At 61.4% G+C, this 113,490-nt stretch carries 110 protein-coding genes, 1 tRNA gene and 1 pseudogene (1 of these 112 only partly in view); 42 read left to right on the top strand and 70 right to left on the bottom strand.

Annotation, left to right across the window (positions count from 1 at the left end):
• Together HB676_RS28890 and HB676_RS28885 are read right to left on the bottom strand one after the other, a co-directional pair.
• On the bottom strand, positions 1–299 hold the 5' portion of the coding sequence (locus tag HB676_RS28890; protein ID WP_213741892.1) for a cupin domain-containing protein. 106 nt of this gene lie to the left of the window's left edge; the window shows 299 of its 405 coding nt (coding positions 1–299); the start codon lies at positions 297–299; its stop codon lies off the left edge, out of view.
• Positions 300–335: 36 nt separating this feature from the next.
• A complete protein-coding gene (locus HB676_RS28885) occupies positions 336–1,034 on the bottom strand; it encodes a ribonuclease activity regulator RraA (RefSeq protein WP_213741891.1) in 699 nt (232 codons plus the stop codon).
• Between the two features lie 251 nt (positions 1,035–1,285).
• On the opposite strand from HB676_RS28885, the gene pxpB reads away from it, so the two are divergent.
• From pxpB to HB676_RS28870, 3 genes are read left to right on the top strand one after another with little or no spacing between them, the layout of a single operon-like run.
• Complete coding sequence (gene pxpB / locus HB676_RS28880; protein ID WP_213741890.1) at positions 1,286–2,017, top strand: 5-oxoprolinase subunit PxpB; 732 nt, start codon at positions 1,286–1,288, stop codon at positions 2,015–2,017.
• Positions 2,014–3,069 carry a biotin-dependent carboxyltransferase family protein gene (locus tag HB676_RS28875; protein WP_213741889.1) on the top strand — a complete coding sequence of 352 codons (1,056 nt, stop codon included), beginning with the start codon at positions 2,014–2,016 and terminating at the stop codon, positions 3,067–3,069. The genes pxpB and HB676_RS28875 overlap by 4 nt, the downstream gene beginning before the upstream one ends.
• A gap of 32 nt (positions 3,070–3,101) precedes the next feature.
• Positions 3,102–3,872, top strand: a complete 771-nt coding sequence (locus HB676_RS28870; RefSeq protein ID WP_213741888.1) for a 5-oxoprolinase subunit PxpA — start codon at positions 3,102–3,104, stop codon at positions 3,870–3,872.
• Between the two features lie 3 nt (positions 3,873–3,875).
• Here the strand turns inward: HB676_RS28870 and HB676_RS28865 are convergent, their stop codons facing one another.
• From HB676_RS28865 to HB676_RS28845, 5 genes are all read right to left on the bottom strand, one after another.
• Positions 3,876–4,028: a hypothetical protein gene (locus HB676_RS28865; RefSeq protein ID WP_213741887.1), complete on the bottom strand. Its 153-nt coding sequence runs from the start codon at positions 4,026–4,028 to the stop codon at positions 3,876–3,878.
• Positions 4,029–4,213: 185 nt separating this feature from the next.
• Positions 4,214–5,815 (bottom strand): sulfite reductase subunit alpha, encoded by a 1,602-nt coding sequence (locus HB676_RS28860; RefSeq protein ID WP_213741886.1) that lies wholly within the window; start codon positions 5,813–5,815, stop codon positions 4,214–4,216.
• Complete coding sequence (locus HB676_RS28855) at positions 5,812–7,599, bottom strand: NirA family protein (protein WP_213741885.1); 1,788 nt, start codon at positions 7,597–7,599, stop codon at positions 5,812–5,814. Before HB676_RS28855 ends, HB676_RS28860 begins: the two co-directional genes overlap by 4 nt.
• 350 nt (positions 7,600–7,949) lie before the next feature.
• A complete protein-coding gene (locus HB676_RS28850; RefSeq protein ID WP_213741884.1) occupies positions 7,950–9,116 on the bottom strand; it encodes a CmpA/NrtA family ABC transporter substrate-binding protein in 1,167 nt (388 codons plus the stop codon).
• On the bottom strand, positions 9,113–9,703 hold the full coding sequence (locus HB676_RS28845; RefSeq protein WP_213741883.1) for an ANTAR domain-containing protein: 591 nt from the start codon (positions 9,701–9,703) through the stop codon (positions 9,113–9,115). The genes HB676_RS28850 and HB676_RS28845 overlap by 4 nt, the downstream gene beginning before the upstream one ends.
• A 110-nt stretch (positions 9,704–9,813) precedes the next feature.
• On the opposite strand from HB676_RS28845, the gene rimO reads away from it, so the two are divergent.
• The gene (gene rimO, locus HB676_RS28840; protein WP_213741882.1) at positions 9,814–11,139 is read left to right on the top strand and encodes a 30S ribosomal protein S12 methylthiotransferase RimO; all 1,326 of its coding nucleotides are present in this window, start codon (positions 9,814–9,816) and stop codon (positions 11,137–11,139) included.
• A 127-nt stretch (positions 11,140–11,266) separates the two neighbouring features.
• Here the strand turns inward: rimO and HB676_RS28835 are convergent, their stop codons facing one another.
• The 3 genes from HB676_RS28835 to pcsA all read right to left on the bottom strand — a co-directional run bounded on the left by HB676_RS28835 (position 11,267) and on the right by pcsA (position 13,796).
• Positions 11,267–12,241, bottom strand: coding sequence for a quinone oxidoreductase (locus HB676_RS28835; RefSeq protein WP_213741881.1), 975 nt, complete (start codon positions 12,239–12,241; stop codon positions 11,267–11,269).
• 92 nt (positions 12,242–12,333) lie between these two features.
• The gene (locus HB676_RS28830; RefSeq protein WP_213741880.1) at positions 12,334–13,059 is read right to left on the bottom strand and encodes a TerC family protein; all 726 of its coding nucleotides are present in this window, start codon (positions 13,057–13,059) and stop codon (positions 12,334–12,336) included.
• Positions 13,056–13,796, bottom strand: a complete 741-nt coding sequence (gene pcsA, locus HB676_RS28825) for a phosphatidylcholine synthase (protein WP_213741879.1) — start codon at positions 13,794–13,796, stop codon at positions 13,056–13,058. The genes HB676_RS28830 and pcsA overlap by 4 nt, the downstream gene beginning before the upstream one ends.
• 198 nt (positions 13,797–13,994) lie before the next feature.
• Between pcsA and HB676_RS28820 the strand changes: the two genes are divergently transcribed.
• Positions 13,995–15,227 (top strand): UbiH/UbiF family hydroxylase, encoded by a 1,233-nt coding sequence (locus HB676_RS28820; protein WP_213741878.1) that lies wholly within the window; start codon positions 13,995–13,997, stop codon positions 15,225–15,227.
• Here the strand turns inward: HB676_RS28820 and HB676_RS28815 are convergent.
• A complete protein-coding gene (locus HB676_RS28815) occupies positions 15,196–16,149 on the bottom strand; it encodes an AEC family transporter (protein ID WP_213741877.1) in 954 nt (317 codons plus the stop codon). The genes HB676_RS28820 and HB676_RS28815 overlap by 32 nt on opposite strands.
• A gap of 123 nt (positions 16,150–16,272) precedes the next feature.
• On the opposite strand from HB676_RS28815, the gene hspQ reads away from it, so the two are divergent.
• Positions 16,273–16,605: a heat shock protein HspQ gene (hspQ, locus tag HB676_RS28810; RefSeq protein ID WP_213741876.1), complete on the top strand. Its 333-nt coding sequence runs from the start codon at positions 16,273–16,275 to the stop codon at positions 16,603–16,605.
• 95 nt (positions 16,606–16,700) lie between these two features.
• Here the strand turns inward: hspQ and HB676_RS28805 are convergent, their stop codons facing one another.
• Positions 16,701–17,513 carry an invasion associated locus B family protein gene (locus HB676_RS28805; RefSeq protein ID WP_213741875.1) on the bottom strand — a complete coding sequence of 271 codons (813 nt, stop codon included), beginning with the start codon at positions 17,511–17,513 and terminating at the stop codon, positions 16,701–16,703.
• 281 nt (positions 17,514–17,794) lie between these two features.
• On the opposite strand from HB676_RS28805, the gene HB676_RS28800 reads away from it, so the two are divergent.
• From HB676_RS28800 to HB676_RS28785, 4 genes are all read left to right on the top strand, one after another.
• Complete coding sequence (locus HB676_RS28800) at positions 17,795–19,636, top strand: extracellular solute-binding protein (RefSeq protein ID WP_213741874.1); 1,842 nt, start codon at positions 17,795–17,797, stop codon at positions 19,634–19,636.
• A 4-nt stretch (positions 19,637–19,640) separates the two neighbouring features.
• On the top strand, positions 19,641–21,143 hold the full coding sequence (locus tag HB676_RS28795) for an AMP-binding protein (protein WP_213741913.1): 1,503 nt from the start codon (positions 19,641–19,643) through the stop codon (positions 21,141–21,143).
• A gap of 79 nt (positions 21,144–21,222) precedes the next feature.
• A complete protein-coding gene (locus HB676_RS28790) occupies positions 21,223–22,455 on the top strand; it encodes a GGDEF domain-containing protein (RefSeq protein ID WP_213741873.1) in 1,233 nt (410 codons plus the stop codon).
• Positions 22,456–22,532: 77 nt separating this feature from the next.
• A complete protein-coding gene (locus HB676_RS28785) occupies positions 22,533–22,928 on the top strand; it encodes a PRC-barrel domain-containing protein (RefSeq protein ID WP_213741872.1) in 396 nt (131 codons plus the stop codon).
• 152 nt (positions 22,929–23,080) lie between these two features.
• Here HB676_RS28785 and mfd read toward each other — a convergent pair whose 3' ends face one another.
• A complete protein-coding gene (gene mfd, locus HB676_RS28780; protein ID WP_213741871.1) occupies positions 23,081–26,599 on the bottom strand; it encodes a transcription-repair coupling factor in 3,519 nt (1,172 codons plus the stop codon).
• On the bottom strand, positions 26,596–26,886 hold the full coding sequence (locus HB676_RS28775; protein WP_213741870.1) for a succinate dehydrogenase assembly factor 2: 291 nt from the start codon (positions 26,884–26,886) through the stop codon (positions 26,596–26,598). The genes mfd and HB676_RS28775 overlap by 4 nt, the downstream gene beginning before the upstream one ends.
• Positions 26,887–27,094: 208 nt before the next feature.
• On the opposite strand from HB676_RS28775, the gene recG reads away from it, so the two are divergent.
• The gene (gene recG / locus HB676_RS28770) at positions 27,095–29,203 is read left to right on the top strand and encodes an ATP-dependent DNA helicase RecG (protein ID WP_213741869.1); all 2,109 of its coding nucleotides are present in this window, start codon (positions 27,095–27,097) and stop codon (positions 29,201–29,203) included.
• 130 nt (positions 29,204–29,333) lie between these two features.
• Here the strand turns inward: recG and HB676_RS28765 are convergent, their stop codons facing one another.
• From HB676_RS28765 to glmU, 4 genes are all read right to left on the bottom strand, one after another.
• The gene (locus HB676_RS28765; protein ID WP_249780522.1) at positions 29,334–30,038 is read right to left on the bottom strand and encodes a DUF502 domain-containing protein; all 705 of its coding nucleotides are present in this window, start codon (positions 30,036–30,038) and stop codon (positions 29,334–29,336) included.
• A gap of 177 nt (positions 30,039–30,215) precedes the next feature.
• Positions 30,216–32,042, bottom strand: a complete 1,827-nt coding sequence (gene glmS, locus HB676_RS28760; protein ID WP_213741867.1) for a glutamine--fructose-6-phosphate transaminase (isomerizing) — start codon at positions 32,040–32,042, stop codon at positions 30,216–30,218.
• 150 nt (positions 32,043–32,192) lie between these two features.
• Complete coding sequence (locus HB676_RS34145; RefSeq protein ID WP_346347442.1) at positions 32,193–35,375, bottom strand: autotransporter domain-containing protein; 3,183 nt, start codon at positions 35,373–35,375, stop codon at positions 32,193–32,195.
• A gap of 241 nt (positions 35,376–35,616) precedes the next feature.
• Positions 35,617–36,981, bottom strand: a complete 1,365-nt coding sequence (glmU, locus tag HB676_RS28750; RefSeq protein WP_213741866.1) for a bifunctional UDP-N-acetylglucosamine diphosphorylase/glucosamine-1-phosphate N-acetyltransferase GlmU — start codon at positions 36,979–36,981, stop codon at positions 35,617–35,619.
• A gap of 173 nt (positions 36,982–37,154) precedes the next feature.
• Between glmU and HB676_RS28745 the strand changes: the two genes are divergently transcribed.
• A complete protein-coding gene (locus HB676_RS28745; RefSeq protein WP_213741865.1) occupies positions 37,155–38,576 on the top strand; it encodes a hypothetical protein in 1,422 nt (473 codons plus the stop codon).
• Between the two features lie 203 nt (positions 38,577–38,779).
• Positions 38,780–39,160, top strand: a complete 381-nt coding sequence (locus tag HB676_RS28740) for a hypothetical protein (protein WP_213741864.1) — start codon at positions 38,780–38,782, stop codon at positions 39,158–39,160.
• Here HB676_RS28740 and HB676_RS28735 read toward each other — a convergent pair.
• Complete coding sequence (locus HB676_RS28735; protein ID WP_213741863.1) at positions 39,120–40,748, bottom strand: beta-(1-6) glucans synthase; 1,629 nt, start codon at positions 40,746–40,748, stop codon at positions 39,120–39,122. The two genes, HB676_RS28740 and HB676_RS28735, sit on opposite strands and share 41 nt — an antisense overlap.
• Before the next feature lie 229 nt (positions 40,749–40,977).
• Between HB676_RS28735 and HB676_RS28730 the strand changes: the two genes are divergently transcribed.
• The 3 genes from HB676_RS28730 (at position 40,978) to HB676_RS28720 (ending at position 44,656) form a co-directional block, all read left to right on the top strand.
• Entirely contained in the window at positions 40,978–41,559 is a 582-nt protein-coding gene (locus HB676_RS28730; protein WP_213741911.1) for a beta-1-3, beta-1-6-glucan biosynthesis protein, read from the top strand.
• Positions 41,560–41,755: 196 nt separating this feature from the next.
• Positions 41,756–44,431: a glycosyltransferase gene (locus HB676_RS28725; protein WP_213741862.1), complete on the top strand. Its 2,676-nt coding sequence runs from the start codon at positions 41,756–41,758 to the stop codon at positions 44,429–44,431.
• A gap of 149 nt (positions 44,432–44,580) precedes the next feature.
• A tRNA-Lys gene (locus tag HB676_RS28720) sits at positions 44,581–44,656 on the top strand.
• Positions 44,657–44,981: 325 nt separating this feature from the next.
• Here HB676_RS28720 and HB676_RS28715 read toward each other — a convergent pair.
• Complete coding sequence (locus HB676_RS28715; RefSeq protein ID WP_213741861.1) at positions 44,982–45,932, bottom strand: ImmA/IrrE family metallo-endopeptidase; 951 nt, start codon at positions 45,930–45,932, stop codon at positions 44,982–44,984.
• 709 nt (positions 45,933–46,641) lie between these two features.
• On the opposite strand from HB676_RS28715, the gene HB676_RS28710 reads away from it, so the two are divergent.
• Positions 46,642–47,013, top strand: coding sequence for a cupin domain-containing protein (locus HB676_RS28710; RefSeq protein ID WP_213741860.1), 372 nt, complete (start codon positions 46,642–46,644; stop codon positions 47,011–47,013).
• A gap of 6 nt (positions 47,014–47,019) precedes the next feature.
• Here the strand turns inward: HB676_RS28710 and HB676_RS28705 are convergent, their stop codons facing one another.
• The 5 genes from HB676_RS28705 to HB676_RS34140 all read right to left on the bottom strand — a co-directional run bounded on the left by HB676_RS28705 (position 47,020) and on the right by HB676_RS34140 (position 49,639).
• Positions 47,020–47,271 (bottom strand): hypothetical protein, encoded by a 252-nt coding sequence (locus HB676_RS28705; protein ID WP_213741859.1) that lies wholly within the window; start codon positions 47,269–47,271, stop codon positions 47,020–47,022.
• Positions 47,272–47,582: 311 nt separating this feature from the next.
• Positions 47,583–47,840, bottom strand: a complete 258-nt coding sequence (locus HB676_RS28700; RefSeq protein ID WP_213741858.1) for a hypothetical protein — start codon at positions 47,838–47,840, stop codon at positions 47,583–47,585.
• A gap of 283 nt (positions 47,841–48,123) precedes the next feature.
• Positions 48,124–48,498, bottom strand: coding sequence for a winged helix-turn-helix domain-containing protein (locus tag HB676_RS28695; RefSeq protein ID WP_213741910.1), 375 nt, complete (start codon positions 48,496–48,498; stop codon positions 48,124–48,126).
• A 180-nt stretch (positions 48,499–48,678) separates the two neighbouring features.
• Entirely contained in the window at positions 48,679–49,503 is an 825-nt protein-coding gene (locus tag HB676_RS28690; protein WP_213741857.1) for a hypothetical protein, read from the bottom strand.
• 1 nt (position 49,504) lies between these two features.
• Positions 49,505–49,639, bottom strand: coding sequence for a hypothetical protein (locus HB676_RS34140; protein ID WP_275944977.1), 135 nt, complete (start codon positions 49,637–49,639; stop codon positions 49,505–49,507).
• A 213-nt stretch (positions 49,640–49,852) separates the two neighbouring features.
• On the opposite strand from HB676_RS34140, the gene HB676_RS28685 reads away from it, so the two are divergent.
• The 5 genes from HB676_RS28685 (at position 49,853) to HB676_RS28670 (ending at position 52,569) form a co-directional block, all read left to right on the top strand.
• Entirely contained in the window at positions 49,853–50,248 is a 396-nt protein-coding gene (locus tag HB676_RS28685) for a hypothetical protein (protein ID WP_213741856.1), read from the top strand.
• A 92-nt stretch (positions 50,249–50,340) separates the two neighbouring features.
• Positions 50,341–50,628, top strand: a complete 288-nt coding sequence (locus HB676_RS28680; protein ID WP_213741855.1) for a hypothetical protein — start codon at positions 50,341–50,343, stop codon at positions 50,626–50,628.
• Positions 50,629–50,855: 227 nt separating this feature from the next.
• Entirely contained in the window at positions 50,856–51,443 is a 588-nt protein-coding gene (locus HB676_RS28675) for a formyltransferase family protein (protein WP_213741854.1), read from the top strand.
• A gap of 267 nt (positions 51,444–51,710) precedes the next feature.
• Positions 51,711–52,070 carry a hypothetical protein gene (locus HB676_RS33965; protein ID WP_249780519.1) on the top strand — a complete coding sequence of 120 codons (360 nt, stop codon included), beginning with the start codon at positions 51,711–51,713 and terminating at the stop codon, positions 52,068–52,070.
• The gene (locus HB676_RS28670; protein ID WP_213741853.1) at positions 52,015–52,569 is read left to right on the top strand and encodes a hypothetical protein; all 555 of its coding nucleotides are present in this window, start codon (positions 52,015–52,017) and stop codon (positions 52,567–52,569) included. The genes HB676_RS33965 and HB676_RS28670 overlap by 56 nt, the downstream gene beginning before the upstream one ends.
• Before the next feature lie 232 nt (positions 52,570–52,801).
• Here HB676_RS28670 and HB676_RS28665 read toward each other — a convergent pair whose 3' ends face one another.
• Positions 52,802–55,018, bottom strand: coding sequence for a glycosyltransferase family 41 protein (locus HB676_RS28665; protein WP_213741852.1), 2,217 nt, complete (start codon positions 55,016–55,018; stop codon positions 52,802–52,804).
• A 359-nt stretch (positions 55,019–55,377) separates the two neighbouring features.
• Here HB676_RS28665 and HB676_RS28660 point away from each other — a divergent pair, with 359 nt between their 5' ends.
• Positions 55,378–56,256, top strand: coding sequence for a DMT family transporter (locus HB676_RS28660; RefSeq protein ID WP_213741851.1), 879 nt, complete (start codon positions 55,378–55,380; stop codon positions 56,254–56,256).
• A gap of 34 nt (positions 56,257–56,290) precedes the next feature.
• Here HB676_RS28660 and HB676_RS28655 read toward each other — a convergent pair whose 3' ends face one another.
• On the bottom strand, positions 56,291–56,530 hold the full coding sequence (locus tag HB676_RS28655; protein WP_213741850.1) for a BrnA antitoxin family protein: 240 nt from the start codon (positions 56,528–56,530) through the stop codon (positions 56,291–56,293).
• A 3-nt stretch (positions 56,531–56,533) separates the two neighbouring features.
• The gene (gene cysK / locus HB676_RS28650) at positions 56,534–57,511 is read right to left on the bottom strand and encodes a cysteine synthase A (protein WP_213741849.1); all 978 of its coding nucleotides are present in this window, start codon (positions 57,509–57,511) and stop codon (positions 56,534–56,536) included.
• 235 nt (positions 57,512–57,746) lie between these two features.
• Here cysK and HB676_RS28645 point away from each other — a divergent pair, with 235 nt between their 5' ends.
• Positions 57,747–57,962 carry a hypothetical protein gene (locus HB676_RS28645; protein ID WP_213741848.1) on the top strand — a complete coding sequence of 72 codons (216 nt, stop codon included), beginning with the start codon at positions 57,747–57,749 and terminating at the stop codon, positions 57,960–57,962.
• A 45-nt stretch (positions 57,963–58,007) separates the two neighbouring features.
• On the opposite strand, the gene tgt is transcribed toward HB676_RS28645, so the two are convergent.
• The 6 genes from tgt to coaD all read right to left on the bottom strand — a co-directional run bounded on the left by tgt (position 58,008) and on the right by coaD (position 62,345).
• Positions 58,008–59,141 (bottom strand): tRNA guanosine(34) transglycosylase Tgt, encoded by a 1,134-nt coding sequence (gene tgt / locus HB676_RS28640; RefSeq protein ID WP_213741847.1) that lies wholly within the window; start codon positions 59,139–59,141, stop codon positions 58,008–58,010.
• Positions 59,138–60,220, bottom strand: a complete 1,083-nt coding sequence (gene queA / locus HB676_RS28635; RefSeq protein ID WP_213741846.1) for a tRNA preQ1(34) S-adenosylmethionine ribosyltransferase-isomerase QueA — start codon at positions 60,218–60,220, stop codon at positions 59,138–59,140. Before queA ends, tgt begins: the two co-directional genes overlap by 4 nt.
• 136 nt (positions 60,221–60,356) lie before the next feature.
• Complete coding sequence (locus tag HB676_RS28630; protein WP_213741845.1) at positions 60,357–60,824, bottom strand: peptidylprolyl isomerase; 468 nt, start codon at positions 60,822–60,824, stop codon at positions 60,357–60,359.
• Complete coding sequence (locus HB676_RS28625; protein WP_213741909.1) at positions 60,800–61,186, bottom strand: hypothetical protein; 387 nt, start codon at positions 61,184–61,186, stop codon at positions 60,800–60,802. Before HB676_RS28625 ends, HB676_RS28630 begins: the two co-directional genes overlap by 25 nt.
• A gap of 57 nt (positions 61,187–61,243) precedes the next feature.
• Positions 61,244–61,825, bottom strand: a complete 582-nt coding sequence (locus HB676_RS28620) for a peptidylprolyl isomerase (RefSeq protein WP_213741844.1) — start codon at positions 61,823–61,825, stop codon at positions 61,244–61,246.
• A gap of 22 nt (positions 61,826–61,847) precedes the next feature.
• A complete protein-coding gene (gene coaD, locus HB676_RS28615) occupies positions 61,848–62,345 on the bottom strand; it encodes a pantetheine-phosphate adenylyltransferase (protein WP_213741843.1) in 498 nt (165 codons plus the stop codon).
• Positions 62,346–62,646: 301 nt separating this feature from the next.
• Here coaD and HB676_RS28610 point away from each other — a divergent pair, with 301 nt between their 5' ends.
• Complete coding sequence (locus HB676_RS28610; RefSeq protein WP_213741842.1) at positions 62,647–62,907, top strand: hypothetical protein; 261 nt, start codon at positions 62,647–62,649, stop codon at positions 62,905–62,907.
• A gap of 118 nt (positions 62,908–63,025) precedes the next feature.
• A pseudogene (locus HB676_RS28605) lies at positions 63,026–63,211 on the top strand (KUP/HAK/KT family potassium transporter); the annotation flags it as partial.
• Positions 63,212–63,293: 82 nt separating this feature from the next.
• Here the strand turns inward: HB676_RS28605 and HB676_RS28600 are convergent.
• From HB676_RS28600 to HB676_RS28580, 5 genes are all read right to left on the bottom strand, one after another.
• Positions 63,294–63,917 carry a hypothetical protein gene (locus tag HB676_RS28600; RefSeq protein ID WP_213741841.1) on the bottom strand — a complete coding sequence of 208 codons (624 nt, stop codon included), beginning with the start codon at positions 63,915–63,917 and terminating at the stop codon, positions 63,294–63,296.
• 63 nt (positions 63,918–63,980) lie between these two features.
• Positions 63,981–65,450 carry an FAD-binding protein gene (locus HB676_RS28595; RefSeq protein ID WP_213741840.1) on the bottom strand — a complete coding sequence of 490 codons (1,470 nt, stop codon included), beginning with the start codon at positions 65,448–65,450 and terminating at the stop codon, positions 63,981–63,983.
• A 17-nt stretch (positions 65,451–65,467) separates the two neighbouring features.
• A complete protein-coding gene (locus HB676_RS28590) occupies positions 65,468–66,040 on the bottom strand; it encodes a carbohydrate-binding family 9-like protein (protein WP_213741839.1) in 573 nt (190 codons plus the stop codon).
• A 248-nt stretch (positions 66,041–66,288) separates the two neighbouring features.
• Positions 66,289–69,048 carry a DNA gyrase subunit A gene (gene gyrA / locus HB676_RS28585; protein WP_213741838.1) on the bottom strand — a complete coding sequence of 920 codons (2,760 nt, stop codon included), beginning with the start codon at positions 69,046–69,048 and terminating at the stop codon, positions 66,289–66,291.
• A gap of 244 nt (positions 69,049–69,292) precedes the next feature.
• Positions 69,293–69,793 (bottom strand): single-stranded DNA-binding protein, encoded by a 501-nt coding sequence (locus HB676_RS28580; RefSeq protein WP_213741837.1) that lies wholly within the window; start codon positions 69,791–69,793, stop codon positions 69,293–69,295.
• A gap of 665 nt (positions 69,794–70,458) precedes the next feature.
• Here HB676_RS28580 and HB676_RS28575 point away from each other — a divergent pair.
• From HB676_RS28575 to HB676_RS28560, 4 genes are all read left to right on the top strand, one after another.
• Positions 70,459–71,217, top strand: a complete 759-nt coding sequence (locus HB676_RS28575; protein ID WP_213741836.1) for an outer membrane beta-barrel protein — start codon at positions 70,459–70,461, stop codon at positions 71,215–71,217.
• Positions 71,218–71,494: 277 nt separating this feature from the next.
• Positions 71,495–74,473, top strand: coding sequence for an excinuclease ABC subunit UvrA (gene uvrA / locus HB676_RS28570; RefSeq protein WP_213741908.1), 2,979 nt, complete (start codon positions 71,495–71,497; stop codon positions 74,471–74,473).
• Positions 74,474–74,515: 42 nt separating this feature from the next.
• Positions 74,516–75,817, top strand: a complete 1,302-nt coding sequence (locus HB676_RS28565) for a hypothetical protein (protein ID WP_213741835.1) — start codon at positions 74,516–74,518, stop codon at positions 75,815–75,817.
• Positions 75,818–75,929: 112 nt separating this feature from the next.
• On the top strand, positions 75,930–76,355 hold the full coding sequence (locus tag HB676_RS28560; protein ID WP_213741834.1) for a GFA family protein: 426 nt from the start codon (positions 75,930–75,932) through the stop codon (positions 76,353–76,355).
• 33 nt (positions 76,356–76,388) lie between these two features.
• Here the strand turns inward: HB676_RS28560 and HB676_RS28555 are convergent, their stop codons facing one another.
• From HB676_RS28555 to HB676_RS34135, 5 genes are all read right to left on the bottom strand, one after another.
• Complete coding sequence (locus tag HB676_RS28555) at positions 76,389–76,676, bottom strand: HigA family addiction module antitoxin (RefSeq protein WP_213741833.1); 288 nt, start codon at positions 76,674–76,676, stop codon at positions 76,389–76,391.
• Between the two features lie 5 nt (positions 76,677–76,681).
• Positions 76,682–76,873 (bottom strand): type II toxin-antitoxin system RelE/ParE family toxin, encoded by a 192-nt coding sequence (locus HB676_RS28550; RefSeq protein WP_249780518.1) that lies wholly within the window; start codon positions 76,871–76,873, stop codon positions 76,682–76,684.
• A 159-nt stretch (positions 76,874–77,032) separates the two neighbouring features.
• Positions 77,033–77,800: an AAA family ATPase gene (locus HB676_RS28545; RefSeq protein ID WP_213741831.1), complete on the bottom strand. Its 768-nt coding sequence runs from the start codon at positions 77,798–77,800 to the stop codon at positions 77,033–77,035.
• An 849-nt stretch (positions 77,801–78,649) separates the two neighbouring features.
• Positions 78,650–78,850, bottom strand: coding sequence for a hypothetical protein (locus tag HB676_RS28540; RefSeq protein WP_213741830.1), 201 nt, complete (start codon positions 78,848–78,850; stop codon positions 78,650–78,652).
• Positions 78,851–79,060: 210 nt separating this feature from the next.
• Positions 79,061–79,189, bottom strand: a complete 129-nt coding sequence (locus HB676_RS34135) for a hypothetical protein (protein ID WP_275944976.1) — start codon at positions 79,187–79,189, stop codon at positions 79,061–79,063.
• An 88-nt stretch (positions 79,190–79,277) separates the two neighbouring features.
• Between HB676_RS34135 and HB676_RS28535 the strand changes: the two genes are divergently transcribed.
• The 3 genes from HB676_RS28535 to HB676_RS28525 are packed head-to-tail and all read left to right on the top strand — an operon-like array spanning position 79,278 to position 80,384.
• A complete protein-coding gene (locus HB676_RS28535) occupies positions 79,278–79,811 on the top strand; it encodes a DUF3828 domain-containing protein (protein WP_213741829.1) in 534 nt (177 codons plus the stop codon).
• Between the two features lie 2 nt (positions 79,812–79,813).
• Positions 79,814–80,104 (top strand): GNAT family N-acetyltransferase, encoded by a 291-nt coding sequence (locus HB676_RS28530; protein ID WP_213741828.1) that lies wholly within the window; start codon positions 79,814–79,816, stop codon positions 80,102–80,104.
• Positions 80,105–80,111: 7 nt separating this feature from the next.
• The gene (locus tag HB676_RS28525) at positions 80,112–80,384 is read left to right on the top strand and encodes a GNAT family N-acetyltransferase (RefSeq protein ID WP_213741827.1); all 273 of its coding nucleotides are present in this window, start codon (positions 80,112–80,114) and stop codon (positions 80,382–80,384) included.
• Between the two features lie 139 nt (positions 80,385–80,523).
• Here the strand turns inward: HB676_RS28525 and HB676_RS28520 are convergent, their stop codons facing one another.
• Both HB676_RS28520 and HB676_RS28515 read right to left on the bottom strand, forming a co-directional pair.
• Positions 80,524–81,327, bottom strand: coding sequence for a fumarylacetoacetate hydrolase family protein (locus tag HB676_RS28520; RefSeq protein ID WP_213741826.1), 804 nt, complete (start codon positions 81,325–81,327; stop codon positions 80,524–80,526).
• A gap of 148 nt (positions 81,328–81,475) precedes the next feature.
• Positions 81,476–81,883, bottom strand: coding sequence for a DUF3597 domain-containing protein (locus HB676_RS28515; RefSeq protein WP_213741825.1), 408 nt, complete (start codon positions 81,881–81,883; stop codon positions 81,476–81,478).
• 478 nt (positions 81,884–82,361) lie between these two features.
• On the opposite strand from HB676_RS28515, the gene HB676_RS28510 reads away from it, so the two are divergent.
• From HB676_RS28510 to HB676_RS28490, 5 genes are all read left to right on the top strand, one after another.
• A complete protein-coding gene (locus tag HB676_RS28510; protein WP_213741824.1) occupies positions 82,362–83,276 on the top strand; it encodes a DUF2189 domain-containing protein in 915 nt (304 codons plus the stop codon).
• A 243-nt stretch (positions 83,277–83,519) separates the two neighbouring features.
• Positions 83,520–84,317: a lytic murein transglycosylase gene (locus HB676_RS28505; protein WP_249780520.1), complete on the top strand. Its 798-nt coding sequence runs from the start codon at positions 83,520–83,522 to the stop codon at positions 84,315–84,317.
• A 409-nt stretch (positions 84,318–84,726) separates the two neighbouring features.
• Positions 84,727–84,879, top strand: a complete 153-nt coding sequence (locus HB676_RS28500; RefSeq protein WP_213741822.1) for a DUF1127 domain-containing protein — start codon at positions 84,727–84,729, stop codon at positions 84,877–84,879.
• Positions 84,880–84,991: 112 nt separating this feature from the next.
• Entirely contained in the window at positions 84,992–86,425 is a 1,434-nt protein-coding gene (gene trmFO, locus HB676_RS28495) for a methylenetetrahydrofolate--tRNA-(uracil(54)-C(5))-methyltransferase (FADH(2)-oxidizing) TrmFO (RefSeq protein WP_213741821.1), read from the top strand.
• A 7-nt stretch (positions 86,426–86,432) separates the two neighbouring features.
• Positions 86,433–87,536: a serine/threonine protein kinase gene (locus HB676_RS28490; protein ID WP_213741820.1), complete on the top strand. Its 1,104-nt coding sequence runs from the start codon at positions 86,433–86,435 to the stop codon at positions 87,534–87,536.
• A 12-nt stretch (positions 87,537–87,548) separates the two neighbouring features.
• Here the strand turns inward: HB676_RS28490 and HB676_RS28485 are convergent, their stop codons facing one another.
• From HB676_RS28485 to yajC, 5 genes are read right to left on the bottom strand one after another with little or no spacing between them, the layout of a single operon-like run.
• Complete coding sequence (locus tag HB676_RS28485; protein ID WP_213741819.1) at positions 87,549–88,415, bottom strand: phytoene/squalene synthase family protein; 867 nt, start codon at positions 88,413–88,415, stop codon at positions 87,549–87,551.
• A complete protein-coding gene (locus tag HB676_RS28480; protein WP_213741818.1) occupies positions 88,412–88,795 on the bottom strand; it encodes an Mth938-like domain-containing protein in 384 nt (127 codons plus the stop codon). Before HB676_RS28480 ends, HB676_RS28485 begins: the two co-directional genes overlap by 4 nt.
• A gap of 13 nt (positions 88,796–88,808) precedes the next feature.
• Positions 88,809–89,810: a protein translocase subunit SecF gene (secF, locus tag HB676_RS28475; RefSeq protein ID WP_213741817.1), complete on the bottom strand. Its 1,002-nt coding sequence runs from the start codon at positions 89,808–89,810 to the stop codon at positions 88,809–88,811.
• 15 nt (positions 89,811–89,825) lie between these two features.
• On the bottom strand, positions 89,826–91,427 hold the full coding sequence (secD, locus tag HB676_RS28470; RefSeq protein WP_213741816.1) for a protein translocase subunit SecD: 1,602 nt from the start codon (positions 91,425–91,427) through the stop codon (positions 89,826–89,828).
• 46 nt (positions 91,428–91,473) lie between these two features.
• Positions 91,474–91,839, bottom strand: a complete 366-nt coding sequence (gene yajC, locus HB676_RS28465) for a preprotein translocase subunit YajC (RefSeq protein ID WP_213741815.1) — start codon at positions 91,837–91,839, stop codon at positions 91,474–91,476.
• 191 nt (positions 91,840–92,030) lie between these two features.
• Between yajC and HB676_RS28460 the strand changes: the two genes are divergently transcribed.
• Entirely contained in the window at positions 92,031–93,023 is a 993-nt protein-coding gene (locus tag HB676_RS28460; protein ID WP_213741814.1) for an ATP-binding protein, read from the top strand.
• Positions 93,024–93,204: 181 nt separating this feature from the next.
• On the opposite strand, the gene HB676_RS28455 is transcribed toward HB676_RS28460, so the two are convergent.
• Positions 93,205–94,554, bottom strand: a complete 1,350-nt coding sequence (locus tag HB676_RS28455; protein WP_213741813.1) for a peptidoglycan DD-metalloendopeptidase family protein — start codon at positions 94,552–94,554, stop codon at positions 93,205–93,207.
• Positions 94,555–94,662: 108 nt separating this feature from the next.
• Positions 94,663–95,313: a protein-L-isoaspartate(D-aspartate) O-methyltransferase gene (locus HB676_RS28450; protein WP_213741812.1), complete on the bottom strand. Its 651-nt coding sequence runs from the start codon at positions 95,311–95,313 to the stop codon at positions 94,663–94,665.
• A 288-nt stretch (positions 95,314–95,601) separates the two neighbouring features.
• Here HB676_RS28450 and HB676_RS28445 point away from each other — a divergent pair, with 288 nt between their 5' ends.
• On the top strand, positions 95,602–95,979 hold the full coding sequence (locus HB676_RS28445) for a response regulator (protein ID WP_213741811.1): 378 nt from the start codon (positions 95,602–95,604) through the stop codon (positions 95,977–95,979).
• Positions 95,980–96,024: 45 nt separating this feature from the next.
• Here the strand turns inward: HB676_RS28445 and surE are convergent, their stop codons facing one another.
• The 13 genes from surE to HB676_RS28380 form a co-directional block, all read right to left on the bottom strand.
• Entirely contained in the window at positions 96,025–96,792 is a 768-nt protein-coding gene (gene surE / locus HB676_RS28440) for a 5'/3'-nucleotidase SurE (protein ID WP_213741810.1), read from the bottom strand.
• A 163-nt stretch (positions 96,793–96,955) separates the two neighbouring features.
• On the bottom strand, positions 96,956–97,195 hold the full coding sequence (locus HB676_RS28435; RefSeq protein ID WP_213741809.1) for a response regulator: 240 nt from the start codon (positions 97,193–97,195) through the stop codon (positions 96,956–96,958).
• A 208-nt stretch (positions 97,196–97,403) separates the two neighbouring features.
• The gene (locus tag HB676_RS28430) at positions 97,404–97,871 is read right to left on the bottom strand and encodes a hypothetical protein (RefSeq protein ID WP_213741808.1); all 468 of its coding nucleotides are present in this window, start codon (positions 97,869–97,871) and stop codon (positions 97,404–97,406) included.
• 99 nt (positions 97,872–97,970) lie between these two features.
• A complete protein-coding gene (serS, locus tag HB676_RS28425) occupies positions 97,971–99,341 on the bottom strand; it encodes a serine--tRNA ligase (protein WP_213741807.1) in 1,371 nt (456 codons plus the stop codon).
• Positions 99,342–99,516: 175 nt separating this feature from the next.
• Positions 99,517–100,341, bottom strand: coding sequence for a twin-arginine translocase subunit TatC (tatC, locus tag HB676_RS28420; protein ID WP_213741806.1), 825 nt, complete (start codon positions 100,339–100,341; stop codon positions 99,517–99,519).
• Positions 100,338–100,847: a Sec-independent protein translocase protein TatB gene (gene tatB, locus HB676_RS28415; protein WP_213741805.1), complete on the bottom strand. Its 510-nt coding sequence runs from the start codon at positions 100,845–100,847 to the stop codon at positions 100,338–100,340. Before tatB ends, tatC begins: the two co-directional genes overlap by 4 nt.
• Positions 100,848–101,023: 176 nt before the next feature.
• Positions 101,024–101,260, bottom strand: a complete 237-nt coding sequence (locus HB676_RS28410) for a twin-arginine translocase TatA/TatE family subunit (protein WP_213741804.1) — start codon at positions 101,258–101,260, stop codon at positions 101,024–101,026.
• Positions 101,261–101,429: 169 nt separating this feature from the next.
• Positions 101,430–102,146 (bottom strand): SMC-Scp complex subunit ScpB, encoded by a 717-nt coding sequence (gene scpB, locus HB676_RS28405; RefSeq protein WP_213741803.1) that lies wholly within the window; start codon positions 102,144–102,146, stop codon positions 101,430–101,432.
• Positions 102,147–102,167: 21 nt separating this feature from the next.
• Positions 102,168–102,998, bottom strand: a complete 831-nt coding sequence (locus HB676_RS28400) for a ScpA family protein (protein WP_213741802.1) — start codon at positions 102,996–102,998, stop codon at positions 102,168–102,170.
• The gene (gene nagZ, locus HB676_RS28395) at positions 102,995–104,023 is read right to left on the bottom strand and encodes a beta-N-acetylhexosaminidase (protein ID WP_213741801.1); all 1,029 of its coding nucleotides are present in this window, start codon (positions 104,021–104,023) and stop codon (positions 102,995–102,997) included. Before nagZ ends, HB676_RS28400 begins: the two co-directional genes overlap by 4 nt.
• A gap of 47 nt (positions 104,024–104,070) precedes the next feature.
• On the bottom strand, positions 104,071–105,558 hold the full coding sequence (locus HB676_RS28390) for an SPOR domain-containing protein (RefSeq protein WP_213741800.1): 1,488 nt from the start codon (positions 105,556–105,558) through the stop codon (positions 104,071–104,073).
• 116 nt (positions 105,559–105,674) lie between these two features.
• Positions 105,675–107,468: an arginine--tRNA ligase gene (gene argS, locus HB676_RS28385; protein WP_213741799.1), complete on the bottom strand. Its 1,794-nt coding sequence runs from the start codon at positions 107,466–107,468 to the stop codon at positions 105,675–105,677.
• A 58-nt stretch (positions 107,469–107,526) separates the two neighbouring features.
• On the bottom strand, positions 107,527–108,741 hold the full coding sequence (locus HB676_RS28380; RefSeq protein WP_213741798.1) for a deoxyguanosinetriphosphate triphosphohydrolase: 1,215 nt from the start codon (positions 108,739–108,741) through the stop codon (positions 107,527–107,529).
• Positions 108,742–108,850: 109 nt separating this feature from the next.
• On the opposite strand from HB676_RS28380, the gene erpA reads away from it, so the two are divergent.
• Together erpA and xth are read left to right on the top strand one after the other, a co-directional pair.
• Positions 108,851–109,180, top strand: coding sequence for an iron-sulfur cluster insertion protein ErpA (gene erpA / locus HB676_RS28375; RefSeq protein WP_213741797.1), 330 nt, complete (start codon positions 108,851–108,853; stop codon positions 109,178–109,180).
• Complete coding sequence (gene xth / locus HB676_RS28370; protein ID WP_213741796.1) at positions 109,180–109,971, top strand: exodeoxyribonuclease III; 792 nt, start codon at positions 109,180–109,182, stop codon at positions 109,969–109,971. The genes erpA and xth overlap by 1 nt, the downstream gene beginning before the upstream one ends.
• Positions 109,972–109,994: 23 nt before the next feature.
• Here xth and HB676_RS28365 read toward each other — a convergent pair whose 3' ends face one another.
• From HB676_RS28365 to HB676_RS28350, 4 genes are all read right to left on the bottom strand, one after another.
• The gene (locus tag HB676_RS28365) at positions 109,995–110,813 is read right to left on the bottom strand and encodes a tetratricopeptide repeat protein (RefSeq protein ID WP_213741795.1); all 819 of its coding nucleotides are present in this window, start codon (positions 110,811–110,813) and stop codon (positions 109,995–109,997) included.
• A complete protein-coding gene (gene ilvD / locus HB676_RS28360) occupies positions 110,800–112,524 on the bottom strand; it encodes a dihydroxy-acid dehydratase (RefSeq protein WP_213741794.1) in 1,725 nt (574 codons plus the stop codon). Before ilvD ends, HB676_RS28365 begins: the two co-directional genes overlap by 14 nt.
• Before the next feature lie 350 nt (positions 112,525–112,874).
• Positions 112,875–113,087, bottom strand: a complete 213-nt coding sequence (locus tag HB676_RS28355; protein ID WP_213741793.1) for a hypothetical protein — start codon at positions 113,085–113,087, stop codon at positions 112,875–112,877.
• Positions 113,088–113,277: 190 nt separating this feature from the next.
• The coding region (locus HB676_RS28350) for a hypothetical protein (RefSeq protein ID WP_213741792.1) at positions 113,278–113,490 on the bottom strand (213 nt) is incomplete at its 5' end.

Genomic DNA, 113,490 nt, shown 5'->3' with positions numbered 1-113,490 from the left:
GGCGTGCCGCCATGCCAATGCTTTTCGTTCGGCGGAATCCAGATGGTGTCGCCGGGCCGGATTTCGATGATCGGACCGCCCTTGGTCTGAAACCGGCCGACGCCCGAGAGCACATACAGCGTCTGGCCGAGCGGGTGCGTATGCCAGTTGGTGCGGGCGCCCGGCTCGAACGTGACCTTGGCCGCAACGATCCGCGCCGGCGCGTCGGCCTGGATGATCGGGTCGTTCCAGACCGTGCCGGTGAAATTTTCTGCCGGTGCGCGGCGAGTCGGCCGTGAGCCGGCGAGTTCGATTTTCATGATGTTCCTCCTTTTTGCGGACGCTCTTCGTCCGGATTATTTTTTTGACGCAGCGTAGCGCGCCTTGGTTTCGGCGTTCATCGGATAGAGGCCCGGCAGCACCGCGCCATTGTTCACTTCATTGACGATCCAGGCTTCCATGCGCTCCTGCTCGGCGCCTTCGGTCAGAATGAGATCGAGAAACGCCTTCGGGATAACCACTGCGCCGTCCTGATCGGCCACGATGATATCGTCCGGGAAGATCGCAACGCCGCCGCAGCCGACCGGTTCGCCCCAGCCGACGAATGTCAGGCCGGCCACCGAGGGCGGCGCGGCATAGCCGTCACACCACACCGGCAATCCCGTACCGAGCACGCCTTCGAGGTCGCGCACCACGCCATCGGTCACCAGGGCAGCCACCCCGCGCTTGACCATGCGGGCGCACAGAATGTCGCCAAAAATGCCGGCGTCGGTGACACCCATCGCATCGACCACCGCGATGCAGCCGTCCGGCATGGCTTCGATCGCCGTGCGGGTCGAAATCGGCGAGGACCATGATTCAGGGGTCGCGAGGTCTTCCCGGGCGGGTACGAAACGCAGCGTAAAGGCCGGCCCGACCAGTCGCTTCTGTCCCGGGCGCAGCGGACGCGAACCGCGGATCCAGACGTTTCGCAGGCCCTTTTTGAGGAGAACCGTGGTGATGGTGGCGGTGGTTACTTTGGAAAGTGTCGCGATCGCTTCGGGGGTCAGGGACATCGAACGAGCAACTCCGGTGGGGATGGATCGGGCGGGTGCATCTTGCGGGGCGCGAGCGGCGCGTCAAGGGGCGTCGCTAGCGCCGATATGGGAGGCTGCATTGCTTGTCGTCATCATCCTATCTTATCATCAGGATGCGGATTAATTTATTGAACTTGCAAGACGATTTGCCAAGTCGATTTGCATGAAGCGAATTCCACTTCGCCGCAAAACGCGCTAGAGCATGGCCTTGATCGAAGAGCTCTGAGGCCATGGCCGCGACATCAGCCCTACCCCGCCTTCTGCCGAGCGGCGACAGCGCCATTACGGTAGAATTCAGCCGCACCATCGATGACACCGCCAACCAGCGCGTGCTGGCGCTGGATCGTACCCTGGCGCGGGAACCCATCGCCGGCGTGACCGAGACGGTGCCGACCTATCGGTCGCTATTGGTGCACTACGATCCCATGCAGATCGATTTTGAGGCGCTGAGCGAGAAGCTGGCGGCGCTGGCGCAACTCCCGGTCCCGGCGGCAACCAAAACCCGGCGTTGGCGCCTCCCCGTGGTCTATGGCGGCGAGCACGGCATCGACCTTGAGGACGTCGCCAAGACACTCAAGACCACGCCCGACGATATCGTGGCGCGGCACACCGCCGGCGATTACCGCGTCGCCATGATCGGATTTACGCCGGGATGGTCCTATCTCAGCGGCCTCCAGGAATCGCTGCATATGTCGCGGCGGCAGAATCCGCGTCTCTTGACCCCGGCCGGCACGATCTCGATCGGCGGCATACAGACCGGGGTGCAATGTCTGGCCGGACCAAGCGGCTGGCATCTGTTGGGACAGACCGCGGTACGAACTTATCAATTGCATCGCGATCCAACCTTCCTGCTGGAGCCCGGCGACTACGTCACGTTCTCTTCGGTGGATGCCAAGACCTTCGCGGAACAGGATCGCGCGGCCGAACGCGGCGAGATCGTCGCCGAATTGATATCCTCATGAGCAAACTCGTTATTTCAGCGATCGGCCCCTCAAGCTCGGTGCAGGACGGCGGCCGCTTCGGCGCCCAGCGTTACGGTCTCACGCCAAGCGGCGCAATGGACCGGTTGGGCCTCGCTACCGCCAATTGTCTGGTCGGTAACGCGCTGTTTGCAGCCGGAATCGAAATCGGCCCGTTCGGCGCCGCGTTCACGGCGCGCGAAGGTGCGGTTCGTGTCGCGCTCGCGGGCGCGTCGCGCAACGCCGATATCGCCGGGCGCGCCGTCGCGCCGGATACGTCTTTGACCCTCGCCGAGGGCGAGACCTTGAAGCTCGGTTTTGCCCGCAGCGGATTGTTCAGCTATCTGGCAATCGAAGGCGGCATCGCGGGCGAGCCGGTGTTTGGCAGCATGGCCGTGAATGCCCGCGCCGGGCTCGGCAGCCCCTACCCGCGCCCTCTGCAGGCCGGCGATGAATTGCAGGTCACGGCCGCCAGCGGAACTGCCGAGCGCCGGATCGAGCTTCCGCCTGCGATCAAGGCGCCGATCCGCGTCGTACTTGGTCCGCAGGACGACGAATTCGCCGACGACCAAAAAGCTCTGTTCCTGGACAGCGAGTGGAAGATTTCGGCGACCAGCGACCGCATGGGCTATCGGCTCGAAGGCCCCGCGATCAAACATTTGCACGGCCACAACATCGTCTCCGACGGTACCGTAGGCGGCAGTATCCAGGTGCCCGGCAATGGCGCGCCGATTGTGCTGATGCCCGACCGCGGCACCAGCGGCGGCTATCCCAAGATCGCGACCGTCATCTCGGCCGATCACGGCCGCTTTGCCCAGATTTCGGCTGGAACCGGCTTTCATTTCAAGGCCGTCAGCATGGCCGAAGCACAAGCCGAGGCGCGCAAATTCGCCGAGCTGCTGCGCACCCTGCCCGACCGCTTGCGCGCCATCGAAAATTTTGATCTCAACATCGAGGCGCTAAGGGATGCCAACGTCGCGGGAGCTGCCGTCAGCGCCATCGACGCCAGGACGTGGCAGGTTCTTTCACCTGCGGAAACGTTGACGCAGGACTAGTTTTAAACACAACCAACAAGCGGACAAGAAACATGAAAACAGTCGATCTGAACAGCGACCTCGGAGAAAGCTTTGGCGCCTGGGAGATGGGTAACGACGCCGCCATGATTGACGTCGCCACTTCGGTCAACGTGGCCTGTGGTTTCCACGGCGGCGACTACGACACCATGCGCAAGACCGTCGAACTCGCGAAGGCGCGTGGCGTCAGCGTCGGGGCGCATCCGGGCTACCGCGACATTCATGGATTTGGCCGCCGGCCGTTTTACGGCATGAAATCATCCGAGATCGAAAATCTCGTCGCCTACCAGATCGGCGCGCTCCAGGCGATCGCGACCGCTGCGGGCTACAAGGTCACGCACGTCAAGGCGCATGGCGCGCTGTCGAACGTGGCCTGCGAGGAAGACACCACGGCGCGCGCGATTGCTGCCGCCATCAAGGCGGTCGATCCCAGCCTTATCTTTGTCGTGCTGGCTAATACGAAATTAGTGCAGGCCGGCGAAGCCGCCGGTTTGACATTGGCCCACGAAGTATTCGCCGACCGCGCTTACGAGGACGATGGCACGCTGGTGTCGCGCAAGAAGCCCGGTTCGGTGCTGCATGATCCGAAACAGATCGCCGACCGCGTGGTACGGATGATTCAGGACGGCGCCGTGATATCGGTGACGGGCAAGGTCATAAAAATGCGCACCGACACCGTGTGCATCCACGGCGATACGCCGGGCTCGGTCAATATCGCGCGTGCCGTCAAGCAGGCGTTGAAAGATGCCGGTATCGACGTCGCGCCGTTCAAGACGGCGAAGTAAGCGTTAGAACGGGTGAACCGAAAGCGTGCCGAACAATACGGCCGCAATGAGCGCAAACGCGCTATAGAACGCCGCGGCGTGAAATCCTGTTCCGGTTCGCCGGGACAGGGAACGCGCGTACAGGTGCAGACGGGCTTCCGCCGATAACTCGCGCATGGTGGATCTCCAACGCAACATGAACGATAACTGAATATCGTTCGCGGCTGGATGCAAGACACCAACGGAAATAGCGATACGAATACTCCGGCAGACTCCTTTCGCAGGGAAAAATTCTCTGCGAAGGATTCAGGCGAGAATTTTATTCGTTCGAATTTGCGTCATATTGGAACCGGTTCCCGCTTTCAGTAGACGTCTTGCTGGAACCGGCCCTTCTTTTTCAGGTCGCCGACAAAGCTGACGGCCTCGTCGGTCGATCGTGCACCGTGCTGGGCGACGATATCGACCAGCGCGCGCTCGACATCCTTGGCCATTCGCTTGGCGTCGCCGCAGACATAGATGTTGGCGCCCTCTGCCAGCCATGTCCACACTTCGCGGCCGACTTCACGCATGCGATCCTGCACATAAAACTTCTTGTCGCCATCGCGTGACCAGGCCAGCGACAACCGCGTCAACAGGCCCGATGTTTTCAGGGCGTTGAGTTCGTCGGAATAGAAGAAGTCACTGGCGCTGCGTTGATGGCCGAAGAACAGCCAGTTCTTGCCCGGCGCGCCGGTCGCCTTGCGATCCAGCAAAAACGCGCGGAACGGCGCGATACCGGTGCCGGGCCCAATCATGATGATCGGAATTTTCGGGTCTTCCGGCAGCGCGAAGCCATGAGCCTTCTGAATATAGACCTTTACGGGATCGCCGGGCTGAATGCGTTCGGCGAGGAAGGTCGATGCCAATCCGAGGCGTTTGCGCTTGCCGATGACATACCGCACGCAATCCACCGTCAACGACAGTCTGCCCGGCGTGGCATTGTGTGACGACGAGATCGAATAGAGCCGCGGCTGCAACGGCTCCAGCGCTTCGACAAAGGCTTCAGGATGCGGACGCACGCCGGAGAATTTTTGCAACGTCGCCATCACGTCCAGCGTCGCGGCATCGCCGTCGGGATCTTCGCCTTGCGCCAGTGCCCGCGCCTTTTCGCGCGACGCACCGCCGGTAATGAATGAGATCAGTTCGAACAGCGAATCCGGCGCGGGTGCCAGCGACACCTCGTCGGTCAGGACTTCACGCAAAGTCCTGCCCCGGATTGGAGTGGTGTGCAAAGCGCCGAGCAGCGCGATGATCTGATCGACATGGCCGATATCGTTGCGCGCGAAAATGCCGAAGGAGTCGCCGACGACGTAATCGAGGCCGCAACCGCTGAGGTCGAAATCGATGTGCCAGGTTTCCTTCTCCGACCCGGTCTTGTTCAACAGACGGCGCGACAAGAACGTCGCCTCTATCGGATTGTCGCGAGAACGGCCCGGCTCCGCCGTGACCGCAGGCGTTGTGGGGGCCGGAGCGGCTGCCGGAGCACCAGGCGCAAGCGCCGGCGCCTTTTCCAACTCCTCGTTCAGCGCCTTGAGCATTCGGGCGGTTTCCTTGCCGCCGGGGACACAGAGATTAAGACGCCCTTCGGCCTTGCTTGCAATCGCGTCGGAATAGTCGTTGCAGTTATAGCCGCACTGGCCGCAATCCTGTTGCGCCATCGCCGCCATCATGCGCCGACGCATCGGGCGGCCTTCTGCGAGCTTCATACGATCGGCAATCGGCATGGTCTGGTCGTGCCACGGTGCCTCGCCGTCGTCGCCATCGCCTTGCAGCACGGCGGCGCCCTGCTCTGCCGACAAGGGTGCGGCACTGTCAGGTGAAAGCAGCCCGGCAAAGAAGCCGTTCAGCCAGGAGCGCTGCGCCTCCGAGAACGGTGCGCTGGTCGGAATGATTTCGATCTTCGGCGGAGGTGTCATCTGGTTCATGTGGAGGCCTCCGCATCCGCAAGCTTGCGCAGCGTTTCGCCGTCGTGGCGGCGTGCAAATGTCAGGAAGGTTTCATCCGGCGAAGTGCGATGCGAGAGATACGCTTTCAACAGTTTCTCGACCGTCTTTGGCGCGTCTTCGGCCTTGAGGTCATGATAGACCTCGTGACCGACATCGGCATTGGGGCCGAACCCGCCGCCCGCGAACAGATGATAGCCCTCGACCGTGTCGTCCTCTTCGCCGACCGGCACCTTGGCGGCGATCAGGCCGATATCGCTGATGTAATGCTGCGCGCAGGAGTGATGGCAGCCGGTCAGGTGGATGTTCAGCGGCGTGTCGATGTCGACGCGCGGCTCGCACCAGTCGCCGATCTCGGCGGCGTGGCGCTTGGTGTCGGAAGCCGCGAACTTACAGCCGGCATTTCCGGTGCAGGCAATCAAGCCGGCGCGGATTTGCGAGGCCGTGACCGCCAGTCCGATCTTCTCGATCTCTGCCGTCGCCAGCCCGACATTCTCGTTGCGCACGCCCGGGATCAGCAAGTTTTGCCAGACCGTCAGCCTGATGTCGCCGTCGCCGAGATCGCGAGCAATTTTCGCCAGGCCGCGCATCTGTTCGCAGGTCAGCTTGCCGAGCGACAGCGAAATGCCGATCCAGTTGAGGCCGTCCTGCTTCTGCTGATGCACGCCGATATGCGCCATGCGGTCGAACGCCGGGCGCGGTGCGAGCGCTTCGGCAGGCACGCGGGTAAAGGCGTGGCCGAGTTTCTCTTCAACCAGGACAAGGAACTTATCCATGCCCATGCCGTCGATGACATATTTCAGCCGAGCCTTGAGCCGGTTGGTGCGGTCGCCGAGATCGATGAAGACCCGCACGATGGCGTCGGCCACTTTCGTCGCATCCGCCGGCTTGACGATGATGCCGGTCTCTTTCGCAAAATCCCGATGCCCGGTGATGCCGCCAATCCCGAGGCGAAACCAGACGCCGGGCTCGACGTCAAAGCCGTCTTTCACCTCAACCGCGGCGAAGGCGATGTCGTTGGTGTCTTCCAGCACCGCGATCTTGCCCGCCCCGTCGAATGCGACGTTGAACTTGCGCGGCAATCCCGTCAGCGAGCGGTCGTTGAGAATGTGGTAGTGCCATTCGCGGGCATATTCGCGGGTGTCGATCAGTTCCTGCGGATCGATCCCCGCGGTCGGCGTACCCGTGACATTGCGAATGTTGTCGGCGCCGGAACCGCGCGAGCACAGGCCCAGATCCTGAATGCCCTCGATCAACGCGACCGCATGCTTGGGCGGAATTTCACGCACCTGCAAATTGGCGCGGGTCGTGACATGGCAGAACGGCCCGCACAGACGTTCGGCAAGATCGGCCATCCCGGCGAGTTGCCAATGCGTGAGGATTCCGTTCGGCATCCGCAGGCGGCACATGTAGGAATCCTGCGCCGGGGCGACATAAAACAGGCCGTAATAGCGCCAGCGAAAATTATCCGCCGGCGACGGCGGCACATTGTCGAGCGCCTGCTGCTTCAGCCGCGGATAGGCATCGAACGGATGCTCCTCGCGTTTGAATTTTTCCTGATCGACGAGTTTCTTGCCCGACGCGAGAACCTTGTCCTGCGCCTTGAAATGCGCCGCATCAGGGCCGATTGGCTCGGCGCTGGTTTTGGACGCTGAGCCGCCGCCGAGACCGCGCCCGACCCGGCTAATTTGAAGGCCGGTGGTAAATCCCTCAAGGTAGCGCTTCTGCTCGTCGGTAAAGTCGATCGGGAGAGTTTCTAGTTTCATAGTGCGTGACGAAGCTCCTGCGGCCACAACCGGTGGCGCCAACGGGAAACGGAATGTGACCGCGCAGGAATCAGGTCGACGGAGATCGCCGGGCTCAATTCCAGGGTGCGGACCTACCAGCCTCGTTGCTGCGGAAATCCATCTTGGACGTAAGCCAGCGGGCATCTGCGACGGCTGGCTGCACTGCAACATTCAAGTTGCGTGCCATGCCGACCGGTATAAATTGTCGATATTTTTCAATGTCTTATAAAAAGACGCGCGGAACCCGAAGGCCCCCGCCACCGCTAAATGTAAGCAATCAGCTTAAAAATTAGCCCACTTGGGCCTGTGCCTAATATTGCTTCATAGGATCAGGATTTCTGGCGTCCGATCCGGAAGGCTGCCAGATGGCCGGCAATGTCGTCGGGATTGAACGCGGGGCCGGCGAAGGCCCCGACCGCATCCGATCCATTGGCGGGCTTGGCTGTGAGGCCCAGCGCCGCGTCGTAGAGATCGGCCCGGAAAACCCCTTTGGCCGTCTCCAGCGCCTCCGGGCTGAAGGAGGCCTGCCCCCAGCGGACCATCTGAGCATAGAGCCAGGCGGCCTGCGCCCGATCCGGACGGGCCGCGTCCTCGCGCCCCACCAGCAGATAGCGGCTGCTCTCGCGCATGGTGCCATCGGGCAAAATCTTGAGCCGGCCATCGAGTGTTCGCTGGATCACCTCCGCATCGACGCCGATGCGTTCCGGCTGCGCCAGAATGCGCGCCACCTCGGAGCGATTATGCGGCTGCTCGATGAATTCAGCCGCGCGAGACGCGGCCCGCACCATCGCCGCAACGACTAGCGGGTTTTTCTCGGCCCAGCTTTGCCGGATCGCGAGCACCTTTTCGGCGGCGCGCAGCAGAATATCCGAGACAAAGTGCAGGATATGGCCGACGCCGCGATCGACCGCGATCGAATTCCAGGGCGCGCCCACACAAAACGCGTCGATCTGCCCGCCGGCGATGCTGTCCACCATGTAGGGCGGCGGCAGCACCACAAGGCGAACGTCCTCGTCGGGGTCGACGCCGCCAGCGGCCATCCAGAACCGCAGTTGATAATTGTGGGTCGAAAACGGGAATGTCATGCCGAAGGTCAGCGGTTCGGCATTGTTCTTTCGCCGCGTGGCGACAACCCGCGACAGCGCCAGCGCGGTGGCCATCGGATCGAATGGGTCGCCGTCGATCTCTGCCAGGATCGCAGCATGCAGCGCGGGTGAAACCGTGATCGCATTACCGTTGAGGCCGAGATTGAAGGGTGCTGCGATCGGCATCTTGACGTGACCGATCCCGAGGCTGGAGGCGATTGCGACCGGCGCCAGCAGATGCGCGGCATCGAACATGCCGATGTTGAGCTTGTCGCGCACATTCGACCACGACACTTCCCGCACCAGCGTGACGTCGAGTCCCTCCGCGGCGGCAAATCCCTTGTCGACGGCGACGATCAGGGCCGCGGCGTCGACCAGCGGAATGAAACCAATGTGCACCGGTGTGGTCATTTCAGCAGCTCCGACGCGGTCAGGATCGACTGCGCGATCTCGCCGATCTTCTTTTTCTCGCGCATCGCGGTCGAACGCAGCAGCACATAGGCTTCGTCCTCGGTCAGCCCCTTCAGCTTCATCAGGATTCCCTTGGCGCGGTCGATCACCTTGCGGTCCTCGAGTGCGGATTTGGCGCGATCGAGTTCGTCCTGCAGCTTCGAAAACGCATTGAAGCGCGAAATGCAGAGATCGAGGATCGGTTTGAGGCGCTCTTTCTTCAATCCATCGACGATATAGGCGGACACGCCGGCATCGACGGAAGCCTGGATCGACGCGGAGTCGCTCTGATCGACGAACATCGCGATCGGCCGCCGTACCGCGCGGCTGACCTGGAACATCTGCTCCAGAACGTCACGGCTGGGATTTTCAAGATCGATCAGGATGACGTCGGGATCGAGCGCATAGATCCGGCTGAGCAGGCTCTGCATCTCGCTGATATGCGCGACGCTGGTATAGCCCGCCTCCCGCAGCCCCTCCTCCAGGATCGCGGCACGGATCGGGCTTTCGTCGACAATAACTATTTTGGGAGACGACTCGGCGCCCATCGATCACTCGCATTCCGGCCATCATCCATAGCATGCCATCCGCGGGCTTGAAGCCTTGTAATTATGAGCAATTGGGACTAGTTCCTGCCTGTCAATCAGGCAGATCAAACATGCAACAGGCCGCCGCGCCCAAAGTCAGCTTTGTGTCTTTGGGATGCCCCAAAGCGTTGGTGGATTCCGAGCGCATCATTACGCGGCTGCGCGCGGAAGGCTATGAGCTGGCGCGCAAGCATGACGGTGCCGATCTTGTGATCGTGAACACCTGCGGGTTCCTCGACAGCGCCAAGCAGGAATCGCTGGGCGCGATCGGCGAAGCCATGGCCGAAAACGGCAAGGTCATTGTCACCGGCTGCATGGGCGCGGAACCTGAACAGATCGAGGCCGCCTATCCCGGCGTGCTGTCGATATCAGGCCCGCAGCAATATGAAAGCGTACTCGACGCGGTGCATCGCGCGCTGCCGCCGGTCCACAATCCCCACATCGATCTGGTGCCCCCACAGGGCATCAAGCTGACGCCGCGGCATTATGCGTATCTGAAGATTTCCGAAGGCTGCAACAATCGCTGCAGCTTCTGCATCATCCCGAAACTGCGCGGCGATCTGGTATCACGTCCGGCAAACGACGTGCTGCGCGAGGCGGAGAAACTGGTCTCCGCCGGCGTCAAGGAATTGCTGGTCATTTCGCAGGACACATCGGCCTACGGTGTCGACATCAAATATGCCGCCAGCCCGTGGAAGGATCGCGAGGTCCGCGCGAAATTCTTCGATCTGGCGCGCGAGCTCGGTGAATTCGGCGCCTGGGTGCGGCTGCAATATGTCTACCCTTACCCGCATGTCGACGAAGTCATTGGCCTGATGACGCAGGGCAAGGTGCTGCCCTATCTCGACATCCCCTTCCAGCATGCGAGCCCGGAAGTTCTAAAAGCCATGAAGCGTCCGGCGGCGCAGGACAAAACCCTGGCGCGGATCAAGCAGTGGCGCGAGGAATGTCCTGAGCTGACGCTGCGTTCGACCTTCATCGTCGGCTTTCCCGGCGAGACCGATTCCGATTTCGCCTATCTGCTGGATTGGCTCGAGGAGGCCGAAATCGATCGCGTCGGCTGCTTCAAATATGAACCGGTCGCGGGCGCTTCATCGAACGCCATCGGCAACGCCGTGCCCGACGAAGTCAAGCAGGATCGCTGGAATGCGCTGATGGCGCGTCAGCAGACCATTTCCACGCGCCGGCTGAAGCGCAAGGTCGGCACGCGCCAGCAGGTCATCATCGACGAAGTCGGACCGACCGTCTCGAAAGGTCGCTCCAAGGCCGATGCGCCTGACATCGACGGCGCGGTCTACCTCTCCAGCCGCCGTCCGCTGCGTGTCGGCGAGATCGTCACCGCGAAAATCGAGCGCGCCGATCAATACGACCTGCACGGCAGCGTCGCGGGATTTTAGGTGGGCATCCTCGTCATTGCCTGCGACAAACGCGAAGCGTTTGCGCAAGGGAGCGCACGCGACGAAGCAATCCAGCTTTGTCGCCCCATGGATTGCTTCGCTTCGCTCGCAATGACGGAGAACCAGTCTACGGCTTCAGGATCGACGCACCGGTCGTGGCGCGGCTTTCCAGATCGATATGCGCCTTGGCGACATCCTTCAGCGCGTAGGCGTGGTTGATCGGCACGTGCAGTTTGCCGTTGATGACAGCCGCAAATAGCGTATCCGCCCCCTCGAGCAATTCGGAGCGTTTGCCGACATAATCATTGAGCTTCGGCCGGGTCGCGAACAGCGAGCCGTGATTGTTGAGTTCGGCGATCGAGAATGGCGGCACCGGGCCCGACGCGTTGCCGAAGCTGACGAACAGGCCGCGCGGCTTGAGGCAGGACAGCGAACCCGGAAAGGTGGTCTTGCCGACGCCGTCATACACGACGTCGCAGAGTTCGTTGCGGCTGATTTGCTTCACCCGCGCAACAAAATCTTCCTCGTTGTAGAGGATGACATGATCGCAGCCATTGGCGAGCGCGAGATCGGCCTTGGCCTTGGAGCCGACGGTGCCGATGACATGTGCGCCCATCGCTCTGGCCCACTGGCACGCCAGCAAGCCGATGCCGCCCGCGGCGGCGTGAATCAGCACACGATGGTGCGGCTCGACCTTGAAGGTCTTGTGCAGGAGATACCAGACCGTCAGGCCTTTCAGCATCAAGACAGCGCCCTGCTCGTACGTAATATGATCGGGCAGCTTGACCAGTTTTTCCCAGGGGATGTTGCGCTCGGAGGCGTAGGCACCGAGATTGAAATAATAGGCGACGCGGTCGCCCGGATGAAAATTGGTCACGCCGGGCCCGACCGCGAGAACCTCGCCGGCGGCTTCATTGCCCGGGATGAACGGCAGTCCCGGCGCCTTGTAGAGGCCCGTGCGAAAGTAGACGTCGATGAAGTTCAGGCCGACGGCATGCTGGCGGATGCGCACCTCGCCGGGTCCCGGTGCTGGCACATCGACGGCCTCGTAAACCAGGGCTTCCGGGCCCCCTACCTTGTGCACACGCACGGCCTTGGTCATGTCGGTTCTCCCTTCGCGCACTCTTGCGGCGGAGCGAAAGCCATCGGGCCGACATTGTCAACTCAACGGCCGGCGCCGGCTGCAACGATCAATTAGTTAACGGTCTTTTTGCGATTGCGGCTGGCGAGCACGTTGAACAGTTCGACCGCGGCCGAAAACGCAATCGCGAAGTAGATGTAGCCGCGCGGAATGTGAAACTTGAATCCGTCGGCGACCAGCGCCACGCCGATCAATACCAGAAACGCCAGCGCCAGCATCTTGGTGGTCGGGTGTTCCGTCACGAACCGCGCGACCGGACCCGAGGCCACATACATGATCACACAGGCGATGATGACGGCCGCGATCATGATGGGAAGTTCCTGCACCATGCCGATCGCGGTGATGATGGAATCCAGCGAGAACACCATATCGATGACGATGATCTGGACGATTACCCAGAAGAAGGCACCGGGTTTCGACGTGCTTCCATGCGCTTCGCCACGCGCGTCCACCTCGTTGTGAATTTCGTGGGTCGCCTTGGCGATCAGGAACAATCCGCCACCGATCAGGATGATATCGCGCCATGAAAACGCGAGGTCTTTGACGGTGAAGACAGCCTGCGTCATGCCGATCAGCCACACCAGGAGGCTGAGCAGGAGAATCCGGAATGCCAGCGCCAGCGCGAGCCCGATTTGGCGCGCCCGCTTCGCCTGCGCTGGCGGGATGCCGGAGACGAGAACCGACAGGAAAATGATGTTGTCGATGCCGAGCACGATTTCGAGTGCCGTCAGCGTCAACAGCGCTGCCCATGCTTCCGGGCTTGTCAGTAATTCCATCATGTGTTGAGCGATCTCAAGAGCCGGATCGCCGCATCGCTTCCCACGATATAGACTGCGATCAGGCAGAGCCCCACGGTCACGGCAATATTGACGTGGAAATCGTTGGCCAGCGCGACAACCGCGAGTACACCCCCGATGCCGATCAGCAATAATGTCAGCCAGCGCAGCCGTACCACACGGACCGGATGAATGACGTGGAACGGCGCAAATGTCAGCGCGATCAGAACCGCGATGCCAAGGCTCGACAGCGCCGGCGGCAAATGCAGCAGGAACAGATAAAATGCCGCGATATTCCACAGACCGGGAAAGCCGCGAAAATGATTGTCCGCGGCCTTCATGCGGCGGTCCGCGAAATAGAGCGCGCCCGATACGGCAATACCGGCGCCCAACAGCGGCGCGGCCAGCGGCAACAACAGACCGCTGGCGGTGATGGCATAGGCCGGCACAAACACATAGGTGACGAAATCGACCACGAGATCGAGCACCTCGCCGGACCAATTCGGCTGCAGGCGCACCACATCCAGCCGCCGCGCGATCGGGCCATCGATCCCGTCGATCACGAGTGCTACGGCGAGCCACCAGAACATCGCGGTCCAATGCTCGCGCACCGCCTCGAGCAACGCGATCAGCGCGATCCCGGCGCCCAAAGCCGTAAAGACATGCACGGAAAACGCAGCCCCGCGCGTCCACGGCGATGCTGATGTCAACGAGGAATCTTGCTGGCTCACCTGGTCCATCTCGCGATCAGTGCTAACAGGAATCGCCTTGATTTGTACATCCGCGGTTGCGGCGTTCAGCCGCGCAATTCGACGAAAGTAAGAGACAATTACGCAGGCTTGGATGCAGACGTGAAAGCAGGCCTGGAAGCGGACTTGAAAATGCCGCCGGGAACGTCAATTGTCCCTGCCATGAATGATGCAATTGTGACATCCGGTGTGACACCTAGCTCCGATAGCTTTGACGTCGTCGTCATCGGCGGCGGACCTGCGGGATTGGCGGCGGCGATCGCGGTGGCGCAGACCGGCGCGACCACGGCCTTGATCGCCCGTCGCCTGCCCTATTCCGACAACCGCACCACGGCGTTGCTGGGCGGTTCCATCGACTTGCTGCAAGCGCTCGACGTCTGGCCGCGCGCCCGGGACAAAGCGGCTGAGCTGCGCGTGATGCGTCTGGTCGATGACACCGGCCGCCTGATCCGGGCGCCCGAAGTCCGCTTCTCCTGCGATGAAATCGGCCTGGAGGCGTTCGGTTACAATATCGAGAACCGGGTGCTGCTTGCTGCGCTGGAGGAACGCGCCGCGGAAATTCCCGCTCTGACGCGGTTCGACGACGAGGCGGCCACGATCAGCCCGCAAGACGATGGGGTCACGATCTCCACCGGCCAGGGAAAAACCCTGTCGGCGCGCCTCGTGATCGGCGCCGACGGACGCCAATCGCTGTGCCGCGAAGCCGCCGGCATCGACGTCAAGCGCCGCGAACTGCGTCAATCCGCGCTGACCTTCAACATCAGCCATTCCCGGCCGCATCGGAATATCTCGACGGAGTTTCATACGCCGCAAGGTCCCTGCGTATTTGTGCCGCTGCCCGGCGATCGCTGCAGCGTGGTGTGGGTCGCGGAACTCAGGGAAGCCGAACGGCTGATCGCGTTGAGCGACGATGAATTGTCGGAGGTTGCGGAAAAACAATCGCATTCCATTCTCGGCCGTATCAGCGCCGAGGCCGGACGGCATTTGTTTCCGCTGGCGATCGAGCAACCCAGACAGTTTGCGCAAAATCGCATCGCGCTGGTTGGCGAGGCTGCGCATGTGCTGCCGCCGATCGGCGCGCAGGGCCTCAATATGGGGTTGCGCGATGCCGCGGATATCGCCGAAGTCGTGCGCAACGCACTGGCAACCGGTGAAGACCCGGGCACGCCTCAGGTGCTGAAGCGTTACACGTCGGCCCGGCGCGCCGATGTCGCCAGCCGCACCTTCGTCATCGACATGGCCAATCGTTCGCTGCTGAGCGCGTTGCTGCCGATGCAGTCATTGCGTGCGGCCGGCCTGCATCTGATCGGCTCGTTCGGGCCGCTGCGCCGCCTCGCCATGCGCGAGGGATTGGCGCCGTCGTGGCGTTCTTCGCGAATTGGCCAGGTTTCTACGGAAACACCAGTCGCCCCGTCTGAATAATCCACATCACGCTTGTCAGCGTGATCACGGACGCAAACGTTCCGATCATCACGGCAACCGATGCGGGCTCGATCCAGGCGTCATTCTGCCGGGCGATCACAAACACGTTCAGCGCCGGCGGCAACGACGCCATCAGGACGGCGGTCGCCGCCCATGGCTGCGGGAAAGGCCCGAGCAGCAACATCAAGGCGAATACGACCAGCGGCTGGATCAGGAGTTTGACCGCGATCACCGCGGGGACTTCCCAGGGCACCCGCCCCAATGGACGCAACGCGACCGTCACGCCGAGTACAAACAGCGCCGTCGGCGCGGCGGCGTTCTGCAAAAACAAAAGCGTATTATCGATCGCGACCGGCGGATGAATATGCAGCGCGGCGGCAAGCGCCCCGGCGCACGCCGAGATGATCAGCGGGTTCAGCACGATCTGACGGACCACGAGAGCGATCACATGCAGCCAGTGCCGGCCTTCCCCGTCGGTCAGCGCGATCAGCAGCGGCACGATCGAAAACAGGAAGATGCTGTCGCAGCAAAAGATCAATGCGGTCGGCGCGGAGGCCTTGGAGCCGAGTACCGCCAGCGCCAGGCCGGGGCCCATATAGCCGATATTGCCATAGCCGCCGGAGAGACCGGCCAGCGTTGCCTCGCGAAACGAAAGCCGCCCGATCAGACGGCTCACAACCAAAGCGAGGGTGAATGCGCTCATCGTGCCGAGGGTAGTGGCAATCAGGAACCGCGGGTTGTTGAGTTCCTCAAAGGGCGTCTTTGCCGTGATCATGAACATCAGCGCCGGCAGCGAGACGTAGAGCAGGAAGAAGTTCATCCAGGCCAGTCCCTGCTCCGGCAGGCCCTTGGCCTTGCCGCAGGCGTAGCCAATAAAGACCAGGCCGAAATACGGGAGAGCGAGGTTGAGAACGGCGATCATGGGGAACGTCTCTTTTCATCGCAGACGGCCCCGATCGGCGCATGGGACGGACCAGCCACAGCAAAGGTTAATTCGACCGTTTGCCTCTAGCATCGGCCACAATCATGGTCTATTCGACGAGATATGATAAAAGCGCGGACCGCCAAATTTCAGATCGGGCAGATCGTCCGTCACCGGATATTTTCGTTCCGGGGCGTGATTTTCGATATCGATCCGGAGTTCAACAACACCGAGGAATGGTGGTTGTCGATCCCCGAAGAGGTCCGGCCGCACAAGGATCAGCCGTTCTACCATTTGCTCGCCGAAAACTCAGAGTCGGAATACGTCGCCTACGTTTCCGAGCAGAACCTGTTGCCCGACGAGTCAGGTGAACCGATCCGGCATTCGCAGGTCGCGGAGATTTTCGTGAAGGACAAGTCGGGCGGCTATCGCCCGCGCAATCCGTCGCTGAACTAGAACAAGGCTTCCTGCCGAACCCGGCCTTCCCAAAACCGGCTTATTAAAAAGGCGCTCGATCGGAGCGCCTTTTTCGTCGGTGATCGTTTCGGCTCTTACTTCGCAGCCGGATTGGCTGCCGGCGCAGTGGCCTCAAGCTTCTTGCGGGCCTCTTCGGCACGCTTTTGCAGCTCTTCCTGCAGCTTCTTCTGGGTTTCCTCGAATACCTTCGGGTCGGTCGGCGGGCCGTCATAAGCCTTGGCGAATTCGGCCAGCGGCAGCGGCAGCGTCAGCGGCGCGCCGTTGGAGTTGATCGCCTGCACCACCAGATTCTGGCCCTTCTTCAGGTTGGCCAGCATTTCCGGGGTCACGTCATAGTCCGACATGCAGCCGTTCTGGAAGCAGATCACATAGGGGCTTTGCGCCGGCGCGTTGCTGTCGATGATGACGCGGGTGCCGTGAACCAGTTGCATGCCGAGCGGAAGCGTAACGCGCAGGATCTTCTTGGGCTCGCCTTCGGGCTCGATAACGACGGCCGCGATCACCGGCTGGCCGGACTCGATACGTCCGTCCTTGCCGGTAAAGCAAACCTGCTTGGCATTGGCGTCCTGGCCCTTGAGGCAGAATTTGGTCCAGGGCGCGTAGATCAACTGAACCTGTTCGGCGGGCTGACCGCCGGCGGCGGGCGCGCCAGCCGCTGGCGGCGCGGCCTGAGCGGACGGTGCGGGCGCCGGAGCGGCTTTCTGTGCAGCCTTCGGGGCCGCCTTGGCCTTCGGTGCAGCAGCGGGTGCGGGCGCGCCGGGTGCGGGCGCCGGGGTCTGGGCCTGGGCAGCCGGAGCAATCAACGCGGCACTCAGTGTCGTTGCCGCAAGCAGGGCGAGAACCCGCCCACGCGGCCAGACCGGCGCGGCCAAGATACGGAAATTCATTGCGGAAAACCCTTTCTGAACGGGAGCGCCCGAAACCGCCGCGGGCACCGACACCTAGCCGTTTGGGCGGCTGTCTCCTTGCCAATTGAGGCAGATGCGTGACAGGCCCTGCCGCCTTGGTCAATTGCACGCCTTCATACAGGCGCGGACGAAAAGATCAATGCCGACAGGTGTGTTTGGCACACGTCACAGCCGGATCCTCAGCGCTGTGGTAAAATCCATCAGTGGACCATTCCGAATCACATCAGCGTGCCAAGTTTGGGGCCAAGTCTAAGCACGTCATGTCGTGGGTTCCGAAGCGCATCTGCATCAGCGCTTTTGTCTGCGGCTTGCTCGCTTTCAGCCTCACCTTTGCAGCCGGCAACGACAATGTATGGGCGGAGCCCAGCTACGCCATCGCTATGCATGGTGCACCGGCATTGCCGGCCGATTTTACTCACATGCCCTACGCCAATCCCGGCGCCCCGAAAGGCGGCCGGCTGGTCCAGGGCCTGCTCGGCACCTTCGACAGCCTAAACCCCCTCATCGTCAGGGGTCTTGCGGTGCAGCAAATCCGGGGCTTTGTGGTCGAAAGCCTGATGACGCGGGGCAATGACGAGGCCTTCACGCTTTATGGCCTGTTGGCGACCAGTGTCGAGACCGATAACGCCAGAAGTTACGTCACCTTCCACCTCAATCCCCTGGCGCGCTTCTCCGACGGGCAACCCGTCACATCGGACGATGTACTGTTTTCATGGGCTCTGTTGCGCGACAAGGGACGCCCCAATTATCGCCAGTATTATTCCAAGGTCGCAAAGGCCGAAGCGCCCGATCCGCTCACGGTGCGGTTCGATTTCGGGGGCGCCCCCGATCGCGAACTGCCGCTGATTCTCGGCCTGATGCCGATCCTGGGCCGCCACGCCGTCGATCCCGCGACCTTCGAAGACACTTCGATGACGGCGCCGGTCGGTTCCGGCCCCTATCGTGTCGGCGCCGTAAAGCCGGGCGCCAGCGTCACACTGACCCGCAATCCCGATTATTGGGGCCGCGACCTGCCGATCAATCGGGGCTTGTGGAATTTCGACGAAATAAGACTCGATTTCTATCGCGAAGCCAATGGCCAGTTCGAGGCTTTCAAGCGCGGTCTCTATGATTTCCGCGTCGAGACCGAGCCGCTGCGCTGGCACGACGGCTATGATTTTCCGGCCGCCCGCAACGGCGAGGTAATCCGCGACACCATCGAAACCGGGATGCCCAAGCCGTTTGAAGGCCTGGTGTTCAACACAAGGCGTCCGCTGTTTTCCGACATTCGCGTGCGCCAGGCGCTGACGCTGCTGTTCGATTTCGAATGGATCAACCGCAATTACTTCTTTGGGCTCTATGGCCGCTCGGCGAGCTTCTTTGCCGGCTCTGAACTGTCGGCCTATGGCCGCGCGCCTGATGAGCGCGAGCGCGAACTTTTAAAACCCTACGCGTCGCATATGCCGCCGGATGTTCTTGAAGGCAGCTACCGGCTTCCCATTAGCGACGGCTCTGGCCGGGATCGCATAGCGCTGCGCACCGCGCTGAATTTACTGTCCGAAGCCGGTTACGACCTCGACGGCACGGTATTGCGCCAGCGCGCGACCAAAAAGCCCCTCACCTTCGAAATCCTGGTGACCACCCGCGATCAGGAACGAATTGCGCTGGCCTTCACCCGCGATCTCAAGCGCGCGGGTATCGAAGCCTCGGTGCGCGCGGTCGATGCCGTCCAATTCGATCAACGCCGCCTGAGCTTCGATTTCGACATGATCCAGAACCGCTGGGACCAATCGCTTTCGCCCGGCAATGAGCAATACTTTTACTGGGGCAGCGAGGCCGCCGACAATCAGGGCACGCGAAACTACATGGGCGCCAAAGACCCCGCCATCGACGCCATGATCGCGGCCATGCTGGCGGCGCGGGAGCATCCTGCCTTTGTCTCGGCGGTACGTGCGCTGGACCGGACGCTCATATCAGGTTTCTACGCTATCCCGCTTTTTAACATCAGAGAGCAATGGATCGCACGCTGGAATCGGATAGAACGGCCAAAGGCTACCGCGCTGACCGGCTATCTGCCGGAGACGTGGTGGTACAGGCAAGTCCCTCCAGGTGACCCCAAGTGAAGCCGTGATCCAGACCAACGTATCGCCAACACTTGATGGACTGTTTCGCCGGGTTCTGGCGCGGCAGCCGGATGCGCTCGCATTGGTCGATCCGCTCAACAAGCAGCGTGTCACCGGCCAGACGCCCAAACGCCTGACCTTCGCGCAAGCCGATCGGGCCATCTCCGCGCTATCAGCGCACTTCATCGAATCGGGGTTGCCGGTCAATTCCGTGATCGCGATCCAGCTGCCGAACACGATCGAGTTCATGCTGACGGTACTCGCCGCGCATCGCGCCGGGTTGATCGTCGCCCTGCTCCCGCAGCTCTGGCGGCAGGCGGAATTGACGGTAGCGCTCAATCGCACCGGCGCGCGTGCGGTCGTGACCATGAGCAAGGTGGATGGCGTCAACCATGCCGATCTGGCGATGAACGCCGCAGCGGAAGCCTTTTCGATCCGTCACGTCTGCGGCTTCGGCACCGATCTGCCGGAAGGCATGGCCTCGCTCGACCTGGCCATATCCAACGGGTCGACCACGTCGCGCGCGGTCACGCAGGACGGCCGCCGCGCCGCGGTGATCTCGTTCGACGTCGTCGCCGATGGATTCCGGGCGGTCCCGCGCACGCATCTCAATCTGATCGCTGGCGGTCTCGCCGTGTTCCTGGAGAGCCGGGTGCCCCAGGGCGCAACCTTGATGTCGGCGTTTACGCCGTCGTCCTTCGCGGGACTGACGTCGTCATTGCTGGTCTGGCTGTTGTCAGGCGGAACGCTGGCGTTGCATCAGCCGTTCGATGCCGACGCGCTCGAACAGCAGATCAATGAGGATTCCTGTGACACGCTGGTCGCGCCGGCGCCGCTGGCGTTGCGGCTGACCGAGATTGACCTGCCCTCGCGTATGCCGGCGCTGCGCAATGTGATCGCGCTCTGGCGCACGCCGGAACAGGTCGCATCGAGCGCACAATGGACCGTGGAATCCGTGGGACTGACCGACATCTATCTGTTCGGCGAAGCCGGCTTGTTCGGCGCCGCCCGTCCAGCGGATGGGTCGGCCGCTCCGATCATGCCGGGACCGCACGGCGCGCCGCGCGACATTCCGGGCACCTCAATCGCGGGCGAAACCATGCTGACCCCGAGAGGAACGCTGGCGCTGAAGGGACCGATGGTGACAGTGGCGGCTTACGCTCCCCCTCCGCCGCCAAGCGACTCCCTGATCGCGCCGCCTCCCCGCGATTATGTCGACACGGACTATGCCGCGCGGATCGACCGGTCGACCGGCGCGATCTGCATTACCGCGCCACCCTCGGGCATTGTGGCGGTCGGCGGCTATCGATTCCTGTCGCAGGACCTGCAGCAATGGGCCAAACGGCTTGGACAGGGCGCGCTGTTGACTGCGTTGCCCGACCGACTGAGCGGTTATCGCCTCGCCGGCCGTGCCCAGGACAATGCGCGCGGCCGCGAAGCACTCAGCGAACTCGGGCTTAACCCCCTGATGGTGGAAGCGTTTCGCGATCGGACCAATCCGGCCTGATCGAAATCAAACCACTTCGTTGACGCGGCATTAAGACCGCCAAACTAGGATCACGGCTCCGCGTTGATCCGAGTTTTACATGTCTCAGCAAGGCCCGATCCTCGCCGTATCGACCGCCGGCCGGCCGTCATTCGCGGCATCGCTCGACGAAGCGAAGATATTTCCGGTCATCGAGACCAATTGGGCCGACGCTTCCCGTGCGGTCGCGCAGTTGCAGCCAGCGGCGGTGCTGACCGAGATGTCCGAAGCCGTACAATCCGGCTTTGTTGCCCTGGCGAAACAAGTCGCGGCGCTGCAGCCTTATCTGCCGCTGATCGCGGTCGATCCCGCGACATCGCTGCCCGAAAACGTCATTCCATTCGCGCAAACCAAAGGCCGTCCCGATCGGCTGGCTGCGCGTCTGCGCGCGGCGCTGCGGATCCGCACATTGCACGCCACGGTGATGCGCCGGCTTGATGACGAACCGGCCTCGCGGCCGCCTTTGGCCGAGATCGATCTCGTGCGTGACGCGACCGTTTTATTGATCGGCCGTGGCGCGGCCTACCCGGCACTGTCCGTCGCGCTCGGCGAGCGGATGGGCGTCGTTGGTGCGCTCAGCATCGAAGCCGCGGCAAAGCACCTCAACACGCGCGACGTCGATGGTATCGTGCTCGGCGAAGGTTTTAGTGCCCGCGTGGTCGATGCTTTCCTGACAGTGCTGGCCGAGGATTCGCGCTTTCGTAACCTGCCGGTGGTGCTGACGTCGAATGAACTGGCACCCGCCTACGATCTGGCCAACCTTGAAATCATCGGCGGTGAGCCCGTCCATGTGGCTACCAATGCGCTGCCGCTGATCCGTCAGCACGCGTTGGAAGCGCATCTGAGCCGCACATTACGTTCGATCGATGCCGGTGGATTGCTCGATCCGCAAACCGGCCTGCTGACGTCAACGGCGTTCAGCCGCGACCTCGCGACATCGGTCTATCATACATTGCAGCGCGGCGGCGGCTTGTCGGTGGCGCGCTTCGTGTTCGACCCGGCCTATCCGCGCGCGCAGATCGATGGCGCGCGAATTATCAGCCGCCTGATGCGGCAAATGGATTTCGGCGCGGTTCAGCCGGATGGTTCTGTTATCGTGGCGTTCGCTGAAACCGATTTGCGCACGGCCCATATGATCGCTCGGCGGCTTTCCAGCGTGATGCGCCACACCACACATGGCAAGCGCGACACGCGGTCGGAACCGTCCGTCACGCTCGCGACCATGTTGCCATCCGACACGGCGCAATCCCTGCTGGCGCGGCTTCACGAAGAAGCCCGCCGCGCCGCGTCCTGATCGTTCCAAAATTAAATTTCGGAACATTCGTTCGCACCTCTCGTTGTAGGTCCACAATCTGCACTGGAGGAATCTTCATGAAGAAAATCGTACTGGTTGCTGCTTCTCTCGCCTTGCTGGCGAGCCCGGCATTCGCACAGGACTCCAAGACGGTTGGCACCGCGCCCGCCGATGCCAAGTTCTCGACGGTGTCGAAGGACGAGATGTTCAGCTCGAAGCTTAAAGGCCTGAACGTTTACAATCAGAAGGATGAATCGATCGGCGAGATCACCGACCTCGCGATCAAAAATCATCAGGTTGACGCGCTAATCCTGTCGGTCGGCGGATTCCTCGGCATGGGCGAACACTATGTCGCGGTCTCGCCGTCATCGGTCAACGTTCGCTACGACACCAAGAACGACAAGTGGCTGGCATCGATGAACACCACCAAGGACGCGCTGAAGGCGGCGCCGGAGTTCAAATATCCGAAGTAATCGATGCGTTTGATTAATTGAAAGACAGCCGTCGGCAGTGATGCAGGCGGCTGTCTTGCGTTCATCTCCGTCATTGCGAGGAGCAAAGCGACGAAACAATCCATCCTTACTTGCTGCTTGATGGATTGCTTCGCTTCGCTCGCAATGACGAATTAGGCCGCCTTCTTGTTTTCCGCCAGATTAGCAAGCTGACGCAGGATTTCGGTCGTGCCCATCAGACGCTCTTCCGGCGTCTCCCATTCCTGCAGGAACACCACTTTCATGTCCGGGCGCACCTTGGCCGCCTGACCGTGCTGACGGATGAAATAGACCAGACGGTCCGGCTGCGCGAACTTGTTGTCGCGGAAGGTGATGACAGCGCCCTTCGGGCCGGCATCGACCTTCTCGACATTGGCGCGGCGGCAATAACCCTTGATCGCGGCGATCTTGAAGAGATAGCGCACTTCATCGGGCAATACGCCGAAGCGATCGCGCAGCTCAGCAGCAAAATTGTCGATCTCGTCATCAGTATCGAGATCGGCGAGGCGCCGGTACAGCGACAGCCGCACCGAGAGATCCGCGACATAGTCTTCTGGAATGAGCACGGGCATGCCGACGGTGATCTGCGGCGACCAGCGGTCCGCCACGGGTTCGACCACGCCGGCCTTGAGGTTGAGGATCGCCTCTTCCAGCATCGACTGATACAGCTCGAAACCGACTTCCTTGATGTGGCCGGATTGCTCCTCGCCGAGCAGATTCCCTGCGCCGCGAATATCGAGATCGTGCGAGGCAAGCTGGAAGCCGGCGCCGAGCGTTTCCAGCGATTGCAGCACTTTGAGCCGGCGCTCCGCCTGTCCGGTGATCTTCTGCTGCGCCGGCAATGTGAACAGCGCATAAGCACGCAGCTTCGAGCGCCCGACCCGGCCGCGCAACTGATAAAGCTGCGCCAGCCCGAACATGTCGGCGCGGTGCACGATCAGCGTATTGGCGTTGGGAATATCGAGACCGGACTCGATGATCGTGGTCGACAGCAAAATATCGTATTTGCCATCATAGAACGCCGACATGATGTCTTCGATAACCGTCGGCGGCATTTGCCCGTGGGCCACGGCGACCTTCATTTCCGGCACGTTCTTGTCGAGGAAGTCCTTGACGCTGGCGAGGTCTTCGATGCGCGGCACCACGTAGAAGGCCTGGCCGCCACGGTAGCGTTCGCGCAGCAGCGCCTCGCGAATCATCAAGGGATCGTGCGGCGCCACGAAGGTGCGGACGGCCAGCCGATCGACCGGTGGCGACGCGATGATCGAAAGATCTCGCACCCCCGTCAGCGCCAGTTGCAGCGTGCGCGGGATCGGCGTGGCGCTGAGCGTCAGCACATGCACCTGGGAACGTAATGCTTTCAAACGTTCCTTGTGGGTGACGCCGAAATGCTGCTCCTCGTCGACAATGACAAGGCCGAGGTCCCGGAACTTGATCGACTTGCCGAGAATGGCGTGGGTACCTACCACAATGTCGACCGCGCCTTCCGCCAGCCCTTTCTTGACCAGGGTCATTTCCTTCGGTGCGATCAGGCGCGAGGCCTGCGCAACGTTGACTGGAAAACCCCGGAAACGCTCGGCGAAGTTTTTGCTGTGCTGACGCGCCAACAGTGTGGTCGGCACCACGACGGCGACCTGTTTGCCGTCGAGTGCCACCGCAAATGCCGCGCGCAGCGCCACTTCGGTCTTGCCGAATCCGACGTCGCCGCAGATCAGCCGGTCCATCGGCCGTCCGCTTTCGAGGTCTTTCAAGGTCGCATTGATCGCGCCGAGTTGGTCCTCGGTTTCCTCGTAAGGGAAGCGCGCACAGAACTCGTCATAGACATGCGGCTGCACCGGCATTTTCGGCGCTTCGTGCAGATGCCGCTCGGCCGCGATTTTGATGAGTTCGCCGGCGATCTCGCGAATGCGGTTCTTGAGTTTGGCCTTGCGCGCCTGCCAACCGCCGCCGCCCAGCCGGTCCAGTTCCACATTGGCGTGGTCGGAACCGTAGCGCGACAGCAGTTCGATATTCTCCACCGGCAAAAACAGTTTGGTCTCGGCGGCATAATGCAGCTCGAGACAGTCATGCGGTGCGCCGCCTACTTCAAGCGTCTGCAGGCCGACAAATCGTCCGATGCCGTGCTCGACATGCACCACGAGATCGCCGCTGGCGAGACTCGTGACCTCCGAGATGAAGTTATCGAGCTTGCGGGTCGCCTTGCGCGGCCGCACCAGACGGTCGCCGAGGATATCCTGCTCGCTGATGACGGCGACATTCTCGGTCTCGAAACCGGATTCCATGCCGACCACGGCCAGCATCGCCTCGTTGCGTGGCGTCGCCTGCACTGTGCGCCAGGAATTGACGCTGGTGAGGTTGAGCAGCTTGTGGTCTTTCAACATGCTACCCATGCGATCGCGCGAGCCTTCGCTCCACAGCGCGATCACCACTTTCTTGCGCTGGGCCTGCAGCGCCAGAACATGGGCGACGACGGCTTCAAACACATTGACGGTGCTGTCGGCGCGCTCCGGCGTAAAGTTGCGCCCGGCCCGCGCGCCGGCATCGACCACCCCGGCGCTGCCCTCGGGCACCGCGAACGGCGTCAGCCGCGCCAAAGCGGCCCGATCGAGGCACTTCGTCCACTCGTCCTCGGTCAGATAGAGCCGGTCGGGCGGCAGCGGCTTGTAGATCGCGCCGCCGCCGGGATGCTCCATCGCCTCGCGCCGGGCCTCGTAATAATCCGTTATCTGCGTGAAGCGTTCGCGCGCGGCATCTTCGCCCTGCGGCTCGATCGCAACCGGCGCATCGCCGAGATAATCGAACAGCGTGTCCATCCGCTCGGCGAACAGCGGCAGCCAGTGCTCCATGCCGGGATGACGGCGGCCTTCGCTGACGGCTTCATAGAGCGGATCGTCGCGCTCGGGCGCACCGAACGCCGCGACATAGCCCATCCGGAACCGGCGGATGGTCTCGGTCACCAGCTGAAATTCCGAGATCGGAACCAGATCGAGCGCGCGCATGTCGAGCAGCGTGCGCTGGGTTTCGGCGTCGAAGGTGCGTATCGATTCCAGCGAGTCCCCGAAAAAATCGAACCGCACCGGCTGGTCGAGCCCAGCCGGAAACAGATCGAGAATGCCGCCGCGCACCGCATATTCGCCGGGCTCGCGCACTGTCGACGACCGGTTGTAGCCGTTGTGCTCCAGCCACGACACGATCGAATCCATCGGCACGACATGGCCGGGCGCGACCGACAGGGCTTGCGCCGCGACCAGCTCGCGCGCCGGCACCCGCTGCACGATCGCGTTGATGGTTGTCAGCACGATCAGCGGCTTGTCGCTGCCGGCAAGCCGCGATAGCCGCGCCAGCGTGGTGAGACGTTGCGCCAGGATGCCGCCATGCGGCGATACCCGGTCATAGGGCTGGCAGTCCCAGGCCGGAAACAGCAGCACCGGCAAGTCGGGCGCGAAGAATTCCAGCGACCGCGCCAGTTGCTGCATGCGCGGACCGTCGCGGCATACCACGGCCAGACTGACCGCCGGCGGTTTCGGCCGTGCCGCGACCGCGCGTGCGAGATCCGAGACCACGAGGCCCTCGGCACCCTCGGCGACATTGGCAAAGGTCAGCGCGCGGCCGGCGACGAGCTGTTGCGCGGGCGATTGAGCAGGAGCCTTCATGCGCCGTAATCCGTCGGACGAAACGCCTTGATCCGGTCGAACAGCGCGCTGGCATATTCCGGCGCCAACGGCACATTCCCGGTCAGCGCGGCGTAGAGATCAGGCTCAGGCACCTCAATCAACTGCTCCAGCAGACCCAGTTCCTCGTTGGTGAGATCGGCGATTTCGGCATCGGCAAACCGGCCGAGAATAAGATCCATTTCGCGGGTGCCACGGTGCCAGCAGCGAAATAGCAGCCGCTTGCGGCGGTCATCGAGGCCGCCGCTCGATCGTGTCGATCCCGTCATGTTCCAATTCCAATTTCGAACGCCAAAAGCCCGGACGTGCCGGGCGGGTTGATATAGCCTCAGGATCGACGAATGTCAGCCCTAATGTCCCGTGAATTATCAACTGTCTCGTCATTGCCGGGCTTGACCCGGCAATCCATCGTCTTTTGAAGATGGATGCGCGGATCACGTCCGCGCATGACGGATTGTATGCAACGAGAAAGTTGTGATGCGCCCTGCTCTGCTCAATCCCTTGTTTGCGCCGGTCACGAGTCTTGGGGGCGTCGGGCCGAAGCAGGACAAATTGTTCCGCTATCTGCTTGGCCGCAGTGAGACACCGCGGCTGGTCGATCTCTTGCTGCATCTGCCGGCCAGCGTGATCGACCGGCGCGCGCGTCCGAAAATCCGCGACGTGGTGCCGGGAACCGTTGTGACGCTGGAGGTCACGGTCGACCGGCATCGCCCGACGCCCGCGCGCAATCATCGCGCGCCGCATCTGGTCTACGCCAGCGACGAGACCGGCGACGTGGTGCTGACCTATTTTCGCGCCCAGCCCGGTTTTGTCGAGAAACTGCTGCCGGTCGGCGAAAAGCGCTACGTCTCCGGCACCGCGCAGATGTACGACGGCACCCTGCAGATCACCCATCCCGACCGCGTCGTCGATGAAGCCGGCTTTGCCAAACTGTCGGGCATCGATCCGGTCTATCCCCTGACCGAAGGGCTGGCGCTGGGCTCGCTGCGGCGTGCGATGGCGCAGGCGCTGCAAAAGCTGCCGGACTTGCCGGAATGGATCAGCCCCGAGGTGATCCGCCGTTGCAAATTTCCCGACGTTAAAGAGGCGCTGAATCGCGTCCACGTGCCGGTCGAGCTGACGGATATCCTGCCCGGCGAGCCCTTCTGGTCGCGGCTCGCTTTCGACGAACTGTTGGCCGGTCAATTGGCGCTGGCGCTGGTGCGGGCGCAATTGCGCCGTCCGGCGGGCGATCGCCATGCCGGTGACGGCCACCTGCGCAACAAGATCATCGACGCGCTGCCCTACGCGCTAACAATTTCGCAGCAGCAGGCCGCCGCCGCGATCTCCGACGATCTGCGCCAGCCGATCCGCATGTTGCGGCTGCTGCAGGGCGATGTCGGATCCGGCAAGACCGTGGTGGCGCTGTTGGCCGCTGCCGCCGTCACCGAAGTCGGCAAGCAGGCCGCGTTGATGGCGCCCACCGAAATCCTCGCGCGCCAGCATATCAAGACCATCACGCCCCTGGCCGAGCGCGCGGGCCTGCGGGTCGCGATCCTGACCGGTCGAGAAAAGGGCAAGGAGCGGCGCGAACTGCTGGCGCGGCTTGAAGCCGGCGAGATCGATTTCCTGATCGGCACCCATGCGCTGATCCAGGATGACGTCGTGTTCAGGGCGCTGGCGCTGGCCGTCGTCGATGAGCAACATCGCTTCGGCGTGCGCGAGCGTCTGGCCTTGACGGCCAAGGGCGACGCCGTTGATGTACTGGTGCTGAGCGCGACGCCGATCCCGCGCACGCTGGTGCTGACGTATTTTGGCGACATGGACGTCTCGGAATTGCGCGAAAAACCCGCCGGCCGCCAGCCGATCGACACCCGTACGGTGCCGAACAGCCGTCTCAACGAGGTGACCGAAGCCGTCGGCCGCGCGCTGCAGGCCGGCAAGCGCGTGTACTGGATCTGCCCGCTGGTGGAGGAATCCGAAGCCGAGGGTATCGAACATCTCACCAATGCGACGCAGCGCTTCGAGAGCCTGCAACAACGCTTCGGCGACCGCGTCGGCCTTGTGCACGGCCAGATGAAAGGCACCGAAAAGGACCGCGTGATGGGCCAGTTCGCGAGTGGCGAAATCGGCCTCTTGGTCGCAACAACCGTGGTCGAAGTCGGCGTCGACGTGCCCGCCGCCACCATCATGGTGATCGAGAACGCCGAGCGCTTTGGACTGGCACAATTGCATCAATTGCGCGGACGGATCGGCCGCGGCTCCGAAGCGTCGACCTGTCTGTTGCTTTATAAAGAACCGCTCAACGAGATGTCGACCGCGCGGCTGAAGGTGATCCGCGAAACCACCGACGGCTTTCGGATCGCCGAGGAAGACCTGAAACTGCGCGGCGAAGGCGACGTGCTCGGCGTGCGGCAAAGCGGCCTGCCCGGCTACCGCATCGCGCGCTCGGAAGTACATGCCCAGCTCATCACCCAGGCCCGCGACGAAGCGCTGCGCATCCTGAAGGACAATCCGAAGCTGAAAGGCGAGCGCGGCGAAGCGCTGCGCTGTCTGCTGTATCTGTATGAGCGGGATGAGGCGATCCCGCTGATTGGCGCGGGATGAAACTCTCTCAACGTCATTGCGAGAAGCGAAGCGACGAAGCAATCCATTCTTTCTTTCCGCCGTGAGATGGATTGCTTCGTCGCTCTTCGCTCCTCGCAATGACGAGGAGGACTGGGCATATCCACGCCCCTCAATCCACCTTCGCCGGTGCCGGCTGCAGCGGGGATGCGTTCGCCACCCGCGCGGCGTTGGCCATTCCGGCCAGCGCGGCGACTTTTTTCTGCGGGTCGGAGCCGGGCTGCACCACGCCGGCGGACATGATCAGGGTCGCGGCGTCTTCGGCGCTCATTTCGATTTCGATGATCTTGCTCTTGGGCACATAGAAAAAGAAACCCGTGGTCGGGTTCGGCGCGCATGGCAGGAACACCGAAATGTGCTCTTCCTGGCCGGGAAGATTGTTGGCGATCTCCACGCTCGGCGATTGCGAGATCAGCACGATCGACCACATGCCTGGCGAGGGAAATTCGACCAGCCCGACGCGGCGAAAGCTCGAGCCCGAACCCGAGAACAGCGTCTCGAATACCTGCTTGAGGCCGCGATAGATCGCGCGCACCACCGGCATCCGCCCCAGCAGCTTTTCGCCGAGATCGACCAGCGTGCGTCCGATCAGATTGGCGGTCAGGAAGCCCAATAGCGTCAGCGCGATCACGGCGACGATGAGCCCCGAGCCGGGCAAGCCGAACGGCAGATAGGTTTCCGGCCGGTAGGCGATGGGCACAAACGGCCGCACCAGGCCATCGACCCAGGTCACGAACCACCAGGTCAGGTAAAAGGTGATGGCAATCGGACCGGCCACGATCAGGCCGGTGAGGAAATAATTCCGGAATCGGGCCATGAAACCGCGCGGTACGTCCGGCGGCAGTTCGGTCGGGGGCAGATCGTCGCGGTTCATCAGGGTTCCAGGTCGGCGGGAGCGGCCGGTACATCATACCAGCTAAGCCATCCTAGCAGACTTTTGAAGGCCCTACCCGGCTGATGCCAAGGGAACGGTTGGGCAGCGGTTATGGATCGGTTATTCCACCGTCACCGATTTTGCGAGATTTCGCGGCTGGTCGACGTCGGTGCCCATAATCACGGCGGTATGATAGGCCAATAGTTGCACGGGGATGGCATAGACCATCGGCGTAAAGGTCGCAGCCATGTCGGGCAGCACGATCGTCACCAGCGACTGGATGGTGGCTTCCGCGGCGCCCTTGGCATCGGTCATGAGAATGATTTTACCGCCGCGGGCGGCGACTTCCTGCATGTTGGAGACGGTTTTCTCGAACACCCGGTCGAACGGCGCGATCACCACGACCGGCATGTTCTCGTCGATCAGCGCGATCGGCCCGTGCTTGAGTTCGCCGGCGGCATAGCCTTCGGCGTGGATGTAGGAAATTTCCTTCAACTTCAGCGCGCCTTCCAGCGCCAGCGGATAGCTGGTGCCGCGGCCGAGATAGAGCACGTCCTGGGATTTTGCGATATCGCGCGCGAGCTTTTCGATCTGCGGTTCAATGGTAAGGGCTGCCGCCATCAGCCGCGGAATTTCCACGAGGCCGTGCACGAGCTTGGTCTCGTCGGCCTCGGACAATTCACCCCTCGCCTTGCCCGCCGCAATCGCAATCGCCGCCAGCACCATCAACTGGCAGGTAAAAGCCTTGGTCGAGGCGACACCGATTTCCGGGCCCGCCAGCGTCGGCATCACCGTTTCGCTTTCGCGCGCGATGGTCGAGGTCGGCACGTTGACAACGGAAAGCGTGTGCAAGCCTTGCGACTTCGCATAGCGCAGCGCGGCCAGCGTATCGGCGGTTTCGCCGGATTGCGAAATGACGATCGCCAGATCGCCCTTGCGCAACGGCGCCTCACGATAACGGAATTCCGAGGCGACATCGAGTTCCACCGGCACACGGCCCAACCGTTCGATCCAGTATTTGGCGATGGAGCCAGCATAACTTGCGGTACCGCAGGCCGTGATCGAAATCCGCTGAATATCCTTGAAGTCGAACGGCAGCTTGAGCGGCAACGCGACGCGTTCGGTCGCCATGTCGACATAACGCGCCAGCGTGTGACCGACGACCTCCGGCTGCTCGTGAATTTCCTTGGCCATGAAGTGGCGGTAATTGGCCTTGTCGACCAAAAACGAAGACGCGCCGGATTTCAGCACGTCGCGATTTACCACCGAGCCCTGCTCGTCATAGATCACGCCGACTTCGCGGGTCAGAACCACCCAGTCGCCATCCTCGAGATAGCTGATCGTGTCGGTAAAGGGCGCCAGCGCGATCGCGTCCGAGCCGAGATACATCTCGCCGTCGCCATGACCGATCGCCAGCGGCGAACCCTTGCGGGCGCCGATCATCAGGTCGCCATGGCCCTTGAACAGGAACGCCAACGCAAACGCGCCGCGCAACTGGGGGAGCGACGCCTTCACCGCTTCCTGCGGCGACATCCCTTTGAGCAGATAGGACGTGACCAGATGCGCCACGGTTTCGGTGTCGGTCTCGCTGGTGAATTTGGCACCCTGCGCTTCCAGCATTTGCCGCAGCTCGCGGAAATTTTCGATGATGCCGTTGTGAACCACCGCGACATGCTCGGTCGCATGCGGGTGCGCATTGTTCTCGGTCGGCTTACCGTGGGTGGCCCAGCGGGTATGTCCGATACCGGCGAGCCCGCCGAGCGGTTCGGCTTTCAGTCGCGATTCAAGATTGCGCAGCTTGCCCTCGGCGCGGCGGCGCACAATTTGATCGCCTTCCAACGTGGCGACCCCGGCGGAATCGTAACCGCGATATTCCAGCCGCTTGAGCGAATCCACGATCTGATCCGCGACCGGAGCGCGTCCGAGAATGCCCACAATGCCGCACATGCGCAGATATCCTGAAAATCGGCGAGAATCGCCAGCATCTCTTAACGAGAATTGCCGACGCTCATATACTCAATAATTATTGCCGATTGAGACAGCGTTAAGCGGAAAGCTTAACACGCCGGGCAAGGCCGAACCATGGGGCGGAACGGTTTACCATGCATACCGCACCACGCCCTTGCCGGCATAGGAGCGTGTGACATCCGAGAATTCGCCCTCGAAGGTGGCCGCGGCCGACCAGCCGGTGAGCCATTTCTTTTCCAGCGCGGCTGTGACGAGCGCGGTGTCGGAGGCCTGCGCCGCACCGTTCACGACGAAGCTCGCGCCCGGTAGCGCCTGGAATGTCGCACCGACCGAGCGGTCGGCGGTGTAATCATGCGCCCAGGCGAAACGGCCGCGCAATGTCAGGACGCCATCCGCGACTGCAAAGGACTTGTCGGTGCGGATGCCGAGTTCGCTGCGTGGATCGGTGACGCTTTTGGCGCCGTAAGCCAGTGCGAAATTGTTGGTGCCTATGACGGCCTGCTCTGCATAAGCGGGCAGATCGATCGTCGTGAATTGCCCGGCGGCATAGGGCGTGATGCCGATGCCGGCGACCCACGGCGCGACAAAACGATAACCGCCTTCAAGGCGCCCGGAGAACGCATTGGCGTTGAACTGCGCCCGAAGCTGATCCAACCCGGCCACGGTCACGATGCGATTGGTGGTGACATCCTGCCAGCCATAAGCCAGCGCGGCTGAGATATAGGCCTGTCCAATCTCATGGCGAACAAATGCGCCGGCCTGGAACAGGTCGGAATGCCCGGAACCGCCATTGGCAACGTTGAAATTGGTGCCGCCGCCGGCCAGCGCGAAACCCGCAACCGTAAACGGCGAAATGCGGTAGTCGGCGCCAACCGCCGTGCCGTAGATGCTGCTGGTCGACGTACTGGCCCCGGTCGTTGCATTGCCGTCGGTGGTCTGCGATCCGCCGAAACCCGACGCCCACACACTCCAGCGCTGCTCGAAGGGAGCGACCGGCCCCTTGGCGAACATCGCGTAGGCGTCCCGCTCCGCGCCGCTGCGTTTGCGGCCATCGGAAGCATAGGCGCTGGCGTCGCCTTCCGGCGCGTAGCCGTTAACGCCGCCGCCCGATGCCGGTGCCGGGCCGCCGCGATTAAAGGGATCGAGCATCGAGCCCATGAACATGTTCATCGCGCTGAAGGTGCTCTGCTGGGAACCGGTCGCCGTCTCGCCCGCGGCTTGCGACAATCCGGCTGGCGTCAATGCGGCGAACACCATCGGTATGCCGCCGGTGGTGTTGAAGAAGTTCGTCAACGCATTGCCGACAGCCTGCTGATTGCCAACGATCCCCGACGGGATCCCGAAATTCAGGGTCAGGTTGAGATAGGCATTTTTGGCGTCGTAGCTGAGCGCCGAGGTGAAATTCGCCGGAGCGTTGGTGTTCACCAGCGAGCTGAACCTGCCAACGACGCCGTCGGTCGCATTGACGATCGTATACTGCTTCGACACGTAGCTGCCGACGCCGAACAGTGCAGTGACCGTCGCGCCGCCCAGCGTTGCCGTACCAAACACATTTGTGCGGTCGGAGCCTGAAGGCGATACCTCCACGATATAACGGGACGCCGCCGTGAGCAGCAGATTGCCCTGCACGGTGAGCGTACCGATCGAATTGCCCGGCGCCAGCGTACCGCCGTTGATCGTGGTATTGCCGACGGTCCCGTTGCCGCCAAGCGTGGCGCCGGCGTTCACGGTGATGGTGCTGACCGAGAGATTGCCGTTGACGCTCAGCGTGCCGGCATTGACCGACCAGGCGTTGACCTGCGTGGCCGTGCCCGTCAGCGTCCAGTTGCTGCTGCCGGTTTTCTCGAACGCGCCAAAACCCTGGTATTGAGTGCCGATCAAGGACGCATCGAAACTGGCATTGCCGGTCCCGCCAAGCCTGAACGTATCGGCGGCGCTGAAGGCGATCACATTTCCGGTGATGGCCGAGCCGGCCCTCATCTCCAGCACGTTAGTGCCGCCGGTGAAGTTGATGGCGCTGGCTTGCACCGGAGCCACGTCACCGGAAACCCCGCCCTTGATCGTTCCGCTGTTGACGATGGTCAGGTCGCTGCCGGAGATCGCAACGCCTCCGATCCCGGCAATCCCGGGATTAGCGGCATTGGTGAACAGGCCGCCATTGCCGCCTTGAATAGTGCCGCTGTTGGTGATCGCGAGGCTCGAACCGGCGACGCCTACGCCGCCATTGCCCGCATTGTTACCATTGGTTGCGGCGGGAGCCGTGCCGCCATTGCCGGCGATAATCGTGCCGAAATTGTTCAGCGTGCCGCCGCCCAGCATCGACACACCGGCACCGCCCACGCCGCCGACGCCGCCAGGAGCGCCGGCGCCGCTGTCGAGACCGCCGTTGCCGCCATTGCCGCCGGTAACGGCGTTGTTGTTGGTAAAGGTCGCCGCGGCGTTGAACTGCACGCCCATGCCGCCGGCCCCGCCGTTGCCGCCCATTCCCGAGTAGCCTGCGCCGCCGCCTGCGCCGCCGATACCGCCGCCGACCGTGCCGCCATTGGTGAAGGTGGTTCCCGCGGCGCCCCTGAACTGCACGCCCATGCCGCCGTCGCCGCCATTGCCGCCGTTGCCGCCGCGGCTGCCGCCATTGCCGCCATAGCCACCGGCGCCGCCTATCACCGAGAAGCCGAGCCCATTGCTGCTTGCTCCGTTGCCGGTGACAACCGCGCCATAGCCGCCAGCACCACCGCCGCCGCCGCCGCCGCCAAATCTGCCGTTGGTAGAATTACCGCCGTTACCGCCGTTACCGCCGGCTTGACCGGTCAACGAGGTATTGTTGAGCGTCGCAGCGGTGGCGCCATGGTAGCCTCCAAAGCCACCGCCACCACCGGAACGATAGTTGCCGCCGTCCGAACTCGTGCCTCCATTTGGATTTAAGGCCGTCCCGCCCGCGCCGGGGGCAGAATTGTAAGACGTGCCGCCACCGCCTCCTAGTCCGCCGCCGGCCGCGCCACCACCACCACCACCGCCACCATATGAATTGGCGCCATAGCCTCCATTGGGACTGGCGTAGGTACCGCCTGCACCGCCGGACCGGGGGCCGTAGTTAAAATGAAGAATCGAATCACCGCCTCGACCGCCATCCGCGCGGGCTGGCGAACTGCCGATGTCGGAAATGGCGAGCGTGGACAACACCACGGCGGCGCCGACAAATGGAAGCGGCAGCGGTAGTGAGGCGCTGGCCAAGGCCGTCCCGGCCAGCAATGACAATCGAATGGCGCGCAACGAAATGATGCTGCGAACGGCCGAACCCGCAATTATTTTCACAATACCGCCTAAGCAAATTTGTCACGCCAACAATTGTGCAACGTGCAATTCGAAGACGGTCGCAAATTTGGAACCTGGAGTCGCTGTCCTCTTTTGGGGGTAAAGTTTTTTGCGTGACCAAATTACGAGGCCTGTGGCCAATAAGAGACAAAACGCTATCAAGCGTTGCAGAAATAATTTTTGATCTTCAGTTTATTTGAGCCGGCATTGAACATCCGACTGCGCGTTGTATTAATCGGCATCAAGCCTTCGGCGTCTTGCTGCGCATCTTGATCTCGCGATAGCGCTTCGCTCCGCCTTCACGTGTGGTCTGCTGGCTGCGCTCCACGGCCATCGCATCGTCGGGCACGTTTTTGGTGATCACCGAGCCCGATCCGATATAGGCGCGCTTGCCGATTTTCACCGGCGCGACCAGCGATGAATTGGTGCCGATGAACGCGCCCTCACCGATCTCGGTCTTGTGCTTGGAGAAGCCGTCATAGTTGCAGGTGATGGTGCCGGCGCCGAGATTGGCGCCCTCGCCGACATGGGCATCGCCAACATAAGAGAGATGATTGACCTTGGCGCCGGCCTCGATAACCGCCGCTTTGATCTCGACGAAATTGCCGATCCGCACGCCGTCGCCCAGCGACGTTCCCGGCCGCAACCGCGCATAAGGACCGATGGAGGCCTTCTTGCCGATCGAGGCCTGCACGATATGCGAGAAGGAATGGATCACCGCGCCGTCGGCGATCGACACGCCCGCTCCGATCACCACAAAAGGCTCGATCGTCACGTCCTTGCCGAAGACCGTATCGGCGGCGAGATAGACCGTCTCGGGCGCAATCAGCGTCACGCCGGCCTCGAGCGCGGCCTTGCGCAAGCGCGCCTGCATGACTTGTTCCGCCTCGGCGAGCTGCGCCTTGGTGTTGATGCCGCGCACTTCATCTTCGCTGGTCTCGATCACGACGGCCTCCAGTCCCAGGTCTCGAACGATCGAGACGGCGTCAGTCAGATAATATTCGCCCTTGCTGTTGGCATTGCCGATCTTGTCGATGATCGACAGCGCCTTGTGGCCATCGAACGCCATCACGCCGGCATTGCATAGTTTGATCGCGCGCTCCTCAGCGCTGGCATCGGCCTGCTCGCGGATCGCCACCAATTGGTCGCCCTCGACGAGCAGCCGGCCGTAGCCGGTCGGGTCGGCGGCGCGAAAACCCAATACCGCGAGTGCCGCGCCTTTCTTCAGGGGCGCGCGCAGGTGCTCGAACGTCTCGGCCGAAATCAGCGGCGTATCGCCGAATGCAACGAGCAGATCGTCGGCGCCGGGGGCGATCGCGTCGCGCGCCGCCAGTACCGCATGCGCAGTGCCGAGACGCTCGCGCTGAATAAAGGTTTTAGCGTCCGGGCGCACGCGGGCGACCTCGTCGGCGACGGATTGGTGGTTGGGACCGATCACCACGGCCAGCGCAGCGCCGGGCCCCTTGGGGGCGGCGCTGAGCACATGGGCCAACAGCGATTGGTTGGCCACGGGATGCAGGACCTTCGGCAATGAAGAGCGCATGCGCGTGCCCTCGCCTGCCGCGAGTACGATGGTCAGGCTGGTCCTGCCTGTCTTGCCGGTCATTTGAATCCTCAGGCCGTTGCGACTGATATTACGCTGCCGCCGTCATAAAGCGTTTTCGTCAGGCATGGAAACGATTCGGCATCCGGGAACGCCCGGATTCAGGAACACGGCCGATTTCCTGTTAATGTTTGCGGAATGATTCGGTTAAGGCTTCAGGGGGCCGCAAACTTCTAATGGCAAAGGATGCCGACAATCTGCTTGATCGCTTCAAATCCGAGAATACCGGCGGCTTGCTGTCGGGATTCCTGGCCGAGGAAGATGAATTCGACCGGCGTGCGCTGTGGCGGCTCGGGTCGTGGGCGGTCGGCGCGGTCGGCGCCATCACCATTGCATTCTTCGCCAACCAGTCGTCGATCGGTTGGCGGCGCGACCAGATCGCCGCCGTGGATCTGGCGCGACAGGCGCAGCAAATTCAGTCCGTCGCCAAGGAAAGCCAGAACGAAGCGCGGCGTCTGGCCTCTGCTATCGACACGCTGAACGGCGACCGCGACCGGCTGTATTCCCGCGTCAGCGTTCTCGAACAAGGGATGGATTCGGTCACCGGCGCAATCGCGCGGCAGAGTTCCGGGGCGGCTTCACCGCAAGCTGCTTCCGCAGGTTCGTCTCAAAGTTTGTCGCAAGCCGGTGCTGCGCCTGCGGCTGCGGCTCCCATGGTGGTGGCCGCGCTGACCGAAGTGCAAAAGCTGCCGATCGGCCCGCCCGTCGCCCCGGTGGCAACGACGGCGCCCGCGATGGCCGCGACGCCGGTCCCGGCGAAACCAGCCGTAGTGGTTTCAACCGTAACGCCTCCGATGGAAAAGCCGTCCACGGTGGCGACCGTCACGGACCCCACCCCGGCAGCGCCGCCGCCCACGGCCCAGGCTCAGGCACCAGCGCAGGCTCAGCCACCTTCAAACCAGGGACCGTCGAACACGCCAACAGCAACCGTGCCGCCGCCGCTGATGGAATCGAAATCGATAATGGGACCGCCTGATTCCGCGGCCGTAAAACTGATCGAACCGCCGAGCACGCCGTCACCGACCAGTGCACCGTCCAAAACCGCCGCCGCGCCGCCAGCGCAGACACCACAAAAGCCGGAGGCCGTGGCTTCGGCTCCGCCCGCCGCCGCTGCCGATGACGGTCCGGAAGCAACGGAGTCGATATCCAGGGTCCAGCGGACGGAATTTGGCGTCGATGTCGGTGGGGCCAATTCGGTCGGTGGATTGCGCGCGTTGTGGCGCGGGCTTCTCAAATCCAGGACGAATGCGCCGCTGGCGGCGTTGCGTCCGATCATCGTGATCAAGGAGAGCAGCACGGGGCTTGGCATGCAGCTTCGGCTGGTGGCCGGGCCGCTGACCGACGCGGCTGCGGCAGCGAAAATCTGCGCCGGCATGACGGCAAACGACCGGCCTTGCGAGACCACGGTGTTCGACGGCCAGCGTCTGTCCCTGACCGGCAGCGATCACGATCAGCCTGCCCCGGCGGCGCCCACGACCAGCAAACCGGGGCCACGCGGCAGGCACTACAGTTCCAGGCACGCTGCCGCGGCCGCCCCCAAAGAGGAGCCGCCGAAGAAGCCGGAATCTTCGACGCTATCGTTGATCTTCGGCCGCTGATATCAGCGCGAGCACCAATAAATCCTGTTATTGCAATGGTTTGGGATCGACTTCGAATTCTATTTCGCTGATATGACGGACTTGCTACCGGTGCCGGGTTGTCCCGAGCCGGATTCCCCAGCATATTCGGGGAAAGTTCGGATGCAGTCTTCCTGCAACCAGCCGAATTCGACCTGAACGCACACTAGCCGGAACATGATCCCGTGAAAAAAACGCCCTTTCGGCTGACGCCCTATCAGGTGCAATGGTTGATGGTGGTCGGCTTCCTGAGCGTCGGCTACGCGCTCTATCTGCGCTATCTCGCGATCGAGTTTTCGACGGTGTCGCTGGCCTGCGATGCCGGCTTGCAGAGCATGCTGTGCCAGGCCCGCAGCCTCGCGACCGTACTTTACAAGAACTCAGTGTTCGGGATCACCGCACTTGTCATTGCGGTCCTCAACCTGATCCGGCCGTCGATCGTCTTGATGACCGGCGGCGTGATCGTCGCGGGGCTTGGCATCGTGCTCTACAATATTGAATTGTCGGGACTTGCGATCGGGCTGCTTATTTTGGGATTTGCACGCCCCGCGCCTGCCACAGCGTAAGGCCGAGCAGGAAATACAGCGCACACGTCCACATCGACTGCCAGTTGTTCAGTCCTTCATTGAACAGCGTGAACAGCCCCGCCATCGCAAACAGGCCGGCGAATACCGCCTCAGAGATCGGACGCGCCCCTTCCTGCGGACGGTTGAGAAGCGTCAGCAGCGCGACCGGCAGCACCGCCATGGTCAGCGCGGCGAACGGAAAATCCTTGTAACGGGGATCGAACACAAACCCGAGCGCGCTCTCCGCGCCGATCAGCACCGTCACGATCAGCGTCATCCCTAGGAGAACCGCCGACACCGATCGGGTTCGATCCTCGCGGGGACCCAGCAATTCCAGAAAGGTCGGCGGCGCCCGGCCCGACATCAATGCGCTGGCACACAGCAGCGGCGCAGCTACGCCCGCCGCCAGCAAGGCGCCCCAGCGCAACCAGCCGCCGAACCCGTAGCTCTCGTAGAACATCTTGTCGGCGGCGACGCCGAGCAGAATGCCGGAAGCGGTCGCGAAGATGCCGACCGCGATCCAGGATGCGAGCCGCGGCGTCCACGGCCGGCGGCGCAGCGTCAACCATGCGGCGCCGAATATGCAAAAGCTCAGCCCCATGCCGCAGCCCATCTGCAGCTTCCAGAGCGGATAATTGCTGATGGCCACGCCGGGCGGGTACTTCAAGGCGCGCTGCACGGAATCGAACAGGCCCCAATAGCCGCCGACGGTACCTTCAAGCTCACGTTTCCAGGGCTGGTCATAGGCTTCGATCAGATTGACGCGAAAGCTCTCCCGCTTGGCCAGGTCGAGGATTTCCGAGACCACCCGCGCCTGATTGGTGCGCGACGGCAGCGCGCCCTCGCGCATGCGTCCGGCACTCGGCCAACCGGTCTCACCAATCAGGATTTCCTTGTTGGGAAAGGCCACCGCCATCCGCTTGCGGATGGCATCGACATGGGCGGCGGCGTATTTGGCGCGGATCGGAAAGTCTTCCCAATAGGGCAGAATGTGAATGGTGACGAAGTCGACCGCTTCATAGACCTCGCGGTAGCGCAGCCAGAATTCCCAGACATCGGCATAGGTGACGGGTACCGGCGCGACCTGGGCCTTCACCGAGCGGATGGTCGCCGCGAGATCGGTCGAGGTCATCTCGCCGCGCAGCAACACCTCGTTGCCGACGACGACCGACGTAATGACATCGGGAAACTGTTTGACGAGGCCCACCACGGTCGAAATCTGCGCGAGGTTCTTCGCCCGGTTGCTGCCGAGCCAGATTCCCTGAATGACCTTCAGCCCGACTTTGGAGGCGACTTCAGGAACCTGATCGAGGCCACTCTCAATTGAATAGGTGCGCACGCAGTCGGAGATTTTGGCCAGTTGGGCCAGGTCTTCGGCGATCTGCTCGCGTTCGATATGGGTGGCCGGCGACAGCGGCGTCTGCGCGCCACGGAACGGAGCGTAGGACACACAGAGCAGCTTGGCGTTGGGATCAATCGGCGCGCGCACCAGCGTAATGGGCGTGCTGAGCCACCACCACACGCCGGCGATCGTGCCCAGCGATATCAGGAGAAGCGCCAGTGGCGTGCGAAGAGAAATCGGTTCCATCCTCCGGGCGAGGCTCGTCGCTTACCCGGTCGCCAGCCGTCTGCCAAGAGGCCGATGCGCGCCGGATCGGCGCGGGCTTTACCACGCCGCGATAAAGTTGTGACTTTGCTGGACAAAATCCGAAATGTCCGTCATGGAATCCGGAACTGTCTCCGCCGCATTGGGGACCTATTTGAACGGCATCAAAACCGGCCGGGTCAGGCTGGTTGGTAACAAAATCGGGGAATTTATGCGTCGAGGTGTGCTTGAGTTGAAAAGTACGGTTTTGCGCCACCTCGCCGTTTCCGGCCTCGCCCTTCTGATTGGTATCGGCGGCGCCTTTGCCCAAAGCGGCAACGCCCAGGACCAGGCCCCCAAGCCCGGAGCGACCAATGCACCGGCGGCGGCGGATGCCGCCAAGGACAATCAGCGCAAGACCGATGAATTCGTCGAGGCGGCGCAGGCCATCAACGGGCCGGCCGGAAACCCCGAATGCGTCTGGCTCGGCCGCCGGGTCGTGCGCTTGATGTGGCTCGACGATCTCGATACCGCGTTCCGTCACCTCGATCTCTACGACCGATTCGGCTGCCCCGGCGGCCATGTCCAGGCGACCTTTCGTTGCCTGACCCGTTTCGGCGGCCAGATCGACCCCAAGGTGGCCGAGACGCTCAACAGCCGCGTGCATGCCTGCTGGATCAATCCCGGCGCGCAGCCGCAGGCCGCTGCCGTCGCCTCACCTGCGCCAGCACCGACAACGGCAGGTGCCGCGGCGCCCGCAACGCCGGCGGCAACGCCCTCGCCGGCCGCCTCTCCCGCGCCGGCTCCGAAGTAGTTCCAAAGTAGTTCCCGAGTCAGAGGCGCGATCCGAGATTTTCAGCATTCCGGCTCGCCTGCGCCCTGAAAACGCCACGGCGTCATAAGAGTTGTTTAATCGCGTGGCAGATATATGTTCGGTCTGCCGCTGACTTGGTCGGATCTCGGGGACGGATCCGCTTCCCTGCCATATTGACCCCGTATGGTTTGTCGCGATGCGTGCCGTCGTCGCCGTTTTATTGTTTGTCGCCGCCGCTCACGCTGCGCTTTGGGGGCTACTCCAGGAGAAGCAATCGGCACCGGAGTTCCGCGGCATCTTGCCGAGCGCTTCCTACGCGCCGTTTGAACCGGGTCACGTCGTCGGCGATACCGCCGGCGACTCCGAGAAAATTCGCGCCGATCTGAAGAAACTCTCGACCCTGACGCGGGCGCTCCGTCTGTATTCTTCGACGGAGGGCAACGAACTGGTGCCGCCGATCGCCGCAGAATTCGGCATGAAAGTCACCGTCGGCGCCTGGATCAACAAGAACGCCGAACGCAATGAGCGCGAGATCGATGCGGCCATCAATCTTGCCCGGCGCAACAGCAATGTCATCGGCGTCGTCGTCGGCAACGAGACGATTTACCGCGCCGACCAAAAGGTCGAAGACCTGATCGAGCTCATCAAGAAAGTAAAGAAATCCGTCAATGTCCCTGTAACAACAGGCGAAATCTGGAACATATGGCGCGATAATCCGCAGCTTGCCTATTCCGTCGATTTCATTGCCGCGCACGTGCTGCCTTACTGGGAGAATTTCACCGACAAGCAGGCGGTCGACCAGGCTGTCGCGATGTACCAGCTCTTGCGCGAGCAGTTCCCCGGCAAGCGGATCATGATCGCGGAGTTCGGCTGGCCGAGCGCCGGCTACAATCTGCGCAATGCCGATCCCGGCAGGTTCGAGCAGGCCGTGGTGCTGCGCAATTTCGTATCCCGCGCCGAGGCCATCGGCATGGAATACAACATCGTCGAAGCGATCGACCGGCCCTGGAAGTTCTTCGAAGGGGGCGTCGGGCCCTATTGGGGTATCCTGGACGCTTCGCTCGAACCGAAATTTTCCTGGACCGGTCCGGTCGTCAACGAGAACTACTGGAAGCTTGCGACCATCGCGGTTCTCGTCGGTATCCTGATGTCGCTGCCGATCCTGGGGCTCACCGAGGCCACCGCGATGCAGGCGCTGCTGCTCTCGGCCGCGGCCCATGGCGTCGGAGCGTGGACCGCGACCGTCTTTGCCTACTGGACCGGGCACTACTTCATATTCGGTTCAGCCTTTGCCTTGACGCTGGGTCTGATCCTGCTGGTTCCGCTGGTGTTGATTGCGATGGCGCGGATCGAGGAGATCGCAGCCGTGGCCTTCGGCCGGCCCCCTCGCCGTCTGCTGGTCAAGGGCGCCCCCGTCGCGCCGGCCACGATCGGCGAGGACATTACCTTCCCCAAGGTCTCCATCCACATCCCCGCCTATTTCGAGCCGGTGGACATGCTCAAGCAGACGCTGGATGCGGTGTCGCGGCTGGATTACCCGAACTTCGAATGCGTCGTGATCATCAACAACACGCCGGATCCGGAGTTCTGGCAACCGATCCAGGATCACTGCCGCACACTCGGCGAGCGTTTCAAGTTCATCAATGCCGAGAAGGTCCAGGGCTTCAAGGCCGGTGCGCTCCGCATTGCGATGGACCGCACCGCCGCGGATGCCGAAATCATCGGAATCATCGACGCCGACTATGTCGTGCAGCCGGACTGGCTGAAGGATCTGGTTCCGGTGTTCGCCGACCCGCGCGTCGGCCTGGTGCAGGCGCCGCAGGAACATCGCGACGGCGACCGTTCCCTGATGCACTACATCATGAACGGCGAATATGCCGGGTTCTTCGACATCGGCATGGTCCAGCGCAATGAGGCCAATTCCATCATCGTGCACGGCACGATGTGCCTGATCCGGCGGGCGGCGATGGAGATGGCCGGCGGCTGGGCCGGCGACACCATCTGCGAGGATACCGACCTTGGCCTCGCGATCATCGAGCATGGCTGGCTGACGCATTACACCAACCACCGCTACGGCCATGGGCTATTGCCCGACACCTACGAAGCCTTCAAGAAGCAGCGCCATCGCTGGGCTTACGGCGGCTTTCAGATCGTCAAGAAGCATTGGCGGCGCTTTCTGCCGGGCGCGAGCCGGCTTTCGCCCGACCAGCGCCGCGAATTCGCGCTGGGCTGGCTGAACTGGCTCGGCGCCGAAAGCCTCGGCGTGGTCGTGGCGATCCTCAACCTGATCTGGGTGCCGATCGTCGCGTTCGCCGACATCGCCATTCCCGATCGGATCCTGACGCTGCCGATCATTGCCTCCTTCGTGGTCTCGCTGGTGCATTTCGTTTCGATGTATCGCGCGCGCGTCCACATCAAATGGGGCCAGATGCTGGGCGCCATGATCGCCGCAATGTCCGTGCAATGGACGGTGTCGCGCGCGGTCGCCAACGGGCTGATCACCGAACATCTGGCATTTGCGCGGACCTCCAAGGGCGGATTTTCGCTGATGTCGGTCGAGTTCCAGGCGTTCTGGGAAGCCGTCATCGGCGTGCTGCTGCTGATCGGCGCCGCCGTCCTGGTCGTGACCAACAGCTTCAAGGAAGTCCGCGAAATCTACATTTTCGCCGGTGTGCTGGTGCTCGAAAGCCTGCCGTTCCTCTCGGCCGTCGCGATCGCGATCCTCGAGAACTCGCGGATCAATTCATTCCCGTTCTGGCGCAATACCGGCATCCGGACCGCCGAACTGATCGGCCTGCGCCCGGTCGCGATGCCCTCGGTCGTCAACACCTCCCAGCCCGTGGCTTCGGAGGTTCGCCGGGAAGCCAACTGATCGGGGGAGAGTTTTCCCGCGGCGGCCCGCTTGAAGAAACCTCGCTAAAATACCGGATTGGCATGGAAATCCGGGTTTTCCCGCCCAATATTTGCGCGCTTTCGCGCTATTGACCCGCACCCAACCGCCCCCTACACAGCGCGGCAAGTGAGCGCGTAGCTCAGGCGGTAGAGCACGTGACTTTTAATCATGGGGTCGAGGGTTCGAGTCCCTCCGCGCTCACCATGAAAATCAACATCTTTCGACGACACTCGGCGGCCTTCATTCCCATAAAACGGAGGGATCAACCACCAATCACGCGAATCAAGGATTTCGGCTACCCTTGGTTCCAGCTCCCGCTTGCAGCAACCCCAGTTAGCCAAAAATGTTCATTTCAGCCGAAACTCTCGACGACATACTGCTTGAGCTTTATCCGGCGCTTCTTGCCCGGTCGAAAGACACGGTCACGGCTTCACGCGGCGAAACAACTGAGGTCATAGGCGCGCTTATCGAAATTCGGAATCCTCGCGCCCGATTGAGCCGTTCGGAAACCCGGGGAAAGCTATACAGTTCATTGGGCGAATTGCTCTGGTATTTGTCCAAAGATAGGTGGAATGAGAACGTTAGCAGCAAACGAATTTGCTTCAGCCTCTAATTCTCCCGCTATTCCTGGTTCACCGTCAATGAAGGTCATCGATGATTTGTGCAGCAAGAGGTGTCCGAGTTCGTGAAAAAAAGTGAACCAAAAATGATCATCCGATAGATATCTAAAGCTTAGAATCACCATCGCCTTGTTGCGCGAGATAAATTTTGTAGCGCCGCTTGCCCGACAACCGGAGGGAGCGCGGACGAAGACAACAGCGACCCCCGCTTCGGCACAGAACTTCCTGATGCGCGGCATAAAATAAGCCAGTGACTTAGTCTTGGTTAAGACTCTAATGTTCTCAATTGATTTTCGAAGACGCTCGGGGTGCCAAGCTGCGCACGGAATGGCGGCCGCCTCTATTTCACCTCGACGTAACCAAGCCGAGATCGCCCCAACCTTGGAAGTAAATGTTGGAGAGGTACGAAACGCGGTTTCGTGCATGGAGCGCTCGTACCTATCGCTCCACTCTTGCGGAGTATTCACACCAAAATAGGCCAAATAAGCCTGAATTAATTCGTCGCGCTTCGTATTTCCGTCGACCCAGCCATAGTTGACAATATCTTTGTGGGGAAAGAGATCGACCCACTCCAATCCGGTCTCTTTCGGAACGGCTTTAGCGGCTCGTGAAAGTGCTTCGATATATTTTGTTTGACGCGTGCGCCAAAAGGACGGCGTTCCGCCGACGTATTTAGATAGTCCCCCGGCTAGCTTATCATCGACGGCTATTGCACCCGAGAGAAGTCCTTGGATAACAGAGCGTTCACAACCAAGTTTCCGAGCTAAAACTTCAGAGGTGAGTTCTCGCTGTTCCATAAGCGTCAGTAGCGTATCGCCCGGCTTAGAGAACCAGTCCGGTTGAAAAGAGACTTCAGGCATCAGCTCTCTCGATTCTAGTAATCTTTAATCTCGTAGTGCTAGCCCAATCAGGCGGAGTTGCGCCTGCCCCAAGATTGCGCGGGTGCCCTGCTCTAAAAACGATCGAATGGCCGGCTCTCATGCGGAAACACTTTTCGGAATCCCCCAGATCGGTGATTTGGCCTCCGAATGTTGCGTCAAAATCAGCAAATGTATCAAACGCTTCAATGTCAGCGAGAATCTGCGAAAGTTCGAGCGCTGCGTCATCACCCAACTGGGCTCTGGCTTCGTCACGTTTTTCGCAGATTTCACGTATTTCGGCAGATGAGGATGACAGCTCCAATCGATTGCCCTTGAGCTGGGATAGAGCCGCATAACCGTGCCCGTGCAATAGTGCCCTGTGGAAAATGCTACCAGTTTTCCGATTCGCGCAACTCTTACGGGAGTTTGTGCCCCTTTTCGCCCTCCTTATAGCCGTACAGACGGCCGTTCGGGAGGGGGCGGACTTGCACCTCACCTTCCGCACATGCCCTGCTGACGCCTGAATGTCCGCCCCGTCCATAACGTGGGTGCCCCGTATTGCGCCGCCCTTATCCGCACGAACAAGTTGGACTAGCTGCCGCAGCATGAATCCGGCACACCTTTGAAATTCACCGCCGCAGATACCGGGATAATTTCGTGATGACGATCTTCGGTGCCGCCGATCAACTTAAAAACGGGAGGACTATCCATGCTCCGCTTAGCAACCATCTTCTTCATCGCGATGGCGTCCACCGCGTTCGCGCAGACCAACCGGACCGAATTGAAGCGCGCCGATCTCACGGGTACCGACAAGGAGATCATCATCGCCGTTCTCGAAGTGCCGCCCGGCAGCAAGATCGACCGGCATACGCACCCCGGCGAGGAAGCGGTGTATGTCCTGGAAGGCGCGACCTTGCAGATGCCCGATGGCAAAGAAGTTACGCGTCCGGCTGGACAGGCCGGCGTCAACGTCCGCGATGTGCCGCATGCCGGCTACAAGGTGATCGGCGACAAGACGCTAAAACTGTTGACGGTGCATATCGTCGACAAGGGCAAGCCGATGACGATCCCGGCGAACTAAATTAAACTACGGCCGCGCGAGTCCGACCGTGGTGGACTCGTGAACCGGCACGGTCTGCGGCACAACCATATGAACCGGCAATTCCGTGGGTGTCACGGACGCGCCGGCCTTTGTCGCGATCGCCGACGTGATCATGCCGTCGCCATGCCCCTGTGGATCGCTGCGAAGGTCCGACCACAGGCAAAATGCGCCCAGCGCCGCCACAACAGTGGCGATGATCACAGGGATCAGCTCGCGGCGTTCATGTTTGACCGGCATAGTCTCGCTCTTCGTTCGATTGATAGTTCGACTGGTTTGATTGATTCGACTGATCGGCTCGACTGGGTTCGATCAGTTCGAACGCTTGGGCACGTCTTTGCCCGGATTCGTTTCAAATCAGTTAACGATGTGATGCAGCAACGCACGATCACCTTCAAATCAAATATTCGAAGGCGCGCACTCGGATGATGTCTTGAGAAAGATGATGTCTCGGGAACGATGATATCTTGGGGAATATGTCTTCGGGAATCCGCAGCGGCCGGAATTACCCAGACAAAAAGCGGATGAGTTCTAACTCATCAAAACAGATTCTAATGTTGTCCGTCCTCAAGGCCGTATTCGCGATAGATGGTCAGGGGATCGAGGTCGGGAAACAGCCGGCATTTCGCCTGGGCCATATGCAGGTTGACCGTTCCGGGCTGGGAACCCGCCGTCAAAAGCTTCTTGACGTCTTCCATGTGCGCACGCGGTTGATGTTTCGAAGGAAGCTGTTCCAGCGCGATCAGCGCCGTTGCCAGGGCTTCCGTTACCACCCACTCGTCGTGGCCTGTGATTCCCTTTTTTGACATTTGGACCATCCCCGAATTTTGTCTGTCGCAGGAAACCCAACGCCGCTTTGGCAACTTCCAGAACTGCCCTCAAACCCTTTACCCGGCCGGCACACTTGTCTTGCAGCGTGAAAGCACGGACGGATGTTTTACGTCGATCTCGACATTCTGATGACGCGTCAGCCTACGCAGCGCCGTGGCCGTGGGGAAGTAGCGGCGGCAAAGAAACCAGCCGGCGTGACCAGCCACCGTCAGACCCCTTGGCATAGCGGGGATCAGACGGGATCGAACTGCTTGAGGCCATTCAGGCTTTTCGGCGAGAGTCCATGTCGGCCCGCAACGCCAGCAGCTCCTTGCGGGCGGCGGTCTCTGCCGAGCGCTCGATTTTCCGGTAACGGGTCACGAGAGACAGGCCAAACGGCGTGAGAACCGCACCGCCACCATTCTTGCCACCGGTTTGCCGCTCGACGGCGGGGCGTCCGCAGATGTGGTTGATCTCATCCACCAGATCCCACGCCCGCTTGTAGGACATATCCATCGCGCGGCCCGCGGCCGAGATCGAACCGCAGGCGTGAATGGCTTCAAGCAGTTCGATCTTGCCCGGCCCGATGCGCCCTTCGGCATCGAGATCGATGCGAACGCTGAGCGTTGGAAGCGACGTTGCGGAAGACTTTTGCATGCCCGGCTGGCTCATGTTCGTTCTCTGCCATGACACTACCGCTTCTGCATCGGCGGCCGCAATGGCTGAACTCACACCGTTGCCATTTCCAGGCCGGAACAGTTGCAATTGAGCGCCAGACCAGTCGATGCCGGCAGCCGCATCGCTGGTCCGCCGGCTCAACTCACGCTTGGATCGACTTCAATAACAACTGCGCGGATCGACCTGAACGTACTGTCCCGACGGATATTTGTAATAGCAATTGCCTTGCGCCAGATAATAGCCGGGCCGCGCCGCAGCCTGGGCACCCGCGATCGCGCCAACCGTTCCGCCGGCGACCGCACCGGCTATCGCCCCGCCCGGCCGCCCGGAGATCAGACCACCGAGCAATCCGCCGACAATGGCGCCTCCCACCGCGCCCGAGGCCGCATCCGGCGGACCCGGAGGTGGCGGCGGTGGAGGCGCATAGGCTCCGGGCGGCGGATAACCGCCCACGACCGTTCCATCATCCGGTCCATCCGGACCGCCGCCATCATCCACGAACTCAAGATCGGACACATAGGCCGGCGGACCGTCCATCCGTTGCGGATAAAAATACCAGGCGCCGCCAACGTCCCACCACCAGCCATAGCGCCCATTGTGCATTTCCTGGCGCCAGCGTCCGCCCTCCCAGGCCATACGGCCGTGATAGGCGTGGCCGCCGAAATTGCGGGCCGGCGCGCCGCGCGCAAAACGCCCGTCCTGAGGCCCCCGGCCCGGCACCCCCGCGGGGCGCCCTGGACCTGCGGGACCTGCTTGTCTTGGAGCCGCTTGTCCTGGACCCGCTTGTCTTGGACCTGGCTGCCCCTGGCCTGGCGGATGCGCACCCTGCACTGCCGGCCTGGCTGGGCCTCCCTTCGGCGGGGGTCCTTTCGGGGCTTCCTGCGCCTGCGCCGACAGCGCAAACGCGGTCACGATCGACACCAGAGGGAGGATGATCCGAGAGCGCTTTGATGTGCTCCTGGATTTGTTTCCGGATGTGTTCATGTCACGCTGCCTCCATTTCGATGCCGCAGGTCAGAAAAGCCGTATTTGGAAAAGCCGTATAGCGCGATAATGGAAACAGCGCCGCCGCAAAAAACCGCTCGATCAACAATTCTGCGACATTGCTGACGGGGTTCACGCATTTTGTCTTGTTAAAAATCAGTAAGATCGCGTATCGAGCGGTCGTTCTAGCGTGTCGCGGTCCATCGCCTTAATCCGCAAGGGCGGCGAGATCTCGGCAGCCAAAAACGCGCTGGCGAAGCCAGGCAGCGCCTTGTAGAGAGCTTCGACTCAAGACTTCGACTAAAGGCTTTGACTCACGATTCGGGATCGAGGCGAAGGGGAAAATGACATGAAGAAATTGCTGGCATTGATCGTCGTGCTGTCTACCGCGGCAGCCTTTGCGCAAACCCCGCCTCAAGACGACGGCGCAGAGACGGCGCCCGCGCCGGCGGCAAAGGCGAAACCGCACAAGAGCGCCGCCGCCGCGTCCAACCGATCGATCGCCGAGAAGCTTCAGGACTGTCTGACGCTCGACGACGGTACCAAGGACCGTCTGGATTGCTACGACGGCGTCATCCCGCCGAAGCCCAAGCCGAATCCGCCGGCCGCGAAAGGCGTGATGGACTGCAAGTTCGTCAAAGAGCAGGATGACCGACTGACTTGCTTCAACGGATTCGCCGAATCGATTCCGAAATTCGGACGCGATAAACCGGGCAGCAAAGCAGGCAGTAAATCGGCTAAATAAACGACGTCATCACGGCCAAATAATCCTGCTTTACGTCACGGTCATGCGTGGCTCATACGTGAGGCGCAATACATCCATCAGGGGAGAAACGAATGAACAAGCTTGTCGCTCTTGCTTTCATCTTGGGACTGTCGGGCAGCGCCGTGCAGGCCCTGCCGCTGGCGCCTGACCAGGCTCCGGCCAGCATGATCATCAAGGTCGCCGAAGGCTGCGGTCCGGGCTTTCATCGCGGTCCCTATGATCGATGCGTGCCGAACCGCCGCGAAGTCGTCGTCGTTCCCGGCGCGGTTATCGTGGAACCCGGCCGCGGTCCCTGCGGCGGTGCCGGACGTCATCGGGTCTGCTACCCGGATGGCCGTTGCGTGATGGTTTGCAACTGATCCGCACGCCAAATCGCGGCTATCACGACACGAAAGACCGCCTCCGGCGGTCTTTTTGTTTGAAAGGGCCCTGCTTTCAGGGGTAATGACCCGAGGGCGCCGCCGGCGCATTGTCCGGCCTGGCCGGGTCCTGTTGATAACCCGCTGCCGCCATTTCCGGCGGCGTGACAGACGCCTGCGACGTGTTATCGACGGGGCAGATGTCTAACCCTGACGGAAGAACCTCCATGCGGATCACCCTCGTCGGCTCCCGCCATTTCGGCGTGACGACACTGGCCATGCTGCGTCAACGCGGTGTCGATATCGTCAGGGTCGTGGTCGCGGACGCCGATGACCGGCTTGCCGCATCGGCCCGCGCCGCCGGGATCGAGGTCGCCGTGCAGGCCGACCCCAAGCTGGTCGTGGCCTCGGAAATCGCCGACGGGACCGACCTGATTGTCACCGCGCACAGCCATGCCCGCATCAGCCGCGAGGCCCTCGCAGCGGCACGGCTCGGGGGTATCGGCTACCATCCCTCGCTGCTGCCGCGCCATCGCGGCATCGCGGCCGTCGAATGGACGATCCGCGAGGGCGATCCGATCGCCGGCGGCAGCGTCTACCATCTGGCCGACCGCATGGATGCCGGGGCCATTGCGGCGCAGGAATGGTGTTTCGTCAAAAAAGGCGAAACCGCCCGCGAGTTGTGGGAACGCGCGCTGGCGCCGCTGGGCCAGAAGCTGCTCGGCGAAGTCGTCGATTACGCCAAGGCTCACAACGCCCTGCCCGGCAAGCCGCAGGACGAGCAGTTCGCGACCAAGGCCCCAAGCCTCTCTTAGGGCCTGTCGTAAAAAGCCTGTCCTGAAAGAGCCTTTCCTAAGCTGAGCCTATCCGGATCAAAGCTGGCCTGTGAGAAGCTTCGAGCCGTAGACACCGGCCTGCCGCGATGTCCCGCGGCCGGCATTTTTTCGTTCCGGGGCATGGAACTTATTTGCCCTTCAAATCTTTGTTTCCACAGGAACTTTCGAACTTGTCGCGGTGCGGCAAGCTCTCACCACATTTTCCAGAAATAAGCCGGGTCATCACAGAGATCGGGGACCATAGTCATGCGCCATCATCGCATCCGATACGCTTTTTTGAGTTCTGCACTCCTGGCCGCGACCAGCCTTGCTGTCACACCCGCAATCGCTCAGACCCCCTATGATGGGCTGTGGCAAGTCACGATTGTGACCAAGGCCGGGTCCTGTGAGCCTTCGACGCACTCGACGCTCACGGTCTCGGACGGTAAGATTACGGCTCCCGGCACCGATGTCTCCGGCAGCATCGGGCGGGAGGGACTTGTGCGCGTATCCATCCATGGTGCATATGCGAACGGTCAACTCAGTGGCAATGCCGGACGGGGGAAGTGGAATGGAGCATCTGCAGGCGTACCGTGCAGCGGTCATTGGGAAGCGTCACGGCAATAAGGCTGCGGCTCCCCTCGCGATTGCGCGTCGGCTGATATTCGCTGTCGTCACCTTGTTCGCGGCGTCCATCTTCAGTTCCGCGAGCCACGCGCAAGCGGGACCGTTCGCAGGCATGGCCGGTAACTGGTCTGGTGCAGGTACGGTCACACTCGACGACGGGTCGACCGAACGCATTCGCTGCCGCGCATCTTACGCCGTGGGCGCCGGCGGCAATGGCCTCCAACAGAGCCTGACCTGCGCCAGCGACAGCTATAAATTCAATATCGTAACCAATCTCACGGCACAGGGCTCCGCGGTTTCCGGAAGCTGGAGCGAGACCAGCCGGAACATCAACGGCGCCATCGAAGGACACTCCAGCGGCGGCAATTTTCAGGTCACCGCGACTGCACCTGGCTTTTCGGCGAGCATCTCACTGGCGACGCGCGGCAACAAACAGTCCGTATCGATCAAGGCCGAGAGCCAGTTTAAGGGCGTCTCTATTTCGATGTCCCGCACCTAGAGCCTATCGGTTCTGATTGAATCAGAACCGGACTCTAGTCCTTTGTTTTGACGCGTTTTCTTCACGCGAACCGGCATCCACTTCGCTCGAAAACGCTCTAAAGCATCGATCTTTTGCTCCACAAAAATGCCGGCGGAAACCTTTCCGCCGGCATTTTTGTGTGCGCGGTCGACTTACGCCGCCGGAACGCACGGGGGTGACTGGGAAACAGGCCAGTGCCCGTTGCGGCGGTTCAGACCTCAAGTTCACCGCAGTGCTTCTGCCACATTGTTCGATACGCCTCTTCTACAGCTCTCGTATAGGCGACGGGGCTGCAGCGCGATGCAATGAGGTCGGGCAGTTCGTGGCGAATTTTGCTGAGCTGCTCAGGGGTCGATCGCAGCGCGATCTCCAAATATTGATCATCGTCGACGGCGACCCAGTCGGTCATTCCGATCGCGGACGAAATGGCTCCGGCTAATCTGCTGGTCGGCCCATTGCCGAGTTTGGCCACAACCGGAACCCCCATGTGCAATGACTCCCATGTGGAGATGCCTCCGCCGTGCGGGAACGGATCGAGGCAAATATCGACTTGACGATAGGCTGCCAAATGTTCCTCGCGGGAGGTCGATCCCATCAAACAAAGCCGATCGGGGGTAATTCCGTGACTGGCAAACTTCTCAACGAGACGACTGCGGATGGCCGCATCGTCGATATGATAATCCTTGATTAATAATCTTGATGTGCTGTTCGATCGCAGAATCCTCGCCCACAGGCTAATCGCAGCAGCGGATATCTTGCTTATCCTGTTCAACACGCCGTAGGTCACATATCCGTTTGAGAGCACGGGCGGCTGCGAAGATCGCAACTCTGTTCGTGTGGGCTCCATGGTAATCGCGCATGGAAGATCATGGATCTGCTCCGCGAAAAGATGACGAACCTCCGCGGGAATCATGACCGGATCGGAGAACAGATAATCGATCGTTGGCAGGCCGGTGCCGTTCGCATACCCCCATGCGCTCACCTGAATCGGAGCGGGTTTCTGCGCAAAAATGCGGAGTCGATTGCCTTCCGCATGTCCGGATAGATCAATCAAGATGTCGACCTTGTCAGCCCGGATGCAGTCCACGAGCTGATCGTCGGACCACTGCAAGACGCTTCTCCACCGGTCGGCTACCTGCCGGAAGGAATTCGTGACGTCATCCTCAACGGGCGAACCGCAATAACAGATGACTTCAAATCGCGTTTTGTCGTGGTTCACCAGTACAGGCCGGTAACACAACGCGGCAGAGCGGTGTCTGAACTCGGCGGAGACATAGCCTAAGACAATTCGTCTGGCCGGATCGCGATCGTTTTCGTGTCGCGCAGCGTAATTCTTTGAAATTTTCGATCCTATTTGACGCCACCATTCCGACCGCGACGCCTGAAGTAATGCAAAATCACCGTCGTCCTTGAAATCCTCCACGAAGATCCTGCCCGATAACGCGTATTCAAGGTCTGGCTGGATCGTGAGCGCCTGATCGAAGAATGCGAGGGCCGTTTTTGTGTCGCCTTGAAGCGCATGTCCGAGACCAAGCTGCGTAAGCGCCTTTGCACTATTCGGCTCGATCGCAAGCGCGCGATGGCATGCTGCCAGGGATTCAGTCACTTCTCCGGTCAACATCAGAATGTTGGCGCGGCCGAGCCAGGCCAGGGCGAGCTTGGGGTTGATCGATATCGCCTTGTCAAAACTTGCCAGCGCCTGGTCTCGCCGATTGAGGACGAGCAGTGCTTCGCCGCGGTTCACCCAGGCCGCGGTATCGTCTGGATCGATTGCGAGCGCCCGATCGAACTCGACGATAGCCTTTTCTACCTGCCTCGAATCCTTGAATGCTGCGCCACGATTGGTGAGGGACGACACGTGAGCGGGATTCGCCGCAAGAATCCTGTCGTAACACGTGATGGCTTCTGCAAATCTCCCGAGATGGTGCAAGGCATGGCCTTTATAGGTCAATGCGTTCACGTGATGCGGATCGAGGACGATGGCGTTGTCGAAACCTGCGATCGCTTCCGGGAAACGGCCGAGTTCCAGCAGCACATTGCCCCGCTGGAAGTGCGCCTCGACGAAATCCGCCTTCATGGCGATGAGCTTGTCGAAGCAGGCCAATGCCTCGTCCTTGCGTTGCGCAACGGCAAGGACGACGCCCAGCGCGTAATGAGTAAAAGCGGCCTGCGGATCGAGCAAAAGAGCCCGCTTCAGCGAGCGCTCTGCCGTGAGTGAATCGCCCATCTGGTGTGCGCACACGCCAAGCGCATGCCAGGCTTCAAAGTGGTGCGGGCGTTTCTTTAATATCTTTCGGTAGCCTATCTCAGCTTCGGCAAATTGACCCGACTGATGACATGTTCTGGCTCGAGCGAATAAGGTCGCGACGTCGTCACTCTTCCGATATATCTGCCCCGGGCTGACAACCTTCTGTGCAACTGAGTTCATCTGACCGTCTCGCTCCGCGATGCCGATATGGTCTCAAAGAACCCTTCCTAGCTTGCACCGGATGATTCCGCACCGGAATAGAACCTCAACGACGATCGTTAAGAAGTTGTTAACTATCCTCAATTGGAGAACAGGACACGCGAACCTGTATCCGCCCCGGATCAAGTCCGGGGGCAGGCTTCGCTCGAAAACGCCTTGGCTAGGCCGCCAGAACGAAGGCGGTGACTCTCCCACCCCCAAAGTGACGCGCAAGCCTGCATCGGCAGATCTGCCCGTTGCAAATCGGCACGAGGTCGCCGATACCGCCTGCCCGCTCTCTCCTTCGCTGCGTTTGCGCACCCCGACTGGCACCTCACCTGATGGACCGAACACCTTCCAAACCAAAGGCCGCGCTATGGATGGCGGGCTGGCTCTGCCTGATGCTGATGGTGGCGGTCGCCGCCCGCGAGTCGTTGCGCGAAGTGAACGTGTTTCAGCTCATGCAGATGCGCTGCGTGCTCGGCTTGCTGATGCTGTATCCGCTGATCCACATGAATGGCGGATTTGCCGTGATGACAACGTCGCGGCCGCTGCAGCACATCTCGCGCAGTCTGGTTCACTACGTGGCGCAACTCGGCTGGTTCTTCGCGCTGATGCTGATTCCGCTGGGTCAGTTAGTTTCGATCGAATTCACGATGCCGATCTGGACCGCGATCCTGGCCGCCAGCTTTCTCGGCGAGCGCATGACGGTCTGGAAAATCTCGGCGATCGTATTGGGCTTGATCGGCGTTATCGTCATCGTTCGCCCCTCGACCGGAGAGGTCAATCCCGGCCAGTTGATCGCGCTTGTCGCCGCCGTCGGATTCGGAATCTCGGTTGCGATGCTCAAATCCCTGACCCGCACTGAATCGACGGTCGCGATTATCTTCTGGATGCTGGTGATCCAGAGCGTGGCCGGCCTCGTTCCCACGATCTACGTCTGGGTATGGCCCTCGGCCTATACCTGGGGATGGCTGGCTGTGGTCGGCTTCTGCGGCACGTTCTCACACTACTGCATGGCGCGCGCGATGCTGCATGCCGATGCCACCGTGGTGCTGCCGATGGATTTCCTGCGCGTGCCGCTGACTGCCACGGTCGGCTGGCTGATCTACGCGGAACAGCTCGATATGTTTACTGTGCTTGGCGCGGCGCTGATCCTCACCGGCAATCTCCTGAACCTGAAAACCCCCGGTCCGGTTGCCGCGTCTGTAAGTGCCTGATCGCCAAGCTTGAGCGATCAAGCCATTTCCAACATTATTTCCCCGCCGCCTTTCGCAGCGCATCGTTGATCCGGTCCTGCCAGCCCGGCCCGCCTTCCTGGAAGTGTTCGAGTACATCCTGATCGATCCGCAGCGAGACCATCTCCTTCACGCTCGGCAACGCGGTTTTCTTCGGCGGCAATTCCGGCGTCTTGGTGGTGACCTTCTTGAACACGGACTCGGCTTCGGTACGCGCGTCATTCAGCGTTCTCGGTCGTCGCGGTTGGTCAGGCACAGGCTAGATTCCCTCAAACAGGGCGGTCGACAGATAGCGTTCGGCAAAGGACGGCACAATCGCCAGAATGGTCTTGCCGGCGCTTTCCGGCCGCTTGCCGATCACCAGCGCCGCGGCGATCGCGGCACCCGAGGAGATACCGCCGGCGATACCCTCGTTGCGCGCCAGCGCGCGCGAGGTTTCGATCGCGGTTGCGCTATTGACCTTGACGATCTCGTCGATCACGGAGCGGTCGAGAATATCCGGAACGAAACCCGCGCCGATGCCCTGGATCTTGTGCGGGGAATGCTGACCGCCTGACAGGACCGGGCTTTCCTCCGGCTCGACCGCGACGACCCGCAGCGAAGGCTTGCGCGGTTTCAGCACCTGCCCCACTCCGGTGATGGTGCCGCCGGTACCGACCCCGGCGACGAAGTAATCGATGTTGCCGCCGGTATCGTTCCAGATTTCCTCCGCAGTGGTGCGGCGGTGAATTTCGGGATTGGCGAGGTTCTTGAACTGCTGCGGCATCACCGCGTTGGGCGTCGTGCGCACCAGCTCTTCGGCCGTCGCGATCGAGCCCTTCATGCCCTGGGCGGCCGGCGTCAGCACGATTTCGGCGCCGAGAAACGCCAGCATCTTGCGCCGTTCGATCGACATCGATTCCGGCATCACCAGTTTGAGCCGGTAACCGCGCGACGCCGCAACGAAGGCCAGCGCGATGCCGGTGTTGCCCGAGGTCGGCTCGATCAGCACGGTATCGGCGTTGATGATGCCGGCCTTCTCCATCGCGATCACCATCGCAGCGCCAATACGATCCTTCACGCTGACGGCGGGGTTGAGATATTCTAGCTTGGCCAGAATGGTCGCGTGCACACCGTGCTGCTGCGGCAATTTGCGCAGGCGCACGATCGGCGTATCGCCGACCGCGTCCACAATGCTGTCAAAAACCCGGCCTCGGCCGGGACGGTGCACTGCACCCGTGGTGGACGATGGCTCCATAATGGACTCCTGTGGCCGCGATCGGTGTTGATGAAAAGCCTCTGCGACAAGCGCTTCTTGTATTAGGGGCTGCGCGCGGGCGTTGCGCAAGTCGAAATCGCTGCGTCAAAAACTCGCTGCATTGCAAAATTCAAAGTGATTCTAAATAACGCAAAACCAACGCATTTGTGTTGCGACACGGTCAAACAAATAGGTGTATGGTTGGGCTTCAGGCTCAGATCGCAAGGAGGTCACGATGGCAGCAGTTGCTGAAGTCCGCTCGACCGTCGCGCATAACCCCGATCCCCGTGGTTGCGATCTGCCGACATGCCCGGTTTGTGCGGACTCCATGGTAGCCGCTGAAGCGTCCGCGTATCTCGCCGACAATTTCGTCAGCTACCTGTGGACCTGCGATACCTGCGGCTATGGTTTCGTGACCAAGCACGCGCTCAAGCGCATGGCTTGCAATTAAGTTTTCGGCAACGTTTCAGCCCGTCGCTTGTGAGCCAGTCACAGCTCAGCGTGCTGCAATGTCGCCTTGCGCCCAGGCGGCGCGTGTCTGCGCGCGAAAATCCTCGAACGTTCCCGCCGATATCGCATCCCTGATGCCCTGCATCAGATGCTGATAATAGGCGATGTTGATTTCCGACAGCAGCATCGCGCCCAGCGTCTCGCCCGATCGCACGAGGTGATGCAGATAGGCCCGCGAATAGCCTGACGTGGCCGGCCAATGGCTTTCCTCGTCGAGTGGCCGCGGATCGTCGGCATGGCGGGCGTTGCGCAGGTTGATCTGGCCGAACCGCGTGAACGCCATGCCGTGACGGCCGTTGCGCGTCGGCATCACGCAATCGAACATGTCGACGCCACGCGCGACCGCTTCCAGAATATCCTCCGGCGTGCCGACGCCCATCAAATACCGCGGACGGTCCTGCGGCAGGATCGGCTCGACCTCCTCGATCATCGCGAGCATCACCGATTGCGGCTCGCCGACCGCAAGACCGCCGATCGCGTAACCGTGAAATCCGGTATCGACCAGGCCTCGCGCGCTGGCCTGGCGAAGTGCGGGCACATCGCCGCCCTGGGCGATGCCGAACAGCATGTATCCCGGCGGCGCCGTCTCGAACGCGCGCTTGCTGCGCTCGCCCCAGCGCAACGAAAGCTGCATCGCGCGCTCGACATCGCCGCGCTCGGCCGGCAACCGCACGCACTCGTCGAGCTGCATCGCGATATCGGAGCCAAGCAGCCGCTGCACCTCGATCGAGCGCTCCGGCGACAATTCGACCTTGGCGCCGTCGATATGCGAGCGAAAGGTCACCGCGTGTTCGCTGAGCTTGCGCAATTGCGCCAGCGACATCACCTGGAAGCCGCCGGAATCCGTCAGCATCGGCCCGTTCCAGCCGGTGAAGGCCTGCAACCCACCGAGTGCTGCGATCCGCTCGGCGCCCGGCCGCAGCATCAGATGATAGGTATTGCCGAGCACGATATCGGCGCCGGCGTCGCGAACCTCCCGCCAATGCATGCCCTTCATCGCGCCCGCGGTGCCGACCGGCATGAACGCCGGCGTGCGCACCACGCCATGGGGCGTCGTCAACCGGCCGGTGCGAGCCTTGCCGTCGCGGCCGCTGAGTTCGAAGGAGTTCGCGAGGGTCATCCGTGAGCCTTATCAGGAAACAGCAGGCAGGCGTCGCCATAGGAGTAGAACCGGTAGCCGTCCCTGATCGCATGGGCATAGGCCCGTTGCATGGTGTCGAGGCCTGAGAAGGCCGACACCAGCATGAACAGCGTCGAACGCGGCAGATGAAAATTGGTCAGGAGGATATCGATCGCCCGGAAACGATAACCCGGCGTGATGAAGATCGAGGTCTCCCGCGCGAACGGCTGGATAATGCCGTCTTCGGTCGCGGCGCTCTCCAGAAGGCGCAGCGACGTGGTACCGACCGCGACGATGCGCCCACCCTTGGCACGCGCCGCATTCAAGACACCAGCCGTCTCCGCGGAAATGGTGCCCCATTCGGCATGCATCTTGTGACCGGCGGTGTCGTCAACCTTGACCGGCAGGAAGGTCCCTGCCCCGACATGCAGCGTGATCCGGTTGATCCCGATGCCGCGTTCACGCAGCGCATTTTCCAGCTCAGGCGTGAAATGCAGGCCGGCGGTCGGCGCCGCGACCGCGCCCTCATTGACCGCGAACATGGTCTGGTAGTCGTCGGTGTCGCGTGCGTCGGGCGCTCGCTTCGAAGCGATATAGGGCGGCAGCGGCGGGCTGCCGAGATCGGCGATTGCCTGATCGAGCGTCGGCCCGTGAAAGCCAAATGACAGCGTGATCTCGCCGTCCTCACCCTTGTGCTCGACCTGCGCGTCGAGATGGCCGAGCAGGCACACCTTGCCTTCATTGCCGAACCGGACCACGTCGCCCTGTGTCAGTTTCTTGGCCGGCTTGACCAGCGCCTGCCAGCGCGAGCCATCGAGGCGCTTGATCAGCGTTGCTTCGATCTTCGGTTCGGTCTCGCGGCCGATCCGGCGTCCCCTGAGCTGCGCCGAGATCACCTTGGTATCGTTCACCACAAGCTGATCGCCGGGCGCGAGCAAGAGAGGCAGATCCGCGACAATGCGGTCTTGCAAGCCGCTGTCACCTTGCACGACCAGTAGCCGCGCGGAATCCCGCGGGCTGGCCGGACGCAGCGCGATATTGTCCGCGGGAAGTTCGAAGTCGAAGAGATCGGTGCGCATGGACTAGCTTGTCATTGCCGGACTTGATCCGGCAATCCATCTGCTGCGAAGAAGCTCTTCCGAAGATTGATGGATACGCGGGTCATCTGCGCGAAGACGCGCTTCGCGCTTTCGCCCGCGTATGACGATCTGAGCTTTACTCAGCCGCATCAAGCGCCATGTGCGCCTTGACGATCTTGTCGGGATCCTTCACCGGCTCGCCGCGCTTGATCTTGTCGACATTTTCCATGCCGGACGTGACCTTGCCCCAGACCGTGTACTGGTTGTTGAGGAACGAGGCATCGTCAAAGCAGATAAAGAACTGGCTGTCGCCGGAATCCGGATTGGCGGCGCGCGCCATCGACAGGGTGCCGCGGACATGCGGTTCCTTGTTGAATTCCGCCTTCAGCTTCTTGCCGGAACCGCCGGTTCCGGTGCCCTGCGGGCAGCCGGTCTGCGCCATGAAACCGTCGATCACGCGGTGAAATACGATGCCGTCGTAAAATCCCTCGCGCACCAGTTCCTTGATCCGCGCCACATGGCCGGGCGCCAGATCGGGCCGCATTTCGATGGTGACCGGTCCCTGGGTGGTTTCGAGGATCAAAGTATTTTCGGTGTCAGCCATGCTCTCTTCTCTATGGGTTGGGGAGGAAGTTTCCCGTTGCGAAATAGGATTCTGAGCGGACGGCCCGCAATGGCGCCGCCCATCCCTTCTGTAAATGGCATCGGCGTGCAGCGCTGCAACGTCTCCATCACGGCAATCCGGTACATCAGCCGGTCGTTGTCGGTGGCCTGTTCCGATTCATAAGTGATCTTCGGATGCCCGAAGATGTTGCCGTCGCGGTTGAAGCTCACAATCACGGTGATGTCGATACCGGGATTGGCGCTCAACGGCGGTGGCGGTTTCCAGCAGGTTCGAAGCCGCTCGAAGACCTCGCGCAGCGTGTTAACCTCACCGGGTTCCGCCTGCGCCGAGATCGGCAACATCAACAGCAGCGCGGCCGCAAACCGAAACTTAGGAGTGCGACGCCGCGCCACCGGCGATCACTTGATGTCGGATGCGACTTGCACCTTCACCATCTTGTCCGGATCAGGCACCACGCCGCCTGACGAACCCGGCGGAGCCTTTTTGAGCTTGTCGATCACGTCCATGCCCGACACCACTTCGCCAATCACGGTGTACTGGTTGTTCAGGCTCGGGGCGTCGGCGAACATGAAGAAGAACTGCGAATTCGCGGTATCGACGCTGTCGCCGCGCCGCGCCATGCCGACAATGCCGCGCTTGAACGGAACGGTGGAAAACTCCGCCTTCAAATTGGGATATTTCGATCCGCCGGTGCCGTTGAAATTCTGGCCGTCGCCGGTTTGCGCCATGAAGCCATCCATCACGCGGTGGAACGGGACGTTGTTGTAATAGCCTTCACGGGCCAGTTGCTTGATCCGCTCGGCGTGCTGGGGCGCGAGATCGGTTCGCAGCTTGAACACGATCCGGCCCTTGGTGGTGTCGATGACGATCGCGTTCTGCTTGTCGAGACCGGCAGGAAGCGGTTGCGCCATGGCGGGAGCCACGGCGATGGCGGGGGCCACGCAAACCAGCGCGGCGAGAACGGCGAGAATTCGGATCATGAAGGCTCCAAAAAGGTAAAAGCTAGCCGGCGAATTTGGTCTTGAGACGTTTGGCGACGGCCTTGGGGACGAAGTTCGAAACGTCGCCGCCCATCCCCGCGATCTGACGCACCAGTGTGGCGGTGATCGGGCGGACGGTCGGCGAGGCCGGCAGGAAAACCGTCCGGACTTCCGGCGCCATGGTCTCGTTCATGCCGGCAATCTGCATCTCGTAGTCGAGGTCGGTTCCGTCCCGCAGGCCGCGGATCAGGATGGTAGCCCCGGCCCGCTTCGCGGCTGTGACGGTCAGGTCGTCGAAAGTAACGCAATCGAAGCCGCATCCGGCGCTGGCGGCCACCGGCCCGAACACCTCCTTGACCATTTCCAGGCGTTCGTCGGTCGAAAACAGCGGTTTCTTGCCGGGATGAAGCCCAATGGCGACCACCAGACGGTCACACAGGCCGACGGCATGCCTGACAACGTCCAGATGGCCGTTGGTGACGGGGTCGAATGAGCCGGGATACAGCGCGATGCGGGGCATAAATCCGTCTACCCCGCCCCGGGCGGCCCCGCAAGCCGGTCCGGTTCCCGGCTTCGGCGCGTAAAGCCCGGTTTTTATATTTAGTCGGCCACTGAACCAGTCGCAGGGTCAGCGCGTCTTCCGTGCAAGACGGTTTTGTTTCGTCGGAAACAGACGACGAAACAAAACTCCGGCGGGATGAAACCACTTTTGTACCCGGCGAAGACATCCGGAAACCGGCGCTGCGTATCACGTCACCAACGAAACGACGGGCCAATGGCCCAGCCGAAACGGGCCAAAGGCCCAATGACAGGGGACCGTCATGATCAAGACTCTTTCAGCCGTTGCCATTGCCGCGTTTGCCGCTGCTGCCCTCACCGTTCTCCCGGGCTTTGCTCCGCAAGTTGAAGCCAGCGTTCCGCATGCCCTCGCCAAGGGTGACCGGCTGGATATCCACACCATGGGCACGGGTTGCTCGCAGAAAGCCTGGCCGAACTTCGAAGCTTCCTGCCTGCGCGTTGCCGGAACCAAGAACTCGACGATCAGGGAAGCTCGCCTGGTGACGGCAGACCGCACGCCGTAGAGCAGCGCCCAACCATCCCCGAACCATCCCTGTGGTAATTTGCGGCGTGACGTCGCAGACCGGCATCCAAACGCGCCCAAGCCGGCGGTAAGCTGGCGGGCGCGGTACCTCGGGGGGCATGCCAGTGACCCCTACACCCGTAGCCGCTTCAACCAGCTCCAACCCGCTTCCACTCACTGCTACGCTCGGCGCGCTCGGGGTCGTCTACGGCGACATCGGCACCGGCCCTCTTTATGCGCTGAATGAAGCGGCCAAGGCCGCTGCCCATGGCGGCCCGCTCGTGCCGGAGGCAATCCTCGGTGTGACGCAGTCCTTCGCCGGATAGCGCCGGGGTATGTAAGGAAGTTGCGAAGGGTGGCTTAAATTTATGGACGTCGTCGCGCGCGCTAGCTGGTCAGCTCTTGAACTTCAAAATGCACTTGTTTCGGATCGGATGGTAGGAGTTTTCCATCGCCACCGCGTTCGAAGAATTGAAGCTGCGTGTTTTTTGCGAAAAACGTTTTATCGGTGACGTAAGTAACTATCTTCGCTGTGAATGGGTAGAGCGGCGTCTCGAATGAAGGCATCTGAATAGCGATACCGAGCTCACTTCTTAAGTCGTCAGCGAACTGCGCGACAGTTTCGGCGACATCAAATTTCCCAAACCTGCGGTTTGTGGCAGTGACTCGGGTTCCTAAATATCTAAATTCCTGTGCTTCGTTAAACTCGTAAGCCAACGCTGCTTGCAGGGAAGTCTGTCGGTCCGTGTTTCTGAGGACGCCGTGCTTTCTGCTGTCGACCACATCGCTGAGCTTCTGCCTTAAGGCCTCGCTTAAACTCGATGCCATCTGCGTTTGGCGGCCAAGGACCGCCTCGGGGAAATGATAGGCTGCCGTGGCCGCTTCTTGGGCGAGTACAATCACGTCATTGTAATTTTCCTGGATGCAAACGTTTTCTGCACACCTAGCTTGAAAGCGCACAAGTGGGGTCAAGACTTCATGATAAAATCGATGTTCGATCGGTTCTGACATCAGGTTGGCTCGCCAAAGATATCGAGTTCCCTAAACTTTATTCGATTCGTGCGGCCGTGCGCCCTAGCTCAGCGGCACGCTCTGGGCATGCTTGAAGATGTTTTTCGGATCGACTTCCGATTTAATCTTCATCAGCCTCGGCAAATTGTCGCCCCAATACGCCTTGGCGTAGCCATCGCCGAGATCGAGATCGCAGTAGTTCACATAGCATCCGCCTGAAACGAATGGCCGCATCGAATTATACAGCGTCCGCATCATCGCGATGTTGCCATTGGTGGCGCCGGCACTGTCCCACTGCATGAAATATTGCATCACATATTTGGTATTTCCACGGTGCACGAAGGCGGTCGCGTCGGCGGCGATCTTGTTGATCGCGCCGCCATAGGTATCGCAGAGTACGGCGATCTCTCCCGGCGCCTTCACCAGCCCCTCCAGCAGCGTCGTGATCCCCTGCTCGGTCATGGCGTCGGTGACGTAGTCGGACTTTGCCTTCATCAGGACGGAATCCGGGTTCGGTTCGCCGCCGTCGAAGATCGTGGCCGCCTGATGAAAGGTCAGCGTCCGCGTACTGACGATATTCGCCGCACCGGCCAGAGTTTGAAGACGCTTCAGTTCGGCCTTCAGGCTGGTTTCGGATTGCACCGACAACCCGGCCATGTGCACCGTGATCAATCCGCCCTTCGCCTTGGTCAGATGAAGCGTGCCGGTGATCGACGACGGCATGTTTTCGAGCCATTGCTGCCAGGCCTGCACGATCTTGACCGCTTGCGTGACCGGCTTGGTCCAGGTGATCGCGAATTTGGCGACCATGTTGACCGAACTCGCTCGAAAATTGAAATTGGTGACGACACCGAAATTTCCGTTGCCGCCACCGCGCAGCGCCCAGAACAGGTCGGGATTTTCCTGCGCGCTCGCGGTCAGGATTTTGCCGGTGGCGTCGACCACCTCCATCGACAGGATGCTGTCGCAGGCGAGACCAAAGGGGCGCCCCAATAGCCCAAAGCCGCCGCCCAGCGAGTGGCCCGCAACTCCGACCGGGAAACAGCTTCCGGCCGGTATCGCCAGATGGCTTGACGCGAGCGCGTCATAGACCGATCCGAGCTGCGTACCGGAGCCGATCGAAACCGATTTCTTGTCGCCGGAAAGCTTGATCGCCTTCATTCCGCGAACATCGATGACAAGATCGGGACTTTGCGAAAATCCTTCGTACGAATGACCGCCCGAGCGGATCGCGAAGTTCACCCCGTTGCTGGTGGCCCACAGGATGGTCGCACTGACTGCCGCGGCGCTGCTGGCCACCACCCGCACCCGCGGCGTGAGCTGCGTTCGCTTGGCGAAGGAAATGTCGAACTGCTGGCTGGTTTTGGTAACGGGAATCAAAACCATATCTTTTTTGGGATCGAGCTGGGCCTGCAGCGCCGCGATCGGCAACGCTGTGTCGGCCTCGGCCTGACCAGCCGACAACAACGTCCCACCGACAATGAGCTGCGCCGACAGGCCACCCGAAGCTTTGAGGAAATCGCGTCTTTTCATGTCGTCCCCTTCCGAACCTATTCACATTGAAGCAGCGGCTGAAAAAACTGCGGTTGATGGAAGTTGGGTTTTTTGGCCTTTGGCAGAAATGAACTCCAGAAGCTTTGCTGTGCATGTTCCAGAATGGAATAGAAATTCCCGCGGATTTTTTTGGGATCGCCGTCCCATCCCAGAGGTTTCAGGGGAATTTTCAATTCCGCGGTCCATCCGCCCGGCGCGAGCGTCGCGGTTGAAACGAGGCCGAGATCGACGCCTTCCTGAAAAGGTTTGCCGCCGCCGGGGATCCTCACCTGAAAGGTCTGGTTGAACGGCGACACTTCGAATTCGAAATACGGAAATCCGGTTTCCGAAAACGTCACGAACAATTCCACGACGTCGAACATGTAGGGAAATTGTTTGGGGCCGAGAATCTTTTTGGCATTCAGCGGCGCCGTGACGGCATAGTTCACGGTCAACATATCGTCCGCCAGCACGGCTTTCACCTGCACCGGCTTCCTGAGAACCGACTTCACAGGCGCGACCAGCGACAGGTCGCAGGCGAAAGCATTCGCGGAGGTCAGCAACATCGCAATGACAATGAGGGACTTCATGACGCCCGAGCCGGATAAGCGATGATGACGCCGCAAGACTTGTTGTCACCCGGAACGGTCGCGAAGGCCGTCCCGGAATACACAATCAGTAGCCTATCGGTTGTTCGATCGTATGACTAGCCGAGGTTGCATTACGGTCAAAAGTACTTCTGAGGTTTTAGGCTGTGTTTGACTGCAGGTCCTATACACTACGGGCATTTTTCAATGCCCGTAGATCGGAAAGAACAACGAAACTTCGTTCGCCGTTCCTACTCGCCGTTGCCCCCGTTGCCGTTTTCGGCTTCCTCGCCGATGTGCTCGACCGACACCACATGCTCGTCTTCGGCGGTATCGAACACGATCACGCCCTGGGTCGAGCGGCCGGCGATGCGGATGCCCTCGACCGGACAGCGGATCAACTGGCCCTTGTCGGTCACCAGCATGATCTGGTCGCTATCCTCGACCGGGAACGACGCCACCAGCTTGCCGTTGCGGTTGTTGACCGACATCGCAACGATGCCTTTGCCGCCGCGGCCGGTGGTCCGGTATTCGTAGGACGAGGTGCGCTTGCCGTAGCCGTTCACCGAGACCGTCAGCACCACCTGCTCCTGCGCCGACATCTCGACATAGCGGTCGGAGGAGAGCTGGATGCTGCCGGACGTCTCTTCGGTATCGGCTTCCGCGGCTTCTTCCGCCACGGCATCCCCGGCTGAAGCATCGCCCGCAACGACCTCGCCGGCGACGGCACGGCGCATTTTCAGATAGGCAGTCCGCTCGTCCGAGGTCGCCTCGACATGGCGCAGGATCGACAGCGAGATCAGCGTGTCGTTTTCGGCCAGCGCAATGCCGCGCACGCCCATCGAGGTGCGGCCCGTGAACACGCGCACGTCAGTGACCGGGAAGCGAATGCACTGGCCGCCGGCCGCGGTCAGCAGCACGTCGTCGCGCTCGGTGCATATCTGCACGTCGACGATCGCTTCATTCTCGTCGAGCTTCATCGCGATGATGCCGGAGCGCCGCACATCGACGAAATCGGACAATTTGTTGCGGCGGACCGTGCCGCCGGTTGTCGCGAACATCACGTCGAGATTGCCCCAGGAGGATTCATCCTCGGGCAACGGCATGATGGTGGTGATGCGCTCGCCCTGCTCCAGCGGCAGGATATTGATCATCGCCTTGCCGCGGCCATTGGGAGCCGCGACCGGCAGACGCCAGACCTTTTCCTTGTAGACCTGGCCGCGCGACGAGAAGAACAGCACCGGCGTGTGGGTCGAAGCCACGAACAGGCGGCTGACGAAATCCTCATCGCGGGTTTCCATGCCCGCTCGGCCCTTGCCGCCGCGCCGCTGCGCGCGGTAGGTCGACAGCGGCACGCGCTTGACGTAGCCGGCATGCGAAACGGTAACGACCATGTCCTCGCGCTGGATCAGGTCCTCGTCCTCGACCTCGTTTTCCTGCTCGACAATCACGGTCCTGCGCGGCGTTGCGAATTCCGCCTTCACCGCAGCGAGTTCTTCCTTGATGATGGTCTGGACCCGGGCGCGCGAGCGCAGGATCTCGAGATAATCGGCGATTTCAACCGCGAGCTTGTCGAGTTCGTCGCCGATCTCCTCGCGGCCGAGAGCGGTCAGCCTCGCCAGCCGCAGTTCGAGAATGGCCTTGGCCTGCTCGAACGACAGCCGCGCGGTGCCGTCTTCGGCGAGGCGATGGCGCGGATCGTCGATCAGCGTGATCATCGCCGCGACGTCCTTGGCCGGCCAGTCCCGCGACATCAAGATGTCGCGCGCGGTGTTGGGATCCGGCGAAGTCCGGATCACGCGGATGATCTCGTCGATATTGGCGACTGCAATCGCCAGACCGACCAGGATATGGGCGCGGTCGCGGGCCTTGTTGAGCAGGAACTTGGTGCGGCGCGTGATCACCTGCTCGCGGAACCCGACAAACAGCGTCAGGAAATCCTTCAGGTTCATCACCTGCGGCCGGCCCGAATCCAGCGCCAGCATGTTGGCCGGAAAATTGGTTTGCAGCGGCGTAAAGCGATAGAGCTGATTCAACACCACTTCGGCCATGGTGTCGCGCTTCACTTCGACAACGACGCGGTAGCCATCGCGATCGGATTCGTCCCGCAGCGCCGAAATGCCCTCGATCTTCTTCTCGCGATGCAATTCGGAAATGCGCTCGACCATCGAGGCCTTGTTCACCTGGTAGGGAATTTCCGAGATGATGATGGCTTCGCGGTCCTTGCCGAACGGCTCGATCCGCGCCTTGCCGCGCATCACGATCGAGCCGCGGCCCAGATGATAGGCCGAGCGAATGCCCTGGCGGCCGAGGATAATGCCACCGGTCGGAAAATCCGGTCCGGGAATAATGTTGATGAGTTCGTCGATCGTCAGCGCGGGATTGTCGATCAGCGCCACGCAGGCATCGATGACTTCACCGAGATTGTGCGGCGGGATATTGGTCGCCATGCCCACGGCGATGCCGCCCGCGCCGTTGACCAGCAGGTTCGGGAACTTGGCCGGCAGAACGATCGGCTCTTTTTCGGAATTGTCGTAGTTCGGCTGGAAATCGACGGTGTCCTTGTCGATATCGCCGAGCACCTCGAGCGCCGTCTTTGTCAGGCGCGCTTCGGTATATCGATAGGCTGCGGGCGGATCGCCATCGACCGAGCCGAAATTGCCCTGGCCGTCGATCAGCGGCACGCGCATGGAGAAGTCCTGCGCCATCCGGACCATCGCGTCGTAAATCGACTGGTCGCCGTGCGGATGATATTTACCGATCACGTCACCGACGACGCGGGCCGACTTGACGTATTTCTTGTCCGGCGTGTGCCCCTGCTCGTACATCGAGTAGAGAATGCGGCGGTGGACCGGCTTCAAACCGTCACGCGCATCCGGCAACGCCCGCGCCACAATCACGCTCATCGCGTAATTGAGGTAGGAGGTTTTCATCTCGTCGAGGATGGATACGGGACGAATATCGGACGGGCTCGGCGGCTCTCCGGGCTTCGTATCTTCAGGTTCAGACAAGGAGGAAATCCGGTCAATTTTGGGTAAGAATCATATAGCGCATCGGGGCCCTTGAAACCACCCTTTCCTGACCGGCGCGAGCGGTTTTTCCCTTCGTTTTTCCAGAGACTTACGTGGTGGGCGGAACCTGTTTTCGGGGCTGTAAAAGTGCCTCGCCGCAATACCCCTAAATCAGCCGCAAAAAGCGAGAGGCCCGCCAAACGGCAGGCCCCCTTGAACCAGCATCTTCTGGAACGGCCAATCCCTAGAACGGAATATCGTCGTCCATGTCGCTGTTGCTGCGACCGCCACCGGCGGCCACCGCGCGACGCGGCGGCGCGCTCGAGGTTCCGCTCGATCCGAAATCGCCGCCGCCCTGGTCGTCGCCCCCGAAACTGCCGCCACCGCCGCCGCTGCGGCCATCGAGCATGGTCAGGGTCGAGTTGAATCCCTGCAGCACCACTTCGGTCGAGTATTTCTCGACGCCGCTCTGGTCGGTCCATTTGCGGGTCTGCAACGCGCCCTCGATGTAAACCTTGGCGCCCTTCTTGAGATACTGCTCGACGATCTTGCAGAGCGGTTCGGAGAAGATCACCACCCGATGCCACTCGGTCTTTTCCTTGCGCTCGCCAGTCCCCTTGTCGCGCCAGGTTTCCGACGTCGCGATGCTCAGATTGGCAATCGGCCGCCCGTCCTGGGTCCGCCGGATCTCCGGATCCTTGCCGAGATTTCCGACCAGAATTACCTTGTTTACGCTTCCCGCCATCGCCGCTCTCCACTCTCGTCAAATTACTGGATCAGTTACAGGGCCGGCCCCGAAGCTCAGCCACGGCCTTAATGGGCCTGAGCCTCGTCGCCTCATCCCGGTTGGAATTCTTTGGGACCACCTGAGAGCGACCCTATACGCTGGCCGGTCCCGCGATCTCCCAAGAACCCCCGGAGGTCCCCGGTTATCCACATATAGCAAGCCGGACGCGAATGTTCCAGTTTTGTTCCGAAATAGATTTCGCCGGGAATTTCAACCCGGCGGCAGGTGCAGGCTGATGGAACCGCCGGCACGACCGCTGCGCACCGCGCACGTCAACTGTCGCGGGGGCGGTCCGGTCATCGCCAAATGCCGAGAGCTGAAATACGTGAAGTACCGAGAGTCAGGCGATCATCTGAAGCGAAAACAACCGGCTTCTCGGCTGTCTTTTTGATTTTGTTTCCGCCTGTTTCCATCACCTCCGTCAACGTCCCGACGCACGTTCATGTAGATGAATGCGCACGCCGATTGACATCCGCAATTGATCCGCAGGTGTAACATTTCGGCAATAGTATTGATGGTTGAATCGGTTATATCGCGCCGATGGATTTGGCCGCAGCAGCGGTCGTGTCTCTGAAATGCTTCTGGATTAAACGAAGCGATAAAAGGCTGGAGAGAATAACAAGATGAAAAAGTTTTTGCTGGGTACCGTTGGCCTCATTGCACTGGCGGCTCCTGCCCTCGCCGCCGATCTTCCGGCGCGGACCTACACCAAGGCGCCGGTGATGGTCTCGCCGCTCTACAACTGGAGCGGCTTCTACCTCGGTATCAACGGCGGCGGCGGCTCCAGCCGTAACTGCTGGGACATCAACAATGCCGGCGGCGTTGCCGTTGCTCCCGCGGTGCGCGAAGGTTGCTCCAACGCGACCGGCGGCCTCGTCGGTGGCCAGATCGGCTATCGCTGGCAGACCACCAACGTGGTGTTCGGTCTGGAAGCGCAGGGCGACTGGGCCAGCTTCTCGGGATCGACCCAGAGCTCGCCGGCGGCCCTGACCGCAGTGATCACCAACAACACCAAGACGGATTCGTTCGGCCTGTTCACCGGCCAGGTCGGCTATGCCTGGAACAACGTTCTTGGCTACGTCAAGGGCGGTGCGGCCGTCACCCATGACAAGTACAATGGCTCCATCACCGGAACGGGTCTCACGCTCGACACCGCCAGCGAAACCCGCTGGGGCGGCACGATCGGAACCGGCATCGAAATCGGCTTCGCGCCGAACTGGTCCGTTGCCGTCGAATACGACCATCTGTTCATGGGCAGCCGCAACAACAACTTCACCCTCGCCGGCATCCCGACGCGCACTGACAACATCAGCCAGGATGTCGATATCGGCACCGTTCGCCTGAACTACCGTTTCGGCGGCCCGATCGTCGCGAAGTACTGATATCAGCGACTTCTGCGTCTTCACTTAAACGACGAAAGGCCGGCCTCGCGCTGGCCTTTTTGCTGCCGCGCGCGGGGAACTGCTGCCGTCTGCCGCCATTTAGCGCCTTTTCCCGCCCCCGCCTCCAACAAACCGTTGATGGTTTGCGCGGGGTACTGGAAATTGCGCCCCGTTCTTCCTACGTTCCGAGCTTACCCATTGGCGTCCGATCCCCGGTTCCCGGCGAAGCGCGTCGCCTGAATTTGTGCGCCTCATGCGCGCCGGGAATGCCGACATGGTGGATGAAGTGATCAAGGCGAAGCGTCAGGCCAACGCGAGCAGCATGCGCGCGATTACGATACGTGGCGCACGCGAGCACAATCTCAAAAACGTCGATGTCGAGATCCCCCGCGACAAGCTCGTGGTGTTTACGGGCCTGTCCGGCTCCGGCAAATCCTCGCTGGCGTTCGACACCATCTATGCCGAGGGACAGCGCCGCTACGTTGAATCGCTCTCCGCCTATGCGCGCCAGTTCCTGGAGATGATGCAGAAGCCGGATGTCGACCAGATCGACGGCCTGTCGCCGGCGATTTCGATCGAGCAGAAAACCACCTCGAAGAACCCGCGCTCGACGGTCGGCACCGTCACCGAGATTTACGACTACATGCGGCTGTTGTGGGCGCGGGTTGGCGTGCCCTACTCGCCCGCCACGGGGCTGCCGATCGAAAGCCAGATCGTCTCGCAGATGGTCGACCGCGTGCTGGCGCTGCCGGAAGGCACCCGGCTTTATTTGCTGGCGCCGGTCGTGCGCGGCCGCAAGGGCGAATACAAGAAAGAGCTTGCAGAATATCTCAAAAAGGGATTCCAGCGGGTCAAGATCGACGGCGCCTTCCATGAATTGGCCGAAGCGCCGACGCTCGACAAGAAATTCCCGCACGACATTGATGTCGTGGTGGACCGTATCGTGGTGCGGCCGGATATCGGCCAGCGCCTGGCGGAAAGTTTTGAGACCGCGCTGAAGCTGGCTGATGGCCTGGCGGTGATCGAATATGCCGACGCGCCGGCGGCCGCTTCCGACGAGAAGAAGTCGGACAAGAAGACCGCAAAGATCCACGACAAGAGCGGCCCGGAACGGATTTTGTTCTCGGAGAAATTCGCCTGCCCGGTTTCCGGCTTCACGATTCCGGAAATCGAGCCCCGACTGTTTTCCTTCAACAATCCCTATGGCGCCTGCCCGGCCTGCGGCGGCCTCGGCGTCGAGCAGCACATCGACGAAGATCTGGTCATTCCCGACAAGGACCTGACCTTGCGCAAGGGCGCGATTGCGCCATGGGCGAAATCGTCCTCGCCCTATTACATCCAGACACTGACCGCGCTCGGCAAATTCTACAAGTTCACGCTCGACACCAAATGGAAGGATCTGCCGAAGAAAACGCAGAACGCGCTGCTGCATGGCTCCGGCGAGGAGGAGATCAAATTCTCCTACGAAGATGGCGTGCGCTCCTACGACACCAAGAAGCCGTTCGAAGGCGTCATCACCAATCTCGACCGTCGCTTTCGCGAGACCGAGAGCGAATGGGCGCGCGAGGAACTCGGCAAGTATTTCTCCGACATTCCCTGCGAAGCCTGCCACGGCTACCGGCTCAAGCCGGAGGCGCTGTGCGTCAAGATCGGCGGCAAACATATCGGCGAAATCTCCGAGCTTTCAGTTCGCCGCGCCGGCGAATGGTTCGAAACCGTGCCGAAGGCGCTCACCACCCAGCAGAATGAAATCGCCGGCCGCGTGCTCAAGGAAATCCGCGAGCGGCTGTCGTTCCTGCTCGATGTCGGCTTGAACTATCTGACGCTGGCGCGCGCCTCCGGCACGCTGTCGGGCGGCGAGAGCCAACGCATCCGGCTGGCGTCGCAGATCGGCTCAGGATTGACCGGCGTGCTTTATGTGCTGGACGAACCCTCGATCGGCCTGCACCAGCGCGACAATGCGCGGCTGTTGGAAACCCTGAAACGGTTGCGCGATCTCGGCAATACCGTGATCGTGGTCGAGCATGACGAGGACGCCATTCGCTTGGCCGATTACGTACTCGATATCGGCCCCGGCGCCGGCACCCATGGCGGCCATATCGTGGCCGAGGGTACGCCCGCCCAGATCATGAACAATCCGAAGTCGCTGACCGGCAAATATCTCACCGGCGAGCTGACGGTCGATATCCCCGAGCGCAAGCCGCCGAACCATCGCCGCACCATCAAGGTGATCAACGCCCGTGGCAACAATCTGAAAAACGTCTCGGCGGAAATCCCGCTGGGGCTGTTCACCTGCGTCACCGGCGTGTCCGGCGGCGGCAAGTCGACGCTGCTGATCGACACGCTCTACAAGGCGATCGCGCGCAAGCTCAACAATGCCAGCGAAGGCGCGGCGCCGCATGACCGCATCGAGGGCCTTGAGCATATCGACAAGATCATCGACATCGACCAGTCGCCGATCGGCCGCACGCCGCGCTCCAATCCCGCGACCTATACCGGCGCGTTCACGCCGATCCGCGAATGGTTCGCCGGCCTGCCCGAAGCCAAGGCGCGCGGCTACGAGCCCGGGCGGTTTTCGTTCAACGTCAAGGGCGGCCGCTGCGAAGCCTGCGAGGGCGACGGCGTCATCAAGATCGAGATGCACTTTCTGCCCGACGTCTACGTCACCTGCGATACCTGCAAGGGCAAGCGCTACAACCGCGAAACGCTTGAGGTATTATTCAAAGGCAAGTCGATCGCCGACGTGCTCGACATGACCGTCGAGGAAGCCGCCGAATTCTTCAAGGCGGTGCCGCGCGTGCGCGAAACTTTTAAAACCCTGCATCGCGTCGGTCTCGATTACATTCATGTCGGCCAGCAGGCCACGACGCTATCCGGCGGCGAAGCCCAGCGCGTCAAGCTGGCAAAAGAACTGTCCAAACGCGCGACCGGCCGCACGCTCTATATCCTGGACGAGCCCACGACCGGCCTGCACTTCCACGACGTCAAGAAACTCTTGGAAGTGCTGCACGAACTGGTATCGCAGGGAAATACGGTGGTGGTGATCGAGCATAATCTCGAAGTGATCAAGACCGCCGACTGGGTCATCGACCTCGGCCCCGAAGGCGGCGACGGCGGCGGCGAAATCGTCGCCTGGGGCCCGCCGGAGGATATCGTCAAGGCGCCGCGCAGTTACACCGGCAAGTTTCTGGGACCGGTGCTGGCGAAGGCCGAGGGCGGGAAGCGCAAGCGCGGGACGAGTGAGGCGGCGGAGTAGAGCCCGATCGTGCCAATTTTTGCTCGCCGGAGACTTCAAGATATGCTTGATGGCCTTGGGCCACTTTTAGATCAGGCTCAAGCCAAAGATTTGTTGAACCGGCTCGAACATCGTGACGTCGTCGCTGCGTTAGCCGCGGAAGTCGAGCTAGGTTTGCTTTGGGCGGTTAGTTCAGTCACAAAAACCCAATTACATCCAAAATTGCCGACCACCAAGCGCCGACCAGAAGCATATTGCCCTGAATTATTTCCAAGTGCGCCGGCATATATCGAAGTGACTGCGGTATCGGATGACACATTTTCCGATCGCGATAAGATGGAGCGAGCTGCCAACATCATTTCACAGTTTGTAAATCGCGTGCGAAAGGGTTCGGCAAAGCAACTATATTTCCGATTCAACGAAAGGAGTGGTTATGAAAATGGGAAATATCTGCGATCTCGTTGCATCACGTCAAATTTTCAATTGACACCCATATTAGAAAATTCATTGCGGGACTGGCTTACGAAATCAGATTGGCCAAATCCGCAACAGATTCGTTTATCAAATGAAGACATCGATGTTGTGCTAGAGTGGAAAAGCTATGTTCATCCTGAAGGAAGAACATTTTCAACGATGCCGCCGATCGCCTACGACATCATCGATAACCCAGTTTATAAGCGGTTAGAAGAAAAGCAGTCACAGCTATCTGGGGCGCCCCCAGGTTCCTACCGATGTATATTTTTGGGCGACGCAGGTTGCAATATTCTTAGAGATTTGAGGCGAAGCGATCCAACCAGACGCGTATTCAACGGCGAGCAAATCATCCGGCATTTTCTTAATAGGTCGTCGATTGATTTGGTCGCTGTGTTCTCGCCACAGAGGGCCAATTCATCAACGCGATCTCCTCGTATCTGGCGCGTGACCTATTTTGATAAGCGCCCCACCCCGCCTGTCGATGATCATACCGGCCTCGCTGCCGTGGCAGCAGCGCTGCCTGCTCCTAATTATGAGGGGTATCAGGCAAGATCGTTGCATCGCCAAGGATCGTTCGCCCCTCAAGCGCGGGGGCAATATTTAGGGACAGAAATCAGTTCAAGAGGAAACCTTATGTCGACTTCTGTTAAACTATCGGCGCGTTTAGTTTTGGAATATCTGGCAGGCAGGGTCACGTCGGAAGAGTTTCGTCACTTTGGCGGTACGCCACAGGTTCTGGAATCGACCTTGAAGGCTGGAAAAACCATCAAAAGCGCTCGCATCGAAAAGGCTGGCCTTGACGAGGACGACGACCATATTGTTTTCGAATTGGACCACGACTACGCCGCCTCGTCATTAAGAATACCCACTACCATCGGCAAGACCGACTAAGCATGTAGGCGGAATAACAAGCGGGTATTCCGCCTCTCATGTCGTTCAAACAAACGGCGCAATACGGCTTCGCTATTGCGCCCTCCAACTCTCAACAGGAGACCCACGCAACATGGTGAGCGACACCAAAATTCTGCCAGGCCAATGTCATTGCGGCGCGGTGCGTTTCGAAGCGACGCTCAGCGACGGTTTCAATTCGATCCTGCGCTGTACGTGCTCTTACTGCCGGATGCGCGGCGCCGTCGTTGTCATGGCGAAGATGGGCGGGATCAAGTTCCTGCAGGGTGAGGATGCGCTGACAAGCTACCGCTTCCATACCGGCGCGGCGCAGCACTTCTTCTGTTCCCGCTGCGGAATATACACCCATCATCAGCGGCGCTCGAACCAGAACCTGTTTGCCGTCAACGTAGCGTGCCTGGACGGGGTAAGCCCGTTCGATTTCCATGAGGTGCCTGTCACGGACGGCGTCAATCATACCAGCGACACCGGCAAGCCAACGCGTCGAGCAGGCACGCTGCGGTTCATTCCGGCGGACTGATTATCGCTGTCAGTTCACGAACTCGGTATCGATTCACGCTGCATCCGCCGGCCGGACTCGCCTGGCGATCTCGGCACCCTTCTCCCGCTCGACCATGCCGATGTCATATTGACCCTGCAGGTCCAGCCAGAACTGTGCGCTATTGCCGAAATAGCGGCCCAGCCTTACGGCAGTATCGGCCGTGATTGCGCGGCGCCCATTTAGAATATCGGTGATGCGGCCGGAGGGAACGCCGATATCCAGCGACAGGCGGTTCGCACTAAGCTTGCGCGCGACCAGTTCGCGCTTCAACAAACGGCCGGGATGTACAACAGGCGCCATGGCGTTCAACCTCGGTGATAATCCACAATCTCGACTTCGTGCGCGTCGCCTTTGCGGAATTCGAAACAAATGCGCCAACGGTCGTTGACCGTCATGGCCCATTGTCCCCGACGATCGCCCTTGAGCTTATGCAGGCCCAAACTTTTTAAAGGGCTTAGATCGCCGAGCGATTTTGCAACATTCAATGCCAGCAGCAAGTCGACAGCCGCGTCGAAATCCAGTCCGCGGAACTGGTTCGGCCGCTCGCCGTCCCAGACCTTGCGGGCTGCCGAATTCCGCCACGACCTGATCATGGCGCAAACATACTACGCTAAACGGTGAATGACAACGAAAATGGTGCATCTGCGATCTCTGGCCTACTCCGCCATCACCGCTTCGACAAACCCCGCCGGATCGTCACAAAACTCGCGCATAACCTTGTAGTGGTCGGTCTGCTCGACGGTCACGGGATCCAGCCCGTATTTTGTCAATCGCAGCAGCCGTGCTCCCGGATAGGCCATCAGCATCGGCGAATGCGTGGCCATCACGATTTGGCAGATCGTGGACTCCTCCATCCGCCGCATTAGTTTTAAAAATTCCATCTGGCGCGCCGGCGACAACGCCGATTCCGGTTCGTCGAAGATGAAGATGCCTTGCCGCTGGCAACGCTCCTCGAAGAAGCGCAAAAAGCCTTCGCCATGCGAATGCGAGAGGAAGTCTGGCGGCATGAAGCCCGCGTCACGGGCGGCTTCGTCGAGATATCTCGCGACCGAAAAGAAACTTTCGGCGCGGAAGAACCAGCCATTGGTGATCTTGGGTAGCCAGCTTGCCCGAAGCGCGCTGGACAATTGCCCGCCCATCGCCTCCACGGCATTCGAATGATCGACCGACCGATAACCCCTGCCGCCACCGGCCTCATCATATCCGGCGAGCACCGCGATACCCTCCAGCAAGGTAGATTTGCCTGTGCCGTTTTCGCCGACGATGATGGTGATGGGCTGATCAAGAGTCAGTTCGAAATCGTCTCGCAGAAACGGCAGGCAAAACGGATAGGCCTTGCGATCTTCGATGCGCGACGGATCGAGCCACACCCGCCGCAGATACGGCGCGGGCATATTGATGGTGCGATTTCGCTTTGAACTCATGCGCCCGTCCCTTACCTGAACCTATCACCACATGATCGCGTCGATGGGACATAACAGGAACAATCTCGCCTGAGAAGCGGCGTCTTTGTTACCCGACGGGCAAACCAAATGCACCTCCCGCAAAATCAAAGTCCAGCTCCTTCCGGAAAAATATTCTGATTTTCCGAAGACCCAAATCATTTGTATAACGCCCCCGTCCCGTTCCACAGGAGGGGCGGCTCGCGATCGTCACGGACGCGGAACGGGATGCGATGGACGCGGATGCGCCTTTGACGAATGGCGCAAAAGCGGACGGCGAAGTCGTGTGGTCCTGACGCCTCGACGCTGGCGTCAAGTTGGTAGAGTGATCTACTGGCGACGGTGGCAAAAGAGCCCGATCACCGGGGAGAGTACGAAATAAGTCGTAAAACCATTGCGTGGGGAATGCTGGGTGTTTCCGGTGTGACCTGACTAACGCGTGTGCCTTTTTACTTACGACCTTCGCACACGCGGCTGCGGGCGCACCAGGCCGCCCGGCATTCCCCGCGCCCTCTTTAGGGGCGGAAGAATTTGCAGAACTCGGGCAGAACAAGCCGCGGGAACGCGAAGGTGTGTCTCGTCGTCCCAGCGCACGCAGGGACCCATAACCACAGGATGTTGTGTTGCGCGAAAGCCGTCGAACAGCGTCTCTTAAAATTACCGCCGCAGCGTATGGGTCCCTGCGTGCGCAGGGACGACGAGAGAGAGATTGCCGTCATTGCGAGCGAAGCGAAGCAATCCATGGCACGGCGCAAAGAAAGAATGGATTGCTTCGTCGCTTCGCTCCTCGCAATGACGACCATAGCGAGCGGCAGAGCAATGACGCCCCTCTCACCTGCGTCCCATCCACATCCCCGCGCCCAGCAGCACCAGACCTGCGACACCGGCGACAATGCCGTGCTTGGTGTGAACATGCGTCACGCCGGCCTCGTGGCCGGGAAAGAACGCCGGCAATTGATCGGCGGGAATCAGGAAATACACGGCGGCCACGATGAGAAGGACAACGCCGAGGAGATTGAGAATGAGCTTCATGGGGGAATTCTCCGGAGATCAACAATTGGCGACCGATGGAATGGCTGCGCGAACCTTCAATCAGATTCAGGAGAGCTTGTTAATGGGTGTGCCAAACCATCAACGTCATTCCGGGGCGATGCGCAGCATCGAACCCGGAATCTCGAGATTCCGGGTTCACGCTTCGCGTGCCCCGGAATGACGTTGAAATTACGCAACACGCGAGACGCCTCACCGCAATCCCGTCCCGCCGCAGCGCTGGCATTTGACGACCTTGTCGCCCTTCTTGAGCAGGCCCTTGCCTTCGCAATTCTTGCACTTCTGCTTCTTCTTGACGTTGGGGCCTTTTTCATTGGCCATGATATTCTCTCCGCGATGATGCCAGCATACTTCCCACGAAGGCCGCATTCTCGACTATAAGCAAGGCCTATTCGCTCTGAGGACCGCCATGATCACCCGACGCCATTTCGCTCTCGCCTGCCTGCTGGCCGGCCCCCTTGTTCCCCGCGCCCGTGCCGCGCAGCCCGCACCGGCGCAAAACGATCCGGTGGCGATCCTCACCGCGATCTACACGCGCGTCGCCAAGGGCAAAGGCAACAGCGGCGGCGGGTTCGTGATCGAAGACAAGGCCGCGAAAGCAAAGTATCTGTCGAAATCGCTGATCGATCTGTGGGCGCGCGCCGACGCCAACACCAAGAAAGGCGACGCCGGACCGATTGATTTCGATCCCGTCACCAATTCGGACGAGCCTGACGTCAAATCATTCAAGGTGGCAGCGGAAAAGCTCGAAGCCGACACGGCGCTGGTCGCCGTCACCCTCACCGGCCGTATGGCCCGGGCCAAACCTTCCGACGAGATTATCCGCTACAAGTTCGTGCGCAACGACGGCAAATGGAAAATCGACGACATCAGCAGCACCGTCGACGGCGACGCATGGTCGCTCCGCGATATTCTCTCCGAGACCTTGAAGGACGTCGCGTGATCATGTCAGACGCCGATAAAACAAGCGACGTGGTCAACAACATATCGAAACATCGCTATGAACTCGCCGTCGAAGGCCACATCGCCGCCAGCTATTACACGCTCGCCGATGGCGTCATCACCTTCGTTCATACCGTGGTGCCGCCGGAGCTCGGTGGCAAGGGTATCGGCTCGAAACTGATCAGAGGCGCGCTCGACCAGGTGCGATCGGACGGATTGAAGGTGATCCCGGAATGCCCGTTCGTGAAGGCCTTCATCGAGAAGCACGCCGCTTATCAGGATTTGCTGAAATGAAATCGAGATGAACAAAGTTCGCGACAACAAGGCGCTCAGCCGCTTCGAACTCGACGTCGAGGGCGCAGTGGCGTTTGCGAATTATCGCCTGACGCCATCGAGCGTGATCATCACCCACACCGAGACCCCGCGCGCGCTGCGCGGCCGCGGCATCGCCTCCGAACTCGTGCAAGGCGCACTGCAACTGATCCGCGCCGACGGATTAAAAGTGATCGCCGGCTGCGGCTTCGTGGTGGATTATTTAGGGAAGCATCCGGAGTTCGCGGATCTGGTGGGGTGATGTACCTGGCACCATCGTTCCGGGGCGACGCAACGCGTCGAACCCGGAACCCAGAGATAATTTGGAAAAGAAATCGCAGCCAAGCCTCGCGAGATTCCGGGTTCGCGCTTATGCGCGACCCGGAATGACGAAGTTGTCTTTACACAATCCGGATCGACATATCCGGCAAACCGTCCAGCTTGCACAACAGCACATCGCCCTTCACGACCGGGCCGACATTCTCGGGCGTGCCGGAGTAGATGATGTCGCCAGCCTTCAGCTCAAAAGCTTCGGACAATTTGGCGATCTGCTCGGCGACGCTCCAGATCATCTTGTCGAGATCGGAGGTCTGGCGCACCGTGCCGTTGACCGCCAGCGAGATCGCGCCCTTGGCGAAATGGCCGGTCTTCGACACCGGGTGAATCGGACCAATCACCGCGCCATGGTCGAAGCTCTTGCCGATTTCCCACGGCTTCTTTTCAGCCGACATGCCGTTCTGCAGATCGCGACGGGTCATGTCGAGGCCGAGCGCATAGCCATAGACGTGCTGCAGCGCCTGGTCCGGCGCGATGTTGGTGCCGCCGGATTTCAGCGCTGCGACCAGTTCGACCTCATGGTGATAGTTCTTGGTCAGCGAGGGATAGGGATGATCCGCCACTTCGCCGACCTTGACGTTCTGGATCGCATCGGTCGGCTTCTGGAAGAAGAACGGCGGCTCGCGGGTCGGATCGGAGCCGCGCTCGATCGCATGCGCGGCGTAGTTGCGGCCGATGCAATAGATGCGGCGCACCGGAAATACCTCGGTCTCGCCCGCAATCGGGATCGTGATCGCCGGCACCGTGAAGATCGGCTTTCCGCCAGCCTGGGCCTGCGCCGGAGCGGCCTGGGTCGCGGCACCCGCCAGCGCCAGCGCGCCTGAGGCCAGGATGGTCCTGCGATCAACGGACTTATCGACGGTTTTCATGGGTAGCTCCCGTGTCTTGGTCTTGTTCGAGCGCCTGTCTAGCCCCGCAATTCGCGCCGGGCAAGACGGGGTATTTGAGAACGAAAAAGGCCCGCGCGAAGGCGGGCCTTTTGGATTGGAGCCTTTTGGGCTTATGCGCTGTTATCGCTCACCACTTGACGTCGGCCGGCAGCTTGCCGCCATTGGCGGCCAGCTTGGACATCACCTGCTTGTGCAGCCAGATGTTCATGCTGGCGGAGTCATTGGTGTCGCCGGTGTAGCCGAGCTCATGGGCCAGTTCCTTGCGCGCGGAAAGACTGGAGTCGATATCGAGCGCCTTCATCAGGTCGACAATCGAGGTCCGCCATTCCAGCTTCTCGCCCTTGGCCTTGACGGCCTTGTCGAGGATCGGCGCAACGTCAACCGATTGGGCCGGTGCAGCCGGAGCCGACGACGAGCCGCCGGAGGGTGCCGCCGCCGGGCTGGATGTCGGGCTCGCCGCGGTGCCGCCGCTTGCGGGTGCCGCAGTCGCCGAATGGCCGAAAATCGCGCCCATGATTTTTCCGAAAATGCTCATCATATGCTCCCAATGAACCCAGTGATCCCTGAAGGGTTAAACAACGCTCCCGGCTACCGGCAGCACGAAGCCGGATCGTCGCGAAGCCTAGCCGCCTCGGTTGCACTTGCCAATGCACGAGGCCCGCTATGGAGCTAGCTTAACTGAGGCGGAATGACGGCATAGTGACACAGGCGTGGTGCAAATACGTTCGTCATCGCGGTGCATTTCGTCGCACGCATTGCGATGATTGCATCTGATTTGCGCGATACCGTGTGCGGTGCGGCACGTTCCGGCGTCATTCAATCACGCGTGAGCGGTCGCATCGCCCATTAGACGACTTCGGCAATTGAGAGTACGCTGGTGGTTCAGTTCGCGACACGGCCAGTTTTGGTTTCCTGTCTTCGCGTCTGGTCTGATCGTGATCATTTCTGCAGACGGCTGCGCGCGCCCTCAACCGGCGCGACATGGAGCTGCTGCATCAAGGGAGACAACGACCATGGCCACACCATACTCAGGCAATGCCGCGCCACTGGCCCCGTCCGCGCCAGATCAAGCGGCGATACCGGTGATCCGGAAGATCCGGCTATCCGACCTGCATGACGCGCTGCGGCTCGGATGGGAAGATTTCAAGGCGGTGCCGAGCCACGCCGCCATTCTGTGCGTGATCTATCCGATACTCGGGTTGGTGCTGGCGCGAACGGTGCTGGGTTACTCGGTGCTGCCGCTGCTGTTCCCGCTGGCCGCGGGCTTTGCCCTGCTCGGCCCGTTTGCCGCGCTCGGTCTTTATGAACTCAGCCGCCGCCGCGAGCTGGGGCAACAGGCTTCGGCCTGGGATGCCCTCGATGTGCTGCGTTCGCCCTCGTTCGGCGCGATGCTCGGGCTCGGCACGCTGTTGCTGGCGCTGTTCGTAACCTGGGTCGCCACGGCGCAAGCCATTTACGTCGCGGCCTTCGGCTACGAGGCCGCCGCCGGTATTCCCGACTTCGCCCGGCGGGTGCTGACGACATCGCAGGGATGGTGGCTGATCATCGCGGGCTGCAGCGTGGGCTTCCTGTTCGCGGTCGTGGCGCTGTGCGTCAGCGTGGTGTCGTTCCCCTTGATGCTCGACCGTCAAGCCGGCGCCGGCGATGCGATGGTGACATCGCTGCGGGCAGTCGCGCAAAATCCGCTGCCGATGGCGGTCTGGGGATTGATCGTGGCGGCGCTGCTGGTGGCGGGATCGCTGCCCGCCTTCCTCGGCCTCACCATCGTCATCCCCCTGCTCGGCCATGCCACCTGGCATCTCTATCGCAAGGTCATCGCACCGGATCCCAATCCACGGCCGCTCCCTCCGCGCCCGCAACGCGAGCGGCGCTCGGCGGCGGATTTTCCGTCCGCCCTGTTTCCGTGGCGGCGCAAGAACGACACTTGAAGAGTGACACTTGAAGAGCGACGCTTAAAACGCCGTGCACAGGGTGAGCCTGCCGCTGGATCGCCGGTCGATTGTCGACCGGCGATTTGCGATGTCATGTATTCGCGGTATCCTTCGAAAAATGCCCCTTGCGACGAGGCCTTGTTTTGGCCGCGGTTCCACCTGACATCTTGTGTGCCGGTATCCCCCTCCATCAAAAAGCGAATCGATTCAGTGAGAAACTCCCTGGTCTTCCGTAGCCTTTTGAGCGCCGTCGTCATCGGCGCTGTCGTGACGACGTCGCAGCCGCCGGCACTGGCGGCACCCTGCGGTACCGGCAGCTTCCAGACCTGGCTCGACGATTTCAAAGCCGAAGCCGCAGCCAAGGGAATTTCCCAGGCCGCCATTGCATCCGGCCTGAACGGCGTGACGCTGGATCAAAGCGTGCTCGCGCGGGATCACTCGCAAAAGGTCTTCACCCAGACCTTTGAGGAATTTTCCGGCCGCATGGTGCCTCCCCGCATGACGCGCGGCGCCAACATGCTTAAGCAATATGGTTCGGTGCTGTCACGGGTCGAGCAGACCTATGGCGTGCCCGGCGAAGTCGTGGTCGCGATCTGGGGACTGGAAACGGACTTCGGGGTCAATATCGGAAAATTCCCGACCCTGCGGTCGCTGGCGACGCTGGCCTATGATTGCCGCCGCTCCGACATGTTCAAGGCCGAATTGATGGATGCGCTCCGCATCATCGAGCGCGGCGACATTGCGCCGGCGGATCTGCGCGGCGCCTGGGCCGGCGAAATCGGCCAGACCCAGTTCATGCCGTCGTCCTACATCAAGTACGCGGTGGATTTCGACAATAACGGCCGTCGCGACCTCCTGCGCAGCCCGGCTGACGTACTCGCCTCAACCGCGAATTTCCTCAAGAGCTATGGCTGGCAAGCCGGCAAGGGCTGGGAGCCCGGGAGCGCGAATTTCAAAGTGCTGCAGGAGTGGAACAAGAGCGAAGTGTACGCCAAGACGATTGGATATTTCGCCACCCAGCTCGCGAAGGCTCCCTGATATTGCCCTCTTAAAGAGTGATTTTTAGTTCACTTTAATGCAATGCGAATCACGCATGATCGGTAGCTCCAACCAAGCCTCAACGCGGGCGTTTAACGTCCCTATTTAGCGATATCGGCTTTGTCTCAGACATTGCCGCCGCCGTCCCTATTGGGGTACCGGGTTACCTCAACATCAAAAAACCCACCTTAACAGGGCTATTTTCTCAAATTTTCCGCGATATTGCGCGGCTGGCGCAATCCTTCAGCAGCCAAGCGGAACGGTTAATCGTTTCTTACGAATGCCATGCATTTAATGATTAGCTGCACCGCAACATAATAACTTCTGCATCGCAACATCTCGCTCTATATTCATTTCAACGATGAGGCCCGCTTTCAAAGGCTGAATCGTCGATACAAGGAGATTACCCATGTTGCTCTCGCTCATCCGCATGATCCAGGCTTTCCGGGACTATCAGCGCAATGTCAGCGAACTGTCCCAGCTTAGCGATCGCGAACTGGCCGATATCGGCCTTGATCGCTCGGACATTCCGCGCGTTGCAGCCGGCAGCCATAACGGCTGAACCGGTTTCAGCCCATCGTTGAGACGGATAACGCCCGCCGAGTTGCGGGCGTTGTCGTATCTGCGCTGCACGCGCATTCCACTTCGCCTGGAAACGCGCTACTTCAGTGCCCATGACAGCTACCCAATCCCCTTCTGAACCCGTGCACATCATCGGCGCGGGCCTCGCCGGCTCGGAAGCCGCTTGGCAGGTCGCCAATGCCGGCGTTCGCGTCGTGCTGCACGAGATGCGCCCTCACCTGATGACCGAGGCCCATCGCACCGATGGCCTGGCCGAACTGGTGTGTTCGAACTCTTTCCGCTCGGACGACGCCGTCAACAACGCGGTCGGCCTGCTGCACGCCGAAATGCGCCGGCTGGGCTCGCTGATCATGCGCGCGGCCGACGCCAATCAGGTGCCCGCCGGCGGCGCATTGGCGGTTGATCGCGACGGATTTTCCGCCGCCGTCACCAAGGCGCTTCAAGACCATCCCCTGATCGAGATTCGGCGCGCCGAAATCGATGGCCTGCCGCCGGCGGACTGGCGCAACGTCATCGTCGCAACCGGCCCCCTGACCTCCGCGCCGCTCGCGGAGGCGATCCGCGAATTGACCGACGAGAACGCGCTGGCGTTCTTCGACGCGATCGCGCCGATCGTGCATCGGGAGTCCATCGACATGTCGGCGGCGTGGTTTCAGTCGCGCTACGACAAGGTGGGGCCCGGCGGTACCGGCGCCGATTACATCAATTGCCCGATGACGAAAGAACAGTACGACGCCTTTGTCGATGCGCTCGTTGCCGGCGAAAAGACCGACTTCAAGGAGTGGGAAACCAACACGCCCTATTTCGACGGCTGCCTGCCGATCGAGGTGATGGCCGAGCGCGGCCGCGAAACGCTGCGTCATGGTCCGATGAAGCCGGTCGGATTGACCAACCCGCATAATCCGACGGTAAAGGCTTACGCCATCGTCCAGCTACGCCAGGACAACAAGCTCGGCACGCTCTACAACATCGTAGGTTTCCAGACCAAGCTGAAGCACGGCGCGCAGCAACGCGTGTTCCGCGGCATTCCCGGACTAGAGAATGCCGAATTCGCCCGGCTTGGCGGCCTGCATCGCAACACGTTTTTGAATTCGCCCAAGCTGCTGGATGCGCAACTGCGTCTGCGCGCGCAACCGCGGCTGCGTTTCGCCGGACAGATGACCGGCTGCGAAGGTTATGTGGAATCAGCCAGCATCGGGCTGATCGCGGGTCTCTATGCTGCGGCCGATGCCCGCTCCCAATTGCTGGCGCCGCCGCCATCGACGACGGCGCTGGGATCGCTGCTCGGCCACATCACCGGTGGCCATATCGAAACCATCGACGCCGGGCCGCGCTCGTTCCAGCCGATGAACATCAATTTTGGCCTGTTTCCGCCGCTCGCCGCAGCTCCCACCAAAAACGCCGATGGCACGCGGCTGCGCGGCAATGAAAAGACCGTGGCGAAGAAGCAGGCGATGAGCGCCCGCGCGCTGTCGGATCTCGATCGCTGGATCGCCGATAATTTGCACGTCGCGGCCGCCGCGTGAGCCTTCGATGAGTCTGCCCAAAGAAGATGCCGCCGCTCTGTCGGCGCGATGGACCGAAGGCGTGCTGTTGAAGCGCGATGTATTCTCCACGGTCGAGCGCGGTCGCTTTCGCGGCGATGCCGGCGAAGTCGACGCGGTGTTGCGCCGGCTCGATCAGGTCCCTTGGTGGTCGTATATTCCGGCACGCCATTTGTTTGGACGCGAACGCCGTGCACTGGGGCTGGCGCGCGATCTGCGCGTCGGACCTGAATTGCTATGGGCCGGCCGGCAGGCGCTGGTGCGAGGCTTCATCGATGGCGTAGCGCTGCATCTGGCGAAACCCGTTGGCGACGTCGCCTATTTCCGCTCCGCCAAGCAGGCCCTGCACAAGCTGCATCGCGCCGGCATCTGCCACAACGATCTTGCCAAGGAGCAGAACTGGCTGCGCGGTACTGACGGCCGCGCCTATGTCACTGATTTCCAGCTCGCGGCCTGCTTTCGCACCCGCAGCCGGCTGTTCCGGATCGCCGCTTACGAAGACCTGCGTCATCTTTTGAAGCACAAGCGCAGCTACGCGCCGGACGCGCTAACACCCAAAGAGCGCAAAATCCTGGCGCGCAAATCGCTGGTCGCCAGCATATGGCTGATGACCGGCAAGAAAGTCTACCGCGCCATCACCCGCGGTCTGTTCAATTTCACCGATCGCGAAGGCGGCGGCAGGCGCCTGGTGAATGATGCACCGGTGCTGCTCGATTTGATCAAGAAAAATCCCGGAGTGCGCGATGCGACCATTGTCGCCTTCGCCGATCGGCGTAGCGGCGTCGGACTCTATGCCTTCGTCGAGGCCGACCAGACCTCGCTTGAAACCCAGCTACGCAACGAGCTCACTGCAGCCAAGGGGCCAAAACCGCCCGAGCATATCCAAGTCGTGCAGGCCCTGCCCCGCGATGCAAATGGCGGACCTCGCACGGAGATCCTGCAACTCGTCGCAACCAACCAGCTCGATCTGGTCGAGCCGATGATGAAAAGTCCCGCGGATCGCGCGTTCCTGAAAGACATCCTGGGATCGCGCAAGAATCTGCGCGACCGGTTTAATTTCGAGACGGCAGATTTGACGCCACCGCCGTCATAAGGCGGTCTATCTCTACGCTCGAAACAGCCGCGACCGCGACGCTCGCCACAACGTCCACAGTGTCCGAAACCTCGACGTCGCTTGCGGCATGAACGGATCATTATCTGCCCGCGACATGCATTGCAGGTCGTGCTCGACCATCGCCAGTGGCAGGAATACCGGCCGCACCTGCGGTGGCACATCGGCCAGCAGCGCATAGGCCGTCTTCAGATGTCCCCGCGCCTCGCCGAGCAGTTGATCCAGCGCGGCGCGCAGTTTTGGGGTTTGCTTGCCCGCGAAGATGTCTTCGATCCCGCAGCCATGGTTCTCCAGCACTTCCTGCGGCACGAACAATTGGCGCCGCGAGGCGTCCTTCGGCAACGCCGCGATCACCTGCGCGATGCCCTGGGCCAAGCCGGCGTGACGCGCCAGATGATCGGCCGCCTCGGAGGGATGTCCGGCGATCCCCGCCGCCAGCGAAAACAGGGCCGATGAAGTATCGTTGATGTAGCCTTCCAGCGCCGCCATGGTCGGCATCGGATCGTTGTAGAGATCAAACTGATGCTCATCGATCAGGCGCGACAGCCGCTCGACCGGCAGGCGCCAGTTCCGGATCGCCAGCATCAGTTCGGCCGCGACCGGATTGCCCTCGACGCCGCCATGATCCGTGCCGCTCAGCATGTCAGTCCACCATTGCAGACGCATCTCGCCCGGCAGCGGCTGGCTCACCTGTTCGTGCACACGAGAGATTTCGACATTGAAGGCATATAGCGCCAGTAGAGCGCGGCGCTGCTCCGCCGGCACGAATAGCGTGGAGACGTAGCGGCTAAAATCGTGGGTGCGGACCAGCTCGGCGCAGAAGCCGGCGGCCTCTTTGCCCGCTGTGTCCGCGCCGCTCATGGCACCGCAATCAGCGCGGCTGCGACGCGTCGCCGCTCACCCATCATGATGTTATAGGTGCGGATCGCGGGCCCGGTCTGCATCGAGTCCAGCACGACACCGACCCTGCGCAACGCATTTCGAAGCGCCGGCGGCGCCAGCCAGACATCGGTGCCGGTGCCGACAATCAGCGTATCGATGACGTTGGCCGCGGCGAACACCCGGGCCAGCGAGACCTCATCGATTTCCTCGGGTCTGGTAACAGGCCAAGCCCAGATCGCATCCGGCAGGCACAATAGCGAGCCACGATGCGACATATCGGCGAAGGCAAAGCCGCCCTTGCCGTAGGCCTCGATCGGCGCCGATCTCGGAAGATGCGGAGCGTCCGAGGGACCTGACATCGTCACACCACCATCATTTCTTGGCAGGCTTGTCCGGCGCATCGCGATGGGTGCCGACGCCGAGATAAATCAGGATCGGCGCCGCGATGAAGATCGAGGTGTAGGTGCCGACCAGCACCACGCCGAACATCATCACCGCGGTGAAGCTGTGGATGGCATTGCCGCCGAACAACAACAGCGCCAGCAGCGCCAGCGTCACCGTGACGTGGGTGATGATCGAGCGCGACAGCGTCGAATTGATGGACTCGTTGAGCAGCTCCGGCATCGGCATTTTCTTGTAACGCCGCAGCATTTCGCGGATCCGGTCATAGATCACGACGGTATCGTTGAGCGAATAGCCGAGAATCGTCAGCAGCGCCGCGATACTGGTGAGATCGAAGTCGACCTGCGAGATCGACATGAAGCCGATCGTCAGCACGATATCGTGGACGTTGGCGATCATGGCGCCGAGCGCAAACTGCCATTCGAACCGGAACCAGAGATAGATCAGGATCGCAAGGATCGCGAGCATCAGCCCGATCATGCCGTAGGCCAGCAATTCTCCGGAAACGCGCGGACCCACCACCTCGACGCGGCGATAATCGACGGCATCGCCAAGCGCGCCACGGACCTTCTGCACGGCCTGTTGTTGTGCAGCGTCGCCGCCGGGCTGTTCGGCGACGCGGATCAGCACTTCATCGGGACCGCCGAATTGCTGCAACTGGATGTCGCCGAGGCCGAGGCTGCTCAGGCTGGCACGCATCGCGGCGATATCGACATTGCCGGATTTGGACTTGATTTCCAGCAGCGTGCCGCCCTTGAAATCGATGCCGAAATTCAGCCCATGGGTAAAGAACAGCGTGATCGCGATGATCGAGAGCAGCGCCGAGATCGGAAAGCTGATGCGGCGAAACCGGGTGAAATCGAATTTGGTGTCGTCGGGCACGATCCGCAGCGACGGCAGCAAGCCAAGGCACGCGACCACGGTCAATACCGCGATCACCGCCAGCAATCCGAGCAAAATGAAGTGTGTCACAGCGTGCTCCGCATCTTAAATCGGCACGCGTTGCGGCCGCTTCCACCGCACCCAGCCCGCTACAATCAGCCGGGTCAGGGTAAAGGCGGTGAAAACCGTGGTGACAATGCCGATGCCGAGCGTCACGGCGAAGCCGCGCACCGGACCGGTGCCGACGTAGAACAATACGGCGGCGGCGATGAAGGTGGTGATGTTGGAATCGAGGATCGTCGACAGCGCCCGCTTGAAGCCGGCGTCGATCGCGGAAATGGCGGTACGCCCGCCCCGGATTTCCTCGCGGATGCGCTCATAGATCAGCACGTTGGAATCCACCGCGATGCCCACGGTCAGCACGATGCCGGCAATGCCGGGCAGCGTCAGTGTCGCGTTGAGCAACGACAGCAGGCCGAAGATCATCGCGACGTTGATGGCGACCGCGATGTTGGCGAAAACGCCGAACAAGCGGTACGTGAGCAGCATGAACACGATCACGAGGATCGAGCCGACATAGGCGGCGCGTTCGCCGCTCTCGATCGAGTCCTGGCCGAGGCCGGGGCCGACGGTGCGTTCCTCGATAATGGTCAACGGCGCCGGCAACGCGCCGGCGCGCAGCAGGATGGCGAGGTCGTTGGCCTGCTGCACGGTGAAATTGCCGGAAATCTGGCCCTGGCCGCCGGTGATCGGCTCCTGGATCACAGGCGCCGAGATCACCTTGTTGTCGAGCACGATCGCGAAAGGCTGCTTGACGTTTTCGATGGTGGCTTGCGCGAATTTACGCGAGCCGGAGGTGTTGAACTTGAACGAGACGATCGGTTGACCGCTGCGCTGGTCGAACCCGGGCTGCGCGTCCGTCAGATCGCCGCCGGAAACCAGCACCTGCTTTTTGATGACGTAGGGCGTGTTCGGCGATTCCGCGCTCTGCAGCAGCTCGGAATCCGGTGGAACCCTGCCCTGGATGGCTTGGTCCGGCGGAACCGTCGTATCGACCATCCGGAAATCCATCTTGGCGGTCTGCCCGAGCAGCGCTTTCAGCCGGGTCGGATCCTGCAAGCCTGGCACCTGCACCAGGATGCGATCGACACCCTGACGCTGGATCAGCGGCTCGACGGTGCCGAGCTGGTTGACGCGTTTCTCGATGATGGTGATCGACTGTTCGACGGCCTGCCGGGTCCGGTCGGTGATCGCCGCCGGCGGAACGGTCATGCGGATCAGCCCGCCGCCGGCGTCGGCGACCTCGAGGCTGCGCTGCCCGTTGGAACCGAGCAGCCCGCCGAGCGGCTGCGACAATTCACGCAGCTTCGAGAGCGCGGTCGCAGCATCGGTATCCTTGGTGATACGGACCTCGACGGCGTCGGGCCTGGCGGCCAGTCCGGTATAAACGATCTTGTTATCGCGCAGCACGCGGCGAACGTCGTCGCGCAACTGGTCGAGCTTATCCTTCTTGACCGCGTTGGCATCGACCTCGAGCAGCAGATAAGAGCCGCCCTGCAGATCGAGGCCGAGCACCAGGCGACGCTGCGCAAAGGCCGGCCAGGTCTTCACCGTGGCCTCAGGGAAGAAATTCGGCACGGCGCAGAGGCAGACCACAAGCGCGGTCAGGATAATCGCCAGCGCCTTCCACCGCGTGAAATACAGCATCGAGTTGACCCGTTAAATTCTGGAATATGCGCGATCGGAAATAGCGCTAACTCGCCGAGCTGTCTTCCTTGGCGGTATCAGCTTTTTCCTTCGCCGGCTCGCCCTTGGCGCGGACGCCGGAGATCATCTGGCGCATCTGCCGCACGCGCACACCGTCGGAGATTTCGAACTCGATCTGGTCGTCATCGACAACCTTGGTGACCTTGCCGACAAGGCCGCCCGTCGTCACCACGGTGTCGCCGCGGCGGATGTTCTTCACCAGTTCGGCGTGATCCTTCACCTTCTTTTGCTGCGGTCGCAAAATCAGGAAGTACATGATCACGAAGATCAGCGCGAACGGCAGCAGCGACATCAACATGCTGTTGGTGTCACCGGCGCCCGCAGCCTGGGCAAACGCGGGGGTAATCAGCATTCGGACAATCCTTGTGAAACGGGAATGGACCGGCAGCGCCTGAGCGTCAAGCCGGTCCGGGCAAATTCGCGCGGACTATAGCGGCCGCGGTCCCAATTGCAACGCTGCCAGACCGCTCATTTGGACCGCTTGCGGCCCGCTTGCAGGCTCCTTGCAGGCCCGTTAAGGGTGCGTCGTCAGAAAGGCCAAAGATGTCGAAAAAACCCAAGAAAACAGCCAAGAAAACCCCTAAGAAAACAGCCTCTCGCGCCGCTTCCAGGGCGCCTCAACGAAAATCGCCGGCTGCAGCGGCAAAACGCCCCGCGGCGACCTCCGAACATGCGACCTCTGAGCGGATTGCGCATGCGCTCGAATCCATTGCGGCGCACCTTTCCGCTGCATCGCCAAAATCCTCTACGGCCGATTCACTCGACCACGCCGACGCCTTTGTCTGGCATCCAGATGGACGACTCGCGCCGGTGCCCCGTGTCAGCCGCGTCGAGATCGGCTTGCTCAAAGGCATCGACCGGATGCGCGACATCCTGATCGAGAATACCGAACGTTTCGCCGACGGGCTTCCGGCCAACAACGCGCTGTTGTGGGGCGCGCGCGGCATGGGGAAATCGTCGCTGGTGAAGGCGGCGCATGCCAGCATCAATGCCAACCGCAAACCTGCCGACCGAGTGAAGCTCGTCGAGATTCATCGCGAGGACATTGAGAGCCTCCCCGCCCTGATGGATCTCGTGCGCAATTCGCATTTCCACTTCATCGTATTCTGCGACGACCTGTCGTTCGACGGCAATGACGCCTCCTACAAATCGCTCAAGGCGGTGCTGGAAGGCGGCATCGAGGGCCGTCCGGAAAACGTGATCCTGTACGCAACCTCCAACCGCCGGCATCTGCTGGCGCGCGAGATGATCGAAAACGAGCGCTCGACCGCGATCAATCCCGGCGAAGCGGTCGAGGAAAAAGTGTCGCTGTCGGACCGGTTCGGACTATGGCTCGGCTTTCACCGCTGCAGCCAGGACGAATACCTGGCGATGGTCCGGGGCTATTGCGGCCATTTCGGCATCAAGCTCGCGGACGAGCAGCTCGAACGCGAAGCCCTGGAATGGTCGACCACGCGGGGCTCTCGTTCCGGACGTGTCGCCTGGCAGTTCACGCAGGAACTGGCAGGACGGCTGGGCGTGAAGTTGAAATCCTAAATTGGCATACGCGGGCGAAAGCTCGAAGCGCGTCTTCGCGCTAGGTGACCCGCGTATCCATCTTCACGCTTCACAAAATGCATTTTGAAAAATGATAGATTGCCGGGTCATAGGCGAGCGGAAGCGACGCCGTCCTTTGGACGGCTACGCCCGGCAATGACGATCAACTAAAACCGCTAACTCACGCCCCGTTGAGAAACTGCAGCGGGTCGACCGGCGACGAACCCTTGCGGATTTCGAAGTGAAGTTGCGGCGAGCCGACTTCACCTGATTGCCCGGACTTGGCAATGATCTGGCCACGCTTGATGGTGTCGCCACGCTTCACCAACAACTCGCTGGCATGGGCGTAGGCTGTGACATAGCCGTTGGAATGGCGGACCAGAACCAAGTTGCCGTAGCCCTTCAGCTCGTTACCCGAATAGGCGACAACGCCGTCTTCGGCCGCCTTCACCGGCGTGCCTTCGGGCACGGCGAGATTGATGCCGTCATTGGATTTGCCATTGGTCTTGGCGCCGTAGCTCGTGATCACCTTGCCGCGCACCGGCCAGCGGAACGTCGGCAGGGCACCGGTGGCTTCGGCAGCCTTGACAGGATTTTCAGCCGCAGTCTCCTCGGCGGTCGGCGCAGCTTGCGCCAACCGGACCTTCTGTTGGGGATCGGGCGTCACCGCAGCCATCTTGGTCGCGGGCGCCGCCAGGGGCGCGGCGACCGGCGCCGTGGCGACGACAGCAGGCTGCGCAACCGGCACGGCGGAAGCTGTCTTTGCACCGGGCACCGTCAGCTTGGTGCCGAGCTTGAGGTTCGCGGAAGGTGCAATGCCGTTGGCTTTCGCCAGTTCGGCGGCCGAAATGTGATTTCGGCGCGCAATACTGAGCAGAGTATCGCCGGGATTGACGACGTGAACCGAAGGCGCAGCCACGGTTGCGACGGCAACCGGTTTGCTCACGGGAGCAGCCAGCACGGGCGCCGCAGCGGCCACCGCGGCCGGATGCGGAATGATCAGTTGTTGACCGGGCGACAGCGCGCGCGGACCTTTATAGCCATTGGCCTGCAGGATTGCCGCAGATGAAACATTATAGCGGCGCGCCAGACCTTCCAGCGTGTCGCTGGTGCCGACGATGATTGTCGTGCCCTGCACCGGAGCGTGGGTCGCGGCAACCGAACGCGGCGCAACACTGCCGGTGGTTTCGATCCGCGGGCTGGCCGGCGGGCTATACGAAGCCAGTCCGCGCCCTCCTCCGGACACGCCGGCGTTCGCGGCCGGATAAGACTGCGGAGCGGAGATCGGAGGCGGCAGGGCCTGCGACTGATATTGTGGCTGCTGATATTGCGGACGGGCGTATTGCGGAAGTTCGCGGCGCTCGGCCACAGGGGCCTGCTGCACCGAACCGGTTGCATCCGATTGAAAAGGATTTTGTGAAAGGCGCGACGACATGTCGGCGCTGCAACCGGCAAAACCAATCGACATCAGCGCCAGTACCGCGACGTGCGGTGTACGGCGCGAGCAAAGCAACTCGACGACACGGGGCATGGTTACTCACTCGTACGCAACAAATTACTGTTTTGAGTAAACACGTCTTGAGTAAACAACCGCTTAAGCCCGCGAATAAGACGTTGGCGGGACAGCCGATCCGGGGTTTTACAGCTCGCGGGCAATCCCGGGCAGCGCCGGCACGAAACGCACGTCGACGAGATCCTTGCGCTCAAAACCCCCGCCGGTCCTGACCAGCCGGACCAGGGTTTGGGTACCCTGATGCGGACCGACCGGGGCGATCAGGACTCCCTCGGGCTCGAGCCGCTGCGCCAGCGCGTCAGGAATTTGCTCCATCGCAGCGGTCACGATGATACGGTCGAAGTCCCCGGCCCCGGCCGGGATGTCGAAGCCGTCACCCAGCATCACCTCGACATTGTCGCAGCGCAGCTTCTCGAGCCGCGCCCGCGCGCTGTCGGCCAGCGTCCGGTACCGCTCGATCGTCAATACCTGCCGGCACAGCCGCGACAGGATCGCGGCTTGGTAACCCGAACCGGTCCCGATCTCGAGCACGCGGTGATGGCGGCGCAACTGCAATTGCTCGGTCATGTAGGCCACCACAAAGGGCTGGCTGATGGTTTGTCCGCAGGCGATTCCGAGCGCGCTGTCGCGCCAGGCGTCGGCGCGGTCGGCGGCCGCGACGAACTGATCGCGCGGAATCTCTTCCATGGCACGCAGCACCGCCTGATCGCTGATCCCCCGCCGCCGCAGGTTGAGCTGAAACATCATCTTTTCCGGCGGCTTCTGGCTGGTGGGCATCTTGATCCCGTCTGGAGCCTTATCGGTTCTGATCGTCACGCGCGTCGGGCCTTGAGCCCGCGAAGTCCAACAAGGTGATGCCATAGACGCTGCCGGCTTAAGGAAATATTTCGCCCGGAATCGCTGTTCCCGGGTGGGAACCCAGTGTACATCTTTGGCGTTAGTGCGCCTGACGATCAATCCTGCTCGACTGGCAAGCTAAAGCGGCTGTCGAGGGTGTATGCTCGCTTGACTTGACAGCGTTATTTGCGAACCTTTCGGCTTGGGACGGGCAAGGATTCTGACATCATGACTGCGACGCGACCGCCGGGCGGTTCAGTGTTTCTCGTTGAGGACGAGGTCATGATCCGGATGATGGTAGCCGATATGCTCGAGGAGCTGGGCTACCGCGTCGCCGCCGAGGCCGGTGAGATCAACGAGGCCATCCGGCTGGTGCAATCCACCGAATTCGACCTCGCAATCCTCGATGTCAACGTCAACGGCAAGGTGATTTCACCGGTCGCCGACCTGATCAAGGCGCGCAATCGTCCCTTCATCTTCGCGACCGGCTATGGCTCGTCCGGTCTTCCCCCGGAGTACCGCGATCGCCCCGCGTTGCAGAAGCCGTTCCAGATCGAGACCTTGGCGAAGATGATCGATGCGACGCTGAAGAGCGCGGCGGTTTAACGAATCTTCGGCGTTGTTCCGGCGCGGGCCGGACGACGACTGCTGCTATTTCAACGTCGCGGTCAGCGCTTCCGAAAACGCTTCGTCGGTGCGGTCGAGCCGCAGCGGTGTCACCGAGACATAACGCGCGGCCAGTGCGGCCAGATCAGTCCCCTCGGCCGGTACATCGACCTGCGCCAGGCGTTCGAAGCCGATCCAGAAATAGGGATTGCCGCGGCCGTCGCGCCGCTGGTCGACTTTCAGAAATCCGAGATTGCGCTTGCCCTGTCGCGTCACCCGCACGCCCGCAACCTGATCCGACATGCAGGACGGAAAGTTGACGTTGATCACGGTATTTTTGGGTACGCCGGCGTCGAGCACCTTGCGCAGGATCGGCGGTCCGAATTTCAGCGCCGTATCCCATAGCGGCGCGTTGCGCGTCTCCATGCTGAATTCCTGCGACAGTGCAAACGAGGGAATGCCCAGAATAGTGCCTTCCAGTGCGCCTGCGATGGTGCCGGAATAAACGACGTCTTCCGCGACATTGCGGCCCTTGTTGACACCCGACAGCACGAGATCCGGCATGGTTTCGCCGAGGATGTGGCGCGCGCCCATGATCACGCAATCGGTCGGTGTGCCCCGCACTGCGAAGTGACGCGGCCCGACTTCACGCAGGCGCAAGGGATCGTTGAGCGATAGCGAATGCGATACACCGGACTGGTCGAGTTCCGGCGCGACCACCCAAACATCGTCCGATAGCGCGCGTGCGATTTCCTCGACAATCTTCAGGCCGGGGGCATGAATGCCGTCGTCATTGGTGCAGAGAATTCGCATCGGCTTAAAGGCTCTTTTCGGTCGATTCCGGGGCGGTGATGCGCCGTATTATCCGGCTATCGCCCTTAGAGCAAACCCGGCCAATTCAGGGAACGCCTGTCAAAACAACGACCTCGCCGCCGCGATTGCACTGGCGACTGGCGGTTTCACGCGCGGTTTAAGCTTACGTCGGCGGTTTGAGCTCGCCGGCGAGCCAGCCCTTCGCGCGCGAACGCATGGGATCATCAGATCCGATGATGGTTTGAACGCGACCGCATTTGCGGCATTCGAAGGTACTGGTACCACGGCCGTAGCGTCCCATCTCGTGCTTCGACAACAGCATGCGATCCTGCCGGCAGTCCGGGCAGCGGGGACGCTCGATGGCTGCAATATGCGCCGAAGATACCGGTTGATATTCAGGCATGACGCATCCTGGTCTGTAGTACCGAACCGCCGTCCTCCGGTTCTGAAACCGTTGTGACGTCTCAGTATGACATTTTCATCGTCGCACGCGGTGACAAGGCAGACGCATCCACAAAAACCATAGGGTCGTGAAATTATGCGATTGCGAAAGTGAACAGCCCCGCCTCCGATCATGGCGAGTGCAATTCAAATACGAACTATTTGTTTTTTCAGCGGCCGTGGACGCGAATACGCCACACCGGAAGAAATTTCGCGCGCGAGCCTTCGATCCGCAAATCGAAAGCCCCAACCACCGGCTTCGGCGGCGGTTTTATCAGCTCGCCCGCAATGTCATCCCTGGAAATACCGTTCTTGGGAATATCGTTTTTGGCGACGGTATTTTTGGGAACACTGCTCGCCAATCCCGAAACAATCAGCTCCGGCGGCGCAGGCGGCGGCACCGGCGGCTCCTTTCGAGGCGGCTCGGGATAATATTTGCGCGCAACCGAAAGCGCCTTTTCGAAATCCTCACTGTTGAGCCATGTCAGCGCGCGGGTGCTTTCCAGCACGCCGTCTTCCCACAGCCTGGCGGCCTCGATATCGAACTTGCCCTTCTGCTTCTGGTCGCAGGCCTGGATACCGCTGCCAGTGACGGCCCATTGCCGGCCAACCCAGTAGATGTCGCGATGAAGGGCCATCGGTATTTTGTTTCCAGAAAAAAACAGAAACAAAGATACCGGGACGCGCCGCCTTCGCAACAGCGAAGGCGGGGTCTGGCGCGACAAAATGCCCGAATATTATGGCTCGCGGGCGATGACTTTCACGCCGCCCATATAAGGCTGCAACACGTTGGGAACGGCGATTGATCCGTCTTCCTGCTGGTAAGTCTCCATGACCGCGATCAGCGCGCGGCCCACGGCGGTGCCGGAGCCATTGAGCGTATGCACAAAACGCGGCTTGCCGTCGGGTCCACGATAGCGCGCATCCATGCGCCGGGCCTGGAAATCGCCGCAGACCGAACAGCTTGAGATTTCCCTGAACGCACCGCCCTCGCCCTGCCCCGGCATCCAGACCTCGATGTCATAGGTCTTTTGCGACGCAAAACCCATGTCGCCGGTGCACAGCGTCATAACCCGGTAATGAAGCTCAAGCCGCCGCAGCACTTCCTCGGCGCAGGCCAGCATGCGCTCATGCTCGTCCTTGCTGTTCTCGGGCGTCGAGATCGTGACCAGTTCCACCTTGGTGAATTGATGCTGGCGGATCATGCCGCGGGTATCGCGCCCGGCGGCCCCTGCTTCCGCGCGAAAACATGGCGTCAGCGCGGTGAGCCGCATCGGCAGTTCTTTGTCGTCGAGAATGGATTCGCGAACGAGGTTAGTCAGCGGGACTTCGGCGGTGGGGATGAGTCCGAGGCGTTCACTTTTCAACTTGCCGACACGCTCAAGGCGATCAGCATCCGTCGCATCGCGCGCATTGACGGCCGCAAGCGATTCTCCGTTGACCGCCCAGAACTGATCGTCCTCGAACTTCGGCAATTGACCCGTGCCGAACATTACATCGTCGCGCACCAGCAATGGCGGATTCACTTCCGTGTAGCCGTGCTCATTGGTGTGCAGATCGAGCATAAACTGCCCGATCGCGCGCTCCAGTCGCGCCAATCCTTTCTTGAGCACCACGAAACGCGCGCCGCTTAATTTGGCGGCCGCCTCGAAATCCATGTAACCGAGCGCGCCGCCGAGATCGTCATGCGGTTTCGTCTTGAAGGCATAATCGCGCTTCGCGCCGAAGACATGCCGCTGCACATTGCCGTGCTCGTCAACGCCTTCAGGCACCTCATCCAGCGGTAGATTCGGAATCGCCGCCAATTCCGTGGCTAGTTCCTCATCCGCCGCTTTGGTCGCAGCTTCCAATTGCGGCATCGTGGTCTTGAGTTCGGCGACTTCGGCCATCAGCTTGGCCGCGCGTGCGTCGTCCTTGGCCTTCTTGGCGTCGCCGATTTCCTTCGAGGCGGAATTGCGTCGCGCCTGCGCCTGCTCCGACTCCATGATCGCCGCTCGCCGCTTCTCGTCGATCGCGAGCAGCGATGCCGACAATGGCGCCAGCCCGCGCCGCTTCAGCGCGGCGTCGAAGGCGGCGGGATTGTCGCGGATCGATTTGATGTCGTGCATGGTTTCAATTCCTGCGTCATGACGGAGCAAAAGCGCGAAGCGCGTCTTCACGCAAAGCCCCGGCCATCCACGTCTTTGCTGCCTTAGATCAAGTCGTGGATGCCCGGGTCAAGCCCGGGCATGACGAATCATGGGCAGCGCGACGTCATGATAGGTGAAACGCAGATCGTCCGGCCTATTCCGCCGGCGACGGATCGGGCGGCGGGGCTGCCGGTGGCGGCGTGGTACCGGTCGCCTTGGCAGCGGCGGCGCGCTTTTCCACCATGCGCACGGCGATGATCGAGCCTTCGTACAGCGCCAGCAAGGGGATCGCGAGCGAGGCCTGGCTGAGCACGTCGGGGGGCGTCAGCACGGCCGCGATGATGAAGGCGACCACGATGAAATAGCGGCGTTTTTCGCGCAACTGTTTCGAAGTAATGATGCCGATCCGGCCCAGCAGGGTCAGGATCACCGGCAACTGGAACGCGATGCCAAAGGCGAAAATCAGCGACATCATCAGGGACAGATATTCGCCAACCTTGGGCAGCAACTGGATTTGCGCGGTCTCCGTACCACCGGCCTGCTGCATGCCGAGCGAGAAGCGCACCAGCATCGGCAGCACCACGAAATAGACCAGCGTCGCTCCCAGCACAAAGAAGAACGGCGTCGCGATCAGATAGGGCAGAAACGCGCCGCGCTCGTGCTTGTAGAGGCCGGGCGCCACGAACTTGTAGATCTGCGCCGCGATGATCGGGAACGAGATGAACCCTGCCCCGAACAGCGCCAGCTTCAACTGGGTCAGGAAATATTCCAGCAAGGCTGTGTAGATGAACTTCGAATTCTCAGGGCCCGCGATCCAGACGAACGGCCATACCAGCACGTTGTAGATCTGCTTGGCGAAGAAGAAGCAGAAGATGAAGGCGACGCCGAACGCGAGGAGTGCCTTGATCAGCCGCGAACGCAGCTCGATCAGATGATCCATCAGCGGGGCTTTACTGGCTTCGATATCCTCGGCGCTCATGACGCTTTGGCGTCCCGCGGCGGCTCGGCCTCGACGGCGGCAGGCTGGGTATCCTGATGCACCGGCTGCGGCGAAGGTTCGTGCATTGAAGCCTCGTGCGTGACCGCGGCGGGCTGCGACGCCTCAGCTACGGTCGCGCCGGACAGGCTGGTTTCCACTGACGCTTCGAGGCTCGGTGTTACCGGCGTTTCGGCGCTGGCCGCGGGCTTGTCGATGTCGTCGATCTTCAGCGCGTCACCGACATCCTTGTGCAGCGAAGTCATGATGTTGCCGCTGGTAAAACCGGTGGCGGCTTCCTTGACCTCGTCAAAGCTCTTTTTGAGGTCGGCCATTTCGGCCTCGCGCATGGCTTCCTGAAACTGGCCCTGGAATTCGCCGGCCATCTTGCGCGCCTTGCCGATCCATTGCCCGACCATGCGCAGCACGCCCGGCAATTCCTTCGGGCCGATGGCGATCAGCGCGACAACCGCGATGACGACGAATTCACTCCACCCGATGTCGAACATGAAAAATTCCGCTCACGCGAGGCAATCCCAGCCCACTATCTCCTGAACAAGAAACCCTGCAAAGGATATGGACCGCCCGCGTCTTTCCTCAACCTGTCTTGCCGCACGCCGGTCGCAAGATCAACGTGCCGCGGCAAGGTTGCCGAAAACATGCGCCGGGATAATCAGCAGCCCTCTTAGACCGCCTTGCTGCCGACATCCGACCGCGTGGCAGGGGACGGCGTTGCCGTGTGATCGAGCGTCTTCACGGGCTCGGGCTTTTCTGCAGTCTTTTCATCGTCCTGCATGCCCTTCTTGAAGGCCTTGATGCCCTGAGCGACGTCGCCCATCAGATCCGAAATCTTGCCGCGGCCGAACAACAGCAGGACGACTGCGATCACGACGATCCAGTGCCAAATGCTAAGCGAACCCATCCTGCAACCCTCCAAACACATGAGGCCGGCGACCCGGCCTGATCCAGCCGGAAAGTAGGCTTTGGAGGTGTCAAAAACAAGGACTTAAGCCGCGTCAAATCCGCGTTCCGTCGCCACCGTTAATGTGCGCCCTGCGGCCCGCTCACGGCATCATCGCAATGGCGACGGATTAGCTTCCGTCGCCGCTTTCCGGTTCGACCGCAGGCGCCAGCGCCAGTTCAAGGTCGCCGATCTCCAACGGATCCTCGTCATCGCGCAAGGCGGGGTCATCGGAGGGCGCCGGAACGCTGAATCCGGAGGGCAACCGCGAATCCAGCAGACCCGTTCCCTTGAGTTCCTCGAGACCCGGCAGATCGCCAAGCGCCTCCAGGCTGAACTGCGACAGGAAGGCTTCCGTGGTTCCGAATGTCAGCGGGCGTCCCGGCGTCTTGCGGCGGCCGCGCGGACGAATCCAGCCGGTTTCCAAGAGAACATCCAGCGTTCCCTTGGAGGTGATGACACCACGGATTTCCTCGATTTCGGCGCGCGTGACCGGCTGGTGATAGGCAATGATCGCGAGCATTTCGATCGCCGCCCGCGACAGACGACGCGTCTCGGTGCTTTCCCGCGTCATCAGCCAGGACAGGTCGCCAGCGGTGCGGAAGGTCCATTTATTGGCAACGCGAACCAGATTAACGCCGCGCGAGGCGTAATCCGCCTGCAACTGGGCCAATGCTTCCTTGATGTCGACGCCTTCGGGCATCCGCTTTGCGAGCGTCGCCTGATCGAGCGGTTCAGTGGAAGCAAACAACAGCGCTTCCAGGAGCCGCAATTCCTCGGGCCGCGCTTGCGGATCGACAGCGTGATCCTCGGCATCGTCGATGCGCTTTTCCGCCAGGCTTGGCATGGCTCGGTCTCCTTCTTCCACTTACTCGGCCGGCAGATCCGGCGCGGTCATCGCGTCGGATGCTGGTTGCGGCTGACGCTTTCGAAAAAACAGCGGCGCGAACGCCTCCTGCTGGTGCAGTTCGACCTCGCCTTCCCGGACCAGTTCCAGCGCCGCAGCAAAGCTGGACGCGAAAACCGTGGCCTTTTGGCTGGGATCGACGACGTAATTGATCAGGTATTCGTCGAGGCGGCTCCAGTCCTCGGCCATGCCGACCAGACGCTCCAGCGACGCCCTCGCCTCGCTCAGCGACCACACCGTGCGCTTGGCCAGATGCACCGTGGCCAGCACGTTCTGCTGGCGCTGCGCAGCATAGGCGCTGAGCAGATCGAACAACGTCGCGGTAAACCGGGGATGACGGACCTCGGCGATCGCTTCGGGATTTCCGCGCGGGAAAATATCGCGCTGCAATTGCGGACGGTTCATCAGCCGGTTCGAAGCTTCGCGAATGGCCTCCAGCCGGCGCAACCGGTTGGCGAGTGCGGTCGCCATTTCCTCGGCGCTCGGTCCCTCCGCGGTGGCGGGTTCGGGCAACAGCAGCCGGGATTTGAGGAACGCGAGCCACGCCGCCATCACCAGATAATCCGCGGCCAGTTCAAGGCGGATTTTCCGGGCTGCCTCGATGAACACCAGATACTGATCGGCCAGCGCCAGGATAGAAATCTTGGCGAGATCGACCTTCTGCTGTCGCGCCAGCGCGAGCAAAAGATCGAGCGGGCCCTCATAGCCCTCGACGTCGACGACCAGCGACGGTTCGTCATCCGCGAGTTCCGCGGGCCGTCCGGTTTCAAACGATAGAATTTCTGCGCTCATGCGCTTGCCGTCCCTGCCCGAGTAATCAACGCATCCAGTTCAATCCGCGCCGCGACCCGATCGAACGGTTGCGGGGCGCGGCGCGACGCCAACGCCGCTTTGGCGCGTTGCAGCGCCTTTCCGGTCAATTCAGGTGTCTCAGCCGCCACTTCGCGCATTTCATCGAGTTTGCCGTTGCAGTGCAGGACCACATCGCAGCCCGCGGCAAAGATGGCCCGGGTCCGCTCGGCGATCGACCCCGAAAGCGCATTCATCGACACGTCATCACTCATCAACAAACCTTGGAACCCGATCACGTCGCGAATCACCTGTCCGATGATTGTCGCAGAAGTCGTGGCCGGATGGGCGGGGTCTAGCGCGCTAAACACAACATGTGCGGTCATCGCCATCGGCAGGTCGGCAAGCGGTTGAAATGCAGCGAAATCAGTCCGTTCAAGCTCTTTTTTTGACGTATCGACCTCCGGAAGCCGGAAATGCGTGTCCGCAGTCGCCCGTCCATGCCCGGGAATGTGCTTGAGCACCGGCAAAACGCCGCCCTGCTCCAGCCCCTCGGTGACCGCGCGCGCGATCGCGGCGACCTTTCTGGGCTCGGTGCCATAGGCCCGGTTACCGATCACGGCGTCGGCGCCGGCCACCGGGACATCCGCCAATGGCAGGCAATCGACGGTTATCCCGAGATCGGCGAGATCCGCCGCGATCAACCGCGAACTCAACCGGGCCGCCGTGAGGCCAAGCGCGGGGTCGATATCGTAAAGCGTGTCAAACACCCCTCCCGGCGGATAGACCGGCCAATGTGGCGGGCCGAGGCGCTGGACCCTTCCGCCCTCCTGGTCGATCAGAACAGGTGCATCCGCCTCGCCGACAGATTTGCGCAACTCTTGAACAAGATGAATAACTTGCTCTGGTGTTTCAATGTTCCGTTTGAATAGGATAAATCCCCACGGGCGCTGCGCGCGGATGAATTCGCGCTCGGTGGCGCTCAGCTCCGGTCCGGAAACGCCTGTGATGAATGCGCGGGTGTTCATAGCGGCCGATTAGACCGCTGATGGCACAGGGGTCAAGGAAACGGCCGTTAATTCCTTTGGACGACGCACTGTCCGCCGGCAGACGTCAGGCTGCCACAGAACTGTTTGGCTTCGTCGGGCGAGCCGAACGGGCCGACCATGGCGCGGTAGTAAACGCCTTTGTCGCCCAAATCCGCACGCTTGATCACGGGGCTGCGCGATCCCAACACTGACGGGAACTTGCCCTGTAAGGCCCTGTAGGAAGCCTGTGCGTCGGCTTCATTCCGTTGCGAGGAGACCTGGACCAGATATCCACCGCCGGCGGCAGCACTCGGCGCGGCTTGCGGGGCGATCTGAACGGGTGTGGTCGCGGCCATCCGGGTGGGAGCCGGCGGCAGGGCTGCTTGAGCAGCGGCCTGGGGCGACAGCGACAGCGGCGCATTGGCGGTCGAATCATTGGCATTGGCCGCTGCCGGCGGGATGCGCTGCGCCGCAGCGGTTCGCACCGCCGGCGCGGACTTGGCGGCCGCTGCGGATGTTACCGGCACCGCAGCGCTATCCGGCTGATCGCCCCGAACCGAAAGCGTTCTGACTTTCCGCGGCTCTGCATTCGGCAGCGTACCGTTACCTGCGTTGGTCGGCTGCGGTGGCGCGTTCGGCGTTACACTCGCCACCGGCGGCGGATTGCCGTTCTGGTTCAGTGGCGGAAACACCACGCGCGGACCGTTCTTGGCATTCAGATCAAGCGGCGTTTCCTCGCGCGGGACGATCTTCTCCATGCCGTCACCGGCGGCCATGCGATCAGGCAATTTGGAACTGCCGTCAGTGGGCGCCGGCACGATCTTGGTCGGGCCCGCATCGGCCCGGATGATCGGCGGCTCGCCGCTACGGGGGGATCCGACATAGGTCCGGTAAGCCAAGGCGCCTCCCGTCCCCAGCACCGCCAGCGCAAGTACCCCGACCACGGTCGCCAAGCCGCCGCGACGCTTCGGAGCGCGCTCTTCGACACCGTCGTCATAGCCGTCCTGATAGGCGTAAGCGTCATCCGCGTAGACCGCGTGCTGGGTATCCTGCGCGCCGGAATCGAGCGCGCCGTACAGCGCATCGTCATAGCGCGCCGGATCGGGATCATATCCGTCGTCTGCCAATGGCAGCGGCGGCGCCGGATGATACTCCGGCTCAGGCTCTGGCGCCGCTTGCGGGACCGCATAACGGTGCAGCGGATGCACGGAACTCGGATAATCCGGCGCACTGGGATAATCCGCCGCTGGCGGGGGCGGTGTTTCCTGCCTGGCGGCGCGCTGCATCCACGGCGGCGGACCCGCCGGGGGCTCCTCCACCGGCAACTCATATTGATCGTGCTGATCGTGATCGGCAACATGCTGCTGGAGCGGCAGATTGGCCCGTCCCATACTGCCGAACGGATCGGTCTGACCGATCAGACGCGCGAGTTCTGCCAACGGATCGCTATCACCCTTGGCCGACGCATACTGATCCCCGCCGTGACCGTAATCATCGTCGGCGGGAAAAGGTCTGTCCTGATATCGATCAGCCATCGTGATGATGCGTCCCCTTCGGGAAAGCCGCCAACCCACCCATTTACAAACGAACCGGCTCCTGCCGGATACCCCTCACAGGTCCCCAAACCTGCGTGAGCGACGCTCGCTTCTGTTCAGCGCATCTCGTTCGGGGCATCGACGCCGAGAACGGCAAGCCCGGATGCCAGAACCGAGACGACGCCCTGAACCAATGCCAGCCGCGCCTTTGTAATCTCTGCATCATTATTGATAATGAAGCGTAAATAGGGCAAATCGCGCCCCCTCGTCCACAGCGCATGAAATTCGCTGGCGAGATCATATAGATAAAAAGCGATTCGGTGCGGCTCATGCGCAACCGCCGCCGCCTCGATCATCCGTGGGTACAGTGCCAGCAGCCTGAGCAGGCTCAGTTCCGCGGGGTCGGTCAACCGCTCAACCACGGCATCCCGCAGGAACGCCGCCCGCGCCGAGGTTTCTTCCGGCAGTTCCGGGATCACTTCCCGCCCGTTGCGGAAGATCGAATGCCCGCGGGCATGTCCGTACTGGACGTAGAAGACCGCATTGTCCTTGGACTGCTCGATCACCTTGGCGAGGTCGAAATCCAGCACCGCGTCGTTCTTGCGGAACAGCATCATGAACCGCACAGCATCGGAACCAACTTCGTCGACCACTTCGCGCAAGGTGACGAAATCGCCGGAGCGTTTCGACATCTTCACGGGTTCGCCGTTGCGCAGAAGCTTGACGAGCTGCACGATCTTGACGTCGAGCGTTGCTTCGCCCGACGTAACCGCCTTGATCGCCGCCTGCACGCGCTTGATGTAGCCGCCGTGATCCGCGCCCCAGACATCGACCAGATTGCGGAATCCGCGGTCGAACTTGTTCTTGTGATAGGCGATATCCGAAGCGAAATAAGTATAGCTGCCATCGGATTTGAGCAGCGGACGATCGACGTCGTCGCCATAGGCGGTGGCGCGGAACAACGTCTGCTCGCGATCCTCATAGTCCTCGACCGGAGCGCCCTTCGGCGGCGGCAGGCGGCCTTCATAGACGTCGCCCTTGGCTCGCAGATGGGCGATGGTCGCCGCAACCAGATCGGTCTTGCCTGTGATCAGCGAGCGTTCCGAAAAGAACACCTCATGCTTGATGTTGAGCGCGGCGAGATCGCCCTTGATCATGTCCATCATGTCGGCGATGGCCTTGCTGCGCACCGTCGGCAGCCACTCGGCTTCCGGCAGCTTCAAGAGCTTGTCGCCATGCTCATCGGCCAGCGCCTGCCCGACCGGTTTGAGATAATCGCCGGGATAAAGCCCTTCCGGAATTTCGCCGATGTTCTCGCCAAGCGCCTCGCGGTAGCGCAGGAACGCCGAGCGGGCGAGCACATCGACTTGGGCGCCGGCGTCGTTGATGTAATATTCGCGCGTCACCTCAAAACCGGCGAAGTCCAACAGGCTCGCCAGCGCATCGCCGAACACCGCACCCCGGCAATGCCCGACATGCATCGGCCCGGTCGGATTGGCCGAGACGTATTCGACATTGACCTTCTCGGCCGCACCCGCCGTGCTGCGCCCATAGGCAGCGCCCTGACGCAGCACCGTGCGCAGCGCATCCGACCATGCCGAAGGCTTCAAGGTGAGATTGATAAAGCCGGGACCGGCGACCTCGACGGAGGCGATCAGATCGTCGCTCCGCAGCCGCGCGGCGATCGCTTCGGCAAGATCGCGCAGCTTTGTCTTGGCTTCCTTGGCGAGGACCATGGCGGCATTGGTCGCCATGTCGCCATGTGTCGCATCGCGCGGCGGCTCGACCACGATCCGCGACAAATCGATCCCCGCGGGCCATCCGCCCTCCGTCGCCAGCACGCCGCACACCGCATGCACGCGCGCCAGCACGTTGGCGAAAAGATGGGGCGGTGAAACTTTGTCGGTCATGAGCCTTTAAGGGTGTTGGGAATTGCGCCTGATATTGCAGGCTTTCTAGGCCCGCCGCCTAACGCAAATCCGGGGTCGAGTCAAAAAGCCTTTGGTGTTCGGTGATGGCAAAACGGTCAGTCATCCCGGCGATGAAGTTGCCGATACGCCGGGCCCGTTCGGTCTCGGTTTCGCGGTTGCCGCCCGCGGGCGGTAACCATTCCGCCGGCAGATCGGCCGGGCTGTTCTGGTAGCGCGCGAACAGATCGAACAGGATCCGTTCGGCGTCCCCCATGACCCGCATCACCCGCGGATGCCGGTACATGCGAAGTTTCAGAAACGCCTTGATCTCGGTCTCCGCCTGCGCCACCGCGGCCGGAAACGCGACCAACACCTCGCCATGATGGCGGACCTCCTCGGCCGATTTCGGCATCGCGGCCTGCAGCCGGCGTTGTGCCTCGAGGAAGACCGCCCCGATCAGATGCGAAATCAGCTCGCGCACCAGTTCGGCGCCGCGCCTGACGTCATCGAGACCGGGATAGTGCGCATCGATATCGGCGATCATCTGGGCTGTGAGCGGCATGACCTTGAGATCGTCGACCGTGAACAGACCGGCGCGCAGACCATCATCGATGTCGTGGGCGTCGTAGGCGATATCGTCGGCGATGGCGGCCACCTGCGCCTCCAGCGACGCAAAGCTCCATAATTCGAGATCGTAGGCGTTGATGTAGTCGGCAATCCCCAAGGGAATGCCGTGGTCGCTATATCGTCCCGTGGGGGTTCCATCTCGCAGCGTCAGCGGGCCGTTGTGCTTGACGATGCCCTCGAGCGATTCCCAGGTCAGGTTGAGCCCGTCGAAATCAGGATAGCGATGCTCCAGCGAGGTCACGACCCGTAAGGTCTGCGCGTTGTGATCGAACCCGCCGTGATCCCGAAGACAAGCATCCAGCGCCCGCTCGCCGGCGTGACCGAACGGCGGGTGGCCAAGGTCATGCGCCAGCGCCAGGGTTTCCGTGAGATCCTCGTCGAGGCCGAGCTGCCGGGCCAGCGCGCGGGCAATCTGGGCCACCTCCAGCGTGTGGGTCAGCCGGGTGCGGTAATGATCGCCTTCATGGAACACGAAAACCTGGGTTTTGTGCTTCAAACGGCGAAATGCAGTGGAATGAATCACCCGGTCGCAATCGCGCCGGAACGGGCTGCGGGTCCGGCTCGGCGGCTCTTCGAACAGCCGCCCGCGGCTGCGGTCGGGATCGCAGGCATAGACCGAGCGAGGAGCAGCCATTCCGACTGACACGGCGTATTATCCCCTAAAGGTTTGATTCCGGTGCCCGGCGCACTTAACTATGCTGAACGCCGGATACCAGCTAATTTGGATATGGCGTCCGCCACTGGAGATTTCGTCCATGACCACAGCCGTCACCATCAGCGAGCGGGCCGCCCGCCGCATTGGGGAAATCCTCAAAACCGAGGGCGATGGCGCCATGCTGCGGATCAGCGTCGAGGGCGGCGGCTGCTCCGGTTTCCAGTATAAATTCGACGTCGAACGCGCGCAGGCCGAGGACGATCTGGTGATCGCGCGCGACAGCGCCGTGGTGCTGGTCGATCCGGCCTCGGTGCCGTTTTTGGCGGGCTCCGAGGTCGATTTCGTCGATGACCTGATCGGCGCGTCGTTCCGGGTGGTCAATCCCAACGCCACCGCATCCTGCGGCTGCGGCACCAGTTTCTCGATCTGATGCGCATTGCGACCTGGAACGTCAATTCGGTCCGGCAGCGGATCGATCATCTTGTGACCTGGCTTGGCGATTGCGCACCCGACATCGTCTGCCTGCAGGAGATCAAATGCGTCGACGAAGCGTTTCCGCGCGAGGCGATCGAGGCGCTCGGCTACAACGTCGTCACCCACGGCCAGAAGACCTTCAACGGCGTGGCGCTGCTGTCGAAGCTCCCGTTTGAAGAAACCACCCCCCGCCTCGCCGGCGATGACGACGACGTCCATGCCCGGTTTCTGGAGGGCGTGGTCACGCTCAAGCATGGTGTGCTCCGGGTCGCCTGCCTTTATCTGCCCAATGGCAATCCACCGGAGACAGAGAAATACCCCTACAAGCTCAAATGGATGTCGCGGCTTCTTGAATATTCGAAGCAACGGCTTCTAGCGGAAGAGCCGCTGGTGCTTGCGGGTGATTTTAACGTCATTCCCAAGGCCGAGGACGTCCATAATCCTGCCGCCTGGGTCAACGACGCCCTGTTCCGTCCGGCTACCCGCGAGAGCTTCCAGTCGCTGCTGGGGCTCGGGCTGACCGACGCGCTGCGGGCCGTGAACGATGCTCCCGGGCAATATACGTTCTGGGACTATCAGGCCGGCGCCTGGCAGAAGAACCACGGCCTGCGCATCGATCATCTCCTGCTGTCACCGCAAGCCAGCGACCGGCTGGTCGATGTCGGCATCGACAGCTATGTGCGCGCTTGGGAAAAACCGTCGGACCACGTGCCGGTCTGGATCGATCTGGACCTGGAGACGGCGTAAGTCCGCCCCCTCGCCCGACCCGATCAATCCTTGCGGCCCTGCACCCAGTGCTCGAGCATCTGCAGCGCCATCGCGCGGTCGTCGTCGGACGCTTTCGCAATCGCCTTGTTGTAGCTGTCCTTGATCCAGGTCTCGTCCGCCGTGGCGCTGTCGCGCGCCAGCGTCAGCCACATCAAGCCGCGGGCGGCCTGACGTGGCAGTTGGTCGCCGTTGAACAGCATCTGGCCGAGCATCGCCTGGGCCTGATGCTGGCCCTTCTGGGCGGCCAGACCGAGCCAGCGCGCGCCATAGCGGAAGTCGTCGCGCGAGGAGCCGGCGCTCTTGAGGTACAGCCGGGCCAGATCGTATTGCGCATCGGCGTTGCCGAAATACGAAGCCGCATAGGAGAACATTTCCCGCGCCCGCTCCGGATCGGACTTGATCTTCGAATTGGGAATGCCGTTCAGATAATAGCGGCCGAGCGCGACAAACGCCTTGGCGACGATTGCCGCCTGCGGCGCCGACGGGCTGTCTTCGGCATGCGCATTGGCAATGCGGCTGAAATATTCGAAGGCGCGCAAATCGTCCTGGGTGACGCCGTCGCCATCGGCATACATCCGCCCGAGCTTGAACTGCGCGATCGGGTGGCCGCCTTCGGCCGCATATTGCAGCGAATTCAACGAAATGTCCGTTGTGGACGGTGGAACCGCCTTCTTCAAGGTACCGGCGGTGCCGGGCTGGGCCGAAACCACCGGGATAGCCGTATCCTGGTTGACCGGCGCGCCGTCGAAGGCGAACGCGGGGGCGGCCACCGGAGCGGCCCCCAACATCAACGCAAAAATGATACGCCTAGATGTCCGCATAACACTGTTTCTCGTGCGCGCCGCCCGGATGGGTCACAGCCCCATCCACCGCGGGTCCAACCTGTTGAGCATACTTCCACAGCGCGCCTGACGTATGATGGGTCGCGCGAGGCTTCCATTTGGTCTTGCGTTCAGCCAACTCGGCGTCGGTCAACTTTACGTTAAGTACCCCGACATCGGCGTCGATTTCGATGATGTCACCATCCTGCAACAGTGCGATCGGGCCGCCGACCGCCGCTTCCGGCCCGACATGGCCGATGCAGAAGCCGCGGGTCGCCCCGGAGAACCGGCCGTCGGTGATCAGGGCGATCTTGCCGCCCATGCCCTGCCCGGTCAGCGCCGCCGTGGTCGAGAGCATCTCCCGCATGCCGGGGCCGCCACGCGGTCCCTCATAGCGGATCACGATGACCTCGCCTTCTTTGTAGGTTTTCTTCTGGACGGATTCGAAGGCATCTTCTTCGCGATCGAAGCAGCGGGCGGGTCCGGTAAATTTCAAATTCGACATACCCGCAACTTTCACAATCGCGCCTTCTGGCGCGAGATTCCCCTTCAAGCCAACAACGCCACCCGTAATGGTGATCGGCTTGTCGGCGGGGCGCACCACGTCCTGGTGCGGATTCCACTTCACGCTTTTGAGGTTTTCGGCGATCGTGCGGCCCGTGACCGTTAAACAGTCGCCGTGTAAATGGCCGTTATCGAGCAACGTCTTCATCAGAAGCGGTATGCCGCCAACCTCAAACATATCTTTGGCGACATAACGACCGCCTGGCTTCAAATCCGCGACATATGGTGTCTTTTTGAAGATTTCCGCGACGTCAAATAGATCGAACTTGATGCCGCATTCATGGGCGATCGCCGGCAGGTGCAGCGCAGCATTGGTCGAGCCGCCCGAAGCGGCCACCACGGCGGCGGCATTCTCCAGCGCGCGGCGGGTAACGATGTCGCGCGGCCGGATATTCAGGGAGATCAGCTCCATGACCTTTTCGCCGGCAGTCATGCAGAACGAGTCGCGGATTTCGTAAGGCGCGGGCGCCCCAGCCGAATAGGGCAACGCCAGCCCGATGGCTTCCGATACCGTCGCCATGGTGTTCGCGGTGAATTGTGCGCCGCACGCACCGGCGGACGGGCATGCCACCCGCTCGATTTCATCGAGATCCTCGTCGGACATCTCGCCGACCGAATGCTTGCCGACGGCCTCGAACATGTCCTGCACCGTAACCTGCTGGCCGCGGAAATTGCCGGGCAGGATCGAGCCGCCATAGATGAAGATCGAGGGCACGTTGAGGCGGACCATCGCCATCATCATCCCCGGCAGCGACTTGTCGCAGCCGGCCAGACCGACCAGCGCATCATAGGAATGGCCGCGCATGGTCAATTCGACGGAGTCGGCGATACATTCACGCGACGGCAGCGACGAGCGCATGCCGTCATGGCCCATCGCAATACCGTCGGTCACGGTGATGGTACAGAATTCGCGCGGCGTGCCGCCGGCGGAGGCGACGCCCTTCTTGACCGCCTGGGCCTGACGCATCAACGAAATATTGCAGGGAGCGGCCTCGTTCCAGCACGACGCCACGCCGACGAACGGCTGGTGAATCTGCTGGGTGGTCAGCCCCATGGCGTAAAGATAGGAGCGATGCGGCGCGCGTTCCGGACCTTCCGTCACGTGACGGCTCGGCAGTCTTTTCTTGATATTGGTCTTGGCGTCCATCGCGAACCTGTTTCCCCAGCCATCGTCTCGAACCAGGAAAATCGGGAAATTTTCCCATCGCCTGCACGAGCGCCGTGGCCGTTGGCCTACGGAGAGATGATTTCACGGAGGGGTGTGGCTAAAAAGCGGCGCGAACCAAAACTGGGTTGTATGAAGCTTAAATCGTCGAGAACTGTTGCGCCCAAGCAACAATCGTGGCTCGAAAGCAACCATTTTGTGCCCAACTGGCACATCGCCGTCACGTCGGCCGCCGGGCCAAGATCCAAAAGGAGCCGGCCAAAAGAAAAGGACCGGTCACCTGCGACCGGCCCTTCCTTTGGAATATCCGCGCTAACGGACGGGGCTGAAAATCAGCGCCCGGCCGGTGCCGATACGCCACCACCGTAGCTGTAGCCCGAGGTCGCCCACTCCGCCGGCGCCGCGGAGGCGTTGGTGTCGCGGTATTGCGCGCTGGTGTTGGCGCGATGGTGTACCTTGTTCTGCTGCTCGGAAGCGGCCGCAAACTGAACAGTCGACAAAGCAATCAAAGCTACACCGGCAATCGTCAAAATCGTCGTCTTCATTTTCTTCTCCCATTGACCCAGTCGCGGTGCGAGGCATCGTGTCTCGCGCGTGTCGCGCTGTGTTGATGGGAAGTAGGGACGGAGCAAGACGTTTGTTACTGCGCACAACATCACGAAACGGCGAGCATTTTTTTTGATCAAAAAATTTTCCGGCTAGTTATTCAGCAGCGAATCTTTTCGACCGATTCCATTAGGCATAACGCGGATCAGAATCTCTTTTCGTTATGCGGCGCGGGGAAATTCCGACCTTGTCCTGAAGCGTTTGCGAAAATTTTATCTCATGAGATGACGCGATCATACCAAGGAATGAGGCGGCACAAGAACGCGCCATCATCACGAGGTGCGCTGTGTTGTCGCGGCTGTGACGATGAGCCCTCTCTCCCCCGCTGTCGGGTAGCGCCGA

It is taken from the genome of Bradyrhizobium sp. dw_411 (assembly GCF_018449695.1).
Taxonomy (GTDB): domain Bacteria; phylum Pseudomonadota; class Alphaproteobacteria; order Rhizobiales; family Xanthobacteraceae; genus Bradyrhizobium.
This window is presented reverse-complemented; position numbering and strand designations above follow the sequence as displayed.

Bases quoted from the DNA above. Each gene is read 5' to 3' on its own strand.
- HB676_RS28885 (WP_213741891.1), bottom strand. From the start codon at position 1,034: ATGTCCCTGACCCCCGAAGCGATCGCGACACTTTCCAAAGTAACCACC.
- pxpB (WP_213741890.1), top strand. From the start codon at position 1,286: ATGGCCGCGACATCAGCCCTACCCCGCCTTCTGCCGAGCGGCGACAGC.
- HB676_RS28875 (WP_213741889.1), top strand. From the start codon at position 2,014: ATGAGCAAACTCGTTATTTCAGCGATCGGCCCCTCAAGCTCGGTGCAG.
- HB676_RS28870 (WP_213741888.1), top strand. From the start codon at position 3,102: ATGAAAACAGTCGATCTGAACAGCGACCTCGGAGAAAGCTTTGGCGCC.
- HB676_RS28865 (WP_213741887.1), bottom strand. From the start codon at position 4,028: ATGCGCGAGTTATCGGCGGAAGCCCGTCTGCACCTGTACGCGCGTTCC.
- HB676_RS28860 (WP_213741886.1), bottom strand. From the start codon at position 5,815: ATGAACCAGATGACACCTCCGCCGAAGATCGAAATCATTCCGACCAGC.
- HB676_RS28855 (WP_213741885.1), bottom strand. From the start codon at position 7,599: ATGAAACTAGAAACTCTCCCGATCGACTTTACCGACGAGCAGAAGCGC.
- HB676_RS28850 (WP_213741884.1), bottom strand. From the start codon at position 9,116: ATGACCACACCGGTGCACATTGGTTTCATTCCGCTGGTCGACGCCGCG.
- HB676_RS28845 (WP_213741883.1), bottom strand. From the start codon at position 9,703: ATGGGCGCCGAGTCGTCTCCCAAAATAGTTATTGTCGACGAAAGCCCG.
- rimO (WP_213741882.1), top strand. From the start codon at position 9,814: ATGCAACAGGCCGCCGCGCCCAAAGTCAGCTTTGTGTCTTTGGGATGC.
- HB676_RS28835 (WP_213741881.1), bottom strand. From the start codon at position 12,241: ATGACCAAGGCCGTGCGTGTGCACAAGGTAGGGGGCCCGGAAGCCCTG.
- HB676_RS28830 (WP_213741880.1), bottom strand. From the start codon at position 13,059: ATGATGGAATTACTGACAAGCCCGGAAGCATGGGCAGCGCTGTTGACG.
- pcsA (WP_213741879.1), bottom strand. From the start codon at position 13,796: ATGGACCAGGTGAGCCAGCAAGATTCCTCGTTGACATCAGCATCGCCG.
- HB676_RS28815 (WP_213741877.1), bottom strand. From the start codon at position 16,149: ATGATCGCCGTTCTCAACCTCGCTCTCCCGTATTTCGGCCTGGTCTTT.
- hspQ (WP_213741876.1), top strand. From the start codon at position 16,273: ATGATAAAAGCGCGGACCGCCAAATTTCAGATCGGGCAGATCGTCCGT.
- HB676_RS28805 (WP_213741875.1), bottom strand. From the start codon at position 17,513: ATGAATTTCCGTATCTTGGCCGCGCCGGTCTGGCCGCGTGGGCGGGTT.
- HB676_RS28800 (WP_213741874.1), top strand. From the start codon at position 17,795: ATGTCGTGGGTTCCGAAGCGCATCTGCATCAGCGCTTTTGTCTGCGGC.
- HB676_RS28790 (WP_213741873.1), top strand. From the start codon at position 21,223: ATGTCTCAGCAAGGCCCGATCCTCGCCGTATCGACCGCCGGCCGGCCG.
- HB676_RS28785 (WP_213741872.1), top strand. From the start codon at position 22,533: ATGAAGAAAATCGTACTGGTTGCTGCTTCTCTCGCCTTGCTGGCGAGC.
- mfd (WP_213741871.1), bottom strand. From the start codon at position 26,599: ATGAAGGCTCCTGCTCAATCGCCCGCGCAACAGCTCGTCGCCGGCCGC.
- HB676_RS28775 (WP_213741870.1), bottom strand. From the start codon at position 26,886: ATGACGGGATCGACACGATCGAGCGGCGGCCTCGATGACCGCCGCAAG.
- recG (WP_213741869.1), top strand. From the start codon at position 27,095: ATGCGCCCTGCTCTGCTCAATCCCTTGTTTGCGCCGGTCACGAGTCTT.
- HB676_RS28765 (WP_249780522.1), bottom strand. From the start codon at position 30,038: ATGGCCCGATTCCGGAATTATTTCCTCACCGGCCTGATCGTGGCCGGT.
- glmS (WP_213741867.1), bottom strand. From the start codon at position 32,042: ATGTGCGGCATTGTGGGCATTCTCGGACGCGCTCCGGTCGCGGATCAG.
- glmU (WP_213741866.1), bottom strand. From the start codon at position 36,981: ATGACCGGCAAGACAGGCAGGACCAGCCTGACCATCGTACTCGCGGCA.
- HB676_RS28745 (WP_213741865.1), top strand. From the start codon at position 37,155: ATGGCAAAGGATGCCGACAATCTGCTTGATCGCTTCAAATCCGAGAAT.
- HB676_RS28735 (WP_213741863.1), bottom strand. From the start codon at position 40,748: ATGGAACCGATTTCTCTTCGCACGCCACTGGCGCTTCTCCTGATATCG.
- HB676_RS28730 (WP_213741911.1), top strand. From the start codon at position 40,978: ATGCGTCGAGGTGTGCTTGAGTTGAAAAGTACGGTTTTGCGCCACCTC.
- HB676_RS28725 (WP_213741862.1), top strand. From the start codon at position 41,756: ATGCGTGCCGTCGTCGCCGTTTTATTGTTTGTCGCCGCCGCTCACGCT.
- HB676_RS28715 (WP_213741861.1), bottom strand. From the start codon at position 45,932: ATGCCTGAAGTCTCTTTTCAACCGGACTGGTTCTCTAAGCCGGGCGAT.
- HB676_RS28710 (WP_213741860.1), top strand. From the start codon at position 46,642: ATGCTCCGCTTAGCAACCATCTTCTTCATCGCGATGGCGTCCACCGCG.
- HB676_RS28705 (WP_213741859.1), bottom strand. From the start codon at position 47,271: ATGCCGGTCAAACATGAACGCCGCGAGCTGATCCCTGTGATCATCGCC.
- HB676_RS28700 (WP_213741858.1), bottom strand. From the start codon at position 47,840: ATGTCAAAAAAGGGAATCACAGGCCACGACGAGTGGGTGGTAACGGAA.
- HB676_RS28695 (WP_213741910.1), bottom strand. From the start codon at position 48,498: ATGCAAAAGTCTTCCGCAACGTCGCTTCCAACGCTCAGCGTTCGCATC.
- HB676_RS28690 (WP_213741857.1), bottom strand. From the start codon at position 49,503: ATGAACACATCCGGAAACAAATCCAGGAGCACATCAAAGCGCTCTCGG.
- HB676_RS28685 (WP_213741856.1), top strand. From the start codon at position 49,853: ATGAAGAAATTGCTGGCATTGATCGTCGTGCTGTCTACCGCGGCAGCC.
- HB676_RS28680 (WP_213741855.1), top strand. From the start codon at position 50,341: ATGAACAAGCTTGTCGCTCTTGCTTTCATCTTGGGACTGTCGGGCAGC.
- HB676_RS28675 (WP_213741854.1), top strand. From the start codon at position 50,856: ATGCGGATCACCCTCGTCGGCTCCCGCCATTTCGGCGTGACGACACTG.
- HB676_RS33965 (WP_249780519.1), top strand. From the start codon at position 51,711: ATGCGCCATCATCGCATCCGATACGCTTTTTTGAGTTCTGCACTCCTG.
- HB676_RS28670 (WP_213741853.1), top strand. From the start codon at position 52,015: ATGGAGCATCTGCAGGCGTACCGTGCAGCGGTCATTGGGAAGCGTCAC.
- HB676_RS28665 (WP_213741852.1), bottom strand. From the start codon at position 55,018: ATGAACTCAGTTGCACAGAAGGTTGTCAGCCCGGGGCAGATATATCGG.
- HB676_RS28660 (WP_213741851.1), top strand. From the start codon at position 55,378: ATGGACCGAACACCTTCCAAACCAAAGGCCGCGCTATGGATGGCGGGC.
- cysK (WP_213741849.1), bottom strand. From the start codon at position 57,511: ATGGAGCCATCGTCCACCACGGGTGCAGTGCACCGTCCCGGCCGAGGC.
- HB676_RS28645 (WP_213741848.1), top strand. From the start codon at position 57,747: ATGGCAGCAGTTGCTGAAGTCCGCTCGACCGTCGCGCATAACCCCGAT.
- tgt (WP_213741847.1), bottom strand. From the start codon at position 59,141: ATGACCCTCGCGAACTCCTTCGAACTCAGCGGCCGCGACGGCAAGGCT.
- queA (WP_213741846.1), bottom strand. From the start codon at position 60,220: ATGCGCACCGATCTCTTCGACTTCGAACTTCCCGCGGACAATATCGCG.
- HB676_RS28630 (WP_213741845.1), bottom strand. From the start codon at position 60,824: ATGGCTGACACCGAAAATACTTTGATCCTCGAAACCACCCAGGGACCG.
- HB676_RS28625 (WP_213741909.1), bottom strand. From the start codon at position 61,186: ATGTTGCCGATCTCGGCGCAGGCGGAACCCGGTGAGGTTAACACGCTG.
- HB676_RS28620 (WP_213741844.1), bottom strand. From the start codon at position 61,825: ATGATCCGAATTCTCGCCGTTCTCGCCGCGCTGGTTTGCGTGGCCCCC.
- coaD (WP_213741843.1), bottom strand. From the start codon at position 62,345: ATGCCCCGCATCGCGCTGTATCCCGGCTCATTCGACCCCGTCACCAAC.
- HB676_RS28610 (WP_213741842.1), top strand. From the start codon at position 62,647: ATGATCAAGACTCTTTCAGCCGTTGCCATTGCCGCGTTTGCCGCTGCT.
- HB676_RS28600 (WP_213741841.1), bottom strand. From the start codon at position 63,917: ATGTCAGAACCGATCGAACATCGATTTTATCATGAAGTCTTGACCCCA.
- HB676_RS28595 (WP_213741840.1), bottom strand. From the start codon at position 65,450: ATGAAAAGACGCGATTTCCTCAAAGCTTCGGGTGGCCTGTCGGCGCAG.
- HB676_RS28590 (WP_213741839.1), bottom strand. From the start codon at position 66,040: ATGAAGTCCCTCATTGTCATTGCGATGTTGCTGACCTCCGCGAATGCT.
- HB676_RS28580 (WP_213741837.1), bottom strand. From the start codon at position 69,793: ATGGCGGGAAGCGTAAACAAGGTAATTCTGGTCGGAAATCTCGGCAAG.
- HB676_RS28575 (WP_213741836.1), top strand. From the start codon at position 70,459: ATGAAAAAGTTTTTGCTGGGTACCGTTGGCCTCATTGCACTGGCGGCT.
- HB676_RS28565 (WP_213741835.1), top strand. From the start codon at position 74,516: ATGCTTGATGGCCTTGGGCCACTTTTAGATCAGGCTCAAGCCAAAGAT.
- HB676_RS28560 (WP_213741834.1), top strand. From the start codon at position 75,930: ATGGTGAGCGACACCAAAATTCTGCCAGGCCAATGTCATTGCGGCGCG.
- HB676_RS28555 (WP_213741833.1), bottom strand. From the start codon at position 76,676: ATGGCGCCTGTTGTACATCCCGGCCGTTTGTTGAAGCGCGAACTGGTC.
- HB676_RS28545 (WP_213741831.1), bottom strand. From the start codon at position 77,800: ATGAGTTCAAAGCGAAATCGCACCATCAATATGCCCGCGCCGTATCTG.
- HB676_RS28540 (WP_213741830.1), bottom strand. From the start codon at position 78,850: ATGAAGCTCATTCTCAATCTCCTCGGCGTTGTCCTTCTCATCGTGGCC.
- HB676_RS34135 (WP_275944976.1), bottom strand. From the start codon at position 79,189: ATGGCCAATGAAAAAGGCCCCAACGTCAAGAAGAAGCAGAAGTGCAAG.
- HB676_RS28535 (WP_213741829.1), top strand. From the start codon at position 79,278: ATGATCACCCGACGCCATTTCGCTCTCGCCTGCCTGCTGGCCGGCCCC.
- HB676_RS28530 (WP_213741828.1), top strand. From the start codon at position 79,814: ATGTCAGACGCCGATAAAACAAGCGACGTGGTCAACAACATATCGAAA.
- HB676_RS28525 (WP_213741827.1), top strand. From the start codon at position 80,112: ATGAACAAAGTTCGCGACAACAAGGCGCTCAGCCGCTTCGAACTCGAC.
- HB676_RS28520 (WP_213741826.1), bottom strand. From the start codon at position 81,327: ATGAAAACCGTCGATAAGTCCGTTGATCGCAGGACCATCCTGGCCTCA.
- HB676_RS28515 (WP_213741825.1), bottom strand. From the start codon at position 81,883: ATGAGCATTTTCGGAAAAATCATGGGCGCGATTTTCGGCCATTCGGCG.
- HB676_RS28510 (WP_213741824.1), top strand. From the start codon at position 82,362: ATGGCCACACCATACTCAGGCAATGCCGCGCCACTGGCCCCGTCCGCG.
- HB676_RS28500 (WP_213741822.1), top strand. From the start codon at position 84,727: ATGTTGCTCTCGCTCATCCGCATGATCCAGGCTTTCCGGGACTATCAG.
- trmFO (WP_213741821.1), top strand. From the start codon at position 84,992: ATGACAGCTACCCAATCCCCTTCTGAACCCGTGCACATCATCGGCGCG.
- HB676_RS28490 (WP_213741820.1), top strand. From the start codon at position 86,433: ATGAGTCTGCCCAAAGAAGATGCCGCCGCTCTGTCGGCGCGATGGACC.
- HB676_RS28485 (WP_213741819.1), bottom strand. From the start codon at position 88,415: ATGAGCGGCGCGGACACAGCGGGCAAAGAGGCCGCCGGCTTCTGCGCC.
- HB676_RS28480 (WP_213741818.1), bottom strand. From the start codon at position 88,795: ATGTCAGGTCCCTCGGACGCTCCGCATCTTCCGAGATCGGCGCCGATC.
- secD (WP_213741816.1), bottom strand. From the start codon at position 91,427: ATGCTGTATTTCACGCGGTGGAAGGCGCTGGCGATTATCCTGACCGCG.
- yajC (WP_213741815.1), bottom strand. From the start codon at position 91,839: ATGCTGATTACCCCCGCGTTTGCCCAGGCTGCGGGCGCCGGTGACACC.
- HB676_RS28460 (WP_213741814.1), top strand. From the start codon at position 92,031: ATGTCGAAAAAACCCAAGAAAACAGCCAAGAAAACCCCTAAGAAAACA.
- HB676_RS28455 (WP_213741813.1), bottom strand. From the start codon at position 94,554: ATGCCCCGTGTCGTCGAGTTGCTTTGCTCGCGCCGTACACCGCACGTC.
- HB676_RS28450 (WP_213741812.1), bottom strand. From the start codon at position 95,313: ATGCCCACCAGCCAGAAGCCGCCGGAAAAGATGATGTTTCAGCTCAAC.
- HB676_RS28445 (WP_213741811.1), top strand. From the start codon at position 95,602: ATGACTGCGACGCGACCGCCGGGCGGTTCAGTGTTTCTCGTTGAGGAC.
- surE (WP_213741810.1), bottom strand. From the start codon at position 96,792: ATGCGAATTCTCTGCACCAATGACGACGGCATTCATGCCCCCGGCCTG.
- HB676_RS28435 (WP_213741809.1), bottom strand. From the start codon at position 97,195: ATGCCTGAATATCAACCGGTATCTTCGGCGCATATTGCAGCCATCGAG.
- HB676_RS28430 (WP_213741808.1), bottom strand. From the start codon at position 97,871: ATGGCCCTTCATCGCGACATCTACTGGGTTGGCCGGCAATGGGCCGTC.
- serS (WP_213741807.1), bottom strand. From the start codon at position 99,341: ATGCACGACATCAAATCGATCCGCGACAATCCCGCCGCCTTCGACGCC.
- tatC (WP_213741806.1), bottom strand. From the start codon at position 100,341: ATGAGCGCCGAGGATATCGAAGCCAGTAAAGCCCCGCTGATGGATCAT.
- tatB (WP_213741805.1), bottom strand. From the start codon at position 100,847: ATGTTCGACATCGGGTGGAGTGAATTCGTCGTCATCGCGGTTGTCGCG.
- HB676_RS28410 (WP_213741804.1), bottom strand. From the start codon at position 101,260: ATGGGTTCGCTTAGCATTTGGCACTGGATCGTCGTGATCGCAGTCGTC.
- scpB (WP_213741803.1), bottom strand. From the start codon at position 102,146: ATGCCAAGCCTGGCGGAAAAGCGCATCGACGATGCCGAGGATCACGCT.
- HB676_RS28400 (WP_213741802.1), bottom strand. From the start codon at position 102,998: ATGAGCGCAGAAATTCTATCGTTTGAAACCGGACGGCCCGCGGAACTC.
- nagZ (WP_213741801.1), bottom strand. From the start codon at position 104,023: ATGAACACCCGCGCATTCATCACAGGCGTTTCCGGACCGGAGCTGAGC.
- HB676_RS28390 (WP_213741800.1), bottom strand. From the start codon at position 105,558: ATGGCTGATCGATATCAGGACAGACCTTTTCCCGCCGACGATGATTAC.
- argS (WP_213741799.1), bottom strand. From the start codon at position 107,468: ATGACCGACAAAGTTTCACCGCCCCATCTTTTCGCCAACGTGCTGGCG.
- erpA (WP_213741797.1), top strand. From the start codon at position 108,851: ATGACCACAGCCGTCACCATCAGCGAGCGGGCCGCCCGCCGCATTGGG.
- xth (WP_213741796.1), top strand. From the start codon at position 109,180: ATGCGCATTGCGACCTGGAACGTCAATTCGGTCCGGCAGCGGATCGAT.
- HB676_RS28365 (WP_213741795.1), bottom strand. From the start codon at position 110,813: ATGCGGACATCTAGGCGTATCATTTTTGCGTTGATGTTGGGGGCCGCT.
- ilvD (WP_213741794.1), bottom strand. From the start codon at position 112,524: ATGGACGCCAAGACCAATATCAAGAAAAGACTGCCGAGCCGTCACGTG.
- HB676_RS28355 (WP_213741793.1), bottom strand. From the start codon at position 113,087: ATGAAGACGACGATTTTGACGATTGCCGGTGTAGCTTTGATTGCTTTG.